This window comes from Geobacter metallireducens GS-15, assembly GCF_000012925.1.
GTDB classification, from domain to species: domain Bacteria; phylum Desulfobacterota; class Desulfuromonadia; order Geobacterales; family Geobacteraceae; genus Geobacter; species Geobacter metallireducens.
This window is the reverse complement of the sequence record NC_007517.1, coordinates 512,242-626,889: the sequence shown is the minus strand read 5'-3', so window position 1 is coordinate 626,889 and position 114,648 is coordinate 512,242. Positions and strand designations below refer to the sequence as shown.

General features: G+C 62.5%; 111 protein-coding genes, 1 pseudogene and 1 riboswitch (2 of these 113 cut by a window edge). Of the genes and pseudogenes, 33 read left to right on the top strand and 79 right to left on the bottom strand.

Annotation, left to right across the window (positions count from 1 at the left end; genetic code table 11):
* The 30 genes from GMET_RS02875 to murI all read right to left on the bottom strand — a co-directional run.
* Positions 1–834: the 5' portion of a cytochrome c gene (locus GMET_RS02875; RefSeq protein ID WP_011365688.1), read on the bottom strand. It extends 3,021 nt beyond the left edge of the window; only the first 834 of its 3,855 coding nucleotides appear in the window; it begins with the start codon at positions 832–834; the stop codon falls past the left edge of the window.
* A 66-nt stretch (positions 835–900) separates the two neighbouring features.
* A complete protein-coding gene (locus GMET_RS02870; protein WP_004512272.1) occupies positions 901–4,284 on the bottom strand; it encodes a CxxxxCH/CxxCH domain c-type cytochrome in 3,384 nt (1,127 codons plus the stop codon).
* Positions 4,285–4,813: 529 nt separating this feature from the next.
* Positions 4,814–5,257, bottom strand: coding sequence for a hypothetical protein (locus GMET_RS02865; RefSeq protein ID WP_238378968.1), 444 nt, complete (start codon positions 5,255–5,257; stop codon positions 4,814–4,816).
* A 68-nt stretch (positions 5,258–5,325) separates the two neighbouring features.
* Positions 5,326–6,162, bottom strand: a complete 837-nt coding sequence (locus GMET_RS02860; protein ID WP_004512270.1) for a cytochrome c biogenesis protein — start codon at positions 6,160–6,162, stop codon at positions 5,326–5,328.
* 48 nt (positions 6,163–6,210) lie between these two features.
* Positions 6,211–7,533 carry a cytochrome c biogenesis protein ResB gene (locus tag GMET_RS02855; RefSeq protein ID WP_004512269.1) on the bottom strand — a complete coding sequence of 441 codons (1,323 nt, stop codon included), beginning with the start codon at positions 7,531–7,533 and terminating at the stop codon, positions 6,211–6,213.
* 30 nt (positions 7,534–7,563) lie between these two features.
* On the bottom strand, positions 7,564–13,110 hold the full coding sequence (locus tag GMET_RS02850) for a CxxxxCH/CxxCH domain c-type cytochrome (protein ID WP_004512268.1): 5,547 nt from the start codon (positions 13,108–13,110) through the stop codon (positions 7,564–7,566).
* 260 nt (positions 13,111–13,370) lie between these two features.
* Positions 13,371–14,432 (bottom strand): YedE family putative selenium transporter, encoded by a 1,062-nt coding sequence (gene yedE, locus GMET_RS02845; protein ID WP_004512267.1) that lies wholly within the window; start codon positions 14,430–14,432, stop codon positions 13,371–13,373.
* The gene (locus GMET_RS02840; RefSeq protein WP_011365687.1) at positions 14,432–14,971 is read right to left on the bottom strand and encodes a hypothetical protein; all 540 of its coding nucleotides are present in this window, start codon (positions 14,969–14,971) and stop codon (positions 14,432–14,434) included. The genes yedE and GMET_RS02840 overlap by 1 nt, the downstream gene beginning before the upstream one ends.
* A 165-nt stretch (positions 14,972–15,136) precedes the next feature.
* Entirely contained in the window at positions 15,137–16,042 is a 906-nt protein-coding gene (locus GMET_RS02835) for a phosphate/phosphite/phosphonate ABC transporter substrate-binding protein (RefSeq protein WP_004512265.1), read from the bottom strand.
* A gap of 37 nt (positions 16,043–16,079) precedes the next feature.
* A complete protein-coding gene (locus tag GMET_RS02830) occupies positions 16,080–16,949 on the bottom strand; it encodes a GeoRSP system SPASM domain protein (RefSeq protein WP_004512264.1) in 870 nt (289 codons plus the stop codon).
* Between the two features lie 36 nt (positions 16,950–16,985).
* Positions 16,986–17,984 (bottom strand): GeoRSP system radical SAM/SPASM protein, encoded by a 999-nt coding sequence (locus GMET_RS02825; protein WP_004512263.1) that lies wholly within the window; start codon positions 17,982–17,984, stop codon positions 16,986–16,988.
* Positions 17,974–18,288, bottom strand: coding sequence for a GeoRSP system PqqD family peptide chaperone (locus GMET_RS02820; RefSeq protein ID WP_011365686.1), 315 nt, complete (start codon positions 18,286–18,288; stop codon positions 17,974–17,976). Before GMET_RS02820 ends, GMET_RS02825 begins: the two co-directional genes overlap by 11 nt.
* Positions 18,289–18,474: 186 nt before the next feature.
* Positions 18,475–18,795: a cupin domain-containing protein gene (locus GMET_RS02815; RefSeq protein ID WP_004512261.1), complete on the bottom strand. Its 321-nt coding sequence runs from the start codon at positions 18,793–18,795 to the stop codon at positions 18,475–18,477.
* 63 nt (positions 18,796–18,858) lie between these two features.
* Positions 18,859–20,760 (bottom strand): permease, encoded by a 1,902-nt coding sequence (locus tag GMET_RS02810; RefSeq protein WP_004512260.1) that lies wholly within the window; start codon positions 20,758–20,760, stop codon positions 18,859–18,861.
* A gap of 19 nt (positions 20,761–20,779) precedes the next feature.
* Positions 20,780–21,718 carry a hypothetical protein gene (locus GMET_RS02805; protein ID WP_004512259.1) on the bottom strand — a complete coding sequence of 313 codons (939 nt, stop codon included), beginning with the start codon at positions 21,716–21,718 and terminating at the stop codon, positions 20,780–20,782.
* A 13-nt stretch (positions 21,719–21,731) separates the two neighbouring features.
* A complete protein-coding gene (locus GMET_RS02800; RefSeq protein WP_004512258.1) occupies positions 21,732–22,292 on the bottom strand; it encodes a hypothetical protein in 561 nt (186 codons plus the stop codon).
* A 59-nt stretch (positions 22,293–22,351) separates the two neighbouring features.
* Entirely contained in the window at positions 22,352–23,041 is a 690-nt protein-coding gene (locus GMET_RS02795) for a carboxypeptidase-like regulatory domain-containing protein (protein ID WP_004512257.1), read from the bottom strand.
* Positions 23,038–25,536 carry a right-handed parallel beta-helix repeat-containing protein gene (locus GMET_RS02790; RefSeq protein ID WP_004512256.1) on the bottom strand — a complete coding sequence of 833 codons (2,499 nt, stop codon included), beginning with the start codon at positions 25,534–25,536 and terminating at the stop codon, positions 23,038–23,040. The genes GMET_RS02795 and GMET_RS02790 overlap by 4 nt, the downstream gene beginning before the upstream one ends.
* A 247-nt stretch (positions 25,537–25,783) precedes the next feature.
* Positions 25,784–28,894 (bottom strand): CxxxxCH/CxxCH domain c-type cytochrome, encoded by a 3,111-nt coding sequence (locus tag GMET_RS02785; protein WP_004512255.1) that lies wholly within the window; start codon positions 28,892–28,894, stop codon positions 25,784–25,786.
* A gap of 29 nt (positions 28,895–28,923) precedes the next feature.
* A complete protein-coding gene (locus GMET_RS02780) occupies positions 28,924–29,766 on the bottom strand; it encodes a cytochrome c3 family protein (RefSeq protein ID WP_004512254.1) in 843 nt (280 codons plus the stop codon).
* Between the two features lie 65 nt (positions 29,767–29,831).
* Entirely contained in the window at positions 29,832–32,531 is a 2,700-nt protein-coding gene (locus GMET_RS02775) for an Ig-like domain-containing protein (protein ID WP_004512253.1), read from the bottom strand.
* Between the two features lie 359 nt (positions 32,532–32,890).
* Positions 32,891–34,264: a sigma-54-dependent transcriptional regulator gene (locus GMET_RS02770; RefSeq protein WP_004512252.1), complete on the bottom strand. Its 1,374-nt coding sequence runs from the start codon at positions 34,262–34,264 to the stop codon at positions 32,891–32,893.
* A 108-nt stretch (positions 34,265–34,372) separates the two neighbouring features.
* Positions 34,373–35,872 carry a two-component system sensor histidine kinase NtrB gene (locus GMET_RS02765; RefSeq protein WP_011365683.1) on the bottom strand — a complete coding sequence of 500 codons (1,500 nt, stop codon included), beginning with the start codon at positions 35,870–35,872 and terminating at the stop codon, positions 34,373–34,375.
* Positions 35,873–35,979: 107 nt separating this feature from the next.
* On the bottom strand, positions 35,980–36,555 hold the full coding sequence (locus GMET_RS02760; RefSeq protein WP_011365682.1) for a type II secretion system protein: 576 nt from the start codon (positions 36,553–36,555) through the stop codon (positions 35,980–35,982).
* 7 nt (positions 36,556–36,562) lie between these two features.
* Positions 36,563–37,507 (bottom strand): transketolase family protein, encoded by a 945-nt coding sequence (locus GMET_RS02755; protein ID WP_011365681.1) that lies wholly within the window; start codon positions 37,505–37,507, stop codon positions 36,563–36,565.
* A gap of 190 nt (positions 37,508–37,697) precedes the next feature.
* Positions 37,698–38,558: a transketolase gene (locus tag GMET_RS02750; protein ID WP_004512247.1), complete on the bottom strand. Its 861-nt coding sequence runs from the start codon at positions 38,556–38,558 to the stop codon at positions 37,698–37,700.
* The gene (locus tag GMET_RS02745; protein WP_004512246.1) at positions 38,555–38,974 is read right to left on the bottom strand and encodes a hypothetical protein; all 420 of its coding nucleotides are present in this window, start codon (positions 38,972–38,974) and stop codon (positions 38,555–38,557) included. Before GMET_RS02745 ends, GMET_RS02750 begins: the two co-directional genes overlap by 4 nt.
* 100 nt (positions 38,975–39,074) lie before the next feature.
* Positions 39,075–41,489, bottom strand: a complete 2,415-nt coding sequence (locus GMET_RS02740) for a homocysteine S-methyltransferase family protein (protein WP_004512245.1) — start codon at positions 41,487–41,489, stop codon at positions 39,075–39,077.
* Positions 41,486–42,073: a GerMN domain-containing protein gene (locus tag GMET_RS02735; protein WP_004512244.1), complete on the bottom strand. Its 588-nt coding sequence runs from the start codon at positions 42,071–42,073 to the stop codon at positions 41,486–41,488. The genes GMET_RS02740 and GMET_RS02735 overlap by 4 nt, the downstream gene beginning before the upstream one ends.
* Before the next feature lie 5 nt (positions 42,074–42,078).
* The gene (murI, locus tag GMET_RS02730; RefSeq protein WP_011365679.1) at positions 42,079–42,891 is read right to left on the bottom strand and encodes a glutamate racemase; all 813 of its coding nucleotides are present in this window, start codon (positions 42,889–42,891) and stop codon (positions 42,079–42,081) included.
* A gap of 208 nt (positions 42,892–43,099) precedes the next feature.
* Here murI and GMET_RS02725 point away from each other — a divergent pair, with 208 nt between their 5' ends.
* The 5 genes from GMET_RS02725 (at position 43,100) to GMET_RS02705 (ending at position 46,233) form a co-directional block, all read left to right on the top strand.
* Complete coding sequence (locus GMET_RS02725; protein ID WP_004512242.1) at positions 43,100–43,441, top strand: hypothetical protein; 342 nt, start codon at positions 43,100–43,102, stop codon at positions 43,439–43,441.
* Between the two features lie 4 nt (positions 43,442–43,445).
* Positions 43,446–44,423 (top strand): 2-hydroxyacyl-CoA dehydratase family protein, encoded by a 978-nt coding sequence (locus GMET_RS02720; RefSeq protein ID WP_004512241.1) that lies wholly within the window; start codon positions 43,446–43,448, stop codon positions 44,421–44,423.
* A gap of 6 nt (positions 44,424–44,429) precedes the next feature.
* Positions 44,430–45,221: an acyl-CoA dehydratase activase gene (locus GMET_RS02715; protein ID WP_004512240.1), complete on the top strand. Its 792-nt coding sequence runs from the start codon at positions 44,430–44,432 to the stop codon at positions 45,219–45,221.
* A 118-nt stretch (positions 45,222–45,339) separates the two neighbouring features.
* On the top strand, positions 45,340–45,630 hold the full coding sequence (locus GMET_RS02710) for a hypothetical protein (protein ID WP_004512239.1): 291 nt from the start codon (positions 45,340–45,342) through the stop codon (positions 45,628–45,630).
* A gap of 12 nt (positions 45,631–45,642) precedes the next feature.
* Positions 45,643–46,233, top strand: coding sequence for a putative metallopeptidase (locus GMET_RS02705; RefSeq protein ID WP_011365678.1), 591 nt, complete (start codon positions 45,643–45,645; stop codon positions 46,231–46,233).
* On the opposite strand, the gene extS is transcribed toward GMET_RS02705, so the two are convergent.
* The 10 genes from extS to extH all read right to left on the bottom strand — a co-directional run bounded on the left by extS (position 46,230) and on the right by extH (position 56,089).
* Positions 46,230–47,021, bottom strand: a complete 792-nt coding sequence (extS, locus tag GMET_RS02700) for a selenite/tellurite reduction operon c-type cytochrome lipoprotein ExtS (protein WP_004512237.1) — start codon at positions 47,019–47,021, stop codon at positions 46,230–46,232. The two genes, GMET_RS02705 and extS, sit on opposite strands and share 4 nt — an antisense overlap.
* The gene (gene extQ / locus GMET_RS02695; RefSeq protein WP_004512236.1) at positions 46,997–47,458 is read right to left on the bottom strand and encodes a selenite/tellurite reduction operon b-type cytochrome membrane protein ExtQ; all 462 of its coding nucleotides are present in this window, start codon (positions 47,456–47,458) and stop codon (positions 46,997–46,999) included. The genes extS and extQ overlap by 25 nt, the downstream gene beginning before the upstream one ends.
* A 7-nt stretch (positions 47,459–47,465) precedes the next feature.
* Positions 47,466–48,086, bottom strand: coding sequence for a cytochrome b N-terminal domain-containing protein (locus GMET_RS02690; protein WP_004512235.1), 621 nt, complete (start codon positions 48,084–48,086; stop codon positions 47,466–47,468).
* Positions 48,083–48,478: a ubiquinol-cytochrome c reductase iron-sulfur subunit gene (locus tag GMET_RS02685; RefSeq protein ID WP_004512234.1), complete on the bottom strand. Its 396-nt coding sequence runs from the start codon at positions 48,476–48,478 to the stop codon at positions 48,083–48,085. The genes GMET_RS02690 and GMET_RS02685 overlap by 4 nt, the downstream gene beginning before the upstream one ends.
* Positions 48,433–49,689: a selenite/tellurite reduction operon b-type cytochrome iron-sulfur cluster-binding subunit ExtO gene (extO, locus tag GMET_RS02680; RefSeq protein ID WP_011365677.1), complete on the bottom strand. Its 1,257-nt coding sequence runs from the start codon at positions 49,687–49,689 to the stop codon at positions 48,433–48,435. The genes GMET_RS02685 and extO overlap by 46 nt, the downstream gene beginning before the upstream one ends.
* Entirely contained in the window at positions 49,625–51,520 is a 1,896-nt protein-coding gene (gene extM, locus GMET_RS02675) for a selenite/tellurite reduction operon c-type cytochrome ExtM (protein ID WP_004512232.1), read from the bottom strand. The genes extO and extM overlap by 65 nt, the downstream gene beginning before the upstream one ends.
* A 93-nt stretch (positions 51,521–51,613) precedes the next feature.
* The gene (gene extKL / locus GMET_RS02665) at positions 51,614–52,966 is read right to left on the bottom strand and encodes a multiheme c-type cytochrome (seleno)protein ExtKL (protein WP_261974591.1); all 1,353 of its coding nucleotides are present in this window, start codon (positions 52,964–52,966) and stop codon (positions 51,614–51,616) included.
* A gap of 113 nt (positions 52,967–53,079) precedes the next feature.
* Positions 53,080–53,394: a selenite/tellurite reduction operon protein ExtJ gene (gene extJ / locus GMET_RS02660; protein ID WP_004512229.1), complete on the bottom strand. Its 315-nt coding sequence runs from the start codon at positions 53,392–53,394 to the stop codon at positions 53,080–53,082.
* A gap of 38 nt (positions 53,395–53,432) precedes the next feature.
* Complete coding sequence (gene extI, locus GMET_RS02655; protein ID WP_004512228.1) at positions 53,433–54,680, bottom strand: selenite/tellurite reduction operon porin ExtI; 1,248 nt, start codon at positions 54,678–54,680, stop codon at positions 53,433–53,435.
* A 71-nt stretch (positions 54,681–54,751) separates the two neighbouring features.
* On the bottom strand, positions 54,752–56,089 hold the full coding sequence (extH, locus tag GMET_RS02650) for a selenite/tellurite reduction operon rhodanese-like protein ExtH (protein WP_004512227.1): 1,338 nt from the start codon (positions 56,087–56,089) through the stop codon (positions 54,752–54,754).
* A gap of 259 nt (positions 56,090–56,348) precedes the next feature.
* Here extH and GMET_RS02645 point away from each other — a divergent pair, with 259 nt between their 5' ends.
* The 16 genes from GMET_RS02645 to GMET_RS02570 all read left to right on the top strand — a co-directional run bounded on the left by GMET_RS02645 (position 56,349) and on the right by GMET_RS02570 (position 72,096).
* Positions 56,349–57,305, top strand: a complete 957-nt coding sequence (locus tag GMET_RS02645) for a LysR family transcriptional regulator (RefSeq protein ID WP_004512226.1) — start codon at positions 56,349–56,351, stop codon at positions 57,303–57,305.
* A gap of 140 nt (positions 57,306–57,445) precedes the next feature.
* Complete coding sequence (locus tag GMET_RS02640; RefSeq protein ID WP_004512225.1) at positions 57,446–59,080, top strand: methyl-accepting chemotaxis protein; 1,635 nt, start codon at positions 57,446–57,448, stop codon at positions 59,078–59,080.
* Between the two features lie 133 nt (positions 59,081–59,213).
* A complete protein-coding gene (locus GMET_RS02635; protein ID WP_004512224.1) occupies positions 59,214–59,885 on the top strand; it encodes a heavy metal response regulator transcription factor in 672 nt (223 codons plus the stop codon).
* Positions 59,866–61,299, top strand: coding sequence for a heavy metal sensor histidine kinase (locus GMET_RS02630; protein WP_011365675.1), 1,434 nt, complete (start codon positions 59,866–59,868; stop codon positions 61,297–61,299). The genes GMET_RS02635 and GMET_RS02630 overlap by 20 nt, the downstream gene beginning before the upstream one ends.
* Before the next feature lie 102 nt (positions 61,300–61,401).
* Positions 61,402–63,303 carry an LTA synthase family protein gene (locus GMET_RS02625; RefSeq protein WP_004512222.1) on the top strand — a complete coding sequence of 634 codons (1,902 nt, stop codon included), beginning with the start codon at positions 61,402–61,404 and terminating at the stop codon, positions 63,301–63,303.
* Between the two features lie 2 nt (positions 63,304–63,305).
* The gene (locus tag GMET_RS02620) at positions 63,306–64,076 is read left to right on the top strand and encodes a phosphatase PAP2 family protein (protein WP_004512221.1); all 771 of its coding nucleotides are present in this window, start codon (positions 63,306–63,308) and stop codon (positions 64,074–64,076) included.
* A 75-nt stretch (positions 64,077–64,151) separates the two neighbouring features.
* Complete coding sequence (locus GMET_RS02615; protein ID WP_004512220.1) at positions 64,152–65,891, top strand: ABC transporter permease; 1,740 nt, start codon at positions 64,152–64,154, stop codon at positions 65,889–65,891.
* A 9-nt stretch (positions 65,892–65,900) separates the two neighbouring features.
* Positions 65,901–67,208 (top strand): ABC transporter ATP-binding protein, encoded by a 1,308-nt coding sequence (locus GMET_RS02610; protein ID WP_004512219.1) that lies wholly within the window; start codon positions 65,901–65,903, stop codon positions 67,206–67,208.
* A gap of 50 nt (positions 67,209–67,258) precedes the next feature.
* Positions 67,259–67,600 (top strand): ArsR/SmtB family transcription factor, encoded by a 342-nt coding sequence (locus GMET_RS02605; protein WP_004512218.1) that lies wholly within the window; start codon positions 67,259–67,261, stop codon positions 67,598–67,600.
* A 55-nt stretch (positions 67,601–67,655) separates the two neighbouring features.
* Entirely contained in the window at positions 67,656–68,078 is a 423-nt protein-coding gene (locus GMET_RS02600; protein ID WP_004512217.1) for an arsenate reductase ArsC, read from the top strand.
* Positions 68,071–69,123 carry an ACR3 family arsenite efflux transporter gene (gene arsB / locus GMET_RS02595; protein WP_004512216.1) on the top strand — a complete coding sequence of 351 codons (1,053 nt, stop codon included), beginning with the start codon at positions 68,071–68,073 and terminating at the stop codon, positions 69,121–69,123. Before GMET_RS02600 ends, arsB begins: the two co-directional genes overlap by 8 nt.
* A 14-nt stretch (positions 69,124–69,137) precedes the next feature.
* Positions 69,138–70,085 (top strand): permease, encoded by a 948-nt coding sequence (locus GMET_RS02590; RefSeq protein WP_004512215.1) that lies wholly within the window; start codon positions 69,138–69,140, stop codon positions 70,083–70,085.
* 24 nt (positions 70,086–70,109) lie between these two features.
* Positions 70,110–70,337 (top strand): thioredoxin family protein, encoded by a 228-nt coding sequence (locus tag GMET_RS02585; protein WP_004512214.1) that lies wholly within the window; start codon positions 70,110–70,112, stop codon positions 70,335–70,337.
* Complete coding sequence (locus tag GMET_RS02580) at positions 70,337–70,714, top strand: thioredoxin family protein (protein WP_004512213.1); 378 nt, start codon at positions 70,337–70,339, stop codon at positions 70,712–70,714. The genes GMET_RS02585 and GMET_RS02580 overlap by 1 nt, the downstream gene beginning before the upstream one ends.
* On the top strand, positions 70,711–71,397 hold the full coding sequence (locus GMET_RS02575) for a cytochrome c biogenesis CcdA family protein (protein WP_004512212.1): 687 nt from the start codon (positions 70,711–70,713) through the stop codon (positions 71,395–71,397). The genes GMET_RS02580 and GMET_RS02575 overlap by 4 nt, the downstream gene beginning before the upstream one ends.
* Before the next feature lie 30 nt (positions 71,398–71,427).
* Positions 71,428–72,096: a cation transporter gene (locus GMET_RS02570; RefSeq protein ID WP_004512211.1), complete on the top strand. Its 669-nt coding sequence runs from the start codon at positions 71,428–71,430 to the stop codon at positions 72,094–72,096.
* Positions 72,097–72,105: 9 nt separating this feature from the next.
* On the opposite strand, the gene modC is transcribed toward GMET_RS02570, so the two are convergent.
* The 4 genes from modC to GMET_RS02550 all read right to left on the bottom strand — a co-directional run bounded on the left by modC (position 72,106) and on the right by GMET_RS02550 (position 75,285).
* Complete coding sequence (gene modC / locus GMET_RS02565; protein ID WP_004512210.1) at positions 72,106–73,161, bottom strand: molybdenum ABC transporter ATP-binding protein; 1,056 nt, start codon at positions 73,159–73,161, stop codon at positions 72,106–72,108.
* 1 nt (position 73,162) lies between these two features.
* The gene (modB, locus tag GMET_RS02560) at positions 73,163–73,846 is read right to left on the bottom strand and encodes a molybdate ABC transporter permease subunit (RefSeq protein ID WP_004512209.1); all 684 of its coding nucleotides are present in this window, start codon (positions 73,844–73,846) and stop codon (positions 73,163–73,165) included.
* A 7-nt stretch (positions 73,847–73,853) separates the two neighbouring features.
* On the bottom strand, positions 73,854–74,609 hold the full coding sequence (gene modA, locus GMET_RS02555; protein WP_004512208.1) for a molybdate ABC transporter substrate-binding protein: 756 nt from the start codon (positions 74,607–74,609) through the stop codon (positions 73,854–73,856).
* Between the two features lie 250 nt (positions 74,610–74,859).
* The gene (locus tag GMET_RS02550) at positions 74,860–75,285 is read right to left on the bottom strand and encodes a TOBE domain-containing protein (protein WP_004512207.1); all 426 of its coding nucleotides are present in this window, start codon (positions 75,283–75,285) and stop codon (positions 74,860–74,862) included.
* 265 nt (positions 75,286–75,550) lie between these two features.
* On the opposite strand from GMET_RS02550, the gene GMET_RS02545 reads away from it, so the two are divergent.
* Both GMET_RS02545 and GMET_RS02540 read left to right on the top strand, forming a co-directional pair.
* Positions 75,551–75,811 carry a hypothetical protein gene (locus GMET_RS02545; RefSeq protein WP_004512206.1) on the top strand — a complete coding sequence of 87 codons (261 nt, stop codon included), beginning with the start codon at positions 75,551–75,553 and terminating at the stop codon, positions 75,809–75,811.
* Between the two features lie 194 nt (positions 75,812–76,005).
* Complete coding sequence (locus tag GMET_RS02540) at positions 76,006–76,662, top strand: OmpA family protein (protein WP_004512205.1); 657 nt, start codon at positions 76,006–76,008, stop codon at positions 76,660–76,662.
* A gap of 53 nt (positions 76,663–76,715) precedes the next feature.
* Here GMET_RS02540 and GMET_RS02535 read toward each other — a convergent pair whose 3' ends face one another.
* A complete protein-coding gene (locus GMET_RS02535; protein WP_004512204.1) occupies positions 76,716–76,895 on the bottom strand; it encodes a hypothetical protein in 180 nt (59 codons plus the stop codon).
* Between the two features lie 169 nt (positions 76,896–77,064).
* Here GMET_RS02535 and GMET_RS02530 point away from each other — a divergent pair, with 169 nt between their 5' ends.
* Positions 77,065–77,358, top strand: coding sequence for a Dabb family protein (locus GMET_RS02530; RefSeq protein ID WP_004512203.1), 294 nt, complete (start codon positions 77,065–77,067; stop codon positions 77,356–77,358).
* 67 nt (positions 77,359–77,425) lie between these two features.
* Here the strand turns inward: GMET_RS02530 and GMET_RS02525 are convergent, their stop codons facing one another.
* The 4 genes from GMET_RS02525 to GMET_RS02510 all read right to left on the bottom strand — a co-directional run bounded on the left by GMET_RS02525 (position 77,426) and on the right by GMET_RS02510 (position 81,674).
* Positions 77,426–77,668 (bottom strand): YtxH domain-containing protein, encoded by a 243-nt coding sequence (locus GMET_RS02525; RefSeq protein ID WP_004512202.1) that lies wholly within the window; start codon positions 77,666–77,668, stop codon positions 77,426–77,428.
* A 92-nt stretch (positions 77,669–77,760) separates the two neighbouring features.
* Positions 77,761–78,171, bottom strand: a complete 411-nt coding sequence (locus GMET_RS02520; protein WP_004512201.1) for a hypothetical protein — start codon at positions 78,169–78,171, stop codon at positions 77,761–77,763.
* 34 nt (positions 78,172–78,205) lie between these two features.
* Positions 78,206–80,023 (bottom strand): bifunctional homocysteine S-methyltransferase/methylenetetrahydrofolate reductase, encoded by a 1,818-nt coding sequence (locus tag GMET_RS02515; RefSeq protein WP_004512200.1) that lies wholly within the window; start codon positions 80,021–80,023, stop codon positions 78,206–78,208.
* Between the two features lie 4 nt (positions 80,024–80,027).
* A complete protein-coding gene (locus GMET_RS02510) occupies positions 80,028–81,674 on the bottom strand; it encodes a putative manganese-dependent inorganic diphosphatase (protein ID WP_004512199.1) in 1,647 nt (548 codons plus the stop codon).
* A gap of 86 nt (positions 81,675–81,760) precedes the next feature.
* On the opposite strand from GMET_RS02510, the gene GMET_RS02505 reads away from it, so the two are divergent.
* From GMET_RS02505 to GMET_RS02485, 5 genes are read left to right on the top strand one after another with little or no spacing between them, the layout of a single operon-like run.
* Positions 81,761–82,384: a DedA family protein gene (locus GMET_RS02505; protein WP_004512198.1), complete on the top strand. Its 624-nt coding sequence runs from the start codon at positions 81,761–81,763 to the stop codon at positions 82,382–82,384.
* Between the two features lie 5 nt (positions 82,385–82,389).
* Complete coding sequence (locus GMET_RS02500; RefSeq protein WP_004512197.1) at positions 82,390–82,815, top strand: response regulator; 426 nt, start codon at positions 82,390–82,392, stop codon at positions 82,813–82,815.
* 3 nt (positions 82,816–82,818) lie between these two features.
* Positions 82,819–83,919, top strand: coding sequence for a PAS domain-containing sensor histidine kinase (locus GMET_RS02495; RefSeq protein WP_004512196.1), 1,101 nt, complete (start codon positions 82,819–82,821; stop codon positions 83,917–83,919).
* An 18-nt stretch (positions 83,920–83,937) separates the two neighbouring features.
* Entirely contained in the window at positions 83,938–84,489 is a 552-nt protein-coding gene (locus tag GMET_RS02490) for a hypothetical protein (protein WP_004512195.1), read from the top strand.
* Positions 84,490–84,492: 3 nt separating this feature from the next.
* Entirely contained in the window at positions 84,493–85,098 is a 606-nt protein-coding gene (locus GMET_RS02485) for a GNAT family N-acetyltransferase (protein WP_004512194.1), read from the top strand.
* An 83-nt stretch (positions 85,099–85,181) separates the two neighbouring features.
* Here the strand turns inward: GMET_RS02485 and fsa are convergent, their stop codons facing one another.
* From fsa to GMET_RS02450, 7 genes are all read right to left on the bottom strand, one after another.
* On the bottom strand, positions 85,182–85,826 hold the full coding sequence (gene fsa, locus GMET_RS02480) for a fructose-6-phosphate aldolase (RefSeq protein ID WP_004512193.1): 645 nt from the start codon (positions 85,824–85,826) through the stop codon (positions 85,182–85,184).
* Positions 85,823–86,110 carry a YHS domain-containing protein gene (locus GMET_RS02475; RefSeq protein ID WP_004512192.1) on the bottom strand — a complete coding sequence of 96 codons (288 nt, stop codon included), beginning with the start codon at positions 86,108–86,110 and terminating at the stop codon, positions 85,823–85,825. The genes fsa and GMET_RS02475 overlap by 4 nt, the downstream gene beginning before the upstream one ends.
* Before the next feature lie 10 nt (positions 86,111–86,120).
* Positions 86,121–86,609 (bottom strand): 2-amino-4-hydroxy-6-hydroxymethyldihydropteridine diphosphokinase, encoded by a 489-nt coding sequence (folK, locus tag GMET_RS02470; protein ID WP_004512191.1) that lies wholly within the window; start codon positions 86,607–86,609, stop codon positions 86,121–86,123.
* 74 nt (positions 86,610–86,683) lie between these two features.
* The gene (gene nikR / locus GMET_RS02465; protein ID WP_004512190.1) at positions 86,684–87,103 is read right to left on the bottom strand and encodes a nickel-responsive transcriptional regulator NikR; all 420 of its coding nucleotides are present in this window, start codon (positions 87,101–87,103) and stop codon (positions 86,684–86,686) included.
* 79 nt (positions 87,104–87,182) lie between these two features.
* The gene (locus tag GMET_RS02460) at positions 87,183–88,001 is read right to left on the bottom strand and encodes a metal ABC transporter permease (RefSeq protein ID WP_004512189.1); all 819 of its coding nucleotides are present in this window, start codon (positions 87,999–88,001) and stop codon (positions 87,183–87,185) included.
* On the bottom strand, positions 87,998–88,768 hold the full coding sequence (locus tag GMET_RS02455) for a metal ABC transporter ATP-binding protein (protein WP_004512188.1): 771 nt from the start codon (positions 88,766–88,768) through the stop codon (positions 87,998–88,000). The genes GMET_RS02460 and GMET_RS02455 overlap by 4 nt, the downstream gene beginning before the upstream one ends.
* The gene (locus GMET_RS02450) at positions 88,759–89,715 is read right to left on the bottom strand and encodes a metal ABC transporter substrate-binding protein (protein WP_004512187.1); all 957 of its coding nucleotides are present in this window, start codon (positions 89,713–89,715) and stop codon (positions 88,759–88,761) included. Before GMET_RS02450 ends, GMET_RS02455 begins: the two co-directional genes overlap by 10 nt.
* 183 nt (positions 89,716–89,898) lie before the next feature.
* On the opposite strand from GMET_RS02450, the gene GMET_RS02445 reads away from it, so the two are divergent.
* From GMET_RS02445 to GMET_RS18225, 3 genes are all read left to right on the top strand, one after another.
* Positions 89,899–90,363: a PPC domain-containing DNA-binding protein gene (locus tag GMET_RS02445; protein ID WP_004512186.1), complete on the top strand. Its 465-nt coding sequence runs from the start codon at positions 89,899–89,901 to the stop codon at positions 90,361–90,363.
* A 34-nt stretch (positions 90,364–90,397) separates the two neighbouring features.
* On the top strand, positions 90,398–91,756 hold the full coding sequence (locus GMET_RS02440) for a hypothetical protein (RefSeq protein ID WP_004512185.1): 1,359 nt from the start codon (positions 90,398–90,400) through the stop codon (positions 91,754–91,756).
* A 308-nt stretch (positions 91,757–92,064) separates the two neighbouring features.
* A complete protein-coding gene (locus GMET_RS18225; protein ID WP_004513407.1) occupies positions 92,065–93,021 on the top strand; it encodes an IS110-like element ISGme8 family transposase in 957 nt (318 codons plus the stop codon).
* On the opposite strand, the gene cobD is transcribed toward GMET_RS18225, so the two are convergent.
* From cobD to yihA, 23 genes and pseudogenes are all read right to left on the bottom strand, one after another.
* On the bottom strand, positions 92,944–94,143 hold the full coding sequence (gene cobD / locus GMET_RS02435) for a threonine-phosphate decarboxylase CobD (RefSeq protein ID WP_011365674.1): 1,200 nt from the start codon (positions 94,141–94,143) through the stop codon (positions 92,944–92,946). The two genes, GMET_RS18225 and cobD, sit on opposite strands and share 78 nt — an antisense overlap.
* Before the next feature lie 132 nt (positions 94,144–94,275).
* A complete protein-coding gene (cbiB, locus tag GMET_RS02430) occupies positions 94,276–95,232 on the bottom strand; it encodes an adenosylcobinamide-phosphate synthase CbiB (protein WP_004513855.1) in 957 nt (318 codons plus the stop codon).
* The gene (locus tag GMET_RS02425; RefSeq protein WP_004513854.1) at positions 95,229–97,622 is read right to left on the bottom strand and encodes a cobyric acid synthase; all 2,394 of its coding nucleotides are present in this window, start codon (positions 97,620–97,622) and stop codon (positions 95,229–95,231) included. Before GMET_RS02425 ends, cbiB begins: the two co-directional genes overlap by 4 nt.
* Before the next feature lie 109 nt (positions 97,623–97,731).
* A complete protein-coding gene (locus tag GMET_RS02420; protein ID WP_004513853.1) occupies positions 97,732–98,787 on the bottom strand; it encodes a cobalt-precorrin 5A hydrolase in 1,056 nt (351 codons plus the stop codon).
* A 45-nt stretch (positions 98,788–98,832) separates the two neighbouring features.
* Positions 98,833–99,609, bottom strand: coding sequence for a precorrin-4 C(11)-methyltransferase (gene cobM / locus GMET_RS02415; RefSeq protein WP_004513852.1), 777 nt, complete (start codon positions 99,607–99,609; stop codon positions 98,833–98,835).
* Positions 99,610–99,618: 9 nt separating this feature from the next.
* A complete protein-coding gene (gene cobI / locus GMET_RS02410) occupies positions 99,619–100,323 on the bottom strand; it encodes a precorrin-2 C(20)-methyltransferase (RefSeq protein ID WP_004513851.1) in 705 nt (234 codons plus the stop codon).
* A complete protein-coding gene (locus tag GMET_RS02405; RefSeq protein ID WP_004513850.1) occupies positions 100,320–101,537 on the bottom strand; it encodes a bifunctional cobalt-precorrin-7 (C(5))-methyltransferase/cobalt-precorrin-6B (C(15))-methyltransferase in 1,218 nt (405 codons plus the stop codon). The genes cobI and GMET_RS02405 overlap by 4 nt, the downstream gene beginning before the upstream one ends.
* Before the next feature lie 16 nt (positions 101,538–101,553).
* Entirely contained in the window at positions 101,554–101,904 is a 351-nt protein-coding gene (locus tag GMET_RS02400; protein WP_004513849.1) for a HepT-like ribonuclease domain-containing protein, read from the bottom strand.
* Positions 101,891–102,208, bottom strand: a complete 318-nt coding sequence (locus GMET_RS02395) for a nucleotidyltransferase family protein (RefSeq protein WP_004513848.1) — start codon at positions 102,206–102,208, stop codon at positions 101,891–101,893. The genes GMET_RS02400 and GMET_RS02395 overlap by 14 nt, the downstream gene beginning before the upstream one ends.
* Before the next feature lie 36 nt (positions 102,209–102,244).
* Positions 102,245–103,354: a cobalt-precorrin-5B (C(1))-methyltransferase gene (locus GMET_RS02390; protein ID WP_004513847.1), complete on the bottom strand. Its 1,110-nt coding sequence runs from the start codon at positions 103,352–103,354 to the stop codon at positions 102,245–102,247.
* Positions 103,355–103,378: 24 nt separating this feature from the next.
* Complete coding sequence (locus GMET_RS02385; RefSeq protein ID WP_004513846.1) at positions 103,379–104,023, bottom strand: precorrin-8X methylmutase; 645 nt, start codon at positions 104,021–104,023, stop codon at positions 103,379–103,381.
* Entirely contained in the window at positions 104,023–104,406 is a 384-nt protein-coding gene (locus GMET_RS02380; protein WP_004513845.1) for a sirohydrochlorin chelatase, read from the bottom strand. Before GMET_RS02380 ends, GMET_RS02385 begins: the two co-directional genes overlap by 1 nt.
* A 118-nt stretch (positions 104,407–104,524) precedes the next feature.
* On the bottom strand, positions 104,525–105,367 hold the full coding sequence (locus tag GMET_RS02375; RefSeq protein WP_004513844.1) for an energy-coupling factor ABC transporter ATP-binding protein: 843 nt from the start codon (positions 105,365–105,367) through the stop codon (positions 104,525–104,527).
* Positions 105,358–106,110, bottom strand: a complete 753-nt coding sequence (gene cbiQ, locus GMET_RS02370; RefSeq protein ID WP_004513843.1) for a cobalt ECF transporter T component CbiQ — start codon at positions 106,108–106,110, stop codon at positions 105,358–105,360. Before cbiQ ends, GMET_RS02375 begins: the two co-directional genes overlap by 10 nt.
* Positions 106,111–106,112: 2 nt before the next feature.
* A pseudogene (locus GMET_RS18945) lies at positions 106,113–106,331 on the bottom strand (cobalt transporter); the annotation flags it as partial.
* A 59-nt stretch (positions 106,332–106,390) separates the two neighbouring features.
* Entirely contained in the window at positions 106,391–107,128 is a 738-nt protein-coding gene (locus GMET_RS02360; protein ID WP_004513841.1) for an energy-coupling factor ABC transporter permease, read from the bottom strand.
* A gap of 155 nt (positions 107,129–107,283) precedes the next feature.
* On the bottom strand, positions 107,284–108,591 hold the full coding sequence (gene thiC / locus GMET_RS02355; protein ID WP_004513840.1) for a phosphomethylpyrimidine synthase ThiC: 1,308 nt from the start codon (positions 108,589–108,591) through the stop codon (positions 107,284–107,286).
* Entirely contained in the window at positions 108,588–109,976 is a 1,389-nt protein-coding gene (locus tag GMET_RS02350) for a cobyrinate a,c-diamide synthase (RefSeq protein ID WP_004513839.1), read from the bottom strand. The genes thiC and GMET_RS02350 overlap by 4 nt, the downstream gene beginning before the upstream one ends.
* Before the next feature lie 4 nt (positions 109,977–109,980).
* On the bottom strand, positions 109,981–110,586 hold the full coding sequence (gene cobC / locus GMET_RS02345; RefSeq protein WP_004513838.1) for an alpha-ribazole phosphatase: 606 nt from the start codon (positions 110,584–110,586) through the stop codon (positions 109,981–109,983).
* 10 nt (positions 110,587–110,596) lie between these two features.
* Entirely contained in the window at positions 110,597–111,397 is an 801-nt protein-coding gene (gene cobS / locus GMET_RS02340) for an adenosylcobinamide-GDP ribazoletransferase (RefSeq protein ID WP_004513837.1), read from the bottom strand.
* Positions 111,398–111,458: 61 nt separating this feature from the next.
* Positions 111,459–112,520, bottom strand: a complete 1,062-nt coding sequence (gene cobT, locus GMET_RS02335; protein ID WP_004513836.1) for a nicotinate-nucleotide--dimethylbenzimidazole phosphoribosyltransferase — start codon at positions 112,518–112,520, stop codon at positions 111,459–111,461.
* A gap of 94 nt (positions 112,521–112,614) precedes the next feature.
* Entirely contained in the window at positions 112,615–113,133 is a 519-nt protein-coding gene (cobU, locus tag GMET_RS02330) for a bifunctional adenosylcobinamide kinase/adenosylcobinamide-phosphate guanylyltransferase (RefSeq protein ID WP_004513835.1), read from the bottom strand.
* A 91-nt stretch (positions 113,134–113,224) separates the two neighbouring features.
* Positions 113,225–113,430, bottom strand: a riboswitch (cobalamin riboswitch).
* 63 nt (positions 113,431–113,493) lie between these two features.
* Complete coding sequence (yihA, locus tag GMET_RS02325) at positions 113,494–114,108, bottom strand: ribosome biogenesis GTP-binding protein YihA/YsxC (protein WP_004513834.1); 615 nt, start codon at positions 114,106–114,108, stop codon at positions 113,494–113,496.
* 156 nt (positions 114,109–114,264) lie between these two features.
* Here yihA and GMET_RS02320 point away from each other — a divergent pair, with 156 nt between their 5' ends.
* Positions 114,265–114,648: the beginning of an HDOD domain-containing protein gene (locus GMET_RS02320; RefSeq protein ID WP_004513833.1), read on the top strand. It continues 471 nt past the right edge of the window; 384 of the gene's 855 nt are visible here — the first part of the coding sequence; the start codon lies at positions 114,265–114,267; the stop codon falls past the right edge of the window.

The window sequence follows — 114,648 nt, the reverse complement described above, 5'->3', positions numbered from 1 at the left end:
GAAACTCCAGGTGTTGGTTCCCGGGTTGTTCACGGTGGTGAAATACTGGGTAGTCCCCGCCTCGTCCCAGATCGACATGCCGGCGATGGCAGTGCCGTTGGTGGTCGTGACGGTGAGGGCGGTAATACTGTCGGTCCCGGTGGCGGTCGTGAAAGAGAAACCGTCGAGTTTCTGCAAGGCATCACCGGGGCAGACGGTGGCGTTCGTGCCGGTGGCACCGTTGCCGAGCGTCGTCGGCGGGGTGTAGGTGACGGTGACCCGCACGTAGTCAATACTGAGCGTGCCGCCGATAGTCGTATCATTGTCTGCGATGATGACGCCAAAGTTCGCACTGTTGACATCAGCGGCCGTCCAAGTGGTTCCCCAGAGGTCGGCGGCGCCCCCCTGGGTCACCTGGCCGTTGGCGGTCGGAAGCGTGACGCCTGTCTTCGTGGTACCCGCCACCGTGGAGTTGCCGGTCTTGGTGAGCGAAATCTTGATCATGCGGTTAGCGGTAGTCGTGTTGCTGTTGAACCCCCAGATATCGACAGTAATGCCATTGATCGTCGATCCGGTCGGGATGGCAAAACCGTAATTGGTACCAAGCAGGTATGCCGTGCTGGAGGATCCGGCGTAGGTCGCATAGGTGCTGTTCTGTGTGTAAATGTTCGTCGCACCCGTCCAGCCGGATGTCGTTCCGGTCGCAACAGCATTCGGACCCGATGTAGCGGCAAGAGACAGCCTCCCCCCATGATGGAACAGAACAAAACCCGCGCCCAACAGGAGTGCGACAACGAGAATTACTTTTCCCCACCACCCATTGCGGGTACTGCCCCTTGGCTTGAGTGCATGCATCTGTCGACTCCTTGTATCTGCTTCAACAGTCGAAAATAATTATCATTCATTCGTTTTATGCGTCAACTACAAAGCCGGGTGGCAACTCTGGCAACCGGTGGCGCCACCGGTGGAAGTCCAGGTGACAGGCTGCCCGTTGTGACAGGCGATGTTCGAACAGGTCTTGGTGGCCCCGTTCCACATGGAGGCCGTGTTGAGCGCATTGGCGGCCTGATCGTACGAGCCGGAGCTCTTGTAGGTTCCGACCCGGTTCCAGGTGGTCTTGTAGGGCTGCACGACCGCGCTGGCGGTCCTCACCTCGGCCTTCGATTTTACGGCGACTGCCGCGAAGGAGACATTCACCTGCCCGCTCACATGGAGAGCCTTGTTGGCGATGGCGGCGCTGTTGCCGACAAGGGCGCCGACGGTATTGCCGCTGTAGTGGCAGGTCTTGCAGACTACGTTCGAATCGTTCCGGGCGCTGGTGACCGTCAGGTTGTGGCAGACGTTGCAGTTGATGGTGGTCGAGTATGCGCTGTTGCCGTGGCTGTTGGTGGCGCCGGTTCCGGCGGTGGCGAGACCGCTTGTTCCGGTAAAGATGTCGTCGGAATGGATCCCCACCACATGGCCGTTGCTGACCCCCGTGCCGACAAAATTGGTGTTGTAGTGGGCCGGCGAGCCGTTGATGGTGCTGTTGGGGGAGTTGCCGTGGCAGCTGGCGCACCGGTCGGTAAAGCTCCCGCCGTACCAGTCCGGTGTTGTGGCGTAGACAGGGTTCGCTGCATAGCCGTTACTGTGGCAGTAGATATTCAGGCACTTGACCGAGGATTTGCTGGTGCCGATCGTGCCGCTGTTGGCTGTTCCGGCGGTGCCGAAAGCGGTTATGGCGGCACTGTTTTTCGAACGGAGCGTGCTCACACCGCCGACGGCAGGACGCAAATCCAGGGTGATGCTGCCGTTGGCGTGATTGACGGCGTCCAGGGGATGGCAGTTGGAGCAGCCGAAGTAGTACTTGCCGGTCGTATCGTCGCCCGATGAGCGGTTGGCCGTAAAGGTGTAGAAGGTCGGCGTCACCGTTACATCGATATGCTTGGCGTGGGTGGCACTGAGACTGGCGATGGGATGGCAGGAGCCGCAGTTGTAACTGTTACCCCACTGCGGGGCGGGAGACTGGTAGGTCCCGGACCCGTTGCTGTGACAGTAGATGTTGGTGCAGGTCTTCTGCCCCACGGTGCCGTTGTACGTCCCGTTCTTGTTGGCGCCGGAGAGGTTGAAGAAGACGCTGGGAGTGCCCGCAACGTGGTAGCTCGGCGTAGTCGGGCGGATGCTCGTGTTGTTCTTGGTGGTCTTCTCGTGGCACTCGTTACAGGCGATGGTGCTGCTCGTGACATGCTTCGGATGGCTGTTGGCCGTGGCCGATCCCGGCGCGCCGGCGTTGGTGTAGTCGGGCATGCCGTTGGTGGTGGAGCGGCCGTGGCACGAGGTGCAGGTGACGCTTCCTGTCCACCCCTGCCGCGCGTAGACGCTCCCGCCGTAGACTCCGGGGAGGTTGGCCGCAGCAACACTGGTGTTGCCGGTGGAATGGCAGTAGAGGTTGCGGCACGTGGTGGCGGCCGAGGAGTAGGTCCCGAAGGGGTTGGTGGGGTCGAACTTCACGTCCCGCGTCTTGTTCACGTGGCTGGTTGAGTTGGCGAAGGCCGGGGCGATGGTGGCGTTGGCGGTCACCTGAACTTTGCCGCTGTGGCATTCGGCGCAGGCAAAGCGGTAGGGATAGGCGCTCCCCACGTGTTTCGTGTGGGGGGTTGAGGCCGGCGGCGCAGCGGCGGTGACGCCGTGGCAGGTGCCGCAGGCGCCGCTGGCGGCGTTGCCCCAGGTGGGGGTGGCATAGGTCGTGGGGGTTGCCTTGCCGTCGGAGTGGCAGTAGACGCTGGAGCAGCTGCTGTAGCCCGCCCCCGGCGTGGTGGAGCCGTTGTAGGTGGCGGTGGCGCCGAAGTAGTTGGCGATGTTGACGTTGATCTCGTAGTTGGCGTGCTTCTGCGGCATGCTGGCGACATGGCAGACCGGGCCGCAGGTGGTGAGGTTGCTGGTGAAGGCGGTCTTGTCGTAGGCGTGGCAGATGGCGCACCTCATGTCCAGATCGGTCAGGCCGTAGACCCGGCTCAGGTGCTTCTTGTGACTGCCGGAGGAGATCCTCCGCTGGATCATGGTGCCGGGAAAGCCGCCGTGGGTGTCGCTGCCGGTGGTGCCGTGGCAGGTGCCGCATTTGCCGGTGGCGCCGCTCCCCCAGGTGGGAGTGGTGTAGAGGGGAGGCCAGGTGCCGCCATCGGTCTGGCCGGTGGAGTGGCAGTAGACGTTCTGGCAGCTGCCGTAGGTGGAGCCGGGGGCCTTGGTGGACGGGGTTGCCGGCTTGGCAGGCTGGCCGTTATAGGTGCCGCCGGCGGCAGAAGAGGTGTTGTCGAAGGCGATCGTTACCTGTCCGTTCACATGGTTGCCGGTATTGACGATCGTCATGCTGGAGTTGACGGTGGCCCCATGGCACTTGACGCACTTGATCTGGGTATAGCCGATGCCTTGGCCGTTGACGTGGCCCTGGTGGCTGCCGCTCGTAATGGCATCGCCTGAAGCGATATCCGCTTTGTGGCACCCCTTGCAGCTGAGAGAACCGCCCCAGGTGGCGCTGTTGTTGGGAAGATCGAAGCTGCTCGCCTTGTTGCCGGGGCTGTGGCAGTAAAGGTTTCTGCAGGTGCCGTTGCGGGACGGGTTCTGGCTCGGCAGATAGTTGGGGTACCTCACGTTGCCGGTATAACGGCCGAAACCGTTGTTGGGCGCCGTCGTGAATTGCACGATGAGTCCGCGGTTGCCGGCGCTGGTGGCATGGTCGAAGGGCCGCGCCTCAAGGGTATGGTCGGGGTGGCACCTGGCGCAGGAACTGGTGGTGAGGCCGTAGTAGTCGCCATGCTTCTTGCCACTGCCCGATGTGGCGGGATGGCTCCCGTCGGCAGGGGCTGCGCCGTGGCATTTGTTGCAGTCGGCCGGGGCTGAGAGCGGGGTTAAGGCCCAAGTGGGGGTAACCGTCTCGAAGTGGCAGTTGACATTGGAGCAGGTCCCGAGGGTTGGATCCGAGCTCTGCGCAAAGAGGGTGCCGCGGCTGTAAACCCCTGTGGCCGGTGAACCGTTGACGTTGCTCGTGAGGTTGATGAAGCCCTCGCGGTGGCTCGTGGTGTAGCTCGTGACCCTCCCCCCGTGGCAGGGGGTGCAGCTTGTGACCGTCGCGCCCGGTGCCATGTGGGTCTGGTGGCTCCCCTTGAAGGCACCGGTAGTGATATTGCGGTATGCGGTATCGTTGGGGCGGATGTCCGCAGTTGCAGTTGTGCCATGGCAGTCATAGCACTGAATGGAGGCACTGGCACCCGTTACCGCCAGAAACACCACAGAAAGCACAGCGGCTGTTGCCGCTATCATCGACTTCATATCATGCCTCCACCGACTCCAGATGCATGTCGTTGCTTCGTCTTTCCTGCCACGAGATGGCGATTCCTCTCAGCAAGCGGCACGAGATGATGCATCGACCGGTTTTTAATGAATGCAAAAACTGCTCCCTAATAAACTTTAACAGAACACATTAACCACACCGAATCGCCGTAGAATCATATCGACGCTCTTCCTCCCCCGGATCGCACATTCGCGGGAAACTTGTCCGCCCAAGCCTGCCGTAAGGGAACCGGCAGCGCGTCGGCCTTTCGACACAGAACCCGCTCAATCATGTCAAAATAACGGACAAGGGAACAAAAACTACGTCATTTGACCGAGCCCGACTGCCGATTACTGTTTGAATCCATGAAACAGGGACATGCGCCGGGGAGACCCCGGCCCTCTTGTCCAGGGTACCGTCAGAGCATGAAGGGAATTAACAGCTGAAACTGCTGGGGAAGCTGGGGAGAACGAAGGGGATACGGCATGAAACTACCGAACTAGGTGTTCAGCTCAGGGAGCGGCTCACTCACTTCAGGGGAGTCATGTCTTTGTTTCTCTTGATTTCCGGCCAGGGCACGGTCGTTGTACCGGTTTTCCCTGAAATGGTTGTTATGTGGGTTATGGTCCATTTTTCTGCGTGTTTCTTCAGGGTATACCCCATCTCGTAGACAAAATCCTTTTCCTCGTAATACGTTTTGCCGGTTTTCATCTCCACATATCTGAAGTCCCACACTTCGCGGGTTTCCACAATGGCCTCATCCTTTCGGCGCAATTCAATCCTGTTGAATGTGAGCTCTTTCAGGGCTGATTCCATCCGAAGTTTCCCCTCACCAATGGCAGACATGTGATAATAGGCCTTGGTAGCCAGTTCAGGGGTTGCGACCTCCTGAAGGTAGTTCATGTTCAACCCCTTGTATCCTTCGACAAGAAGCTGGTTGTAACGGGCAATACCCCTCTTGATCTGCGCCACATCGGCACTGTCACGGCCACAACCGGCAGACAAGAGACACAATAGCGCGAATACGAGAATTTTCCGTATCACCTGAAATACTCCGAATGGATGGATGTCTCCAGCAAGGGCGTAAAATAGAGCGCCACAATCGATACGAACGTGCAGAGCAGGTAAAAGTAGGCTGCCCGCTCCCCTTTCCAGCCGAAAAACCTGCGCAGGTGAAGATACATGCCAAATGCCCCCCACGTGATGAGTGACCAGGTTTCCACGGGATCCCACCCCCAGAATCTCCCCCATAGCTGATAGGCCCATATGGAACCGGCAAGCATGGCAATGGCCCAGAACACAAAGCTGAATCCGGCAAAACGGTAGGCGTAGACGTCAACGACTTCGATGGATGGAAGCCGTTCCAGCCATGTGTACGAGGTTCTGGTTTTCAGGATCAGGACCAGGGAAAATGCCAGTGCGACAAGAATGGTTGCCACTGAAATCTTGTAAAATAAGACATGCAGAACAAGCCAGATGCTCCGCATGCTGGGGGGCATCCTGGTCATCTCGGGGTTGAAGAAAAGGCCCAGGGCAATGAGAAGAAATGTTGCCGGGAAAACGACGATGCTTGCCGGCTTGATCTTTGGATAAACCTTGCCGAACACAAGAAACAGCACCAGGAGCACCCACGCATTTGAAGAAAGGATTTCGTACCGGGCCATATACGGGCCATGGCCGGTTATCACCCACCGGTAAAGCAGGACAAGCCCGTGGATAGCGAGACCCAGGTATGCCAGGAAGTAGCTCCATTGCACAGCCTTTTTCTTCGTGAACACCACACCCCAAACATTGCTGATTGTGGCCAGCACGTACACAATAACCGCAATCCAGTGGACTGAAACATCTATGATAACCGGATCATTCCCATTGAACATGGCAACCGTTCCCTTCGTTCAAGCCCTCTTGTGAAGACGTAATCCAATTCACTGAACCGGCCCGGCTTCGGCTTGCTCGTGCATAGCGCCCAAGGCCGCCACAAGCTCGTCATATTCGTCACGGTAGAATTCGGCAAAGCGTGCAGCCCGCCAGGAAACCGCTGTTTGTGATCCCTCCCTCACCCACACCTCCCGCGGCACGACGAAGTAATTGAGGGAACAGCCACATACAATAATGAAAAAACCGAAAAATATGCCTGGCATACCGCTCATCGAGACAAGTATCAACCCGTTCCATGGCACGGCTTTGAGTAACCGGACATGGTAGTTCCCGAGAACGCCGCTTTCGCCAATCCGGAGCGGAAGTTCTCCCAAGAGCGCGGCACCATCGTACAACCGGAGGACGAGCAGCGGATTGCCGCTCAGCATATCCTTCCGGGCAGCATCGGCATAATATTTTGCCTTGATCTGAAAGGGCATCACGTTGAACTGAAAATCTCCATAGCCTGCCTCGTCGAGCCGCGGTGGGATTTGCAGGGGAAGTATGAGCACAACTTTCTTGCCGTCTCTATCGGCAAACTCAGCATAGAAGTCGCTGCCGAACCTGTGACTCTGGTAGATCTTGACGCCGCCGAGCCAGGCAGGCTGATTGATTCCGAGTGTAGCGCGTTCCACGGGCCGGTCCGGATACAGGAACGCAACGGTAGATTCAATCAACTTGATCTCGCCGTTATCCCAGAATACCGGATCGTGGGACTCAAGCCGGACGGCTGCCGGAAGCACAAACTTTCCGACAAACAGACCATTTTCCTCAACGGCCCATGGCGTACCGGGATAAACGGTTTCGCCCCTCTCAAGATTGAGAAGCCCACGATGCTGGGTTACCAGGATAACCAGCGACGAGGCCACCACGAGCACAATGCCGACGTGCAGCAGAAAGTTGCCCCAATACCCCCAGGGGTGTTTGACATGCCGGGACACTTCTCCCTGGTTGCCAATCCGCACATATCCGAATTTCCGCAGAATCACCGCCGATTCCATCGCTGTTTCCGGCAGGGAGATCCAGCCTTCGCCAGGAAGCCCTACCCGAAAAGTCCGCTCTTTTGCCAAACGGTACTGCTGATACGTTGACAGGGAAAGGGAAGCCAGAAAAAACGCAAGTAGGGTGGCAAACCACGGGGTCGTGAACATATGGTGCAGTCCCAGGAAATCGACCGCCGCAAGCAGCGGCCCATGGGACTCCCGCCACTTATCGAGAGCGCGGGAAGGCACTCCCATGTGTTGCGGAACAAAATAGGACAGCACTATCGCGCCAAGGATCAGCGCAAAGAGAGCGAGGATGGTAGTACGTGAGAGCAGAAACCGTTTCATCGCCTTGAGGTACGTCGCAAACCTAGACTATCACCATTTCTGACCGGCCCCTGAATGCTGGTTGCCGCATACCCCGGCGGTGGTGCAGCCGTTCTCGGTAATGGTTCCGGAGGTCGGCCTGACACCGCCATTGATGGCAATATTCAGACCAGTGCTCTGGCCGTTCGGCCAGTAACGAAGGGGCGCATTCGGTCCCGTAAGCAGCCGCAGCACCTTGCCGCCATGGGGTACCCGGATATGGCACTGGACGCACGCATAAGCATGCTTGGTATCTTTATTAGTATGAGCGTCACCGCCGCCCGCCCACACGTGGCAACTGAAACAGAAGTTACCCGTGGGCACGGTTGTTGTTCCGGTGCCCATCACAAAACCGGTGGTGCCGTTTGTTCCGTTATTGGCAGCAGAAGTATAGGGCCAGTTGTAGTACTTCGTGCCGGTCGTGTTCGGATTCAGCATCCATTTCACCGTGGAACCGTGCGGCCCCTTGGAAGAAGCGGAATCGGCAGCGTGGCAGTCGGAACAGGTCATGACGCTGCCGGGGGTCCAGCCGCCCGTCAGTGCAGTCGAAGCGAGACGTCTGTTGCCGGTTGCGGGCAGCGCCTGGATCACCGGGTGATACGACTCGTTATTGGGGTTGAACTCCAGCCCGAGGTCGGTGAATGCTTTCGACCCCGCCCCGCCCCAGGTCGTCACATTACTGTTGGCGCCGGAATGGCACTTGAAGCAGATCTGCCATTCCGCCGTCGCTGCGGCAGGGGCTGTGCCATAGGCCGATTGCGCAGGTGCCGTCCATAGCGCCGGCCAGGTGGGTGTGGTTACGCCGGTCGCCCCCTTCAACACCTTGGGCAGCGTCGTACCGCCGGCCGTATGATTTCCGGCTCGCGCCTCGTGGGGGTCGTGGCAGTCGTTGCAGGAAATATGCTTGTTGGCGCTCAGGTAGGTGAACGTCTCGTCCGTGGGCGATGGCTTGTGCTTGCCGGCGTAGGCGATATTTTCGACACCGTGCCCAAATCTTGATGTGGTTGCAGTGGTTCGCCAGTTGTAGGTGCCGGCGGGGAGCGCGAGAGCCGCGGCATCCGTCCCATAGTTACCGTAGGCATAGGTCACGTTCAAGGCAGTTGTTCCCGAGCTATGGTAGAACTCAACTTCACAGATCAGGGCATCCCCCGGATTGAGCGTCACCGCTGAATTGGTGGTGAATGCAAGTGCGTTGTTGGTTGCCGTGGTAGGAATGGCAACCGTGTCCTGGGCAAAGTTATTCGGCGCTGCGTTCGTGTTCAACGGCGTCGCCGTTGCCCCATCCCATTTGTAAACGGTAAACCGGGTGTAGTCCGTGGTGGTGCCGAACGAACGGTATTCCCTGATCGTCAGGGTAAAGGTGGAACCGGATGCAATCGTTACCGTATTGTCAATCTGTGGCGATATGAACTGGATGCCCCGATCATAGCGGGCTGCCGTAGAGCCTGTGGAAATGACCGTCGTCGCATTGATTGTACCGGATGTGGGCGCCATATCCTCCTGGGTGAAGGTATTGGTGGTATAGGTCCCGGAACTGTATTGGTAGGCTGTTGGCTCGGTTGCCGGTGGAACGGCGTTTATTGCCCCCGTGTCCCGCAGGTACAGGGTGGATGATGCCGTGGTCGTGTAGGTAGTGGAACCGACTCCGCTGAAGACCGTCCAGATGTCCTGGGAAGCTGCGGTCATGGCGGCAGTAGCGTAATAGTCCTTGTTTGCTGTCGGCTTTTTGGTCCCGCCTATGGCATCCGTTGCGTTGCTGTGGCAGCGGTAGCAGAAGAGCGCATCGATGCCGTCTGTCTGGTTCGTGCCGAGGCTGGCGTAGATCCTTCTCACCTCCCGGTCGTGCACTGCGGTGGTCATGCCGGAGAAGACGGCGACCTCGTTCCGGCGGCCGTTATGGCACTTGGTGCAGTCGGAGTAGAAGACCTTGCTGTCGCGTTTCATCACCGAACTTATGGCATACTCGTGGGCCGAGCCGGTGTAGTTGTTGAGCACAATGGCGGCTGTTTTCGTGGAATTGGCCTCGTTCTTCACCCGGACGTTGCCGGTGTCCTTGAAGAGCTCGCTGTTGTGGCAGCTGACGCAGATGCCGCCGGAGCCGGTCTTAAAGAAGTCCCTGTTGCTGTACCCCTTGGTGGCGGTGACTGAGGAGTAGATCGACATCCGCAGGTTGCCGGCACTGCCGTAGGTGGTGTTCGAGGCGTTGAGGTTCGGGCTGAAGGTGCCATGGTCCACGTGGCACATGGTGCAGCGGCGGTTCACGTCGTTGGAGCCGGCAGTGTCGCCCGGTATTGCCTTGGGATAGGAGGCGCTCGAACCGGAGTAGTTGCGCATGGCATGGTGGTAGCCGGTGTTGTTGCTGAGGTTGACCTTGTGGCAGTCGTCGCAGGTCTGCTTGTCGTTCCAGGATACGACATCGGTGGACTTGGCGCCGGAGAGGCCGGTCGGGTGGCAGGAGACGTTGGAGCAGCTGCTCCCCGATGTGTTGTAGGTGTAGCTGGTCGTCACCGGGATTGCCGCGCCGCCGATGTTGTCGCCATCGGCAAAGGTGCTGCCGGCGGTCACGTCATACCCTTTGTCTATGTGGTTGACCTTGTTGGTTATGCTCGTATTGGTGGTTGTCGTGCCGGCATGGCAGTGCAGGCACTGGGGATCGCTCGCCGCAGCGGCGCCCGACCCGGCATCGATATGGAGCTGGTGGGCGTTCCCCTTGGACGAGCCTTTGTAGCTGATGGAGCCTGAAGCGTACAAGGGTGCGGCGCCACGATAATCGGCGGTATAGGTGGCATTGCCGTGGCATTTCTGGCATCTCCCCACGCCGGCGGTGTTGGCGGTGGTGGCCCATGAAACGGCGGCGCCGGTGCCGCCTACGCCGTTTGAGTGGCAGTACGTCTGGTTGCAGACGGTGTTGCCGTTGGACCAGCCAAAACCGTTGTCGGCCGTCCCTGCCGTGCCGGTGTAGGTGTACGCTGGCTTCTTGCCCGGCGCGGTGTACCCGAAGAAGACCTGGGCCCGGTAGCTGCCGCTGGCGTAGCCGCTCAGGTGGATGGTTGTGGCCGGATTGTGGCACGAGGCGCAGGCAAAACGGTAGGCGGCGGCACTCCCCAGGTTGCCGGTGGAGTAGTTGGCGTATTTTGACGGAAGCGTGGCTGTCTCTTCCACATGCAGGGTGTGGGCACTTACGCCGGCGCCCCAGTTGTTGATGCCGCCACCGCCGGACGTGCCGTCATTGGCGCTGTGGCAGGAGTTGCAGTAGGTGGTCCCGCCCCAGGCAACTGAAGCTCCGGCCCCGTGGCAATACGTATTGGAGCATTTCTTCAGGGCACTGTCATAGGTGCCGCTCGGACTCAGACCGCTCAGGTTGAAGAAGACATCGTGGCTCGTGGCGTTGACATGGTAGCTGGGCGTAGTCGGCCGGATGGAGGTGTTGTTCTTCGTGGTCTTTTCATGGCACTCGACGCACTGGATGGTGCTGCTCGTGACGTGTTTCGGGTGACTGTTGGCCGTATCGGAACCGGGCGTGCCGGCGTTGGTATAGTCAGGCATGCCGTTGGCGGTGGAGCGGCCGTGACATGAGGTGCAGGTGACGCTTCCGGACCATGTGACACGCGCATAGACCTTGCCGCCGTAGACGCCGGGCAAATTGCCCGATGCAACGCTGGTGTTGCCGGTGGAATGGCAGTACAGGTTGCGGCAGCTCAGGCTCGCCGTGGAGTAAGTGCCGAAGGGGTTGGTCGGATCGAATTTCACATCCCGCGACTTGTTCACGTGGCTCGTCAGGTTGGTGAACGTCGGGGCGGCCGTTGAGTTGGCGGTCACCTGAACCTTGCCGCTGTGGCACTCGGCGCAGGCGAAGCGGTACTGGTTGGCGATCCCCATGTGCTTCACGTGGGGGACAGAGGCCGGAGGCGCGGCGGCGGTGACGCCGTGACAGGTGCCGCAGGCGCCATCAGCTACGGTCCCCCAGGTGGGGGTGTAATAGGTGGGAGAGGTCGTAAGTCCGTTGCTGTGGCAATAGACGTTGGAGCAGGAACTGTAGCCGGTGCCGGGGGTCAGGCTTGCGGCATTGTAGGTGGCCGTGGCGCCGTAATAGTCGGGGATGCCCACATTGATTTCGTAGTTGGCGTGCTTCTGGACCATGCCGTTGTGGCAGACCGTGGAACTGCATGCATTCGGCGCATAACCGGTGAGGATGTAAGAATGGCAGGCGGCGCACTTGCGCTCGGCGCTGACGTTGCCGGTGCCCAGTTGGAAGAGGAGGTGCCTCGTGTGGCTGCCAGTGGTCATGGGGGTCGGCGTTCCGTAGCCGAAGCCCGAGGCGTCGTGCTTGGTCTGGATGCCATGGCAGGTGCCGCACTGGCCCGTTGCGTAGGTTCCCCAGGTGGGGGTCTGGTAGGTGGGGGGCCAGGTGCCGCCATCCCCCTGGCCGCTCGAATGGCAGTAGACCGTGGCGCACTGGCCCACCGCCGAACCGGGGGCCTTGGTGGACGGGGTCGCCGGCTTGGCAAGCTGGCCATTATAGGAGCCATTGGCGGCAGAGGAAGTATTGTTAAAAGCAACCGTTACCTGCTTGTCCACATGGTTGGCGGTGTTGACGATCGTCATGCTGCTGTTTGTGGTGGCGGCATGGCACTTGACGCACTTGATCTGGGTGTAGCCGATGGTCATGCCGTTTACGTGGCCCTGGTGGCTGCCGTTCGTTATGACGCTTCCCGATGCGATATCCGCCTTGTGGCACCCCTTGCAGGTGAGTGACCCGCCCCACGTTGCGGTGACGTTGCTCGTGTAGGGGGCGAAACCGCGACTGCCGTTACTGTGGCAGTAGAGGTTCTTGCAGGTGCCGTTGCGGGGGGGAGCCTGGCTCGGAAGATAGTTCGGGTAATTGGTATTGCCGGTGTAGCGGCCGAAGCCGCTGTTGGGTGCCGCATTGAAGGCGACGACAAGGGCGCGGTTGCCGGCGCTCGTGGCATGGGCGAAGGGCTTGGCTTCAGCGGTGTGGTCGGGATGGCACTTGACGCAGGAGCTGGTGGTGAGGCCGTAGTAGTCGCCGTGCTTCTTGCCGCTTCCCGAGGTGGCGGGATGGCTCCCGTCGGCCGGCGCCGCGCCGTGGCACGTGCTGCAGGTGGTCAGGGAGGGGTCGGCTCCCCAGGTGGGGGTGGCGGCTTCAAAATGGCAGTTGACGGTGGCGCAGGTGCCGAGGGTCGGCGTGGTGCTCTGGGCGAAGGAGGTGCCGCGGCTGTAAGTTCCGGTAGCGGGAGAATTGTTGATGTTGGCGGCGATATCGACATTGCCACTGCGGTGACTGTTCAGATAGGATGTTGCCCCACCGCCGTGACAGACGGCACAGTCAGCGGAAGAGGCTCCGCTTCCCATGTGGGTCTGGTGATTCCCCTTGAAGCCGCCGGTGGAGATATTGCGGTAGGTGGCGTCGACGGGGCGGTAATCCGTGGTTGCGCTTGTCCCGTGGCAGTCATAACACTGCATGGCGGCACCGGCACCGGTTACCGTCAGAAGCATCACGGAAATCATGGCGGCCGTTGCCACTAGTATCGGCTTCATATCATGCCTCCAGCACCCCATACGAATTTGCCTGCCTTCGGCCTCCCTGCCTCTGAACGTCGCCACGACATGCGGGAATTTCTTGGTAACTATAAAATTAGCAATTTCTATTCCATAAATCCCGAATGGGCGTCAATACCTTCCCTCAATGCAGGAGTCGGTTAGCGTATCGTCACGGGAAAAGAAGACGCTGAGTTCGGGTGTCAAAAAAGGGAACATGCGCGACGGTTGTCGCCTTTTGACGGGACTTTGACTTCCGCTCAGATACTCCGACTACGGAAGAGGAGGGAGGCAGCAAGTACCGAGGCGAAGCCGGCAAGAATCGCCACCTTCCCGGTCAGGGAGACCCCGGCCGCCGTGGCGGCGATCCCCCACGACTGCACCAGGGCGCCGCCGATGAACATCCCCACCACCACGAGACCGGCATCGGCATCCCCTTCGCCGGCCTTGATGAGCTGGCGGAACGGGCAGCCGCCGATGAGGACGGAGATCCACCCCGTGAGCCCCATGCCGAGGAAGCTCCAGAGGTGCTCCAGATGGGCGCCGGGCTGGCCGTGGAGACCGGGATTGAACCTTCCCGTGGCAAGGTTGGCGGCGACCGCCGCGGCCAGAAAGGCGAGCATCCCCCAGAGGGCGGGGGTCCGCTTCCCCATGAGGAAGACGTCCCGGATGCTGCCGGTGATGCAGAAGCGGCTCCGCTGGGCCAAAGCGCCGAGCACGACGCCGGCCCCCAGGGCAAGGGGTACGGGTGCATGCTGGGCGGCGCTCCCCTGGGTGGAGAAGAGGATGAAACCGGGACGGATGAGGAGGAAGACGAGGAGAAGGATGAAAAAGGCCGGTATCAGCGGACCACCGTGCCCCTGGCCCCGGCTCGTCTGGCCCGGTTCAACCCCGTTGGCAAGCCCCCGGAGCCCTGCCCAGACCCCGGCCACGAGCCCCGCGACCCCGGCAACGGCGGTGAGGTCCCCGGCGGTCAGCCGGAGGAACAGTTTGATGGGGCAGCCGATGAAGACACCGCACCCCACCATGAGGAAGATCCCCGCGAAGAGCCGCGGCAGTGGGGCGCTCCCGCCCCGGGAACGGAACTCGCGAAAGAGGAGGGCACTGGCCATGGCGCCGAGGACGAAGCCGATCAGTTCGGGGCGCAGGTACTGCATGCGGGGGTTATCGTGCATCCCCAGGGCGCCGGCGCTGTTTTCGATGAAGCAGGAGACGCAGATTCCCGAGTTCTCCGGGTTCCCCCAGACCGCCAGGAGCGCCCCGAGCCCCCCGAGGAGAAGCCCTGCCGCCACCACCATCCAGAAATGCCGGTCCCGCAGCATCACTCGCACCCCCCGGCCAGCCTGCTCTTGAGGTAGTTGACCTTGGCGAGCGAGGCCGCCAGGCTCCGGTTGCCGGGATTGGCCGCGGCCCGGCCACCGATGCTCCTGAGCCCCTCGTCCACGAGCCCCTGAATCGCGCCGCGCCGCGACAGGGGGCTCCTGGCGTCCACGTAGTCGCCGTTGAGCTTCACCCCCGCCTCGAAGGAGGCCACCGCCTCGTCCAGGGCACCCATCTCCCGGAGGATCTCCCCCTGAAGGATGTAGCCGTGGGCCTCGCCGGGATAGCTCCTGATCAGCTCATCCAGCTTCAGGAGCGCCTCCTGGTTTTTCCCCGCCTTGCGCAGATCCTCCACCGGACCGTAGAGCTTGCCGATCAGCTCGATGCGGGCGCGGTAGGCCATCTCCCGCTCCACCGCCTTGCCGAGGCCCGCGGCCTTGCCATCCCCCGCGCCGTGGTTCATGGCCAGAAGGGCTGCGAGGGCTACGATCACGAACGCCAGAAGCGCCCAGGTTATTTTGTCGAAGGTGTCGTTGAACATAGTCACCATAAGCATGAATAACACGGAGAGACGGAGAACACGGAGGAATCAAAACCTATCTCCCAGAGAAAATCCATGACTGAGCATAGCAGCATCGATTCACAACTTATCTGTCAGGCTTGGTTTTTTCTCCGTGCCCTCAGTTTCTCCGTGTTATTAAATTTCTTAGTACTTCTGATACGGCGGCATATTCACCCGTTTCGCCATTTCGCGGATGGAGTCGTAGTCGCTGTCGAGGAGTTCCTCGTAGCCGTCGATCCAGGCAGCCTTCAGCACCTTGATCCGTTCGCCGTCCACCTCGGCGGTGTCGGCGGGTTTCAGGGCCAGGAGCGCCTCCTTTACCTTCTTCACCAGGGCCGGGTCGGCCCCCTTGGCCACGCCGAAGGTGCAGTAGGGAACCGGTTTGCTCTGGGCGAGGATGACGAAATCGTCGGCAGCGATTTTCCCCTCCCGGGTCATGGTTTCAAGGTCGAGGATGGGGGCGGCGGCCACGTCGTACTGGCCGTAGAGGACGCCGTAGATGAGCTTTTCATGCTTGTAGGAGCCGGGAGGAATGGAGTAGGTCCCCAGGTCGTGCTCCGGGTTGATGCCGGCGGAAAGCATCAGGTCGTACTCGGCCAGATACCCGGTGGGGGCCAGCATGGGGCCGAAGGCGAGGCGCTTCCCCCGGATGTCGGCGAGCTTTTCGATGCCGCTCCCCTTGCGGGCGATGAGGGCGCCGGCACTGCGGGCGCCGAATTTCCCCCGTTTCTCCGAGGCCAGCAGTTGAACCCCCTCGTTCTCGTGGAGGATGACGTAGATGAGGGAGTTGGAATGGGTGAAGGTGAACTCCCCGGCCTTGAACCGTTTCTCGAAATCGTGGGTATCCACCGGCACCGCCACGAAGTCGACGCCGCACTTATCGGAAAGGTAGCGGGTCAGGGGGAGGAAGCGGGACATGGTTTCCTGCTCGTTGTTGCAGAGCATGTAGCCGATCTTCACCACGGGGCGGCTCCCTTCGCCCTTGCAGCCGGCAAGGAGGAGCAGGGGGAGGAACAACAGCAGAAAACGCCTGAAGGTTGAACGTATCATCTATGGTTTCCTGTGACGGTGAGTGGCCGGCAATACCTTACCAGCATGCGGGGTCTTCCCCCTCCAGCGATTGATGCACGACGTATGCCCTTCCGCGGCATCCCCCCCGGCACTCCGCCACATCCCCGCACGCCATGCAGGCGCCGGGATGCTCCAGGAGCCTTTGCCGCACATCCTTCTTTGCCATGGATGCGATGATCTCCTTCAGGGACGCCTCCCCCACGGTGCCGAGGCGCACCGGCAAGGAAGGGCACGGATAGACCCCGCCGTCGGGGGCGATGGCGATCATGGTGTTTGCCGCCTGGCACCCCCCCTGGGGAAAGGGGACGCCGGGATTGAAGGCCCGCCAGAGGAAGGGGTCGTGAATGGTGAGCGTGAGCCCCGACGTCCCCCCCGCCGAGGCCAGGGCATCCGCCAGTTCCTGTTGCTCCCGGGAGGTGAGGAAGAAGGGAGGCTCGTCGCCATAGAGACGCTGCATGGGGAGCACGAGGCGGGTGATGCCGTAGCCCGGGCACTGGTGCATCAGGTCGGGGAGCTCGCGCCAGTTCCGGGAGGTCACCGCGAAGGATATCCCCACGGGCGCGATTCCCTTCCATTCCCCGGTATCGAGCTGACCGGCATGGTCAACGGCAAGCAGGAACTCCCGGACCAGCCCCTGTCCTGCAAGGGCCCGGACAGACTCGTCCCGGGTTGAAAGGGCAATCGTGATGATAACGGAAATGGAGCTCTCCCGGAACCGCTCCAGCACCGCTCCGAGCCCGTCGGGCAGGGTCGGCGCGGTGCAGGTGATCCATACCATGAGGGGCCGGCAGGGGACGATGTCGGCGGCGATTCCCATGAGCCGGGACGGCTCATGGGCGTCGGGGGGGAGGTCCCAGTAGATGGTTATGGGGGATGCCAGTTCCATGAATCATCCTTGATCCGGCAGGGAGCGGAGCGGGGATTACGCCCAGCAGTGGGGGTCGGGGCTGTTCAGGTCGCCGGTGAGGGCCAGGGCCCGGGCGGAGCAGCCGCCGAGGCAGTCTTCGTACTTGCCGCAGCCGGCGCATTTGCCCGTGGGCTTCTTGTTGCGCATCTTCTCCAGCACCGCCGAATCGCGCCAGACCTGCTTCAGGTCGTCCCGGACGATGTTGCCGATGACGATGGGGATGAAGCCGCAGGGGGTCATGTCGCCGTTGGCCTTGATGTTGAGGGAGAGCTTGCCGCAGACGCTCCCCTTGACGAGGCTTCCGGTGTCACGGGCCCCCAGAAGGGCGATGATCGGATCATCCAGGGAGATGTCGAGCCCCTTCTCCCCGTCCCTGGCGGCCAGGGCGCGCCGGTAGAACTCCTGCCACTCCTCCGGCGTCAGGTCCAGTTCATCCTTGTGGGAAAGGCCGAGCCCCGAGCATTTGAAGTTGTGGAAGTTGAGCTGCCGCGCCCCCTGCTCCCGGGCAAAGGCCACCAGGTCGTCGATGGCGGTATTGTTGATCCGGCAGATGACCGTGGAGATGGAGGTGTCGATGCCGGCCTCCGCCAGGTCCCCCAGGGCCGCCACGGCCCGGCCGTGGCTCCCCGCAACGCCTCGGAACCGGTCGTGGACCTTGGGGATGTGGCTATCGATGCTGATCCCCACCTTGGTGAAGCCAGCGTCCCGCAGCGCCCCGGCCATCTCCCGGTCCAGGAGCCAGCCGTTGCTGTTCATGGAGATCCGCAGCCCCAGGCTCCTGGCGTGGCAGGCGATCTCCAGGATACCGGGATGGAGAAGCGGCTCCCCGCCGCCGAAATTGACGGAGAAGACCCCGGCCTGCGCCACCTTTTCCAGACAGGCGAGAAGGACCTCCCGGGGGAGCTCCTCGTGGGTGTCCCCACGGCTGTAGCAGTGGCGGCAGGCGAAGTTGCAGCTGTTGTTGATGGCCCAGTTGATAGTCAACGGCGCTTCGAGGACAACCTCATTCGGCATGGCTGACGAACCCCTTGGCGGCCAGCTCGTCCAGGAAAGCCCGGACGTCCTCCCGGAGCACCGCCTCGTCCACCTCGAACTGTGGCAGGAGCTCCGCTACGATGCCGTCCAGGGCCCGGCCGTCGCAGAGCTTCCAGATCTCGGTCCCCAGAAAATTGAGGGAGAGCATGGTCCCGCCGGAGAAGAGGACCGAGGTCCCGGTCTCCTCCACTTCCTCTCCCCGGTCCATGGCCTCCTGGACCCGGGCCAGGGCATCGGCCTCCTCGCGCCACATGACGTTGGGGTTGCGATGTATCGTCTTCACGTTGTTCACCTTCCTCGCTCTCACAAACCACTGCTGAATAACACGGAGAGACGGAGGGCACGGAGAAATCAATACATTGCTTTGATTTGCTCAAATTCTGCACAAGAGATGTCAGTCTGACAACAATCTAGCAATAATGAATTTGTAGTACTCCGTGTTCTCCGTCTCTCCGTGTTATTGAAGGCTTTAATCCCCCTGCCCCGTTATGGAGGCGATGACGAGGTTCTCCTGGGACCCGTTCCGGATGCCGTGGTCCTCGAAGGCGGGAACGATGACGATCTGCCCCGTGGTGATGGTCTGGACCTGCTTGCCGGAAAGGAACTCGCCGGTCCCCTCCATGACCATCCAGATGTGGCTGCCGTGGTGGGTGTGGGTGATAATCTCCTGGCCCGGCTTCATGCAGATGAGGCTCACCCGGGCGTGGTCATCGGACCAGATGGTCTCCTGGTGGCGTTTTTCGTCGGTGAACTTCTTGAGTTTCTGGACATCAAAAACCTGTGATTTCATGCCATTCCTCCTGAATATGGTGATCTCATCCCGGATACGTGAAGGGCGCCGGCGGCACCCGTGTCAGGCCTTTTTTACCAGTTTCAGAACGGAGCCGAGCCACTCGGCGGTCCGGTTGAGAACCGTTGACGCGGCGGAAACCCGCACCTCCGGACCGTTGTCGGCAACGCCGGAGAAGGTCACGCCATAGCGGGACACAAGGAGGTTGGCCCCGCGGGTGTTCGCCACGCCGGGCACAATCAGGGCGCCCCCCCCGTTGGCATTAAAGTCCGCAAGGAGCTTCACTTCGGCATCGTTCAACCCGTCGGCGTGGTCGTCGCCGAAGAAGAGCCACACCTGGCCGCAGCCTGCCAGCACCCCCTCGGTAATTCGCGGCACATCATGCCTTTCGACCGCCTTGACGGTAAATCCCCTGGCACCCAGCTCGGCCAGGGTCTTCTCTCCCAGGAGCGATGCGGCATCGCCGGCACCATTGCCGAGGCTGTAGACGAGAATCTTGGCGGAGGCGGCGGTGAGGGAGTTCTCCCCGAGCCAGTCGGCGATGTTGCCGATGTAGGCCCGATTGTCATACCGGTTGGCCAGGGAAGCGGTGAAACGCCCCCGTACCCCGTCGAACACCACGGGTCCCCGGCCGTCAACCGCGTTGCTGTAGGTGGCGACAACCCCCTTGCCTCCCGGGTCCAGAACCATCCGCACGTTGGCATCCTGCTTCGCAATGACGGAGGCCTCCCCCCCCGACAGCGAAGCGACCCCCTTCAGCAGGGGATTCCCGATATCGACGCCGGGCGTGAAGACGAGAGCCTGGAACGCGTAGGCAATGAGGAGCGTTCCCGAGAGACAGACGAACATGTAGAGGAAAAAGACCCGCTTCCGGAAGAAGCTCCAGAAGAGCACCATGGTGGGCACGGCGGTGACCGGCCCACCGATCATGAACGCCAGGGCCGCGCCGGCGTCGAGGGTTCCGCCAAGGGAGCCCTTGATGTGGTGGATGATGCTGGAGGCGCTGATCTGGTGCAGGAACATGGGCACCGATGCCAGGGTCACCCAGAGGATGCCGAGGGGGTCCCCCTGGCCGAAGAAGCGGTAGACCCACTCCTGGGGCATGTACCGCTCCACCACGGCCCCGATGACGACGCCGACGATGACGTACTTCCCCACCACCCAGAGCATTTCCACGGACTTGGCCAGGAAGATGAGAAACTTGTTCCCGGTCCTGACGGCGATCCGGTTGCCGAACTGGCGCCGGCAGTTGCACCGGAGCCGCTCGTCGGGATAGTCCTCGTCGTGGAAGTCCCCCCTCACCAGGGCCCCCTCGATGAAGATTTCGTTTTTCCGGAACCCGGGCCGATTGCTGAGGAAGTGGGTGACGAGACCGGCGAAGATCCCCATGGAGAGAGCGGAGATGGTCCTGATGGCGGTCCATTCGGGGCCGAGATCGTTCAGGGTGAGGAGATAGGTGGAGGGGCTCAGCAGCGGCGAGGTCACCATGAGGGCCATGACCGGCGCCAGGGGAATCCCCGCCACCAGGAGGCTGATGGCGGTGGTCACGGTGCCGCAGGCGCACAGGGGGGTGATGATCCCCACGAAGGAGGCGATAAAGACGCTGAGCACGCCGTACTTCCGGAGCTTGGCCTGGAGCTTGACGGCGATCTTGAAGGTGCGGAGATATCCGGCGATGAGGATGCCGACGAGGAAGTAGGGGAACACGTCCCGGAGTTCGGCCAGGACGCCGTGATCGCTGAAGAACAGATCCCGGAGCTCGCTGCCGAGCCGCACGGGAAACGGGACCGGCGCGGCCCCGGAGGCTGCCGGGTGCCCCCCCGTGCCGGTGGACCCGACGTGCCACACCACCAGGGAGAGGGAGATGAGAATCATGGCGACGAGCATCCGGTTCCCGGACCCCGAATGGTGTCCGTGGACCTCGCACGCCTCCTTTGGTTTTGATCCGAAGATGTTTACAGCCATGCAGTCCCATCCATGCCGACTATTCCGAAACCGTCTTTTTCCGTTGTTCCTTCCTCAACCGCCGGGCGCATGACAGAATCGACCCGAACCCCATGATGGCGAACCCGGCGAAAACACAGGGTCTTCCGGGATCCCTCACCACCTGGATCCCAGCAAAAGGCGTGCCCACCTTATCCACATCCACTTGGGTATTGTAGAAATAGAGCCCGTTCCAGATAAAGGGGTCATTGACCGCGGCCGTTCCCGACACCGCGGGAGCGGAATCGCGCGTGAGGGCCAGATCGACCCAGAGGCGCTTCATGACCGGATTCTGGAACGCCACCAGCTTGAAATCGTAGGGGAAGTTCGCCGGGAGCGCCCTCAGCCCCCCGGTGTCGCAGGTGCCTATCAGCCGTCCGTCCTGAAAGACGGAGAGTTTGAGGACTTCCGCGGGGAACTGGAGCGAATCCGCCGTTACGCGGTAGGGTCCCGCCGCGAAGCTGTCGCCGGTCTTCAGGGTGTGGAGGGAATCCTTCACCGTCCCCCTGAGTACTCCCACCTTGACCGGGATCGGGTAATACTCCCGGTTGATCCGCTTGATGGTCAGCGCGGCGCCCAGGGGAACATCCCGTTTCAGGTCCCACCGGTAGACCGTGTCCACCGTGGTTCCCTCATAGATGTTGACGGTGGCCACGTAGCCGAAAGCCCGGGCCATGACGCCGCCGCAGACCACCAGCACTCCCAGGTGCAGGATCAGCACCGGCACCGAAATGGACCGGAACCGGCGCACCGTGCAGAGGACGAGGTTCAGGGCCAGCCCCCCCAGTAGGCAGAGGAAAACCGGATGGACGTAGAGTGCCCTGCTGTCGGTGAAGGTGCCGGGGATGGCCAGGAGGGCTGTTGCCAGGAACAGGATAACGGCCAGTTCCGTCGAGGCGAGGAAGCGGACCGTCCGTTTAAGGAGATCGGGCTGTGTCACGGGCACGGATGAATCAGATCAGCTTCTTCGCCTTGAGGAAATCCCTGACCGCCTTGCGGGACTTGCCGCCGGCATCCGACGACTTGAGCAACCGGGCATAGGCGTCGTTGTTCAGGGCGCCCGAAAGCTTTGCCAACAGTTTCGGGAGGGCCGGGTAGTTGCTCAGGGTCTCGACCGTGAGGACGGGAGCATACTGGGGCGAACCGCCGAAGGGTTCGAGCCAGGCAAGATTGAACGTGGAACGGTAGCCGCTCTTGATCAGGTCACGGGAATTCCCGCCGTTTGCCTCCTTCTGTTTTCCCAGCACCTCCAGGGCACGGTCCGGGGTTTCCACCAGGAGGTTCACCTCCCCTTTCCTCACGGCGCCGTACAGCTCCCTGCTGTCCCGGTAGACCTGAACCTTCACCGACGTCCCGGTCCGCTCGGTTATGAGGATGGAGATCATCTCCCCCAGCAGCCGCTCGTTGGCGGTATTGGAAACGCCGATGTGGAGCGTTCGCCCGACACAGGCCCCGGAGAGTTGAGCAACAGCGAGAATCGAAACCGCCACGATGCAGCAGAAAAGCTTTTTCATTCGTCACCCTGTCTACCGTGTTGAGTGCAACCCAGTCGTTTCAACTGGTTGCAGTGCATTCAGTCTAGCGCCAACCCCACATCCAGCGCAACCTCCGTTTTCCCGGCAGCGGGAACAACCTCCGTCGAAGGGTGCCATGCGGACATCGGGAAACGCGTGGCGCTGCCAACATAGTACGTCCGTCCGGCGGGGATCATGAGGGTGTAGCCGCCGTCGGCACCGGTCCATGCCGATAGATAGTCGGGAATCCGGCCGCCGTCTCTGGTGGCCGAGGCAAACACATAGGCATTGGCCACCGGCTTCCCCTCACCATCCAGCACCCGACCCGAAAGCCTCACTGACTCCGTAGCGATGGCCCGGTGCTTGCGCCCCAAGTCACGGATATCAGCCACGGTGAACTCCTGCGCGGCCTCGGCTTCCGCGGTCAGGTCCACGACAACAGGCTCACCCGAGTGCTTTTCGCCCGGCATGAGCGGACCGTAGGAATCGTCCTTTTTGAGCCGCGCCACCACCCAGTAAGTTCCGGGCGGCACCGTGACGACGACGGTTCCGTCCGCCGCCGAGGGGGGAGAAATGAAGGTTGCCGGCCGCCGGACGTTGGCCGAGTCGTAGACAAAGAGCTTTGCCCCCGCCAAGGGCTTGCCGTCGATATCCGCCACCCGCCCCCGGAGGAGCGCCGCCCGGGCGCCATCGGGCACGGCACAGAAGAGCAGCAGCCATGCCGCCGCCAGCCAGAATAGTCCCCTCATGGCGTTTCTCCGCTTCCGGGACCAACGGTGGGAGGTTTCGTCAGGTGCGGCTCAAAGAGAACCATCCCGATCCCCGGCTCCTGCCGGCCGTCGAAGATCGTCTCGCCGGGGTCTCCCTCGCCCCACCAGTTCCCCCGGGCATTCACGTCCTCGTCGTTGAAATCGCCGATCCGCATGTTATAGCCGCTGTTGCCGGAGATGCTGTTTCCCGTCACCGTCAGCCCGCCCCCCTTTTCCCGGACGAAGATTCCTGTCTCGTTCCCCGTGATCAGGTTGTCCGCGATGAGGGCGTTGCCGATGTACGACCTGATGCCGATGGTGTTGTCCCGGAAGAGGGAGCGGCGGATCTGTACCGGGCCGCTCCTGAAGCGCATGCCGCCATAGTTGTGCGCAATGACGCTATCAGACACGGAGAGATCGGTAAAGTGGCTGTGAATGCCCCAGGTGGCGTACTCGACGAGACAGTGGGCAATGACGCTGCCGGTGGCATATTCCAGCAGAATCTCGTTCCAGTCCGAGGCACCCTTGCGTTCCACGGAGGTGAAGACGATCCTGCTGTCCCGCTTTCCCGCTGCAATTAGCTTGCCCTTGACTTCGAGCCCCGCGCCGCCGGCAAACTGCACCGTCGTCCCCGGGGCCACGGTCAGGACCGCGCCGGGGAGGACCGTTGTGGGCGCGGCAACGGTGATGACGCCGCGCCAGACCGCATCTGAGGCCACAAATGGCAGCGGCCAGACAAAGGGGATGGGTGCGGCACTGGCCGTATCATAGTGGACAAGCCCCAGCGCCGAATCATCGTGCCGGTCGAAAACGACCCGCGCCGGATCGTCCCCTCCCCACCAGTTGCCCGGGGCGGCCACGTCGTCCTTCCCGTCCAGGTCAATGGCGTAGAGGCCGTTCCCGCCGAAGTCGTTCCCGCTGATGCGCCCGGCAAAGGACTGGATTCCCATCCCCCGCTCGCCGTTGCCGGTGACCAGGTTCCCGGTGATGAGCGCGCCGCAGTCCTGGATATTGAAGCCGTTCAATCCGTTGTCCGCCACCACGTTGCCTGCGATGTCGATGGTGTCGACGTTCTTGAGGGAAATACCGGTTTCGGTGTTGTTGGTGATGCTGTTGCGGCTCACTTCGCCGTGGTAGAGGTCGGCCACCAGGAGGCCGAAGCGGTTGCCGTCGAGGAGGTTTTCCCGAAGGGTGGCGGCTCCCTCCCGCACGCGGAGCCCTTCTCTCCCGTTGGCGACGATCCTGTTCCCCTGGGCCGTGAGGGTGGTCCGGAAAAAATTCCCCCCCACCTGGTTGGTGCAGATGAGGTTGTCCGTCAGCTCCACCTCGGAATCCCGCCCCTGGACGCCGCTCCGATTGCCGCAGAGGGTGTTGCCCCGCATCACCACCATCGATTCCTGGAACTGGATGCCCCGGTAATTGCCGGTGAGGGTGGTGTTGTGGATCGCCACGGTGGAGAAGTGGAAATGGAGCCCCCGATAGGCATCCTCGATCCGGCAGTACTCGATGAGGTTCTGGCCCGTTGAGCTGTTCATAATATTGACAGCGTCCCAATCCCCCATCCGTCGCACCTTCGCGGCCGAGCGGAAGGTGATGGGGCGCTCGGCCGTCCCCTTGGCCACAAGACGCCCCTGGATCATGATGCCGTTCTCGCCGATGCCGTCGCCGTTGGTGTCCCGCCGGGTGAACTCGACGATGGTTCCCGGCAGGATGACCAGCCTGCTCCCCTCGGGGACCCGCACCGTTCCGTCGATCTCGATCCTTCCCTGCCAGACGGTTTCCCCCAGGAGGACCATGTCGCGGTAGCGACGGCCCACGGGCGCGCCATCGTTGACTGGCTGCGCCTTCGGGGGGATTTGCCCACGAGAGGTTGCCGCGTAGGTGTCCTTCTTCCCGTTGCGAGCCACCTCCGTGGCGCTGGTTGCCACCCGGGCCCCCTGGAGGGTGAAGATACCGTAATCGTTGCCAGTGATCCGCGAGTCGGCCACGGCAACCCGGGCCTTTGTCCCCTGCACCACGAGACCGTACCGGTTCTCCAACAGCGCCGATCCGGTCAGCCGGAGCGTTCCATCCGTCACCGAAACGCCGGTGTCCGCGTCAGAAATACGACACCCTCGGATCGCGGCCGTGCCGCCATCGACGAGAATCCCGGCCCAGCTCCCCTTCTTTTTTTCCGCGCCGGAAAACCGGACCGGCTCCTTTTCCGTCCCCTCCACTGTCAGGGTGCCTCGCACGGTTATTTCATTAAGGGGAGAGAGGTACTCTGGATCGGTCTTGGTGCTTTCCGCCGCAACAACCGTTATGGAGGTGCCGGGGCGGACGGTCAGGGTGACCCCTTCGGGGACGAGCACGTCTTCGGTCACCGTGACGCTCCCCGTCCAGACCGTATCGGCCGTGATGACGCCGGCAGACGCGCTCCGAGGCGCCAGCAGCACCAGCAGCGCGAGTATCGGCACCGTGCAGACGAAAGCAATCCTGAACAATGAGATGGTCATGGTTTCCCAAAAGCAAGAGAGGTGCCGAACGGTAAATCGGCACCTCTCTTGCGGCGGGTCGTTCCGGATGTCAGCAGGGGTGAACCGCCGCGCTCCCGACGATTCTCGGACGTACATAGCTCTTTTTCTTCATGATTTCCTCCATTACGCCTTGTTCCCCGTCATATAGCACACACTGTGCCGCTTCTCAATCGATTCGCCGCAACGTCAGAGGGGAGAAGCCTTTCAGCCCCTCCCCTCTTGATCGCTACTTGTCGTTGGACCAGCGTGGTGTCGGCTGGAAGTGGCAGCTGACGTTCCAGCAGCTGCCGGTGGCGTCGGGCGCCTGTTGCGAGTACCACTGGCCCTTGGTGGCGTTGAACTTGTAGGTCGGGTCGATCTTCACCGTCACCGGCGCCTTCTTCGACTGGGTGGTGCCGCTGGTCCAGATGGTGTCGTCGCCCGTGTGGGCCGCCGGTCCGCCATTGTGGCAGGCGAGGCACGGGGTGAAGCCCTGGGTCGGCCTGAGGTTCGCCATGAGGTGGCCCAGCTTCACGTGGGCGCCGCCACCGCCCGAGTAGTTCTCGAGCTTGGCCGACGAGTAGGTGGCCTGGGACGCCACGAAGCCCTTGGGTGCCGGCGGATAGCCGTGGCACTCGTTGCAGGCCCTCGGCTTGAAGGCATAGGTGTTCTTGTGGGAGTGGCAGTTGAGGCAGTTCGTTGTGGGGTGGTTCGCCCCCTCGTCGACGCCGCGCTTGTAGTGGCTCGTGGCGGTATGGCAGGTCTGACAGACACCGCGGTAGGGCGGGACAAGCTGCACGAGATCGGCGGTGGTGGCATAGGTTATGGTGGAGGTGAGGGTGCCGAAGGTGATGAAGGTGCGGACCATCCCCCGGTTACCGGTGCCGTGGACGTCGTGGCAGACCTTGCAGTCCATGGTGTAGGTACCCTTGGCCGTGGCGTGGGTCGGCACATTGCGCTTGGTTGCGGTCGGCACCTTGACCGAGTCGTTGTGGCAGCCGGAGCAGAGGGTATTGTCGTTGACGGCGATCCGCTTGTAGGTGCCGAGTGCCGTGGAGATATGGGCACTGGTGTTGTCGTGGCAGTTGACGCACTGGCGGCTTGCGTCGTAATTGGCACCCGCCTGGCCGTGGCCGGAGGAGGTAAAATTCGGTTTCGACGGCGCGGTCAAGCCGTTGATGACCGATAGCGGGGTGGTGTGGCAACTCTCGCAGGTTACGCGGCCGCCGGTCCAGGCAGCGCTCTGCTTGTGGCAGTTGGTGGTGCAGGTGGTTGCCCCCACGTCAACAATCCCGTTCACGTGGGTAGCCGCCAGATCGTCGGTGTAGGTATGGCATTTCTGACAGGCGGAGACCGCAGTCCCGAGATTCGGCCCGTAGGTGGCTGTCAGGTGGGCCGTATGGCCATAGGTGTCCATGGGAGTCGCACCGGTTGCCTTGTGGCATGCGCCGCACTGGCCCGACGCAGGGTTGCCCCAGACCGGGGCGACGACCGGCGCGGCACCTTTGCCGTTGGAGTGGCAGTAGACCGTGGAGCAGTCAGTCCCCGAGAGGGCTTGACCTCCAATGGCCCCGGAGAACTGCTTGTCCTTCACACCGTTCACGTGGGCGCCGCCGTTGGCCCGGGCAGCGGCCAGGAGCGTCGTGTTGTCGCTCACCGTCGCGGCGTGGCAGTTCGCGCAGCCGTAGCTCTTGCCGCTGGCGCCGCCGGCGATGTGACGGTTATGGGCGCCGGTGACGGGAGTGGCGCTGTGGCAGCTGCCGCAGCGGGCCGCCGGCGCGAGCCCCATAATGGTGTTCTTGCCGTTGGCCCAGGTGGGCGAAGTGTAGACGCCGTTCCCGTTGGAGTGGCAGTAGGTGGTTGAACAGGTGCCGCTCCCCGTGCCGCTGTATGCGGGGGTGGCGCCGTTGGTCGCAGCTTTCGTGCCGGTCGGGGAGAGGAAGACATCCTGGAACGTCCCCTGGTTGTGTCCGAATCCCTTGTGGCAGTCGTCGCAGGCGAAACTGTAATAGGAGCCGCCGCCGGCATGACTGATGTGCGGAGTTGCCGACTCATCCTTGGAGACCCCCGAGGTGCTGTAGTCGCGGACGCCGTCCTTCGCATAACCCGACGGACCGGACGCCACGTTGGCCTGGGGCGGGAAGCCGTGGCACTGGGTGCAGTTGGCCGAGAACCCCTGGGAGTGGGTATGGCACGAGCCGCAGTCCGCGGCATTGGTGCTCGTCTGGTGGGTGCTGATGGTGGGGGGGAGCGTCGGGTGGCAGGCCACGCAGACGCCGAAGGAATCCTTGTTGTAGTTCTTCCGGGCGGCCGAGGTGTACTGGTACAGGACCTTGGCGTTACGGACCGCGCCGTACTGGGTCGAGATATTCATGAAGCGGTTGATGAGGAAGACGTTGGGGGTCGTGCCGTCGGCAGCATCCACGTGGCCGCCGTGGCAGTCGGCGCACTGCACGTTTTGATTCTTGGTGCCGTTATGGTTCTTGACCCTGGCGTTGGTGTTGGCCGAATCGTTGGCGGACTTGTGGCAGTTGGTGCAGATGTTCCGGTCGGTGACCGTGGCCCCCTTCAGGTCGGTCCGGAGCAGGAATCCGCGGGAGGTGGAGAGGAGCCCCATCCGGGCGCTGGAGGCGTTGTCGAAGGTCCGGCTGTTGGAGTCGGCATAGTGGACTCCGTGACAGGTGGTGCAGACCACCGCGCCGCTGCGGGACATCTTCATGGCCGACGTGGGGTTGGCCGGGTTGCTGTTCTGGGGCGTGGCATAGAACTCGTCGGGTCGTGCCGCGGCCTTGTCAGCGTAGTTCATGGTGACCGGGTGGGTACCCAGGGTATGGTCAGTGGTGCTGCGGGGGCGGTGGCAGTCGAGGCACATGGAGTCGTTTGTATTGAGGGTTCTCAGAAAGGGACGAGTGTTCTGAACTGACGAATATAAGTTGTGGATACTGTGACAGCGGGCGCAGGCAATGGTCCCCACCAGGAACGACTTGCTCAGGCGCACATCGACAGGAGGAAGGGCGCCTGCGGCAGGAACATTGTCCTTTCCAACCCAGTTGTGGGATGTCTGGTAAAGTATGGCTGGTCGACTGCTCGTATAGGTACGGAAAGGGTTGGCGAAATCCGACATCGTGAATTTCTTTTTCTGGCCATAGGGGTCGCCCGCCTTGTGGCAAGTCACGCATATGTTATTCTGCGCATCGGTACTGGTGGTGCCGAGGGTACTGTGGCCGGTATGACAGGAATAGCAGGTATACCCCTTGCCAGAGCCCGTCTCATGGGGGAAATCGATGGCACTCGCTGAAACCGGGACCATTATCGCCAGCAGTATCACTACAGAGGCTTTCATTATCATTCCATACATGGCGAGCTCCTGAGCAAGGCAGACACGTCCTATTTGTTGTGGCAGGCCAGGCACATGGCGCTGCCGGTATTATCGCGTACGAGAAATGGTCTTAATGCAGTATTGCCGCCGCTATAGGTCGGATTGCCATCGAAATCCATGCCGTAATCCACATGGGGATCGTGGCAGGTGGAACACTCCATGCGGTTGTTGGAACCGAAAAACCGCAGCCCCTTTGACAAGGGAGTGGCAATCGGATTAATGGCGCTTGATCCGCTGCCCACCTTTTCGTTATAGGCGGCGGTATAGGAGAAGGAGATGGGATGGTCGTCCATGAGATTGGTGCCGGCGTACCTGTCAGCTTCAGTCCTACCGAGGTTGGCCCTATAGGTATTGGGTATCGTAAAAGTGTCTATATTCATCGGAATGCCGGTAACCCCCGCCGGGGCCGTGGGATCATCATATACCCCCCCAATCATCAGCTTTTTGTCCCCACCGCCAGCATCAATTCCGGCAGAGCTGTTGTGGAGAACGTTGATAGCCGTGCGGCCGTCATGACAACTCAGGCACAACAGTGATTCGGGGCTCGGCGCTGTTACCTTCTTGGCCACCGATGTCAGAGTGGTTGACGAGGTGTACATATTGAAAGCCTGGGTAGGATTCACCTTGTTCCACAAGGGTTGGGCCGGCTTGGCGTTGTGGGGCGTGTGGCAGAAAACGCAGACCTCATCAGTGTCGGTGCTGTACCAGTGCCTCGTCCCTACAAACCCGGATGGCGCAACGCTCGACATATTGTGAACCGTATTTTTTATCTTGCCAGGTCCCGCGTTCACAATCGCTCCCCAGGCCATGATGGCCGCCATTACCGCTGTTGCCAGAAATCGTTTCTTCATCTTGAAAACCTCGTTGCGTGTAATCCCTTACGCCGCGCTGCGTCCTGCATCCACCCCGAGGGGTTCTACCAGCTCGGCATGCCGAGGGCCTTTCTCATGATCAGTATTGCGTCCACAAGGTCGACAACGCCGTTGGGCTTCGCCTTCCCTTGATAGAGCGGGCCGATGTCGCCGTGGGCCAACTGGTTGGCCGTCGGCACCATTTGCCGGGTGAACATTCTGAGCGCCAGAATCACGTCATGGACCGTTACCGCGCCGTCACCGTTCAGATCGCCGTCGGGTACGTTGACCACGAGACTGCGGACCGTGCTGTTGCCCGCAACGTCGGTGGCGCGTACGGCCAGGGAAGCGGCATCGTAGCCCCCCACTTCCAGCGCTGCGTTCCACTTTTCGCCACTGACCGTAACCGTGCCGGCGGAACCGTTGCGGTCCTCCACGGTGACCGCCGCACCCGCTTCCACCGTGCCGGTCAGCACCGACGGATAGGGAGTATTGACCGGGTCAAGCGTAAGGGCCGGCGCGGTGCCGTCATAGATTACGGTCCGCGTCACGCGACTCGCGTTGCCGGCGGCGTCGGTGGCGGTAAAGGTGACGGCATGGCTCCCCTCGTTGGCGAAGGTTACCGCAAGGGTGAAGGACCCGTCGGTCACGGTCACAGCAACGGGCGCGCCATCGACCTCGGCGGTGAGGGTCACGGGGCTCGGATCGGTAACGTTGCCGGCAAAACCAAAGGTCGGCCGGTTGGTGACAACGTCCTGGCTCGGGGCGCTGACCACCAGGGCCGGGGCTTCGGTGTCGTAGGTGACCGTCCGTTTGACGGAACCGACGTTTCCGGCCAGGTCAACGGCAACCACGTCGATGGTATTCATTCCCGGGACGAGGGGGACGTCTGCACTCCAGGAGGTGCCGTCCATGCGGGCCGGCAAGCCGGCAACCGTGACGACGGCTGTCTCATCGACGATTCCGCTCACGGAAACATGGTCGGAGGTGACATAGGTCCCCTCGGCAGGAGTGGTGAAGGAGACCACCGGCCTGGTTCCGTCATAGATAATGGTCCGGATGTCGGTTGTCACGTTCCCGGCCAGGTCAACAGCAGCCGCCATGATGACGTTGGGGCCCGGCTTGAGGGTAATGGCGGTGCTGTAAGAGCCGTTCACCGGGACAATCTGCTGGCCGTTGAGGGTGACAACGTCGAGGTTGGCATCGGTCACCATCACCTGGATGTTCTGGACCTGCCCGCTCGTATAGCTGCCGTCGGCCAGGGCCGATACCGCAAGAGCCGGCGGGATTGCGTCAAGGGTTGTCGTGGCGCTCACCGTCGTGGCGGCGCTCATGGACTTTTCCGCCTTGACGGTGATGCTGTTGGCGCCGGCAGCGAGGGGCAACCGATAGCTCCAGGTATTGCCGAATACCAGGGCCTTGGCGCTGGCACCCGTTGTGGCGTTGGTCACGGTAACCACCGAACCCGGATCAACCAGGCCGGACAGTTGCTGGAACGTATCGGCGGTAAAGGTGGGGAGGGGTTCCATGGTCAGCATGGGGCCCGACTGCAGATAGCTCACCGTTACGGACTGGTTAGTGGCGTTGTTTGCCGCGTCGCGGGCAGTCACCGTAATGGTCGTGCCACCGGGGGCAAAACCGCTCAACGTCGTCTGCCAGGTGGTGGGGGTCGGGAACGAGATGGCGCCGACCGTCGTGGTTCCGCCGGTTGCAATGGTCAGCCTGGCGCCCGCCTCCACGGTGCCCGAAAGATCGAGGGTCGGGGACATGAAGGGGGAGACGACCGGGTTTATGGTGAGGGCCGGCGGAATGAGGTCAACGGCAACGGAAACGCCACCGCCATCGACGCCGTACACGGACACGTTGCCGAAGCCGTTCACCACCAGGAGCCGGCCGGTGGCCTGATCGAAGAGGACGTCGGAGGGGACCATCAGCTTGCCGTTGCCGCTCCCGTAGGTACCGATGTAGGAAAGGAATACCGGCGTTGCCGCCGGGTCGATGGCCTGCACGGTGCTCTGGAAGGTATCGACCACGTACATGCGCTTGAGAACCGGCGTCGAGCCGCTGGAATACTCGAAGGAGACACCTTGGGGGGCAGTGAAGCGGAGGGGGTTCGTGCCGAAACTCCCTATCGTCCGTACATAGGCACCGGTTTTGTCAAAAAACTGGATTCGGCCGGTTCGCGTGTCAACAACTGCCACCTGCCGGGAAACCTTTTCGAAAGCAATGCCGCTGGGGGTGGAGAACTTGCCCGGCGTGGTGCCGAATGATCCGAATTTTTTCACGAAGCTGCCGGCGGCGTTGAAGATTTGCACACTGTTATCGAGGCAGTCGACCACATAAATGGAGCCGTCGTCGTCCACCGTGATGCCATCGGCCATTTTGAACTGCCCCTCGCCGGCGCCGAGTTTTCCAATCTCCTGGCCGGCGGCGCTATACATTGAAACGTAGGTTCCCTGCCCCACGAGGAGTGTTCCGTCGGAGGCGACGGCAATCCCCTGGGGAGGCGCGGCAGTTTTTATGGTCTGCGCCAAATGGCCAACTACGTCGTATTTAAGGACTCCCTTTGCAAGGGAATCGGAGACATACACGCCACCCAGTGAATCCGATGCAATCCGAAGTGGAGAGCGAATCCCCTCAACCATTGGGTTCTGTATCTGAATGGTTGGCGCTGGAGCGGCAAATGTCACCGTTGTCAGCGAAATAACCAGACACGCCAGGAAGAGGGCAACGGCCACCATTCGTTTAGGCGATCTGTGTAACATGGTAATGCCTCCGCATTCATAGTGCAGATAGCCGGTTGAATCGGGACTCTCTGTCCATTCGCACCTGGCGTTCCTGTACTCAAGGAGCAATAACGGTGCCAAACACTCGACGAATCAAGCATTTGACACACCTGCCCAACGAAGACACCCCTGTCGCTTCTCGTACAAAAACCCCTAATCCTGTACCGTGGTCCACTTTCCGCCACTTCGCACCGATGGGGGTTTTGTCCGGAGACGTTTTTTTGACTAAACGGAAGAGAATTTCGCGGGAAAAGGGAAGGAATGAGGTTCCCGGCAACTTCGGAAAGGTTCCGGGAATCCGTCAAATGACAACGCTGCGATGAAGGGGAAGGTTACTTCTACTTCAAATACCCGAATTTCTTCATCCGGTAACGGAAGGCGTCAATGCCGAGATTAAGCTTCCTGGCCGCCTTGGACTGGTTCCAGTCCGAGATCTCCAGGGCCTGGCGGATAAGCTCCTTTTCCACCTCTTCAATGTCTATCCCCTCGGGGGGAAGCTTGAAGGTGGTGAGCCCCACGGACTGGGAGGAGGCCTTGGCGACGATTTCCAGCGGCAGGTGCTCAAGGAGGAGCGTCTCGTCATTGCCGAGAATGATGGCGCGCTCGATGACGTTCTTCAATTCGCGGATATTGCCGGGCCAGGTGTAGTCGAGCAAGAGTTTCTCCGCCATCTTGGAGATGCCGGTGACATGCTTGTTGAACTCGGCGTTGAACAGCTCGATGAAATGGCTGGTCAGGGTGAGGATGTCTTCCCGCCGCTCCCGCAGGGGGGGGAGATAGATGGGGATCACCTGGAGGCGATAGTAGAGATCGTTGCGGAAGCTCTTTTCCTCGATCGCCTTGATGAGGTCGCGGTTGGTGGCGGAGATGATCCGGACATCGACGGAAAACGACTTGGTGCCGCCGATGCGGCGGAAGGTCCGTTCCTCCAGGAAGCGGAGGAGCTTCGCCTGCATCCCCAACTCCATGTCGCCGATCTCGTCAAGAAAGACCGTGCCACCGTCGGCCAGCTCGAAAAGCCCCTTTTTCATCGCCTTGGCGTCGGTGAAGGCCCCTTTTTCATGACCGAAGAGCTCGCTTTCGAGGAGTGTCGCCGGGACAGCAGCGCAGTTTATGGCGACAAAGGGGCGTTCGGCCCGGGCGGATTTATAGTGGATCCACTTGGCGACCAGCTCCTTGCCGGTCCCCGACTCTCCCTGAACGAGGACAGTGGAGGCGTCGCTCTTGGCCACCTTCTCCATCATGTCGAGGACGTTCTTCATGTGGCGGCTCGCTCCGATGATATCGGGCGTACCGAACTTCTTCGCCTGCTCACCCCGCAGCCGCTGGACCTCCCGCCGGAGATCGGAGGTTTCCAGGGCCTTGCGGATGACGATGGCCATCTCGTCCAGGTTAAAGGGCTTGTTGATATAGTCGAAGGCCCCGAGCCGCATGGCATGAACCGCCGTCTCCAGCGCTCCGTGGGCCGTGACCATGATCACGATGATCTCCTCGTCGTGCTCCTTGATCTTCTCCAGGACATCCAGGCCACTGATGCCGGGGAGCTGGATATCGAGCAGCACCAGGTCCGGTTGTTCATCCCGGACGAGCCGCAGGGCATCCTCGCCGTTGCCGGCCGAAACCACCTCGTATCCCTGTTTTTTCAGATTCTGCTCCAGGGACCAGCGGATAAGGTGCTCGTCGTCGACAACCAGAATCTTCGTCTTTCTCACATCTGCTCCTTTATCGTAACCAAGCGGATATCTGGAAATTACCGAATGAAAAAAGAATACAGAATACAGGAGCCAGAATCCAGAATAAAACCTGACCGACTCCGGCCACTATGCCTCTTCTTCCGGCGCACCCTCTTCGTATGCCGCCACCGGCAGATCGATGGTGAACACCGTTCCTTTGCCGTCTTCGCTGGTCACGGAAAGGGTACCGCCATGCTGGGTAATGAGCTTGTGGCAGATGGCGAGTCCAAGCCCCGTCCCTTGTGCCTTGGTGGTGAAGAAGGGGGTAAAGATTTTGCCGATGATCGGCTCCGGGATGCCGGGGCCAGTGTCGGCAATGGTGGTGCGCACCCACCCCTTGCCGTCAAGGTCCACCAGGGAACTCCCCACGGTGAGGGTCCCCCCGTCGGCCTGCATGGCCTGGATGGCGTTAAGGATCAGATTCAGGAAAACCTGCTGCACCTGCTTCGGGTCCACGAAGATTTCCGGAAGGCCGTCGGCAAGATCCAGGCTCTTGGCGATATTCTTTCCCCCCTTGTGCTGCAGGGCGAAGAGGAGGGTTTTCCGCAGGATCGCGTTCACGTCGGCATAGGTCGGTTCGGGGGGGGTCGGCTTGCCGAAGAACAGGAGATCGTTCACCGTCTTGTCGAGCCGGCTCACCTGCTCGACCACTTCTCCGATGATCTCCTTGCGGGGATCTTCGTCGGAAAAATCCTGACGGATGATGGTCATGGCCGCCGAGATGCCGGCCAGGGGGTTCTTGATTTCGTGAGCGATCCCCGCGGCCATTTCCCCCACCGAGGCCAGACGATCGGCCCGTTCCATCTGCTGGAAGTGGTACTCTTCCAGTTCCCTCTTCGCCTTGTCGAGCTTGCCGACCATGGAGTCGAAACTCACGATGAGCCGGCCGATCTCGTCCTCGGCCACAGGGGTTATGCGGACGGAAAGGTCTCCCTCCTCCACCCGCGCCATGCTGTCGATGAGGTTGTTCAAGGGTTGCCGGACAAATCGGACGATGACGAGGGAGATGGCTGCCGCGCAGAAGAGAATGACCGCACCGGTGGAGACGAGGGAAAGCCGCGTTGCCTCAAGAATCCGGCGGTTGGTCTCGACCTGGGAGTAGTTGACGTTGAGAACCCCGATAAGCCGCTTTTTGGTGCCGTGGCACCGTTGGCACAGCACATCGTTGTAGATCGGCTTGATAACCCCGAGGACCTCACCGAAGGCGTCGCTGGAGTAGACACCTTCCTTGCGGTTGTTGATAAAGAGTTGGTAATCCCCCTCGGGCACCGGCATCCCCACCTCCTCGGGCCGGGACGACTTGAGGACGATTCCCTGGGGATGAAATATCCTGACGCCGATGAGTTTGCTGTGGCTATGGCCCACCATCTGCAGCATGACCTGCACATCCTGGGTGTCACCAACGCTCATGGACTTGTAGATGCTGCGCTCGATAGTGTCGAGAAGGAGGTAGGCATTCTCGCGGGTTGCCTTGACAAGCTGGTCTTTTTCCCGTTTGAGGTTGAAGTAGGTAAAGGTGCCGATTCCCACGGAAAGGAGGCCGACCAGGGTTACGATAACTCTCGTTGTCAGGCTTTTGAAGATCAACCTACCTCCGAGGTGGCGGAGCCGGGGAATCCTTGCAGGGGCAACTGCGCTGCGCTGATGTCAATCCACTGCATGCCGCTCCACCAGAAGGGCGATGCCATGACGGATCACGGCACCGACGAAGTGCCAGCGCCGGCGCTGGCGGGTGAACCCTGCGTGACCTTGCCGGCTGTTGGGGTCACGGCTTCGGGAAGGCCAAAGACCCATTCGTTGTACTTTTTTTTCTGATCGAGCCCTTCCAGCTCCTTGTCGAAGTTCCCCTGTTTAAAGGGTTCATCCTCTTCGGTTACACGAACGCCGATGATCCCCTTCTGCGGATTGCGGACCACCTCGAACTCCTTGTCCGTAAACGGATCGGTGAAGAGCCGGCGCAGATAGCGCTCCTTGGACAGGGAGCCGGGATCCTTCAGGAGATCTTTCAGATCATTGAGGGGGCGGGCGGCCTGCGTCGTCGTCTTGAGCGGCTTCCCTTCCGTCACGTCGTACTGGTGCCAGCGCCGGATGGCGCGCTGATACTGCACTCCCCGGAAGAGGAGTTCCGTCTCCCGTTCCCGCTTCATCTTTGTCCGCCAGGTCTGCCCGGTGATGCCGAGCATGATCCCCATGATGACGATGATCATGAGGGCGGCGATGTAGGTGAAACCGGAGGAGGACGTCAGCAGGGAGGAGCGGGGGGGCTCCATCGCCACCTCACTTCCCCTTTCGGGCGACAACCCCCCGTGCAGCCTCCACAAGATCTATCGGCATGAGACCGAAGTACTTGAGGAGTTCCTCTGCCTTGCCGGAGGTGCCGAAGCGGTCGTTGATCCCCACCCGCTTCAGGGGAACGGGGGAGTTTTCCGCCAGGAACTCGGCCACGGCGCCTCCCAGCCCTCCGACAATGGAGTGCTCTTCGGCGGTGACGATGGCGCCGGTCTCCCGAGCGGCCTTCAGGAGGATATCCCCATCCAGGGGTTTTACGGTTGCCAGATGCACCACGCGGGCGGAAATCCCCTCGCCTTTCAGGGTCTCGGCGGCGGCCAGGGCCTGGGCGGTCATGAGGCCGGTGGTGACAAAGGTGAGGTCCGTGCCGTCGGCCAACTGAACACCTTTACCGATCTCGAAGGGAGCATCGGCCGCGGTGACGGTCGGCACCTTGTTGCGGCCAAGCCGCACGTAGACCGGCCCTTTATACGCGGCGGCGGCCCGGATCGCCTTGGCGGTCTCGGGGCCGTCTGCCGGCACGATAACGGTCATGTTGGGGACGGCCCGCATGATGGCGATGTCCTCCACCGACTGATGGGAGCCCCCGTCCTCGCCCACGGTGATCCCACCGTGGGTGGCGACGATCTTCACATTTGCCTTGGGATAGGCAGCCGACTGGCGGACCTGCTCCCAGGCCCGGCCCACGGCAAAGATGGCGAAGGTGGAGACGAAGGGAATCTTCCCGGCGGCGGCAAGGCCGGCAGCTGTGCCGACCATGTTGGCCTCGGCGATCCCCATGTTAAAGAAACGCTCGGGGAACTTCTTGGCAAAGGTGGAGGTTTTGGTGGAGCCGGAAAGGTCGGCGTCCAGGACGACGATGCTGCTGTTTTCCTCCCCCAACTCCGCCAGGGTCTGCCCGTAGGCGTCGCGGGTGGCGATCATGGTACTCATATAGTTAATGTCCTTTCTGTTCAGTTGTGTATGGGCGCAATTCATTTGCGTCCATTGAATGTCCCGTGGGCTGCGGATTTTGCGCCGGATCGTCGCACCCGCAGGAGAGACTGCGGAGGCGTAGCAGCGCTACGCCGCACAAAGGAGCGACGAGGACGGCGGCGAGCCGGTGTGAAAGCCGCAGCCCTACCTACAGGTAGCACTGTTCGCCCAGGCACTCCAGTGCCTTGGGAAGCTCCTCGTCACTGGGGGCAACGCCGTGGTAGGAAGCCTTGTTCTCAAAGAACGAAACCCCTTTCCCCTTGACGGTACGGGCAACGATTACGGTCGGCTTCCCCTTGGCCTCGGCGGCCTGTCCCAGGGCGGTCACGATGGCTCCCATGTCGTGGCCGTCAATGTCGATCACGTTCCAGCCAAAGGCCCGGAACTTGTCGGTGACCGGCTCCACGGCCATGACCTTGGCCACTTCGCCGTCGATCTGGAGACGGTTCACATCCACCAGGGCGCAGAGATTGTCGAGCTTGTAGTGGCCGGCAGCCATGGCGGCCTCCCAGACTTGCCCCTCCTGGAGTTCGCCGTCACCAAGCAAGGCGTAAACGCGGCTTGAGCTTCCGTCAAGACGAAGCCCCAGGGCCATGCCGTTGGCCATGGAAAGCCCCTGCCCCAGGGAGCCGGTGCAGACCTCGACACCGGGGGTCTGCTTGCTGTCGGGATGCCCCTGGAGATGGGAGCCCAGGCGCCGCAGCGTCATGAGGTCCTCCTTGGGGAAGTACCCCGCCTCGGCCAGGGCCACGTAGAGGGCCGGGGCCGCGTGCCCCTTGCAGAGGACGAAACGGTCCCGCCCGGGCCAGGCCGGGTCGGCCGGATTGTGCTTCATCACCTGGAAGTAGAGGGCCGTAACCATATCGATGGCCGAGAGGGAGCCTCCCGTGTGCCCCGACTGGGACTTGTGGAGGGTCTTGACGATGTCGACCCGGAGTTGCCGGGCCTTCTCCTGGAGTTGAGCAATCTTTTCGCTGTCCACGATGTTCCTTTCCATACTGATGGTCATTTATCGTCCGTCAAGAGGAAGTCGAGGATGACGTCGTCGAGACTGGACGGTTTTTCCTGTGGTTTGGTTGGGGGTTTGGGAGGTGCGACGGAAGCTGGTTGGGGCGCGAGGGCGGGTTTCGGCGCCGGCTGGGCAGCCGGAGCGATGCGGGAAGGAGGGAATGCCTTGGCATCGAATTCACCGTTCTTGAGCCTCCGGAGCATCCCCTTGTGCTGCTCCTTCATGAGCTCCTCGACTACCCGCTCCAGGTTATCCACCTTGATGATGTCGGCATAGCTCGTCTTGCGGGCGGCGATAATCGTCCCCTCCCGATAGATGAGGGTAACGATGTGGGGATTGGCGATCCCGCTGTCCTCGGTCTGGACGTGGAAGACCTCTCCCTTGTACATGACGTTGTGATTGAATCCGACGACCATGGGGCACCTGTCCGTCAAATGACGTAACCGATTAAAACTATCACGGATAGCCCCACGGTTGCAAGGACTGAAAATACCCAGCCGAATCGGCCAGTTACGCCTACTTCTCCAGCAGCGCCTTGATCCGCGCCACCGCCTCCATGGCGTCCCGGGCGTAGAGATCGGCGCCAATCTCGTCGGCGTACTCCTGGGTCACCACCGCCCCCCCCACCATGGTGAACGTCCGGATGCCGGCCTCCTTCAGCCGCGCAATCACATTCTCCATCTCGGTCATGGTGGTGGTCATGAGGGCCGAGAGCCCCACGGCATCGACGCCCAATTCCCGGGCCTTTCCCACGATCCGGTCGGCAGGGACGTTCTTCCCCAGATCGATCACCTCGAAGCCGTGGTTCTCCAGGAGCGTGCAGACGATATTCTTGCCGATATCGTGGATGTCCCCCTCGACGGTGGCCATGAGGATCTTCCCCCGGCTGGCGGCGGGAGAACCCTTCATGACCTCCCTGAGGCGGCCGAAGGCGGCCTGCATCGTGTCGGCCGACTGCATCACCTGGGGAAGGAAGACGAGGTTCTTCTCGAAGCGCCGCCCCACCTCCTCCAGGCCGGGGAGGAGCCCTTCGTTGCTCACCTGGAGCGGTTCGAGCCCCTGGCCAAGCGCCTCCTCAACCAACGCAACGATATTCTCCCTGTCGCCGGTGATGACGGCACGCTTCAAGCGCTCCCGAATGTCGAGGGCCTCGCCGGACGCTGCCGGTTCAGGGGCAGCGGCGGCCGTCCCGGCGTAGGCAGCGATGTACGCGGCAGCGCTGGGGTCCCGGTTCAGGAGGACCATGGCCGAACGCCAGGCCGCCATCATCTCCTCCTCCTTCGGGTTGACGATGGCGGCGTCGAGCCCCGCGGCCAAGGCCATGGCGAAGAAGGCCGAAGAGATGAGGGGACGGCGGGGAAGGCCGAAGGAGATGTTGCTGACGCCGAGGACCGTGGGGCAGCCAATGATCTCCTTCACGAGGCGCACCGCCCGCAGGGTTTCCATGGCCCGCTTCTGCTCAGCGCTCACGGTGAGGGTCAGGCAATCAATCACCACGTCGTTGCGGGAGATGCCGCGCCCTTCCGCAGCGGCCACGATCCGTTCCGCCACGGCCAGGCGCCCCTCGGCGGTCTCGGGGATACCGGTCTCGTCCAGGGCCAGGCCGATGACGGCGGCGCCGTACTTCTTCACCAGGGGGAGGACCCGCTCGATGCTCTTCGTCTCGCCGTTCACGGAGTTCACGAGAACCTTGCCGTCGGCCGCCTTGAGTCCCCGTTCCAGGGCCGCCGGATCGGAAGAATCGAGGACCAGCGGCACGGCGACGCTTCCGGTAACACAGAAGACCGCCCGCTCCATGGCGGCAGGCTCGTCGATCCCCGGGGTCCCCACGTTCACGTCCAGGAGGTGGGCGCCGGCAGCCGTCTGTTCCATGGCCTCGCGGCGGATGGTGGTAATCTTCCCCTCCCGCAGCTCCTGGGCAAAGGCCTTCTTGCCGGTGGGGTTGATCCGCTCGCCGATGATGGCCGCGGGAAGGCCCCCGCCGAGGGCGACGACCGAGGTGCGGCTCGCCAGGAACGTGACCCCGGCCGGGGGGCCGCAGTCGCGCCACGACTGGTCGCGCCCCGCCAGGGCCTCCTTGATGGCCCGGATGTGGGTCGGGGTGGTGCCGCAGCAACCGCCAATGACCCGCACGTTCAGTCCCAGCATCCGGTCGTGGAAGGCGGTCATGTCGTCGGGGGTGCCGGGGAAGACGGTCTTGCCGTCCACCAGCTTCGGCAGCCCCGCGTTGGCCTGGGAAATGAGGGGAAGCCGGGTCACCCCACGCATGGCTCCCAGGACGGCGCAGATGCCATCGGGACCGAGACCGCAGTTGGAGCCGACGATGTCGGCCCCGGCCGCCGCTAGGGTCACGGCCGCCGCTTCGGGGGGGGTGCCGAGGACAGTGCGTCCCTCGTTGTCGAAGGTGAGCTGGGCGATGACGGGGATCGTGGGAGAGACCTCACGGATGGCGATGACCGCTGCCCGGATCTCCTTGATGTCGAGGAAGGTCTCCAGGGTGATGAGGTCGGCGCCGGCTTCGATGAGGGCCGCGGCCTGTTCCCGGAAGAAGGCGGCCATGGCGTCGAAGGTCGCCTCCCCCACCGGCTCCACGAAGAGCCCCGTGGGCCCCATGGAGGCGGCCACGTAGGCCCGGTCGCCGCAAACCTCCCGGGCGATCTCCACGGCCCGGGCGTTGATCTCGCGGACCTTCTCCTCCAGGCCGTAGTGCTCCAGCTTGGGGCGGGTGCCGCCGAAGGTGTTGGTGACGATGATGTCGGCCCCAGCCTCCAGATATTCCCGATGGACCCCGGCCACCACGTCGGGCATGGTGAGGTTCAGCTCTTCGGGGGACTGGCCGGGGCGCAGCCCCCGCTCCTGGAGCATGGTCCCCATGGCCCCGTCAAGGACCAGGACCCGTTCTTTGATCGCCTGCAGAAAGGGTGTTTTCATGGCGTCGCCACCTTTTTGTTATTTTTTTCCAGGGAGAAATCGGGGGGGATGGGAAGGCGCAGGTCCAGGTGTCCCGTAAGGGTCTCAACCTCTGCGCCGTCGACGAGAAACTTGACCCCCTTGATCTGGGGGTAGTTGAGGCAGATGGTATTGACAACCGAGTAGACCGCGGCCATCTCGGCGGAACTCCCGCCGGGAAGCCCCTTCAGGAGATCGTCGCCGAAATCCACCACGGCCGTATCCCCCTCGATCCGCACATCATGCACCACGGCATTGGGGGGGAGGGTCGGATGGAGGTCCCCCACGGGGCCATTGGCCACCTCGTCCACGAGGGACTCGACGCACTCGGGAAGGGATTCGCAGGCCGCCATCTGGCGCCCCTCGCGGCCGAGCCCCTCGGCGTCGGGAGTGGCAAAGAAGAGGGTCACCTGGACGGTGCCCACCGGTTTCGGCTCCGGCTTGGTCGTGGGAAGCTCGCGGCTCGCTTGGTACTTGCCGAAAAACAGGAGGCCGAACACAATGGCGGCGATGAGGAAGGCGGCGAGCACGAGTTGCTCCCGGCTGTGGGGCTTGGTTCTCTTCATGGCTCCTATTCCTTTTCCGCCTCGAGGCTCACCTGATAGACGTCGCCCAGTTTCCCCCCGAGGAACCGGTTACCGACCCGGATGAACCCCGCCGGCACATCGGACACGAAGTAGTGGTGGTTTCCCTGCTCGGAGGTGGGACGCAGGAGTTCCCCCCCCCGGAGGATTTCCGCCACGATGCGGGCCGTTTCCTCGGCAGAGTCCACCAACTTCACCTCCTCGCCGATGGTCTCGCCGATGACCCGCTTGAGAAGGGGATAGTGGGTGCAGCCGAGGACCAGGGTGTCGACCCCCGCCTCCCGCAGCCCCGACAGGTAGGTGCGGGCGGTCAGGTGCGCCACCTCGTTGTCGGTCCACCCCTCCTCGGCCAGGGGAACGAAGAGGGGACAGGCCCGGGTCACCACCTCCACCTCGGGGTTAATCCGCTTGATGGCCTTGGCATAGGCGCTGCTCCGGATGGTCCCCTCGGTGCCGATCACCCCCACCCTGCCGCTGCGGGTGACGGCGGCGGCCCGGCGGGCCCCAGGCTCGATGACGCCGACCACGGGGATTGAGAGAGTCTGCTGCAGGGCTTCCAGGGCGCAGGCCGAGGCGGTGTTGCAGGCCACCACCAGGAGTTTGATATCGCGGTGCACGAGGAACGAAGCGATTTCGAGGCTGTAGCGGGTGACGGTTTCCGGGGACTTGGTCCCGTAGGGAACCCGGGCCGTGTCGCCGAAATAGATGGTGTCCTCCTGGGGGAGGGCCTTGATGATCTCCTTGAGGACGGTGAGGCCGCCGACCCCCGAGTCAAAGATGCCGATGGCTTTCCAGGGCAAGGTTTCTTCTCCGCGCATCCGGTCCGACCCGAACGGCCGGTGCTTTCGGTTGTTGGAATAATAAAAAATATATATAGTAGGTGAGCCGTCGACAAAATGTCAAGGTATTTGCCCCCCGGGGAAACAACAGCTGAACGCTTCATTTTCCAAGCAAAATCTGCTATATAGACGGGAACGCCGCAGCAACCCCACACCATCGGGAGCCCCCATGGACAAACAGGAAATGCTCAACAAGGGGCAGGAAGCCCTCACCCCCTTCGAGACCCAGAACATCGTCACCTTCGTGAAGAACCTCACCCTCAAGGGAGCCATGGAAAACCCGTGGATCATCGGCCTCTTCACGATCCTGGTCTTCTACGCCGTCATCAAGCGCTCCAAGGCCGTGCTGGCGTTTCTCTTCGCCGTGGTTTCCATTGCGCTCCTGATCCGCTTTACGCTTCCCGCCGGCGAGGGAAACGAACTTTCCCTCAGCTCCACCCTCCCCTTTGCCTTTGGCGGGCTCGTGATTGGCGGCTTCCTCATCTATTTCCTCTTCATCAAATCGGAGTAGCCCCGTGCACCGTGTCGGCTTTACCACCACTATCCCGCTGGAAGTGATCCTTGCGGCGGAAAAGGTCCCCGTGGACCTGAACAACGTCTTCATCACCAGCCCCCGGAGCCACCAGCTCATCGAGGAGGCAGAGGTGGACGGCTTCCCCCGCAGCACCTGCAGCTGGATCAAGGGGATGTACGCGGCGATCCTCGAAAAGGGGATAAAAGAACTGATAGCGGTAACCGAGGGGGATTGCAGCAACACCCGGGCGCTCATGGAAGTGCTCTCCCTCAAGGGGGTGGAGACGGTCCCCTTTGCCTATCCCCATGACCGGCAGCCGGAGAGCATCCGGTTCGAAATCGAGAAGCTCATGCGCCATTTCGGCGTGGGATGGGACGCGGTCAACCTCTCCCGGGAACGGCTGGGGCGCATCCGGCGCAAAGTCAGGGAAATCGACCGTCTCACCTGGGAGGAGAACCGGGTGACCGGCGCGGAAAACCACTACTATCAAGTCTGCACGTCGGACATGAACAGCGATCCGGACCGCTTCGAGGCCGACGTGGACGCCTTCCTGGCCGAGGCGAAAAACCGCACCCCCTTCAAGGACACGCTGCGGCTCGCCTACATCGGGGTCCCCCCCATCTTCGACGACCTTTACCAGTTCACGGAGAGCCTGGGGGCACGGGTGGTGTTCAATGAAACCCAGCGCCAGTTCGCCATGCCCTACGACACGCAGGACATGGTTGAGCAGTACCATGTTTACACCTATCCCTATGACATCTTCCACCGCCTCTCCGACATCCTTCTGGAGCTGGAGCGGCGCAAGGTGGACGCGGTCATCCACTACGTCCAGTCCTTCTGCTTCCGGCAGATCGAGGACATGATCGTGCGCCAGAAGGTGCCTCTCCCCATCCTGACCCTAGAGGGGGACAAGCCGACCCCCCTGGACGCCCGCACAAAAATCCGGATCGAGGGATTCCTCGAAATGCTGGCAGGGTAACGAACTATGCGGATCGGCATAGATTTGGGAAGCAGAAAAGCCAAGTTCGCCCTCCTGGACGGGGAGCGGATCGTGCGACTGGCGGACCACGACACCGTCACCTTCTACAAGCGCTACGGCCGCCTCGCCGAGGATGAGCTGGAACTGGACCTGGCGGCAAGCGGCATCTTCTCCGCCGATGAACTAGCCGGGGCCGCGGTGGTGGTCACCGGCTACGGCCGCAACACGCTCTCCCTCAAGGGAGCGAAGGTTATCTCGGAAATAAGGGCCCACGTGGCCGGGGCACTGCTCCAGACGGGACTTCGGGACTTCACCCTCCTGGACATGGGGGGGCAGGACACCAAGGTGGCCCTCGTGCGTGAAGGAAAGCTGGCCGACTTTGTCATGAACGACAAGTGCGCCGCCTCCAGCGGCCGCTACCTGGAAAACATGGCCGCAATCCTGGAGCTTTCCCTCGACGAGCTCTCCTCCCACTGGGAGGACCCGGTAAAGCTCGACGCCACCTGCGGCATCTTCGGGGAGTCGGAGCTCATCGGCCAGATCCTCAGGGGACACCCGGTGGAACGGCTCTGCGCCGGGGTGAACCAGACCCTCGTCACGCGGGTCATGCCGATGCTCAAGCGTTTCGCATCGGAGACCATCGTCCTGACCGGAGGGGTAGCCCAAAACAGAGGGGTTGTCAGACTGCTGGAAGAAAAAACGAGGCTCACGGTGATCGTGCCGGAACACCCTCAACACAACGGAGCCATCGGCTGCGCAAAATTCGGGGACCCGGGACCGGGGACCGGGGACCGGTAAAAACAAAAGAAAAAGACAATCACGGAACCACGGCAACGCGACCGAGACGGTAACAGGATCAGCATGTTTTTCCTGGTCCCCGGTCCCCGGTCCCTGGTCCCGGCCTTTCGGAGGTTTCATGAAGCTGGCAAAGAAAGACTGGTTTTTCATCATTCTCATCATCGCCGTGTTTGGCGGGTTCTGGGCCATATCCGGCGAGGTGAAGACCAAGAAGGTCCCCCATGACGATGCCCACAAGCGGTTCTACGATGCGTTCAACAGCGGCGCCACCAAGATCGATCTGGACGCGCAATGCCCATCGTGCCACTTTGAGGGCCCCGGCGGCATCCCCTTCCCCAAGGAACACCCGGTGAAACCGGCCGACGGCCCCATGCGCTGCCTGTTCTGCCACAAATTCAAGTCGAAGTAATCTGCCTGCGCCATGGGGGGGACCGTCCTTAATCTCACCCGTGAACTGGAACAGCTCGTAACCCACATCGCGGGCCACGTTCCGGAGATGTGCCACATCGATCCGTCCCGGCTCCTGATCTGCATCTCGTCAACCCGGAGCGGGGGCATCCGGGGAACATACGCCAAGATCCACCCCCTCCGGTTCCCCGGAGGGGCGAAGAGCATCGAACGGCAGCGGGGTCGCCACACCTACCGGAGCACCATGCCGTCAGTGACCCACCGGGGCAATGAAATCCTCTACGTCATCTACTTCCTGGTCCCCCGCTTTTTCGACCTCACCCCCAGGGAAAAACTCATCACCATCTTCCACGAACTCTTCCACATCTCGCCCGCCTTCGACGGCGACATCCGCCGCTTTCCGGGCCGCAATTTCGCCCACGGCAGCTCCACGCGAAAGTTCAACGCATACATGGGAACCCTCGTGGATGCCTACCTGGCAGAGCACGGGGAACCGGCTATCCCGGCCTTTCTCGACGGCACCATGGCGGAACTACGCAACCGCCACCACACCATCGTGGGGAGAAGGTTCCGCATCCCGTTGATAAAAACGGAACGGTGCTAATCGATTTTCAGCATCTCTGTCAGTTGTTTTTTTTCAGTGAGAGAAAGGCGCACCGGCGGCATCGGGGTGTCCGGCCGCACGGCCCTGGGATTGTCGAGCCAGCGTCCGAGCCGTTCGGGGGTCCATGGCTCGCCGGGCTTGAAGGGAGTCGGGTAGAAGGGGGTAAATAGCCCCGAGAGATTGGGAGCGACGTCGCCGTTACCCAGCGCTCCCTCGCGGGCCGTCAGCAGCCGATGGCAGCCACCGCATTTTTTCTCAAAGATGTTCTTCTCCCCTTGCTGGGGGGAGGCGAAGTGAACGACAACCGGAAGCCCGCCACTTACGGGCCGCGGAGCTTTCGCGGCAAAAGCCATGACGGCATTGACCAGGCCGGCCGTTTGCCGGTCGTCGAAATGAAAGTCGGGCATAAAGAGGACCGGCCGTTTGATGGCGCCGAAGAGCCGCACCGGGTCGTCACCGGCCAGACGGTCCAGATCGGCGGCAAGCCGTGTCCCCTTGCCGCCCAGGTTGTGGCAGCGGCGGCAGCCGAACCGCTCTACCAAACGCTTCCCCTCCTCCACCCGGCGACTTCCCGGAACCGTAAAATGGGCAAGTTCCGCCGGAATGAGCCGATGGTGGGCAATGGCTTTGCGGACGCTCTTCCCGTTCCCCCGGTGGCAGGAGACACAACTCCCCCGCTCGGCGTAATGGGACGGGTGGCAGGAGAGGCACCCCTCGCCCGGCGCTTTCCCCACGCAGGCGGCAAGCACCAGGCAGAGCAGGATCAGAAGGGGGAGACGAGCGACCAATTTTCCCCCCTGAAGAACATGGCCAGGACCGTCATTGACACGATGGCCGCAAAGACGGCGATGGTGGTCCAGGCAGCGGCGCGGTTCCCCTCACCAAACCAGACGGCGCGCTCGGGGCGGTGCATACCGAGCCACGGCAGGGCCAGGAACCAGAGGGAGAGCCCCACGATGATCCAGGCAAAGCCGTTGCCGTGGCTCACCACCTCCTGGGTCCAGAGGAGAAACCAGGCCGATTTGGCAGGATTCGGCGGCGCGCCCGGATTCGCTGGGTCCAGAAGCGGCGCAGGGATAACCATGGCCAGCAGCGCCAGGGCCACCAGCCCCCCCCAGAAAGCCCGCTTGACGAGGCGAAAAAAGTGGGGGGAACTCCTTACGTATTCGCCACTGCCGCGCGGTCCCCGCCTCAAGTCGTTTTTCACTTCCATCCTTTCAGCCATTGAGCCCTCACAGATACGGCAGTATCCCCTTTGTCTTGCGCACCCGGTAGAAGTGGAGAAACGACAGGGCCAGCACCGCCACGGGGACAACTACCACATGGAGCGCGTAAAAGCGCAGCAGCGACAGGGGTTCCCCCACTCCGTCGGGGACGAGGACGGCCTTCAGCCACGGACCTCCAGGCAGGGTGGCCAGAAGCTCCATACCGGTTCGGGTCGCCCAGAAGGCCAACTGGTCCATGGGGAGGAGATAGCCGGTGTACGCCTCGAACACCGACAGCGCCAGAAGCCCCACCCCCACCACCCAGGTTAGCTCCCGCGGCGGCCGGTAGGCGCCGGAGAGCACCACCCGAAGGACATGGAGGAACAGCAGGACCAAAAGTCCGTGGGAGGCAAGCCGGTGGAGTCCCCGCAGGTACTTCCCGCCAACGACCGTCGATTCCAGGAAGAGGATGGAGTCAAAGGCCCCGGCGGGTGTCGGCTGGTAATAGAACAGGAGCAGCACCCCGGACACGGCCAGAGCGATGAGCGCCGTGAAGGCGAGTCCCCCCAGACAGAAGGTGTAGGTGAACCGCAGGTTCTCCCGCAGCACCACCCGGGGGAAGAGATGTTTGGCAAATTCCTTGATCATCCCGGATAAATCTCCACCCTCCCACCACGGATTTCAAGCCGGTGGCGGGCCAGGGGCCGGTCGGCCGGCCCTTTCAGAACATTGCCCTTGAGGTCGAAGCGACTGCCGTGGCAGGGGCAGACAATCTCCCCCGGGGTTACGGTCACGGTACAGCCGAGATGGGTACAGGTCAGATTCAGGGCGTAAATCTCACCTCCATCCCGCATCACCGCCAGTCGGCGTTCGCGATAGACGAGGGCGCCCCGTGGCGGAACGGCCGCCATGTCAATGACGAAGCGCTCCCCGGATTCCCTCCTTTTGGGGACAAGAAACCGCCATGCCGCCGCTAAAGAAGCGATGAACGCAATCAGCGCCGCGATGAAGTGCCGGCGTCCCCGGTCAACCGCTGCCATTTCTCGATATATCCCTTCGTGTACGCCGGTGTCCTCACGGCCATCTTCCTGACCCGTTCAGGGTCCATGAAACTCCCGTTCACCACCCGCTGCCCCTCCCGGCGCCAGAAGGATTCCAGGGACAAGCCATCATCCTTCAGCCGGTAAATCCGCTCCTTTTCCCCCTCCAGGAGGAAGCGGCGCGGATTGTCGTGGCAGCCGTCGCACATGACGGTGCCCCGCCGGACCGTATGGGGGAAGAATGCCTTCCACTCCGCGGCCAGGAGCCGGTTCTCCTCCCCCACCGCCCGTTCGCTCCGGATATCTGAAAAATAGAGGATGAACTGCGGCCGAATGGGGCTCACCTTCCCCGCACTGTTCAGCCCCAAGGGAGGGGCATCCTGCCGCTTGAGATAGGCGCTCTTTACCCACTCATCCTGATGGGGGATGGCCGTGAACCGCGCCTGGCGGCGGGGGCTGTCGATGAAGCGGAGCCAGAAGGTGCCGTACTCCTGGGGCGCCCAGGCCGAGTGGCAGGCGTAGCATTCGAGCCGCTCCCTGTGGGCAGGGATGCGGTGCTCCACTATCCTCTGGTCGGGTTCGTGGCAGTCGCGGCATCCCTTGCCGCTCCGCCTGCCGGCGGCCAGGCTCGCCATGTCGTGGCAGCCGCCGCAGCCGATGCCGGCCTCGGCATGGACATCGGGAAGCATGGGTAGAAACTGTTCTCCACCGGCAAAGGGGCCCCGCTGGAAGCGGAAAGCGTCCTCCCTGGGGGCCCGGCCGTGGTAGTCGCTTCCCACAAAATAGCCACGGTGACAGTCAAGACAGACGCCGTCGCGGGGTCGGGACATGGCGTGCCCCTTGCCGCCGTGGCAGTCGAGACAGCCACGAACGTGGCAGCCGGTGCAGTTGTCGGCCCAGAATCCTCCATCGAACCGCCCCACGGTTCTGGCCACGAACTGCCGTTCCGCCGTCCGGGTCGCCATGGCGTGATCGAACAGCCGGTCGAAGCCCCGGTGGCAGGCGACGCAACGGGCGGCCCGGTCAACCGCGGTGGCCGGATTCCCCACCGTGGAACGGTCGTCCCCGTGACAGGGGGTACAGCCGATGGCGGCATGGGGACCGGAAACAGCGTCCCGGTGGCAGGCCCGGCAGTTCTCGGCGCCGTCAGCGGGCGACGCGAGTGCCGCCGCCAGCCAGAATACGGCGATGAAGTGCATCATCCAGGGCACGATAGTCGAGCTCCTTGCGGTAAATGGGGTCGTCGGGACGGGTGTGGCAGACAATGCAGAGGTTTGCCCGCCATACCTTCATAACCTCCGCTTCGTTAAGCGGGCGGGAATTTTCCCTGGTAACGGCCGAGAAAGCCCGCACCTTCCCCCCCTCCATGGTCTGGAAGCCGTCCAGGGGCTTCTCCTCGTTTTTGGGGCAGAGCATGGTTGCAGCGATATTTCTCCCCTCCACCTCATGCTGGCCGAACCCCAGGAAGGCGGGGTTTGCGTGGCACTCACCGCAGCCGATGGCCTTCACACCGGTGTTGTGGGAGTAGAAGGGGGCAAAGCGCAGCTGCTGCTTACCCTTGAAGGTTGTCACATACCCCTCTTTGGACACGCGCCCGTCCACCTCGGTGACGGTCACGAAGGTCTGGCAACCGGGGGTGACCGGCGATATTTTACCCCGCTGGTTGAGGGCCAGGGGGAACGGGTAGAGCATCCGGTAGTCCTCGGACTCGGTAAAGAGCCCCAGGGTATCCATATCCTTTACAAAATCGCGGCCGGTCCTGGACTTGTCGTAGTTGGTATGGCAGCCGTAACACTGGACCACCGCGCGGGAGTGGCAACTGTAGCACTCCAGCCTGCCGTGGCCGGCTACGGTATGGGCCGGGGTGCCGGTAATCACCTTGCTGGTATAGAGGCGGCCGCTCCGTTTGCCGACAAGCCGTACCAGTCCGTTTTCGTAGAAAACGTTCGAGTAGGGGCGCCCCTTGCCGGTGACGATCATCCGCATGCCGGGGCGCATCTGCCGCCGGTACTGCCGCGACTCGCGCACCGGGGCTTCGTTCTCCCGGACGATTTCCCGCCAGCGGGGAAGCTCGGTGCCGCTGCCGTGGCAATCCTCGCAGCGGATCTCCACCTGGTGGTAGAGGTTCTCGTAGGCGTATCCGTCACCCATGATGTCGCGGGAAGTATGGCAGTCGATGCAGTCCATCCCCATGGCATAGTGGATGTCCGGCGTGATGCGGGTGACGCTCCGGCTCCCGCTGGTGAGAAGCGGTCCGGGAAACCCGTTTCGCGTCGGCACCTGGGCGGTGTTGCCGTCGTTGAGCCCCATGTACGACAGGGCGATGCGGCCGCTCCGGTTATGGCACCGAAAGCAGACGTCGTTGCCCGGAAGCCCCGTCATCCCATGGGAAGCCGAGGCCGGCCCCCGCCCCTTCATGGTCAGGTCGCCGCCGGCATAGGTGCCGGTATCGTTCCAGGGAAAGTGGCAGGCGGCACACCCCGCCGAATGCCCCACATCGTAGGCGTAACGGTTTTCAATGCCGACATGGCAGAGGGAGCAGAACTTGCGGTAGAGCTCTCCGGAGATATTGTCCAGCTCCGTCACCGCGGCAAGCTGCCGTTCTTTGCCATCAGGGGAGTAGACATCCTCGCGTCGGCTGCCGTAGAGCTTTCCGTCCTCCCCCTCCCAGGTTAGCTGGATGTTCTTAATCATCCCGGTGTTGGTCTGCATGAGACTCCCCTTCACCCGGGCAAGCTGCCAAGGGTGGCAGGCACCGCAGCTATGCTCCCAGGAGCGGGGATCCGACGGATTGCGGAGGGCGAACATGCCCCGGTGGGCGGATTCCTTGTCCCTGCCCCGTTCATTGCCTCCGTGGCAGGAAACGCAGCGGGGATGGGCAGGAGAAGCATGCTCGATACCCCGGTGGCATGAGAGGCACGAGCCGTTTTCTCCCCCACCCCCATTGCAGCCTGAAAGCAGCAGGGCGAGCGGAAGCAGCGCGAACGTGGCCAAACGCCGAAGCAGGGGAAGAGAATCTATCAGAAAGGAAAGGTACGTCATCTGGCGCCTATCATAGCGCAATGACCCGTGAAAAAAAAGCCGGCAGGTGACCCTGCCGGCCCATAACAGAGAAGGAGGTCAAGCGTGATACTGCTATTTCCCGGTGGTGCTGATGCTCACCTTTTTGGTGAACTCATGCCACAGGAAGGGATCGGCATTCATGGTGCCGAAGGGGAGATACCAGAGCTTCACTTCGAGGTCCAACTCGCTGGCAGTGGGCTTCGTCACCCACTTGCCGTTCTCTTCCACTTCATCAACCGGGAAGAAAATGTCGAATCGCTCGTGGACCGCCTTGCCCGGCGGGAGGCCGGTATCTTCAATAATTCCGCTCTTCTCATAGGGGCCGCGCCCCATCCGGTCACCCCGGCCAAGCTGCTGGGGAACCGGCATGTAGATCTTCTCCTGGTTGAACACTTCCTGGCCATCTTTTGTTTTTGCTATTACCGACAGAACCAGTCGGTTGGGGGTCGGTCAGCCATCGGGGATGGAGTGGCCGGCACGGTTCACCATCTCCACCTTCACCACCGCCTTGGGCTTGATCGTGGCGCCGTCACGCCAGTGGAACGCCCGCGCCTCAGCCTTGAACTCCACCGCAGCCTTGGCCATGCCCGGATCGCGGTAGCTCTGCATGTTGTGGCCGAGCTTGCTCTTCTTCATGTGGCAGTCCTGGCAGGTCTCGCTCCCCCCCTCGGCCGTGTAGGCCCAGAGGTAGCTGCCGTAACTGGTGCAGCACTGGGTCGGGTTGTCCAGTTCCATATTGGGACCGAGGCCGTGGCACTGCCCACACTGAATCGACTCGCTCATGATCGGACTGGCCTTCATTTTCGGGAAGGCGTCCGACGGGTGATCGCCATCCTTGGAGCCGTACACGACCCCCGCCTGGGGATAGCCGTCGGTCCATTTGTGGGTGATGGCGTTGCGGTTGTGGCAAACAAGACAGCTGATGTTCAGGCTTTTGAGCTTGTCAGCTTCGGCAGACGCTTTCACCGTATCCTTTTTCTTGAGGGCATCCTGCCAGTTGTCGACAGTGGCGATGATCTCCTTGGCCACCGAATCCTCGGCATCAGCCAACTGGGGAAGGTGACACTTTGCACACCCCATCAGGTGCTCAACCTTCACATCCTCCGGTTTCTTAACCCCCGAATAGGGCCACTCCATCAGGCCGTTGACAACCGCCGTCTTGAGGGTTGCCGCGGTCCGGCTCGTGCCGAAGATGGAGCGGGCATGGATCGATTTGTTCCAATCGTTGTGGGTCTCCTGGTGACATTCAATACAGGAACTTGAATCGTACATCTTGGCCAGTTCTGCCATGGTCTTAGCCTTGCCGGCCTTGGCGGAGATCGTCCCCTGCCAGCCGATACCGGCCTTTTCGGCAAAGACCGGCGTAGCGGCACAGAAGGCAACCGCGGCCACCGATAGCTTCAGCCATACAGGTTTGAGCATCATTCACCTCTCCTTTACCCGGGACCAATCATTAGGTATTAACAATTTGAATAATTTGATTTATTCATAATCAAAAAACCTCCCCGCCCGGAGCGGGGAGGCACGGTATCATAAGCCTAGCACCCCTGGAGCTCGTCTCCGGAAGCTTCGGAGACGGTCAGGGAAGAGTCCACTTTGACCTTGTCGGCCTTGGCCTTGCCGAAGCGAAGAGTTACTTCGTTCCCCTTCACATCGAGAACCTTGGGAGAGCCGCCCATGGCGGAAACGCTCCCACCCTTCTTGACCCAGGCGGGGATCTTGTCGGCCTTGACGGTTACCTTGGCGCCGTCAATCTTGGTGACCTTGCCAGAAAAGGAACCGGAGGCGAAGGCAACGGCCGCCATTGAAACCGCCACAAGGGCTGCTGCGATGGACATCATGATTTTTTTCATTCTCTTTTCCTCCTGCGTGAATTGGGTTGCGCTCCGTCCTAGAAGAGAAGCTGGAGCTGTGTTACGAAGGTGGTGAAGTCCTCGGTCTTCAGGTTAGTTCCCTGGATGCCGCTCGCCACCCCTTCCTTGTCGAAATCGGTTCGGCTGATTTCAGCCGTGAGCTTCAGGTTCTGGCCCCAGATGTAGTAATTAACCCCGCCGCCGTACCAGGTAACGTCCTGATCGTAGATATTGTTGAGCATGGCGAAACTCCACTTCTCATAGCGACCGAAGAACTGGAGCGGCAGGTTGGGAAGCATGTAGCCGGCCTTCATGTACCAGCCGTTCTTCTCGCCATTGAGGCCAATTGCGTCTTTATCAGGCTCAGTCAGAGCGTTTATGGCCGTATTGTAGGATTTGTCCAGGTCATAGTCCGCATAGGCGGCCGACAGGGTGAAGGTTCCGACCGCTTCCACGGGATACTCGAAGAAGCCGTCAACGGTCCATGCCTGGTAATCTTTCTTGTCGGATTTGGCTGCGGGGTTGCCGTACACCACGTCGGGCTCGAACTGGTAGGCAGCGCCAAAGGTGAGAACCTGCTTCTTGCCCATGTAGGTCCCCTTATAGCCATAATCCGACTCGGGATCCAGCAGCGACACATGACCCCGGAACGTATAACGGAAGCTGGAGTCGGGTGATTTGTGACCGTTACCATCTTCATCACCAGCCTTGCGCCCTTCCATCACGTCGGCACGGTACTGGATCTTGTCTTCCAGGACGTTACCCCAGATTCCAACCCCCATATCGCGGGTAGAAACGAAAGGGGCCCGGATAAAGAGAGAGCGGTCGAGGGTCAGAGGCATCTCGCACGCCTCGAGGTTCTCACGGGAGAAGCCGTACTTGAACTTGCCCACGTTGACCCGGAAGGCATCGTTGAGTTTGAACCGCACAACTGCGTCCAGCAACTGGAATTCGGTGTTGGCACTCTGGTCGGAAACACCGAGGGTGCCGACATTGGGGTCCTCGGTGAACTCGGTCTGGACATAGAGGCTCACCATGTCACCGTACTTGCCCATGAAGGCGAGACGGTTGCGGCGGAAGTTGAAGTTGGTGGTGGTGCTGTTGCCGTCAGCGCCGGAACCGTTGTCGCGAACCGTCATCTGGAACTGCCCCTTGTAGTCGATCTGGAGGGCGCCCTGGTCCTCAGGTCCGAAGGTAATGCGGGGGCCGGCAAAGGCCGTGCCTGCCAGCAGTGCCGTACCGAGGGCGACGCCGGAGATGGTGGATATCTTGCGCATATTAATCATGCATTCGCTCCTTTTCATGGTAGATCCCCCGCCCCGTCGGGCGGGGGTGTCAGGGATATCACAACTCGCTTCTAGCAGCCGCCGCCACCACCGCCGCCTGCGCCACCGCCACCGGACGTGACCGGGCTCAGGTAGGCCTTGTCGGCATCTTCGATCTGGTTGGCGGTTGCCGTGGCATGGGACACAGTGGGATCAAGGCGGTAGGTGATGTCAACCACCGTACGGCCAAGGTCGGCATCATACGTGATGGGCAGCGTAAGGGAATCGGTCGCCCAGGCGGAACCGACAGGGAGCTTGCCTCCCTTGGCCGCGTTATCCGACATGAGGCCCCACTGTCCCCAGGAGCCGTCGTACCAGACGACGTTCTTGGATCCGTCGTTGTAGAGAATACCGTCAAAGTAGAAGAACAGGGCCGACGCGATGTTGCCTGCACGGCACATGGCATAGATGGTATTCTTCGTAAGATCGAGCCCTTTGGTGGTCATATCCGCCGCGACAACGGCGGGATCCTTGAATTTTTTAGTCGTTGCATCAACAAGGTTCACATGTGAGTACCCGCTGCCGCCGGTCATCCGCCCTTCGAAGACCACATATTTGGAACTTTCAACCAGATCGGTCGTTGAACCGGGAACGCCATCGGTCCTGCCATCGATGATCAGGCCAGTACCGGCATTCACCGCCGCAATCATCTCAGAGAGCGATGCGCGTAGATTTGCCTTGACCCTGTTGGTATTGAGGGGAGTCACATTGTACGTGGAAGCGGTGATGGTCGGAGCAACCGTTGTCATGGGATAGGCAGCCGCAACCCAAGCCTTGTTGCCGCCGTCAAGCACCTTCAGACGCTCTTTTGGGAAGCCCCAGTAGCGGAACGTAGTATAGGGGCGGGTAATATTCCAGAGGGTATTGGAGTTCATCTCCGCTTCAGAGGTCGTAAAAACAATGGTTGTATTCTCGTCGATGCCGCACCGCTTGATGAGCGCGTCCATCTGCGCGCCGCTGGCCACCATCTGGGCGAACTCGGCAGGCCCTTCAACACGGTTTGCCATCAGTTCAGCCGTCAGATCAACCCTGATCGCCCCGGGAATGTGACCATCGTTGTAGCGAAGCTTGGTCACATTCGGCGTAACGCTAGTATCTACGTAGCTACCTGAAAACTCGAGGATGACAACCCGCTCACTTCCTGCCGCCTTGTTTACCAGCCCGGCATCGAGCCATCCCTTGAGCGTCACCGCGTCGACCAGCGGAGTAGCGGTCTTCGTCGCCACCGGAGCAGGCCCGTTCAGACTGGGCGTGTCATAGCTTTTCCCCCCGCCCCCGCCGCAGCCCCACAACGTCAGCATAGCCAGCGCAACCACGCCGAGCATGCCGCTCAGAATGATGCGTCCCTTCCTCCATGCCTGTTTCGCCATACTACCTCCTTCACTCAGTAATGATGGTTCACCGGGCTTCCAATTCCCGGCCAGCAATAATGCATCTTCGTATAAGATGCTTTAACATAAGCAATCCTAATGCCACCAAAACCATGCGGAAATAGCCACAACTAAAAACGCCTGATTTAATTCATGATTTTCTAACTTATTGTTTCGACCCAATTTTACTGCTATAGTTTCTCTGATTAATTTTCATGACAGCCATGCGTTTCAGGCATAACAAGCACCGGGGGGGGCAATGGACATAACGCTCTTCAAGACACTGCTCAAGGTTGCGGCCATCGGCAATATTTCCAAGGCCGCCGCAGTGCTCTGCGTCACCCAGTCCGCGGTTTCGCGCCGGCTCAAGCAGTTGGAGGATCACATCGGCAAGCCACTGCTGATACGCTCGGGCAACGCCGTCAGGCCCACCGAGGCCGGTCAGTTTGTGCTCGCCAAGGCCCAGCAGATCGTCGATCTGGAAAGCCAAATCGTTGACAAACTCAATGTCAATGAGCCGAAGCAGCGCATTTCCCTCTGCTGTACCCCTGCATTCGGCATCGGACGACTCCCTTCCATCGTTTCCGCGTTCATGGCCGACAACGCCGAATCCGCTGACCTGAATTTCGTCTTTAACATGCCTGAGCAGGCTCTCGAAGGAATCGAAAACGGGCGCTTCGACTTGGCCATTATCGAACACTGCGATGACCTGAACATGGCCGGCCACAGAGGCTACCCGCTCCCCGACGACGAGATGATTTTTTTAAGCGCTCCGTCCCTCGGGATCGACTCACCTGCCCCATCCATCGAGCAACTGTTCGACAAGCGCCTCTACCTGAAGAACGAGCAGGGTTGCGCCAGGCGCTTCCTGGACAAAAACCTGGCATTGACCGGCCATTCGATCACCGAGTTCGCCAACATCATCTATTTCGACGACTTGCAGTTCATCATGCGCGAAGTGCTTGCCGGCAAGGGAATCAGCTTTGTCCCCATCGGTCTAGTGGTAGACGAACTCTGTCGCCATACCCTCATGGCCCACAGGATTGCCGATTTCGACCATTTCTACCCCAGAACCATCATCCTCGGTCGGCGGGCCCCATCCCCCCTTCTCCTGTCGTTCATCAACACCATTTACATTGCCTTTGGCATGCCGTGCCCATCAATCTTTCACACAGAAGCTCCATTCCCGCCTGAAGGGTTTCCCGAATCCCTCTAGCTAGATAAAATTTTTTTCAGGAAAATTCTAAAGTCATCTTCTGCTTCTGCCGATAAACAGGATGAAGAGAGTTCTGTACCGCGGCCGGCCTTACGGGCGGACCGCCATTCTCAACAACTTCACGGCAAGGAGCGTTCGTCATGAATCTGTTAAAGGATGCCCGTCTCAGCGTTAAACTGGTATCGAGTTTTGTTCTGGTTGCCTTCATCGCCGGCATTGTCGGCTTCATCGGGACCTCGAAAGTCAATACGCTGGCGAATGAAGCCGATGAGATGTTCACCTACAACACTAAACCCCTCGGGGTGTTCGGACAGGTGGGCATCGCTTTTCAGAAAGCACGGGTGAACGTGCGCGGAATGATACTCGACGACAGTACCCAGCGTGCCCAGGCCAACGCCAATGCCATCGCGAAGCTTTACCAGGATATCGACAAACAGTTGACGGAGGTGGATGCGACACTTGAAACCGAAGAGGGGAAAAAACAGTTCGCCACGCTCCGCACCCTCATCAAAGAGTACGGCCCGGTGCGCGATGAAATCATCGCGGCAGCCCTTGCCGGCGATCGCGAAACTGCCCTGGATGTCATGCGGAGCGAGGGGCTTGCCTATGAGCGCAAGATCGACGATGCAATAAAAAAGATATTCGACATGAAAATCGCACTGGCGGAACGCCGCAACGGACTGAATAGTGCCACGGCCCACAGTGCCACCATACAGATGGGAATACTCGCCGTTGCCGGCATGGTCGCTGCTGTCGTTTTCGGCCTGTTCATGGCGCGCCAGTTCACCGTCCCCCTTCGGAAAGTGGTCGAATTCGCCCAGGCCATCGCCCAGGGGGATCTAGCCCACCATCTTGAGATGAAACAGAAAGACGAAACCGGTCAGCTAGCCGAAGCAGTCAACACCATGTCCGACCGTCTCAACAGCCTCATTACCGGCGTTGCCGATAACGCGGCACAGGTGGCGGCAGCAGCCGGTCAGTTAACTGCCAATGCCGAGCAAATGGCAACGGGGGCGGAGGAAGTTGCCGCCCAGACCGGCACTGTGGCCACAGCCAGCGAGGAGATGGCGGCCACATCGACGGAAATTGCCGCCAGTTGTTCGGCCGCAGCCGACGAAGCACGCCGGGCAAGCGAAACGGCGGGCAAAGGATCTGAAGTGATCAAGCAGACTGTCGGGGAGATGCACCACATTGCCGAACGGGTAAAGGAAACGGCAAAGACGGTGGAAAACCTCGGCACCCGAAGCGACCAGATTGGTGAGATTATCGGCACCATCGAGGATATCGCAGACCAGACGAATCTCCTGGCGCTGAACGCCGCCATCGAGGCCGCCCGAGCCGGCGAGCAGGGCCGCGGTTTCGCCGTAGTGGCCGACGAGGTCCGGGCACTGGCAGAGCGGACCACCAAGGCGACCAAGGAAATCGGCGCGATGATAAAAGCCATTCAACAGGAGACAAGGGATGCCGTCTCATTCATGGAGCAAGGGGTGAAGGAGGTTGAGCTCGGCACTGCCGAAGCGGCGCAGTCCGGCAAGGCGCTTGTAGAAATCCTCGATACGGTAGAGGCCGTCACTATGCAGGTCAACCAGATTGCCACGGCCGCCGAGCAGCAGACCGCCACCACAACCGAAATCAGCGGCAACATCCAACAGATTACCGATGTGGTTCAGGGTACGGCCCGGGGAGCCCAGGAAACCGCAGCCGCTGCCAGACAGCTTTCCGATCTCTCCTCCGAGCTTCAGCATCTCATCGGCCAGTTCCACCTGGCATCGTGAAAATCGCCGGCTACCGATTATGGGAGGCCGCCTTCGGGCGGCCTTTTTCATTTTCTCCCCAAGGGAAAGGGTTGCAGTCCCGAGGGGGGCCGCGCTACAATTCTCAGCGTTACCCTTGGGCTCCGGAGTTTCCATGCGCATCCTGATCATAGAAGACGAGAAAAAGGCCGCCGCGTATCTTCAGAAAGGATTCACTGAGAACGGCTTTTCGGCGGACACGGCCCAAAACGGCGAGGATGGTCTCCACCTGGCCCGTACCGAGGCCTACGACCTCGTCATCCTCGACATCATGCTCCCCGGCCGGGATGGCTGGTCGGTGCTGGAAGAGCTGCGGCGCGGGGGGAGCGAGGTGCCGGTCATCTACCTGTCGGCCCGGGACGCGGTCCAGGACCGGGTGCGAGGGCTGGAGCTGGGGGCCGACGACTACCTGGTGAAACCCTTCGCCTTTTCGGAACTGCTGGCCCGGGCCCGCAACATCCTCCGCCGGGGACCGGCACGGCAGCCGGAACGCCTGCGGGTCGACGATCTGGAAATGGACCTGGTGGGCCACAAGGCCTGGCGGGGAGGGACCCCCCTCGACCTCACCACCAAGGAGTTTCTCCTCCTGTCGCTCCTGCTCCGCCGCAAGGGGGAGGTCCTCTCCCGAGCCCTCATCGCCGACCAGGTCTGGGGCATAAACTTCGACAGCGACACCAATATCGTCGACGTGGCAATCCGCCGCCTGCGGCGCAAGGTCGACGACCCCTTCGAGCGAAAGCTGATAAGTACCGTCCGCGGAGCAGGCTATGTCCTCGACGGAGCGTGAAGTGACCCACCCGGGGGCTCTCTCCCTCACCGCACGGCTCACCATCCTCTCCACCCTGGCCACCACGTGTGTTCTCCTCTTTGTCATCGTCTTCCAGTTTCTCGCCCTGGCAAGCGACCTGGAGTTCGAGGACAACAACTTCATCATCGAGAAAATACGGGTGATCGAGGCGATCATTGCCCGCTACCCCGACGACTCCGCCCACCTTGATCAGGAAGTCAACTGGGAAGGGGCCCTGCGGCAGGACACCCGTTACCTGGTTCGAATCATGGGGCGGCAGGGAAATGTGGTCATGGAGACACGGGGAATGGACCGCATTGTTCCTGCCCGCCAGTTCCCCCCGCCAGCCCGGGATTCCCGCGCCATCGGCCAAGGCAAAAAGCTCCACGTGCAAGACGGGCGGATCTATCTGCTGAACTCCGCCTGGGGAATGTCGGAGAAGGGGCTTTCATCCCGCTTTATCCAGGTGGCCCTCGACGTGACCGACGACGAGGATATCCTTCAGGGATACAAGCAGAAGATGGCTTTTGTGTTTCTGGCCGGCATTTGCCTTTCGGCCGCTCTCAGTGCCGTGGTGGTGCGCCGGGGCCTCCGCCCCCTGGCAGAGATTACCGGTGCGGCCGGACGCATCGATGTGACGACCCTTGATGAACGCCTCGGTGCCCGGGTATGGCCCCGGGAACTGGCCCGTTTCGCCGCCGCCTTCGACGGCATGCTCGACCGCCTTGAAACGTCTTTCGACCGGCTCGAAGCATCCTCCGCCAACCTGGCCCACGAAATCCGCACCCCCATCAACATCCTTCGGGGCGAGGCCGAGGTGGCTATCTCCCGGGCCCGCTCCGCCGAAGAGTACCGGCGGGTCATCGAGTCGAGCCTTGAGGAGTACGAGCGCCTCTCGCGCCTGATCGACAACATCCTCTTCCTGGCCAGGGCCGAGCAACGGATCGAGCCGATCCCCCTGGACATGCGCGGCGAACTGGAACTGCTCCTGGACTTCTACGGCACCCTGGCGGAAGAGAAGGAGATAACCATTTCCTGCTCCGGCCGGGGTGAGATACATGCTGACCCGCTCCTCTTCCAGCGGGCCGTCGGCAACCTGCTCTCCAACGCCATCCGCTACACCCCCACGGGAGGGGCGATCACCGTCTCCTTCACCCGGGACAACGACGGCGCCGCCCATCTCACCGTTACCGACACCGGCATCGGCATCGCGCCGGACGATCTCCTCCGGGTCTTCGACCGCTTCTACCGCAGCAGCGAGGCCCGCGCCCTCAATGCCCAGGGGACCGGCCTCGGCCTCGCCATCGTCCGCTCCATCATGGACCTCCACGGGGGAAGCGTTTCGGTCTCCAGCGAACCGGGGCGGGGAACCGCCGTGACGCTCCACTTTCCCGCAGCTCCGTCACCATTGTAACTTTTGAAGATGACGAAATTGTCATCTTCCCGTCATGGTCCGGTCAGGTTGTCTCTGGTAAAATTTTCCGCTGAAGTGCTATCTCCTGTCAGCGGAGCCCCCATGACCAAGCGCCGTACCTTTGGCATCATCACCCTCTTCTCACTCATCTTTCTCGCCATCTCCATCATAACCCGTACCGTTCTCCTCACCATGGTCCCCAAGGGGTCCGGGCTCACCCTCCCCCTGGTGGCAAAGGCCTACGGAACAGGGTTCATTTTCGACGCGGCGGCCCTCGCCTATCTCCTCATCCCGGCGGCCCTCTACCTGATCCTCGCCCCCCGGCGGCTCGCGGGAAGCAGCGGGCACCGCTGGGTGGTCCGCACCGCCATCTTCATCATCCTCTACGCCCTCATCTTCGGCGCCGTGGCCGAGTACTTCTTCTTCGAGGAGTTCTCGACCCGCTTCAACTTCATTGCCGTGGATTACCTGATCTACACCCATGAGGTCATCGGCAACATCCGCGAGTCGTACCCCCTGGCGCCGATTCTCGGCGGAATCTTTGCTATTTCCCTGGTTGCGGTATTCCTGCTCCGCTCCGCCATCGACCGGGCCGCCGCCACGACCTTTGCCGGCCGCCACCGTCGTCTGGGCGCCACGCTCCTTGCCGCCCCCCTGGCAGCCCTTCTCCTCGTGAACATTTCCGGCACGGAGATCTCCGCCAACAGCTACGCCAACGAACTGGCCGGCAACGGCCTCTATGGCCTCTTCGCGGCCTTCCGCAACAACGAGCTCGACTTCAGACAGTTCTACGTGACCCGGGACGACCGGCAGGTACTGGCCCGGCTCCGCGGCTTGGTGGAGGAGCGCAACAACCACTTCACCACCCCGGCGCCCCGCATGACCCGGCAGATCACCGGCGAAGGAGAGGAAAAGCGGCTCAACGTCATCGTGGTGGTGGAGGAGAGCCTGAGTGCCGAGTACCTCGGAATATTCGGCAACACCAAGGGACTCTCGCCGAACATCGACCGTCTCTCCAGGGATTCCCTGCTCTTCACCCACCTCTACGCCAGCGGCACCAGGACGGTCCGGGGGCTGGAGGCCCTCAACCTCTCGATACCGCCGCTTCCGGGCACCTCCATCGTGAAGCGCCCCAATAACGGCGGCTTTCGGTCCTGGGGTGAAATCATGAAGGAGAAGGGGTACGACACCCGCTACATCTACGCGGGATATGGCTACTTTGACAACATGAACGCCTTTTTCTCCGGCAACGGCTTCGACATTGTCGACCGCAACAGCTTTGCCAAGGACGAGATAACCTTCGCCAACGTCTGGGGAGTCTGCGACGAAGACCTCTACCGCAAGACCATCAAGGAGTCGCGGAAGTCATTTGAGGCGGGGCGCCCTTTCTTCAACATGCTTATGACCACCTCCAACCACCGTCCCTTCACCTATCCGGACGGGAAAATCGACATTCCCTCCAAGACCGGCCGTGACGGAGGGGTGAAATACGCCGACTACGCCATCGGGAAGTTCATCGAAGAAGCCCGGAAGGAGCCTTGGTTCAAGGATACCGTCTTCGTCTTCATTGCCGACCACTGCGCCGGCAGCGCCGGCAAGACCGAACTGCCGGTGAAGAAGTACGAGATCCCGCTCCTTGTCTACTCCCCCCACAACGTGACGCCGGGAAAGGTGGATCGGATGATGGGCCAGATCGACGTGGCCCCCACGGTGCTCGGACTCCTCAACATGAGCTACACCACCGACTTCCTGGGGCGCGACATCCTCAAGGCCGACACGCAGCCCGAACGGGCCTTCATCTCCACCTACCAGAAGCTGGGCTACATCGAGGGTGACCGGCTCCTGATCCTCAGCCCCCAGAAAGGGGCAACCCTGGCCCGGTTCGACCGCCGCAGCGGCGACACCCAGCCGCTCCCCATGGATGAACAGTCCCTCCAAAAAGCCCTTGCCTGGTACCAGGGGGCGAACTATATTTACAAGAATCGGCTCAACAGGCTCCCCTGACCATGAAGACACGTACGACCGCGCCCCTTGATGCTCCCTTCTGGCTCAGTCACGGGATCGTGCCGCTTCTCCTCTTCGTTTTCGCGGCCACGGCCTGCGAGATTACCCACGTGGACCTGGTCCTGGCTGACCGCTTCTACGATTTCACTGCCGGCACCTGGCCGGCCCGGTACTCGTGGTGGGCCCAATGGCTCATCCACGAGCGGGGGCGTGACCTGATCGCCGCGGTCACATCGCTTTCCTTCATCGCCTGGGTCCTGTCGTTCCAGGTTGTCCGGTTGCGCCCCTTCCGGTGGGCCGCCCTCTACCTGGCCATGGCCATAGGCATCGGCATTTGCCTCGTTGCCGTCGGCAGGGGTTTATCCGGCCGCCACTGTCCCTGGTCCGTGGAACGCTACGGCGGGCCGGTCCCCTACACCCGGCTCTTCGAGGGAAATCCCCCCGGCGCCAACAACGGGCATTGCTTTCCGGCGGTACACGCCGCCGGAGGTTTTTCCCTCATGGCCATATACTTCGCCCTGCGGGATCGCCGCGCCAAGATCGCCCGGGCAGGCCTCGCAACGGGATTCGCACTCGGCACCATTTACGGCTACGCCCAGATGGCACGGGGAGCCCACTTTTTCTCGCACATGGTCTGGTCCGCGGCCATCTGCTGGTTCTCGGCCCTGGGGCTCTACTGGATTTTCAGGCCCCACCTCGCCCCATCGGAAAGCGGTGGGGCCGCCGATGGATCACGGTTTGCTCCCGCCACTCACACGGGAGAGACGGCATAACGACACGACATTCACCACTCTGCAGCATCCAACACCTGATAAGGAAATCCTCCCCGTGACAAGGAAAGGTAACCCGTGCAGCCCCACACCACCGACGACAACTTCCGCGGAAAGCTCACGACGCCCAATGCCTGGGATCTGGCGGCATTCTTTCTTGTCATGGGCATCATCGCGCTCCTCGCCTGGGGAAGCCGGGAAATGGCCCTCCCCTATGTGCCGGGGAAGACGGTCCCCTCCCTCTCCCCCGATCCGTGGCACCTCCCCTACTACGCGCTGCGGACCGTAATCAGGATGGGGGCGGCCCTCGGCCTCTCCCTCGCCTTCACCCTCACCTACGCAACCCTGGCGGCCAAGAGCCGCCGGCTCGGCCCGATCCTCGTGCCGGCTCTCGACATCCTCCAGTCGGTGCCGATCCTCGGCTTCCTCTCCGTGACCGTAACCGGCTTCATCTCCCTGTTCCCGGGGAGCCTCCTGGGGGTCGAGGCCGCTTCCATCTTTGCCATTTTTACCTCCCAGGCATGGAACATGGCCTTCAGTTTTTACCAGTCCATGAAAACCGTCCCCAAGGACCTGGGAGAAGCGGCCACCATCTTCGGCCTCTCCCCCTGGAAGCGGTTCTGGCGGGTAGAGGCTCCCTTCGGCGTCCCCCCCCTCATCTGGAACATTATGATGTCGGTCTCGGGGGGGTGGTTTTTCGTGGTGGCCTCCGAGGCGATCACCGTGGGGAAGACCTCCGTGACCCTCCCCGGCATCGGCTCCTACATGGCGCTCGCCATCCACCGGCAGGACCTGGGCGCCATAGGATGGGCCCTGGCGACCATGGCCCTGGTCATCTTCCTCTACGACCAGCTCTTCTTCCGCCCCCTCGTGGCATGGGCCGAAAAATTCCGGGTGGAGCTCACTGAATCGGGCGCTCCTCCGGAATCGTGGCTTCTCACCATCTTCACCCGGACGCGGCTCATGGGCCGGCTCCTTCGTCTGATTGGCGCGCTACCGGCACGGCTGGCAGAGCGTTTTCCCCGGAGACGCCGCCTCCCGCGCCGGTCGAGGTACCCCATCCGGCCGGAAGTACAGCGGACCATCGATCGCGCCTGGAACGCAATCTTTGCCCTGGCAGCGCTCTACGGCCTCTGGAAACTGGCAACCTTCGTGAGCGTCATCCCCCTCCGCGAGGTGCTCTCCGTCTTCGGGCTGGGTCTGGCTACCCTGGCGCGGGTGACGGTCCTCCTCGCCCTGGCCTCGCTTCTCTGGATCCCTGTGGGGGTCAGGATAGGGCTCAATCCCCGGTGGGCGACTCGCGTTCAGCCGGTGGCCCAGTTCCTGGCCGCGTTCCCCGCAAACCTCTTCTTCCCGGTAGTGGTGGTCCTCATCGTCCGTTTCCGGCTCAATCCTGAAATCTGGACCGCCCCCCTCATGATCCTCGGCACCCAGTGGTACATCCTCTTCAACGTCATCGCCGGGGCCTCCGCCATCCCCAACGACCTGCGCGAAGCGGCGACCAACCTGGGGCTCTCGGGGTGGGAGCTCTGGCGGCGGCTGCTCCTCCCCGGCATCTTCCCCTCCCTGGTGACGGGGCTCGTGACCGCCTCGGGAGGAACCTGGAACGCGAGCATCGTTGCCGAGATGGTGAGCTGGGGCCCCACCACCCTCACCGCCACCGGCCTCGGTTCGGCCATTGCCCGCTGGACCGAGCAGGGGGACTACCCCCACATCGTTCTCGGCATCGCGGTAATGAGCATCTTCGTTGTCTGCCTGAACCGCCTCTTCTGGCGCAGGCTCTACCTCCTGGCCCAGACCAGGTATCGCCTTGACTAGGAACCGCCCATGACAACTTCAGCGTCCGCCGAACTGCTCCGGCTCGACAACATCAGGAAATCGTACCGCAAGACCGAGGGTGATGAGCACCTCGTCCTCGATGGCGTAGCCCTCACCGTCGGCGAGGGTGAGATCGTTGCGCTGCTGGGCCGCTCGGGTTCGGGGAAATCGACCCTCCTGCGGATCATCTCCGGGCTCGTCCCCCCCGGCGGTGGCACCGTCAGCTACGGAGGAAATCCGGTCACCGGTCCGGTGGAAGGGGTGGCCATGGTCTTCCAGACCTTCGCCCTCATGCCCTGGCTCACGGTCCTCGAAAACGTGGAACTGGGCCTCCTGGCCCGCCGGGTGCCTGCGGCGGAAAGGCGCCGCCGCGCCCTGGAGGCCATCGACCTGATCGGCCTCGACGGCTTCGAATCCGCCTTCCCCAAGGAGCTCTCCGGCGGAATGCGCCAGCGGGTCGGCTTTGCCCGAGCCCTGGTGGTGGAGCCCGATCTCCTCCTCATGGACGAACCTTTCTCGGCCCTTGACGTCCTCACCGCCGAGACCCTCCGCACCGACCTGATCGAACTCTGGATCGAGCGGCGGATACCAACACGTGGCATCATCCTCGTCTCCCACAACATCGAGGAATCGGTCCTCCTGGCCGACCGGATCGTCATCCTCGGGAGCTCCCCCGGCCGAATCGTCGCCGAGGTGCCGGTCCCCCTTCCCCACCCCCGCGACCGGGAGGCCCCAGCTTTCCGCAAGCTCGTGGACGACGTCTATGCCCTCATGACCGAAAAACCCCGCGGGGCCGCGCGCCCCGAAGGTGTTCCTATCGGCCACCGTCTCCCCGATGCCTCGGTCTCCCGCCTCACCGGCCTCATCGACGCCCTGGCCCGGGAGCCCTACCGGGGGCGGGCCGACCTCCCCGAAATCGCCGACGACCAGGGGCTCAGCGTCGACCACCTCTTCCCGCTCCTGGAGGCACTGGAAATCCTCGGCTTCGCCCGGGTGGAGGCGGGCGACGTGGAGCTCACCCCCTCGGGAAGGAGCTTTGCCGAGGCCGACATCCTCCGGCAGAAGGAGATTTTTGCCGAGCACCTGGTGCGCCGGGTGTCGCTGGCAGCCCACATCCGCCGGGTACTCGACGAGCGCCCTGGCAACCGCGCGCCGGAAGAGCGCTTTCTCCGGGAACTGGAGGACTACCTGAGCGAGGACGAAGCCCAGCGGGTCTTGCGGGTCGTCATCGAGTGGGGACGAAACGCCGAGATCTTCGCCTACGACGAGAGCGCCGGGGTGTTGAGCCTGGAGAACCCTGTCGAGGCGGAAGGGTAAGTCCCGAATCAGCCCTTGACTCAATCCGCTTATCCGGATATATTTTCCCCATGAAACAGGCCGCCCGTCTTTTCAAATCCCTTGCCGATGAAACCCGCCTCCGAATCCTGGCGCTCCTCCTGGCGGAGAAGAAGCTCTGCGTCTGCGATCTCATGGCGGCCCTGGAGCTCCCCCAGTCCACGGTGTCGCGGCACTTGGCCCAACTCAAGAACGCCGGCTGGGTGGATGACCGCAGGGAAGGGGTTTGGGTCTACTACTCCCTTGCCCCCTCAGACATACCCGCGCGCGGCGAACTCCAAGCTTTCCTGGCACGGTACCTTGCCACGGAACCGGTTGCCCTTGCCGACCGCGAACGCCTCGCCGGCTTTGGCCAGGGGAATCGCTGCGCCTGATTTTTTTTGCTTCGCCTCATCCGCGTATCCGGATACACACCTCACAGGAGTTTCTATGAAACATCGCGTCCTCTTCCTCTGCACCCACAACGCCAACCGCTCCCAGATGGCCGAGGGGCTGGCAAACCATTTTCTCGGCGGACAATGGGAGGCCTTCTCCGCCGGCACGGAGGCAACCGCCGTCAATCCGCGAGCAATCAGGGTTATGGCTGAACTGGGGATCGATATCTCCAATCAGCGTTCCAAGAATCTCGCTGAATTCGACGGGCAGACCTTTGACCGGGTCATCACCCTCTGCGGCGATGCCACCGAAAAATGTCCCTACTTCGTCGGTGGAGTCCGGCGTGAGCACGTGGGGTTCGACGACCCTTCACGGGCCACTGGCACCGAAGGGGAAATCATGGCCGAATTTCGTCGGGTCCGGGATGAGATGCGACAGGAGCTGACTGCCCACCTGAGCGGAGGAACCCATGAGTGAGCATGTATCCCGCAACCTATCCTTCCTCGACCGCTGGCTCACCCTCTGGATCTTCGCCGCCATGGCCCTCGGCGTCGGCCTGGGGTACTTCATCCCGGGCGTGGAGCAGTTCATCAACCGTTTCCAGGTGGGGACAACGAACATCCCCATCGCCGCCGGCCTCATCCTCATGATGTATCCCCCCTTTGCCAAGGTGAAGTACGAGGAGATGCCCGAAGTCTTCAGGAACAAGAAAATCCTCGGCCTCTCCCTCGCCCAGAACTGGCTCATCGGGCCGGCGCTCATGTTCGTCCTGGCCATTGCCTTCCTCCCCGACAAGCCTGAGTACATGGTGGGGCTCATCATGATCGGCCTGGCCCGCTGCATCGCCATGGTCATCGTCTGGAACGAGCTGGCCAAGGGGAACACCGAGTACGCCGCCGGGCTTGTGGCTTTCAACAGCATCTTCCAGGTCCTTTTCTACAGCGTCTACGCCTGGTTCTTCATTACGGTGCTCCCGCCCCTCTTCGGCCTTTCGGGGAGCGTGGTGGAAGTGAGCATCCGCCAGATCGCCGAGAGCGTCTTCATCTACCTGGGAATCCCCTGCATCGCCGGGGCACTGACGCGCCTCGTCGGCGTGAAGCTCATGGGGAAGGAACGCTACCACCGGGAGGTGGTGCCACGCATCGGCCCCATCACCCTCGTGGCGCTCCTCTTCACCATCGTGGTGATGTTCAGCCTCAAGGGTAACCTCATCGTTCAGTTGCCGCTGGACGTGGTGCGGATCGCCATCCCGCTCCTCATCTACTTCATCGTCATGTTCCTAATTTCTTTCTGGATGGGGAAACGGCTTGGCGCCGACTACACAAAAACCACCACGTTGGCCTTCACGGCGGCCAGCAACAACTTCGAACTGGCCATCGCCGTGGCGGTGGCGGTCTTCGGGCTCAACTCGGGAGCGGCCTTCGCGGCGGTCATCGGCCCCCTTGTTGAGGTACCGGTTATGATCGGGCTGGTGAACGTGGCGTTCTGGTTCCGGCGCCGCTGGTTCGCCACCACTGCCTGAGGGGAGAGATTCGCGTGTTCAAACCCTTCGCCGACTATCTAGTATTCGATCTCTTCGGCCTCTCCCCGGTGAGCCATCTGGGGGAGGCCCTCGATTTCTTCATCTACGACACCCTCAAGATTTTCTTCCTCCTCGCAGTCATCATCTTCGTCGTCGCCATCATCCGCTCGTGGTTTCCGCCGGAGCGGACCAAGCGCATCCTCTCCCACGAGCGGGAATACGTGGGGAACGTCATGGCAGCGCTCCTGGGAATCGTGACCCCCTTCTGCTCCTGTTCGGCCGTGCCGCTCTTCATCGGCTTCGTGGAGTCAGGGGTTCCCCTCGGGGTCACCTTCTCGTTCCTTGTCTCCTCGCCCATGGTGAACGAGGTGGCCCTCATCATGCTCTGGGGGATGTTCGGGTGGAAAATCGCGCTGCTCTATATCGGCATGGGGCTTCTGGTGGCCATCGTGGCCGGTATCGTCATCGGGCGGCTGAAGATGGAGAAGCACGTTCAGGATTACGTGTGGGAGATGCAGGTGGGAAATGCCGAGATTACCGAACAGAGCTGGTCCGAACGGTTTGACTATGCCCGTGAATACACCATCGGACTCCTAAAGAAAATCTGGCCTTACGTGGTCGTCGGCATCGGCATCGGCGGTTTCATCCACGGCTACGTCCCTCAGGATTTTCTGGCCCGCTGGGCCGGCAGGGACAATCCCTTTGCGGTGCCGGTGGCCGTGGCCCTCGGGGTACCGCTCTACAGCAACGCCGCCGGGGTGATCCCCATCGTTCAGGCCCTGACCGCCAAGGGGATGGCCATGGGAACAGTGCTCGCCTTCATGATGGCGGTGACGGCCCTGTCGCTCCCCGAGGCCATCATTCTGAAAAACGTCCTCAAGAACCGGCTCCTGGCGGTTTTTTTCGGCACCGTTGCCGTGGCCATCGTCATTGTGGGATATCTGTTCAACGCGATTCTTTAATCCACAACGAAAGGAGAAACGCCAATGAAGATCGAAGTGCTCGGCACTGGCTGCGCCAAATGCAAAACCCTCTACGAGAACGCGAAGAAGGCCGTGGAGATGAGCGGCAAGGAGGCTGAGGTCATCAAAGTCGAAGAAATCCAGAAGATCATGAAGTACGGGGTGATGCGCACTCCCGCGCTGGTGGTCGACGGGGTAGTCAAATTCTCCGGCAAAGTGGCCTCGCCGGACGAGATCAGGGGGATGCTGTGATGCGTTTTCTCACTCTCCTTTTCCTGCTCCTCACTGCAACTGTTGCGCGGGCGGAGCTTCCTTCGGCCACCGATGACGCTATCAACAAAGCCCTTGCCTCGGGCAAGCCAGCGGTCATCGACCTGGGGGCCAGATACTGCATACCCTGCAAGAAAATGGCTCCGATCCTCGAATCTCTAGCGACAGAATATAGGGGAAAAGCAACTGTTCTATTCATCGACGTCAATGAAAACCAAGCCGCGCCGAAGCGGTTCCGGGTGCAGATGATCCCGACCCAGATATTTTTCGACGCCCGTGGGAAGGAAGTGAAGCGGCACATGGGCTTCATGGACAAGGCTGATATCGTCAAGGAACTGAATGCCCTGGGCGTGCGATGAGCCTCCTCGACAATATCGAGCAGATTGTCGCGACGCAGCCGCTTCTGGCCTTCGGCGCGGTCTTTATGGGAGGAGTCCTCTCGTCTGCCTCCCCCTGCGTCCTGGCCACCATTCCGCTGGTGGTGGGATTCGTGGGGGGGCATGCGGGAGAAAGCCGGAAGAAGGCCTTTCTCTACTCCCTCTCCTTCATCATCGGTCTGTCGCTTACCTTCACCATCTTCGGCGCTGCCGCGGCGCTCCTGGGGACCATGTTCGGCACCGTGGGGGGATGGTGGTACGTGGCCGTGGGCGCCGTGGCGGTGGCCATGGGGCTCCAGATGCTGGGGCTCTATGACCTGAACCTGCCGGCGCTGCCGCAATTCAGGCCGAAACGGGGCGGCCTCGTGGGTGCGCTCCTCCTCGGCCTCTTCTTCGGGGTCGCCTCATCCCCCTGCGCCACGCCGGTCTTGGTCGTGATCCTCTCCTTCGCAGCCCTGAAGGGGAATATCCTGGACGGGACGTTCCTCCTCTTCACCTACGCCCTCGGCCATTGCCTCCTCATGCTTGCCGCCGGCACCTTCACCGGCTTCGTGGAGGCCTTCGCCGCCTCACGGGGGGTAGCCGACATCTCCCTCTGGGGAAAACGGGTGAGCGGTTTCATCATCGCACTGGCCGGGGCCTGGTTCATCTGGCGGGCATTCTGAGCCTTAATACTCAAAGGAGACCTATCTAGTATGCTCTGCGACAAATTTCTTCGGCTTCAGGAACTCTATCGAAAGGCGGCCATCCTGGCCCTCATTACCATCAGCTACAATATCATTGAAGGGATTGTGTCGGTCTGGTTCGGCGCGGCGGACGAGACCCTCTCCCTTTTCGGCTTCGGGCTCGACTCCTTCGTGGAGGTGATCTCGGGGGTGGGGATCTGGCACATGGTGCGGCGGCTCCGGCGGGGGGAGGAGGAGAAGCGGGACTCCTTCGAACGGCGGGCACTGCGGATCACGGGGGGAGCCTTTTACCTGCTTGCGGCGGGGCTCGTGGTGACGGCGGGTCTCAGCATCTATGGCGGCCACCGCCCGGAGACCACCGTCTGGGGGATCGTGGTGTCGCTGGTATCCATCTCGTTCATGTGGCTCCTCATCCGCCACAAGATGAAGGTGGGGAAGGCCCTCAACTCGCCGGCTATCCTGGCCGACGCCGCCTGCAGCCGGGCCTGTCTGCTGCTGTCGGTGGTTCTTCTGGCGGCCAGCGCCGGCTATGAGCTGACCGGCATCGGGTATCTCGATTCCCTCGGCTCCCTGGCCATTGCCTGGCTCTCCTTCCGGGAGGGGCGTGAGGCCTTCGACAAGGCCGACGGCATGGCGTGCTCCTGTTCCTGCGCCTGCGGCGCGGCGGAGAAATCGTAACCGTCGCCCCTACCCCAACCGCCGGAAGGCCGACGCCTTCACGGCGGCGAAGACCTCGCTCCCCACGGTAAGCTCCAGCTCCCGGGCCGCCTCGGCGGCCACCTCGGCCACCAGCCGCCCGGTGCCGCACTGGAGCTCCACCCCCGCTTTCCGCCCCGCCTCGAAAATCCCGATTACCGTGCAGTGGAAGAGATTCCGGGCGCTGATGGCCTCGGGGTGCTTCTTGCAAAGGATCATGTCCTTTGAGGAGAGCTCGAAGAGAAGTTCTCCCTCCCCCGGTGGGGCGGTGAGAAAGAGCCGGGTCCCTCCCCAGGCGTAGGAGATGAGGCCGTCATTGTCGCAGGGGTCGGTGAGCCGCAGGAGATTGATGTACCCCACGGGGCTGTCCCCCATGCGGTTGCGGGCCAGGGCGTCCGGCGTGGTGTCGGCCACCTGGCATCCCTGGCTGAAGACGATGACCCGCTCGGCCATGAGCCGCATCTCCACCAGGGAATGGGAAATGAAGAGGTACGGGATGGCGAGGGCTTCGCAGGCCCCCCGCAGGTACGGGATGATCTGGAAGCGGAGGGTGTCGTCCAAGGCCGACAGGGGCTCGTCCATGAGGAGGAGCCGGGGGTTGGAGAGGAGCGCCCGGCCAAGGGCTACCCGCTGTTTCTCCCCGCCGGAAAGGTTGGTCACTCCCCGGTCCAGGAGGCGGCCGATCTTCAGCACGTCGACGATGTCGTCGAGCCCCACCTGGCGGTTCGCCATGGCGCACCGCTTCCAGCCATAGAGGAGGTTTCCCCTGACCGAGAGGTGAGGGAAGAGGTGGGGATGTTGAAAGACGAGGGCCACCCGTCGCCGCTCCGGCGGCACGTTGATGCGGCGGTCGGCGGCGAAGAGGGGCTCCCCGTCCAGCAGGATCTCGCCGCTGTCGGGGCGTTCGAGCCCCGCAAGCATGTTCACCAGGGTCGACTTGCCGCTCCCTGACTCGCCGAAGATGCCGATGCGGTTCCCCTCGACAGTGAAATCAGCCGCCAGATGGAACGCCCCGAAGGTCTTGGCGCCCCTCACCCGCAATTCCATCTCAGTCCCTCCTCGCCATGCGGCGCGCCAGGTATTCATGGAAAAAGAGGACCAGCAGGGAGAGCCCCGCCGAAACGAGACAGAGGGCCAGGGCAGCCCCCTCGCCGCCGGGGGCGCTCACGTAGTCGTAGACAGCCAGGGGGATGGTCTGGGTAATGCCGGGAATGTTTCCGGCAACGATGATGGTGGCGCCGAACTCGCCGAGGCTGCGGCCGAACATGAGGGACGAGCCGGCCACGATCCCCCGCAGCGAAAGGGGGAGAATGACGGTGGCGAGGGTGTCGCTCCAGCGGGCCCCCAGGGTGCGCGACGCCTGGATGAGGCGTCCGTCGATGGAGTCCATGGCGATGCGGATGGAGCGGACCAGGAGCGGAAACCCCACCGCCGCCGAGGCGATGACCGCGGCGTACCAGGTGAAGATGATCCGTATTCCCGCGGCATCGAGCAGCCCCCCGACCCACCCCTTCTTCCCGAGCAGGAGGAGGAGCAGATAGCCGATCACCACCGGCGGGAGCGTCAGGGGGAGATTGAGGAGCACCTCCACGAAGGTCTTTCCCCGGAAGGAGCAGTAGCTCATCACGTAGGCGACGGCAATGCCGAAGGGGAGCGACACGACTGTCGCCGCAAGGGCGACTTTGGCCGAGAGCCGGATGGCATCGATGTCTGCGGAGGTTAAGGAAAACATGGGCGGATTATTTCACCGCAAAGCCATACCTGACAAGAATTCTTTTCGCCTCCACCGACCGGAGGAAGCGGAGAAACCCACGGGCTTCCTTCTTCTTCGCTCCGGCCACGGTGAGGGCCAGGGGGTAGGTAACCCGGCCGTGGAGCCCCTCGGGAACAACAAAGAGTATCTTCGCCTGCTTCCCGAGCAGCAGCGCATCGGTCCGATAGACGAAGGCGCCGTCAACCTCTCCCAGTTCGGCGTACTTCATGGCCTCCCGCACATCCTTGGCCATAACGAGCTTTCCGGCCAGCTCCTTCTCGATGCCCGCCTTCCGCATGGCCTCCAGGGCGTACTCGCCCGCCGGCACGCTCCGGGGGCTCCCGACGGCGATCTTCCGCAGCTTCGGCAGATCGTTCATCCCCGCCGCCTGCTGCTTCGCCGCACCGGCAAAGACCAGTGTGTTGTAGGCGAAAGTGCCGATGGTGGCGGACTCCACAAGTTTCCGCTCCCTGAGGTAGTCCAACCACTCCGGGTTGGCGGAGATGAAGAGGTCAGCCGGTGCACCCTGCTCGATCTGCTTGGCCAGGACGCCGGATCCGCCGTAATTCCTCGCGATCTTCACCTCGGGATGCTTTTGCACGAACACAGCGGAAAGCTCGTTGATGGCATCCTTAAGACTTGCCGCCGCCGAGAGGTTCAACTCGCCGGCTAACGCAGCCGGTGCCGCAAACAGGATACAGCAGAAAGCAAGGGTGATGGCATTCATGATCATGTTCTTCATAGCATTCTCCTCGGGGACCTTTTTTCCCGGAACAGGGGAACCGACTCCGGAGTCCGGCTGCGCACCCTCCCCTCGCAAGAGTGATGCCGACCGGCATTGCGCAGCATACCAAAAGTCATTCCGGACAGGTACCGCAAAATTGATCCTCAAGGAGCGGAATCGTCATCGCACCAGTGACACAACGACGGGCAAACAAGGGGGAAACGCCCACTTTTCAGGCACGGGCCGGGCGCGTTTCCCCCGCGGGGTGTCAGCTGACCCCAAGGATAACGCTCGAAGCCTTGAAAAGGGCGCATGCATGCCCCCCCTCCTTGATGCCGAGGTTTCTGGCGCTTTCATGGGTGATGACCGCGCTGAGGGTATTGCCGCCGCCAATCTCCACGTCCACCTCGGCGCTGACCGGTCCTTCGATCACCTTCACTACCGTGCCGCAGATGATGTTGCGGGCGCTCACCTTGGCGTCGTGGAGGTCGGTGCCGATGATGATCGAGCTGGCCTTGACGATGACATGGGCCTCCTTGCCCACGGCGAGCCCCAGGTTATCGACGCTGGCATTGGTGACGACCGCGATAACCGGGGTTCCTGCCTTGAGGGTCAGGGAAACCTCGGCGTTCACCGCCCCCTTGGTAATACCGCTGACCGTTCCGAGAAGTACATTTCGTGCACTCAGTTTCATGGCTAACCTCCCTGTATTTAGTTGAGGCGGCTATCACCGGGAACCACCTCCCACCTACCAAGAATAGCGCCGAAACCCGGCATGTAAAGCAAGCTCCCCCTTGGCCGGGCCACCTCGTTCGCTTGCAAAACAGCTACCCAATAAACAGGCAGTTACCTCCCCGGAAAAAGTGGCGTATGGAAAAAATAGGCATATTGTATACGCTATTCGGGGTGCTATGATTAGCCCTGACCAACAAAAACCCGGCAGCGAAAAGGAGGCAGTCATGAAAACTCTTGGATTTGGTTTTGCCGTTCTGCTGATCGTCCTTCTCGTCATCCTGAGTGTGGCATCCTACGCCCTGCCGGTTGCCGCGCCCGAAACCGGGGAGTACGGCCTTCTCGCCGGCGGCCTCCTCGGATTCGCCTCGCTCATCATCACGCTCAAGCTGATCCCGGGGATCATCCGTTTTGCCTCCATCATCGAGGAGGAAGAGGTGCGACGGCCCGAAGAGACAGCCGTCGCTCCCGGAAAGAGCGCAGCATAGCGAGAACCAGGGCGCAGCGCCCCCTCGTCTCCTGCCGGGAAGGGGGCGCGCCCTATCCACCCGGACGCCTTATTCGGCCCCGCACATTCCGCAAGTCCATACAGACCCGTCCCCTTCGTGGTTGTCTCCCCCGGCTGATATGCTATACTGCCTCGTTAATGAGCAACAGTATCTTTATCCACCAGGGAGGAATTATGAAACGGACAGCACTCTGCGCTCTCACCATCGCCATGGCAGCCCTAACCGGTTGCGCTCAACCCATGACCCGGACCCAGACGGGGGCCGCCTTAGGGACTGGTGTCGGCGCGGCGGTCGGCGCGGGGCTCGGCCAGGCAATCGGACGCAACACGGAATCAACCCTCATCGGCGCGGCGGCGGGCGCCTTGGCCGGCGGCCTCACCGGCGGAGCCATCGGCAACTACATGGACAAGCAGGAACAAGCCATGCGGCAGGCCGTTGCCAATGTAGAGGGAGCAAGCATCCAGCGTGACCAGAACGTCCTTGCCGTCACCTTCAAATCGGACATCCTCTTCCCCATCAATTCGGCCGTCCTCCAGCCGGGAGCAAACGATGAAATCACCCGGGTGGCCCAGGTCCTCACCCAGTATCCCGCAACGACCATCACCATCGCCGGCCACACCGACAGCACGGGAAGCGACGCCCTCAACCAGACGCTCTCGGAGCGCCGGGCCACTGCCGTCAAGAACGCCCTGGCAGCCCGCGGCGTAGCCCCGGCCCGCATGAACGCCATCGGTTTCGGCAAGAGCAAGCCCATTGCCGACAACAGCACCGAGGCAGGGCGCAGCATGAACCGCCGGGTAGAGATCACCATCGTCCCCCAGCAGCAGTAATCGGCTGCACACACGGGATACCTGCGGCCCGCCGGCAACGACGGGCCGTTTTTTCATCCCTTCCGCAGCAGGGCCTCCGCGAAGGGGAGATCCTCCTCGGCCACGTGAATCTGCTGGGGCCCGATTCCCTCCTGAGGCTCGGGCAGCAGAAAGTACTCGATCCCCTTTCCTCTAAGGATAGCCTCGACACGGGCCTGATCGGCCCGATCCATCGGATCGTAGAACTTCACCATGACGGCACCTCCTTTGCCTGAGTTAGCTACAACTCTACCATGAAAAATCGGAACCACACGCCCGCGGTGGCAATGGGAGCACTCTTGTGATATGGTTGCGGCCGTCAGCAGAGAGGAAATACACGACAGGACAGCGTCAGGAACTACTACTCAAGGGAGGGATGAATCGATGGTAACCCACATAGTATTTTTCAAGCTCCACGATCCCACGCCGGCCAACGTGACCGCAACGAGGGAAAAGCTGGAGAGCATGAGGGGGGAAATCCCCCTGCTTCGCCACCTGGAAGTGGGGGTTGACGTGATCAGGTCCGAGCGATCCTATGATCTGGCCCTCGTGACCAAGTTCGACTCGATGGAAGACCTCCAGGCCTACCAGGTCCACCCCTACCATGCCGGCGAGGTGATCCCCCACATGAAAGCGGTATCGTCATCGGTGGTAGCGGTCGACTACGAGTCTGCCTGAAAATGCGCTTCGGAACCGCATACGAAAACGCCCCGTCTCCTTTGGTGGAGCGGGGCGTTGTTGTTTCCTAGATCCAGCAGCTGCCGCCTTCGATATCTCCGGGCTCGTCCTTGGCCTTGGGGGCGACCTTGTACTTCGCCTCGCGGACTGCCGAGCGGATTTTCCCAACCGCATCCTCGGTGACATCGCCGAGCTTTTCCCTGACTTCACGGCCGGTCTTGGGGGTAAGGAGGAGAGCGGCACCGGCCGCAAGGGCCGCGCCGGCGAAGAAGGCCAAGATAGCAGCGGTTTCGGTGTTTTTGTCTGACATACGGTGCGCTCCTTTGGTGTCTGGCATTACGCCTGGTAGTCCTTACTGTTTACCACATTATTGCCCACATTGAAACACCGCGATGATACGAATCACTTGAACTCGGGAAGCGGCGTCACGATGCGCCAGCGCTCCTTCCCGTCGATCTCCTCGTAGCGCCACTGCTGGACGTCCTCCAGGGTCTTGAGCCGGGTGGACGGAAGAATGTAGTAGTCGATCTCCACCCTCACCGTCGCCGTCCCCTTCTCCGGATCCATATCCACCCTCTTCACCCGGTAATCGGCCATGGAGACCCCCTTGGCCGCCTTGGCCCGGGCGAGGCATTCATCGGCGACAGTGGAAGCCGCGAAACTCATGCAGGCATTTTCATGCTCCTGCCAGCGCACCAGCCGGTCGTATTCCCGGGAGCTGTCTTCGAACCGCTGCGCCACCAGATAGGTGTTGCGGCAGCCGGCAAGAAAAAGAAGCATTAGGAAAAACGATGCAACTCGCTGGATACGCATGGGTACCTCCTGTGGTGACAACAAGGGAAACCGTTTATTTCCCCTTGATGTGCCGCACCAGTTCAACGGCGATCTCGTAACGGCCGAAAGGGGGCATGAGATAGAAGCCGCCGACCCGGCCCCGGACGGCGTCGATAAACTCCCGGGCGATGGCGAGCCCTTCCCGGACTCCCTCGTCCTTCTCTTTCCCCCGCATCCGGGCCCGGATATCCTCGGGAATCACGATCCCCGGCACTTCGTTGTGGAGGAACTCGCAGTTGCGCTCACTGACCAGCGGAAGGATTCCCGGCAGCACCGGAATCCCCAGAGGGGAGGTCCGTTCCAGCATCTCGTCGAGACGTGCCAGGTCGTAGAGGGGCTGGGTCTGGACGAAGCGGGCCCCGTTGGCAACCTTCTTGGCGAGGCGTTCCGCCTGGACCTCCATCCGCTGGCTGTTGGGGTTGAAGACACAGCCGATGGCAAACCCTGCACCCCGGCCAAGGGGGTTGCCAAGGGCGTTCACCCCTGCGTTCAGGTCGGCCAGGAGCTTGATGAGAGTGAAAGAATTCAGGTCGTAGACCGACGAGGCCCCGGCCTGCTCCCCGATCCGGGCCGGGTCCCCGGTGACGGCGAGGATGCTCCGGATGCCCAGGAGGCTCGCCCCCATGAGGTCCGACTGGAGCCCCAGGAGGTTGCGGTCCCGGCAGGTGACGTGGACGATGACCTCGATCCCCACCTCTTGCTGGATGAGATGCCCCAGGGCGATATTCCCCATCCGGATGCGGGCCAGGGGGTTTTCGGCGATATTGATGGCATCGGCACCGGCCCCCTTCAGGACCCGGCTCCCCTCGATAACCTTCCCGCAGTCGAAGCCCTTGGGAGGGTCCAGTTCCACGGTGACCACCGGCTCCTCCCCCCAGCGGGCCAGGAATCCCTCGGCTTCCGTGCTCTCGCCCCGCCGTTCCTCGACCGAGACAGCCGGAACCGCCACGTTCCGGACCGCGGGGCGCAGCCCCGCCAGCCGCTCCGCCAGACGGAGGATATGCTCCGGCGTGGTGCCGCAGCACCCCCCCACGAGGGCCGCCCCGGCAGCCACCATCTCGGCGGCCCGCTCGGCGAAGTAGTCGGGGGTGGTGCGATAGACGTGACGGCCGTTCACGTACTCGGGGAAACCGCTGTTGGGGTACGCCGCTATCGGCAGGGCCGTGGCGCCTGCCATGCGCCGGATGGTGCCGAGGACCTCCAGGGGGCCGGCGCCGCAGTTGGCTCCCACGACGCTTGCCCCGGCGGCGGTCAGTTCCCGCGCGGCCCGTTCCACGTCAGCCCCGCCGGCAAGGCGGCCGTTCTCCAGAAACGCCATGTTCGCCACGACCGGGAGCCCCGTTTCTCGGGCCGCCGAGAGGGCGCAGAGAATCTGGGCCAAGTCGGTGAAGGTCTCAAGAATGAGAAGATCAACACCCCCCTCGGCCAGGGCCAGGGCCTGCCGGCGGAAGATCTCCGTGGTCTCGGCCGGGGAAAGCTCCCGCTCGTCCCCCTTAACCCTTGCCAGGGGCCCCATGGAGCCGGCCACGAAGGCATCGGTCCCCTCGGCGGCCTCCCGGGCCAGCCGGGCCCCCCGCAGGATGATCTCCCGCTCCCGCTTGTCGAGGCCGATGGCCGAGAGTTTCGTCCAGTTGGCGCCAAAAGTGTTGGTTTCAATAACCTTCGCCCCGGCGCCCAGGTACTCTCGGTGGAGCTCCAGGACCAACTCGGGCCGCACCAGGTTCAGGTGCTCCACGTTGGCGTCGAGGGAGACCCCCTTGGCATAGAGCATGGTGCCGATGGCACCGTCCCCCACGAGGACTTCGCTGTTCAAACGTTCGAGAAAATTCATCGCTCTAGAGTTTCCTCAGTACTTTCAAGAGATGCGGCACCATCTGCTTCTTGCGGGACATGACCCCCTTCAACTCGTAGAGGTGGGGTTCCACCTGGGGATACCCCATGATGTGGGCCAGCTCGTTCTTCCCTTCGGCCAGGAAAAGCGTCGTCTCGCTGTAGATGTCGGTCACCATGAGGCCGGCCAGGTGGAGCCGGTCCGCCTCCTTCACCTTCCTCAGGGTCTCCCGGAGGGTCTCCTTCAGGTCGAAGAACTCGTCGAACCCCACCACCTCCACCTGCCCCACGCCAAAGAGGGTGTCTCCGGCGGTGAAGTGCTTGAAATCGGCCCGGATCGCCTTCTCCGGGGTGCCGTGGGCCGAGAAGCCGCCGCAGGCGGAGAAGATGTCCTTGCCAAAGACCACGTGATCGAGGCCGGCCCGCTCTTCGAGCCACCGGACGATTTCCTGGTCCCGGCTGGTGGTTGTGGGGGACTTGAGGATGACCGTGTCGGACAGGACCCCGGCCAGAAGGAGCGCCGCCACCTTCTGGTCGGGCTCGATCCCCCGCTCCCGGTAGAGGGAGGCCACCACGGTGCAGGTGCTCCCCACCGGTGCCGCCATGAAGGTAATCGGCTGATTCGTGGGGGGGTTCCCCAGCTTGTGATGGTCGATCACCTCCAGAATCTCCACCACTTCGGCCCCGGGGACCGACTGGGCCAGCTCGTTGTGATCCACGAGGATGAGGGAGTAGGGAATCTGCGCCAGGAGCGACGACTTGGTGGCGACGCCGGCGATGGTGCCATCCTCCTCCACGGCGATCACCGCCGGCTCCCCCGAGTGGAGAAGCTTGAGGCGCAGGTGCTCCAGGGGCTCGGCCACTCCAATCTTCTCGAACTTCGCCTCCACAAAGTGGAAGAGAGGGGTGGAGAGGCGGGCCAGGCCGGCGGCGGTGGCGGTATCGTGAGGTGAAGAGATGACCGTCACCCCCTGCTCCTGTGCCCGCTCCCGCAGCCCATCGGCCAAGGGGAAGCCGCCGGTTACCACCAGGAGCCGCACCCCCCGTTCGATGGCCGCCTGCTGGATGCTGCGGCGGTCGCCGGTCATGATCAGGAGCGATGCGGGGTCATACCCCTCGATGTGGCTCGAAAACGACTCCTCCAGCATGGCGCCGATGAAGAGATGGAGGTGTTCCACCTCGTCGGTCGGGGCACCGGTAAGGAAGGTGCCGTCCAGGCAGGAGGCCAGGGTGCGGAGCGAGGCGTCGACCCCCCGCTTTCGGTCGGTGCCGGCCACCAGGTACTTCTCGGAGAGTTTGAGGAGCGACACGAGCCCCATGGGCGCGCCGCCCTCGTCAACCACCGGCAATACCCTGATGCCGTGCTTGTGAAAGATCCCCAGAGCATCCCGCAGGGGGGTACTGCTGACGGTCGTCACCGGCTGGCGGTTGATGACGTGGCAGACCTTGGGATGGACGTCGGCCAGGTAGATCGGCGCCTCGATCCCGAGCCGTTCCAGAATGTAGCGGGTCTGGGGGTTCGGCTCGCCGGCCATGGCGGCGGTCACGTTCATCTGTCCCTGACGGTTCTTGAGGGCCGCGTAGGCCAGGGCCGAGGCGACGGAGTCGGTGTCGGGGTTCCGGTGTCCAACCACGTAAATCTGCTTATCCATTGATTCTCCTGCTTTTTCTGGCCTCAATGGCCCGAACTGTGCTATAAAAATGTGCTTCACCTAACCCCACGGAAGGACATTTTCCCATGCAACAGATCATCGACTGGCTCCTGGCCACCATCGGCACCATGGGCTACCCCGGCATCTTCATCCTCATGGCCATGGAAAGCTCCGTCATCCCCATACCGAGCGAACTGGTGATGCCGCCTGCCGGATACCTGGCCCAGCAGGGGGAGATGAACATCTGGGTAGCCATCCTCCTGGGGACGGTGGGGAGCCTCGTGGGTGCCTACGTCAACTACTTTGCCGCCCACTGGCTGGGGCGTCCCCTGCTTCTGAAATACGGAAAGTATGTCTGGATCACCGAAGAGAAGTTCGCAAAAGTTGAAACATTCTTCCACAAGCACGGCGAGATTTCAACCTTCATCGGCCGCCTCCTCCCGGTGATCCGGCACCTGATCTCGCTCCCGGCAGGGCTTGCCGGAATGCATCACGGGAAATTCGCCTTCTACACCGTTGCAGGGGCATTCTTCTGGGTGACGATCCTCACCTGGATCGGCTACGTCATCGGCGAAAATCGGGAGCTCATCATGAAGTACTCCCACCAGGCGCTGATCGGGGTCATCATCTTCTGCGTCGTGCTGGTGGTGGTCTACGTGCGGCGACACCGGCGGAAAAGCCTGAGCACTGACGCAGCAAGGGAGAGATAACCGCCGTGACACAGCAGGGCGCCATCAAGACGAGGCTCATCCTGATCGAAGATGAACCGGGGCATACGAGGCTCATCACCAAGAACCTGATGAAAAGCGCCGATGTGGAAATTCTCCCCTTCGACACGGGGCGCAGAGCCCTTGAGTATTTCGAGGGGAAGACCGCGGAGGATCTCAGGCAGCATCTCGTGGTCCTCGATATCAACATGCCCGGCATCGACGGCTTCGAGGTCCTGAAACGCCTCAAGGGAAACGAAGCCACAGCCGCGGTCCCGGTCATCGTCTTCACCACGACGGACCATCCGGACGAGATACGCCGCTGCTACCACGAGGGGGCCAACCTCTATCTGGTCAAGCCCATGGACTACACGGCCTTTCAAGTGACGATCGACTTCCTCGCCGCAACCCTCACGATGATGAGGCTTCCCTAGGGGATGTCCGGCAGCGGGAGCACACATCCCACCCTTGTGGTGGCGGCCGACGGAAAGATCATCGAGGCAAACGATGCGTTCACCCTCCTTTCCGGCTACCGAGCGGAAGCGGTCACCGGCCGCTTGTTCCATGAAGTCGTCCTTTGCGCAGACGGAGCCCCCGGCATTGCCAGCATGGAGACCCTCAGCGGGGTGGAGCTGAGAAAGGCTTCCGGAGCGCGACTGTCCCTGCTTGCCGTCGTTTCCCCCATGCTCGGCCAGAACCTCGCCCCCTACCGCTACATCGTGAAACTTATCGAATGCAGGGAGATACCGGAGGTGGCGCAGACCCTTGCCGCCACAGAATCCCGCCTGGAGGTCTCCGAACGGGAACTGCAGACGTTCGTCTCCAGCGTCTCCCACGATCTCCGCTCGCCCGTGGTGAGCATCAAGGGCTTCACCGGCGAACTGCGGGGCCTTACAGAAAATTTCATGAGGCAGATCGGCAAGGCGCCGGATCTCTCCCCGGAATCCGAGGCGCTGTTCACCCAGTATCGCGAGGAAATGCTCGAAGCCATCGGCTTTGTGGAATCAAGCGCGAAGCGGGTCGAACGCCTGGTCAATCTGCTGGTTGTCTTCTCCAAGCTGGAAGGGATACCGTTGAACGACCAGCGCGTGGATATGGCCGGCCTCTTCCGGAGCGTCCTCACCTCCATGCGCCACCGGATCGGGCAGAAGGACTGCCAGATCTCCATGGAAGCGGTGTTTCCCTCCCTGATGATCGATCCCACCGTGACCGAGCGGATATTCAGCAACATCCTCGACAATGCCGTCAAGTATCTCGACCCCTCCCGTCCCGGGGCCATAACGATCAAAGCCGGTGAAAATGACCGGGAAGTGATCTTCTCGATACGCGACAACGGCATCGGCATTGCCGAATACAACAGGCACAAGGTGTTCATGTTCTTCAGGCGCGCCACCGACCTGGACATCCCCGGCGACGGCGTCGGCATGCCCCTGGCGAGGGCGCTCCTCAAGCGCTACCGGGGCCGCATCTGGTTCGAATCCCTGGAAGGAACAGGGACAACCTTTCACGTCGCATTCCCCAAGACCCTCGTGGTCTGAAGCAATTCACCGGCATCCATGGTTTTCCCTCACTTTTTCCGCATACCCTGCTCGTGTCTCCTCCTCTGCGCCCTGTCCCTGGCCGCGGGTCCCAGCGCCCATGGCGAGGAAGTGACCGAGGAAAAGCTCAAGGCCATCTACAACCGAGCCTTCCGGGCACCGACCATCGAGCAGACGTCGGCAGTCCTGAAGACCGGCAACAAACTTAAGACCGCAACGGCCGACGTGCTGGAACTGGAGGCAAACCACCGGTTCGACGCCCGCAGCCATGCGACGGTCAGCCTCTTCGATATCCGCATGAATCACCCCATCAACTACTACTACGATTTCGTCAACAGCCTAGATGCCCACAAGAACGAGGGTCGCATCGGAACGCAGAGGGTGGAGGCCGAGCACCAGTTCCGGGGGACCTGGGAAGTGAACCAGATCGCCGGCGCCGACAATGCCAAGGCGTTCTGGCGCCGGGCCATCGGCAGCTACACGGGGGGCGCGTACCGGGACGACGTCTACAGCGACCCCTACTGGGGGACGGTGACGAGGCAGCAGTTCAGGAATGGCGGGGAGGGATAGCGAATGGACTGGGGGAAATACAAACTGGAACTATGCACCGGACCGGCTGTCATACCGCACCTTTCGGAAATCGCCCGGCTCCGGATCACGATATTCGAGGAGTATCCCTACCTCTACAAGGGCTCCCGGGAAATCGAGACGAAGTATCTGCGGGCCTACGCCGACACGCCGGATGCCTGCGTGTTCGTGGTCCGGGACGGTGACGCCATCATCGGCGCCGGCACCGGCGTGCCATTACACGGGGAACCGGCGACCTTCACGGCACCATTCGCCGGCAGCCCCTTCTCCCTGGACACCATCTACTACCTTGGCGAAGTGCTTTTCCTGCCGGGCTACCGAGGGCAGGGGCTTGGCTCACGGCTTCTGAAGGAGTTCGAGGAACATATCCGCTCATTGGGGAGGTATCGTCACCTGGCCTGTGCCACCATCGAGCGGCCCGAAGACCACCCCCTGCGACCGGGCGACTACCATCCCATCGACGGCTACCTGATCAAGGCCGGGTTCATCCGGCATCCGGAACTGAGCGTGACACTCCCCTGGCCCAACCTTGAGGGGGAGGTAACCGACAATACGATGGTGTTCTGGGTAAAAGAACTAGAGCACCTCTGAAGCCTACGAACGGTTTTCACAGCATGAAAAAAACCCCGACAGCATCCACCGTCGGGGTTTTTTTCAATAATACAGGGAAAACCTTACTTCGGCACCTTCTCCCAGTCCTTCAGGAACCGCTCGATGCCGGCGTCGGTGAGGGGGTGCTTGGCCAGTTGGAGCATGACCGAGTAGGGGATGGTGGCGATGTCGGCGCCGATGAGGGCAGCGTTCAGGACGTGGATGGGGTTCCGGACGCTGGCCACGATGATCTCGGCGGTGTAGCCGTAGTTGTCGAAGATGGTCTTGATGTCGTCGATGATCCCCATGCCGTCCTGGGAGATGTCGTCGAGGCGCCCCACGAAGGGGGAGACGTAGGTGGCGCCCGCCTTGGCGGCCAGAAGGGCCTGCATGGCGGTGAAGATGAGGGTCACGTTGGTCTTGATCCCCTTCTTCGTGAGGGTGGTGCAGGCCTTGAGCCCTTCCGGGGTCATGGGGAGCTTGATGACGATGTTCTTGTGGATCGCGGCCAGCTCCTCGGCCTCGCGGATCATGCCGTCGTGGTCCAGGGAGACCACCTCGGCGGAGATGGGGCCGTCAACGATGCCGGTGATCTCCTTGATGACCTCCTCGAACTTGCGTCCCGATTTGGCGATGAGCGAAGGGTTGGTGGTGACGCCGTCCACGAGCCCCAGCTCGTGGGCCTCGCGGATTTCGTTCACGTCTGCGGTGTCGATGAAAAACTTCATTTTCGTTCCTCCGGGTTTGATTGGTTATGGGTGGTGCCTGCATGCTCAAGGCCGGCCTGGTACTTCTCCAGGCAGGCCATGGAGCAGAAATGGATCCGTTTCCCCTCGTGGCGGCCGATGACGGCGTCGTCCTCGGTGACGTAGACGCCGCAGACCGGGTCCTGGAAGGTCTCCTCCTTCTCCGGGGCAGGTATCGTCGGCTTCTCTTCCTGCTTCTTTTTCAAAAAACCCTGCACGATCCTGAAGCCCACATAAAACAGGATGAGCATGATAATCAGCCGCATCGGCAAACTCCTAAATCCTGGTCACCCGCTCGCCGGGAGGGAGCGAGCGGAGCAGTTCATCCACCCGCTTCCCAAGCAGGGGATGATGAACGTCAGGGGCGATCTCCGCCAGGGGAACCAGCACGAAGCGCCGCTCGTGGAGCCGGGGATGGGGGATGACGAGCCCCTCTTCGTCAAGGATGAGATCGCCGTAGAGGAGGATGTCCAGGTCCATGGAGCGCGGTCCCCACGGGACGTCCCGCACCCTCCGGAACACGTCGGTTTCGATCCGCTGGAGTTCCGCGAGCAACTGGCGGGGCGAGAGGGCCGTTTCGAGCCTGAGGGCAGCGTTGAGGAAGTTGGGCTGGTCCACCGGCCCGACGGGGTCGGTGTCGTAGAAGCCGGAAAGGGCCGTGATGCGGGTCTGCTCCAGCCTGCCGATCTCGGCCACGGCCCGTAGCAGGTTCAGTTCCCGATCCCCCTGGTTCGAGCCGAGGGCTATGAAAACGTTCGATTTCACCGGTAGATTAGAGCACAACGCGCCCTATTTTTCAACGCCCCTGACCGCTTTTCCCGGACCCCGGTCCCGGCCTTTCAGTGCAGTTCCTCCCCCGTGGTGGTCATGACGAGCTTGCCGTGTTTGACCCCCTTCACGCCAATCAGCTCGTCGGCGATCTTCTTCACCTCCCGGGCCTTGCCTCGCACCACGAGGACCTCAAGACAGTTGTGGGCATCCAGATGGACGTGGAGGGCCGAGACGATCTCATTGTGGTGGGAGTGCTGCTGCTCGGTGAGCTTGTCGGAGAGGTCCCGGACGTGGTGGTTGTAGACGAGGGTCACGGTGCCGACGGTCTCCTCCTCGCCCCCTTCCCACTTGAGCTCCACCAGGGCCGCGCGGATCAGGTCGCGGACCGCCTCGGAGCGGTTCATGTACCCCTTCTGCTCGATGAGGCGGTCGAAACTCTCCAGCAGTTTGTCGTCGATGGAGATGCCGAATCTGACGGTTTCGCCCATGGGTCTTTTCTCCTGCGGCTGATCTCGAAACGGCTGGATAATAGACTACTTTGCCGGGGAGAGGAATCTTTTTTTCGCGCTACTTCCGCAGCTTCCGCAGCCCGAAGGAGACGAGGAACAGGGTGAAGTTCACCAGGATGATGGTGGCGCCGGCAGGGAGATTCGCCAGGAACGAGATGACGATCCCCGCCACCACCGACAGGACCCCGAGGAGCACGGCGAGGAGGATGGCGGTCCGGAACCCCCGGGCAATCTGCAGCGACGTGACGGCCGGAAGGATGAGAAGCGCCGAGATGAGCATGATCCCCACCACCTTCATGGCCAGGACCACAGTGAGCGCCGTAAGGAGAACGAGCACCGCGTTGATCCGATCGACCCGGATTCCCGAGGTGCGGGCAAGCTCCTCGTCAAAGGCGATGGCGAAGAGGTCGTGATAGCAGAGGAGCACCGTGAGGCAGACGATGACGAAAAGGACCGCCGTCTGCCCCAGTTCGAAGGGGCTGATGGAAAGGATGTTGCCGAAGAGGTAGCTGAAGAGGTCCACATTGAAGCCGCCGGCCATGCTCGCCAGCAGGATGCCGGTGGCGACCCCCAGGGACGAGACGATGCCGATGGCGGCGTCGCCGTAGATCCGCGCCCGCTCGGCCAGCCTCAGGATCCCCAGGGCCGCCAGGAGCACGGCCGGGATGGCGGCGACGGTGGCATAGACCGACTGGAAGCGGAGGAACAGGGCCAGGGCCACACTCCCGAAGGTGACATGGGCCAGGCCGTCGCCGATGAGTGAAAGGCGCCGCAGGACGAGGAATACCCCGAGTACTGCGCAAAGGGCCGCGATGAGGGAGCCGGCCGCAAGGGCCCGAAGGAGAAAGCCGTACTGAAAGATGTCGAGAAACGTCACCGGGGTGCTCCGTCTTGATGCCGATGGCAGATCAGGTGTTGGGAGTGGGAGCCGAAAAAGTCGCCCATTTCCGGCGAACCGCAGAAGTCGTCGAAGCCTCCGTAAAAGACGAGCCGCTTGTCCAGGTAGAGGAGACTCGACGCGTACCGGCCGATGGTGCCGCTGTCGTGGGTCACGAGGATGATGGTGGTTTTCCGCTCCCGGTTCAGCTCCTGAATGGTGCGGTAGAAAATTTCCCGCGTCTCCGGGTCCAGGGCCGTGGTGGGTTCGTCCAGGACAAGGAGCTCCGGCCCGTTCACCATGGCCCGGGCCAGGAGCACCCGCTGCCGCAGGCCTCCGGAGAGTTCACCGATGAGCCGGTTGCGGATGCCGCCGATACCCATGAGCTCCAGGGCCCGGCCAACGGCCCCGGCGTCCTCCCGGTGAACGCGGCGGGGGAAGCTCCGGTTGGCCAGGAGCCCCAGCCCCACCACCTCGGCCACGGTGGCCGGAAAGTGGGGATTGAAATGCTGGAGCCCCTGGGGGAGGTAGCCGACCCGCTGCCACTGATCGAAGGAAGCAAGGGGGGTTCCGAAGAGGTCGACGCGCCCCCGGTCGGGGCGGGCAAGCCCCAGAATGCAGCGGACAAGGGTGCTCTTCCCCGAGCCGTTGGGACCGACAATCCCCACGTAGCTCCCCTTTTCCACGGCAAACGATACGTCGAGCAAGGCGTCGACCCCCTGGTAGGCATGGGAAAGCCCCTGGACCGTGACCACCCCTACCGACATTGGAGCCCCTCCCGCAGATTCTTCAGGTTCTTCTCCATGAGCTCCATAAAGGTGACTCCCCTGTCCAGATCGGCCTTCGAGACGGTATGGGCGCCGTGGAGCATGAGGATGGAGGCGCCGGTTTCCCGGGCGATGGTCTCTGCGGTGCGGGGATCGAGAAGCTCCTCGGTGAAGATGTACTTCAGTCCCTCGGCCCGCACCTGATTCACGAGTTGCGCCAGCTTCGCCGGGGTCGGCTCGGCGTCGGCGGAAACGGCGTAGGCCGACAGGTAGCGGAGACCGTAGCGGTTGGCCAGGTAGCCGAAGGCGTAGTGCCCGCCATGGAGGATGGTTCGCGTGGCGCACGAAGCGAGCCCCTTGCGGTACCGTTCGTCCAGGTCGGCCAGCCTGGCGCGGTAGGCGGCGGCATTGGCAAGGTAGACGGACCGGTTCGCCGGGTCCCGCTCGGCCAAGGCCGCGGCGATGTTGTCCACCATGAGCTGAGAGTTGGTGAAATCGAGCCAGAGGTGGGGGTCCATCCCCTCGCCGCCATGGTTGTGCCCTCCGTGGCCATGGTCGTCGTGATTATTCCCCTCGCCTGCCTTAAGGAATTTTGCCCCCCGGCTCGCATCGACCACGGTGAGCTTCCTGCCGCCGGCCCCCTTGACGATCTCGCCGGCCCACGGCTCCATGTACCGGTTCGTGTAGATAAAGAGATCGGCGTTGCTTACCCGCACGATATCGCCCGGCTGGGGCTCGAAGCTGTGGGGCTCCATGCCGGGAGGAAGGAGGAGCGTCACCTCGGCCTTGTCCCCTGCCACGGCGCGGGCAAATTCGTAGACCGGGAAGATGGTGGCGACGATCCGCAGCTTGCCGCTCCCGCCGGCACCCTTTTCCTCCGTTTTCCGGCACCCGGAAGCGAGCGCCGCCAGGACCAGCACCAAAACCATGAATGCAATGCGTCTCATGAACCCTCTTTTTTCGCCCGCGAACGGGGCAGCCGAAGCAGGAATAACAAGCGGTGGTTGCCGCTCTAAAATACCCCCCGCCCGGTGCTTGTCAAGGGGGAATCCCTCCGTTGACTCCCATGGGCAGATGGGCTACAGTGGCCGAAATCCGCCGCCCCGGCGGAACACGACGGAGGTACGGCAATGTTCATGGGCAAGCTCCCCCACCAGGCGGACCTGATCGGCGCCCTCATCGAGGCGGCCGGCGCCAACGGTATCCGGGCCGGCGCCATCCAGGTGATCGGCGCCCTCCAGGGGGCAAAACTCGGCTTCTACGACCAGTGGAGCAAGAGCTACCGGGAGCTCCCCTTTGCCAAGCCTCTGGAGATCGTTTCCGGCCTGGGAAACATATCGCTGCGGGACGGCAGGCCCTTCGTCCACCTCCATCTCTCCATTTCCGACGAAGAGGGGAAGGTCTTCGGCGGCCATGCCCTGGAGGGATGCACCATCTTCGCCGCCGAGTACGCCATCATGCCGCTGCCGGGGAGTGCGCCCGTCCGCGTCTTCGACGAGACCACCGGCCTCTTCCTCTGGGAGCGGGAGCAGTACCCGGCCTCGGGACAGAAGGGGCTCTCCCCCGAGCTTGAGCGGGCGCTTCTCAACCCGTAACACCGCACCATCATTCTCAACGTTCCAGGTTTTCATGAAATCAGGATACAAACGGACACCAACTGCGGATGAGCAGGAGCTTGAACGCAAGCGGCGGGAGTTTCACGCCCTGGAGCGGCGTCTGGCACGGCTCGAACACGACCTGGAGGATCTTCGGGAGGAGATCCGGGAGTTCGAGAAGCTCTACTCCGTGCAGATGGCAGACCGGATCCGGGAACTGGACCAGCTGCGGCAGGAGCTTGCTAGGGCCCGCTCTGGGGCCGCCGCCAGAAGCCGAACGGGGGATGGAGGCGAGCGGCGGCACTACGGTTTTCAGGATGACGAACCGGAACTTGAGGATATCCCCCGGGTAAAACCGGGCACCGCGCCAACGGTGAAAAACGAGGGAATCCGCAACGTCTACCGCCGGGTGGCCAAAGCGATCCACCCCGACTTCGCCGAGTCCGACGAGGACCGCAGGCGCCGCCAGAAGCTCATGGCCGAGGCAAACCGGGCCTACGCCGAAGAGGACCGGGTCACCCTCCAGGCAATCCTGGAAGAGTGGCAACTCTCCCCCGAAACGGCCGTGGCCGTCGGCACCGCCGGCGAGCTTGCCCTGGTCATCCGGCGCATCGGCCGGGTGGTGGAGCGGATCAGGGGAGTGGAGCTGGAGATGGCCCGGCTCCGGAACACCGATCTCTACCGCCTGATCCAGCGTGTACAGGACGCCCGGTGGCGGGGGCACGACATCATCGCCGAGATGGCGTCGAGGCTTGACGCCGAGATTCTCGCCTCCTGCAGAACCCTCAACGAGTTGGGCCGCGGACGCCATGCCGATGATGCCCCCCAGGCCGCTCAAACACCACCGTCACCGCCGGCGGGCACCTTCCGCACCGTCCGGTTTCCCGCCGACCGTCCCCTCGGAACCCTCTTCGTTCGCGAACGGAATTCGGGGAGCTTCCTCGACTGGAAGCGCCTCGGCGAAGCACTCGGCGCCGTGGCCGTGCCGGCGGGAAAGGGACTGCGGCTCGATGTGCGGGAAGGGGCCGTGGCCGACCTGGACCTCCTCGGCACCCTCCAGGTCGACGACCTCCAGGCCTGCTTCCTCTACGGCATTGCCGACGACGACCTGACCCACATCCTGCGGCTCACGGGTATAAGAGAACTCTACCTGTCGGGCGAAGGAATAACCAGCGAAGGGATAGTCCATCTCCTGGAGCTGAAAAACCTCGAACGAATCTACCTCTACGACACCCTGGTCACCGATGCCGGGCTCGCCTCCCTCAGATACCTGCCGCGGCTCTGCTCCCTCACCATCAGCAACGCCCCGGTCACCGACGGGGGGCTCGACCGCCTGCGGCTGGCGCTCCCCGGCTGCCGGGTGGTGATCCTCCAGAGCGGCAAGCGGGGCTAAGACTCCCCTCTCGCTTAATAACACAGAGCAACAGAGCAACAGAGAAAGCAACTCGTCAAGCACACAGGGTACTGTAACTATTGCTCCAGGTTATTCATTCTCAAAGATTTTTCTCAGTTGCTCAGTTGCTTGTATGTTTCAGTAACCGGTTATATGTTCTCCAGAATTGGACACGACAGCTTGGTCGTTGCTTGGGCCAATTGAGCCCGTCACAGAGCGTAATGCGTCGTGTCCATCTTTCCTCAACCCGAACGGTTGCTTGGGCCGAAACGAGCCCGAATTTTCGCAAGAAAGGGACTGGAGAGAATATGGAACCCAATGATGCAGTTGTTGGAGTCGACGTTAGTAAAGAGCATCTTGATGTCTACCTCATGCCAACTGGTGACCAGAAAAGGGTGACTAACGATGATGCCGGTTGTGCTGAGCTGACGACGTGGCTCATTACGAACGCCCCTTGTCGGATTGTTCTCGAAGCCACCGGCGGCTTGGAGATGCTAGCTGTCAGCACCTTATCAGCAGCGGGTCTGCCAGTGGTCGTGGTTAATCCTCGGCAGGTCAGAAACTTTGCCAAAGCATGCGGGCTGCTGGCGAAGACCGATATTCTTGATGCCAAGATCATTGCCCGATTTGCCCAAGCCATCAAGCCTGAAATCAGGCCGCTCAAGGACGAGACAAGCCAAAATCTAGCAGCACTGCTGGCCCGCCGCCGGCAGTTGGTCGAGATGCTTGTGGCGGAAAAAAATCGCGTGATTTCCGCTGCACCTACGGTCCGCAAAGGCATCATGACCCATATTGCCTGGCTGACACAGCAGATCGATGACGTTGATAAAGACATCTCAACTCTTATTCAGTCCAGCGAATCCTGGAAGGCAAAAGAAGAAATCCTTACCAGTGTCAAGGGCATCGGCCCTGTGACTGCGGCCACCATACTGGCAGCACTTCCGGAGTTGGGGACCATTTCCCGACAGCAGCTTGGCGCTCTGGTCGGAGTATGCCCCTATAATCGGGACAGTGGCAAATTCCGTGGAAAGCGCGCAATCTCCGGTGGCAGAGCAACCGTGCGTTCTGTCCTGTACATGGCAACATTGTGTGCCGCCAGGTTTAACCCGGTTATAAAAGCCTTCTATCAACGCCTTACAAGCGCCGGAAAACTTCACAAAGTCGCGATCACCGCTTGCATGCGAAAACTACTCACCATCCTCAATGCCATGGTGAAAAACAACCAGAAGTGGGATCACTCGAAATTCACTCCACTTCTGCACTAATTTGTTGACTGAGAACACGGTTGCTCTGTGTTTTCGAGTGATATCCACAGCAAAAACCCTCCCCAACAATTCCAGAAGCCTTCTGTTCTCCTCTGTCCCCCGCACGGCAACCCGGAAGAACCGCTCCGAAAGCCCCCGGAAGGAGGAGCAGTCCCGGATGAGGACCCGCTCGGCGAGAAGCCGCGTGGCCAGCTCCGGGGCCGTGGGTCCGGCGTCAATCCGGACCAGGAGGTAGTTGGCGGCGGAAGGATAGACCGCAAGCCCCGGCAGTCTGGCGATGCCGGCGGAAAGCCACTCCCGCTCCGTCTCCACGAGGGCGCGGGTCCGGGCCGGGTACTCCCCGTCAGCCAGACAGGCGAGGCCGGCGGCCTGGGCCAGGGTGTTGACGCTCCAGGGCTCCCGCAGAGCGGAGAGCCGGGCGATTACCTCCTCGCTCCCCATGGCGTAGCCGAGTCGGAGCCCCGGAATGGCGTAGAACTTGGTCATGGAGCGGAGTACCACAGCCCCTTCCCCTGCGACCACCAGGTCCGTGGCCGACTCCTCCTCGCAAAAGTCGATGAACGCCTCATCGAGAACGAGGAAGGTACCGTGGCGGCGGCAGAGGCTGACGACCTCAACGATGACCTCGCGGGGGATAAGCGCCCCTGTCGGATTGCCGGGATTGGCGAGAAAGAGGAGATCGCACCCCTTCGCCAGGCGCTGGTCGAGAGCCTCCAGGTGAAGGGTAAAGCAATCGGCGGGGGAGAGGTCCAGATAGTCGATCTCCCAGCCGGCCCGGGAGAGCCCCTTGGCATACTCGGAGAAGGGGGGGGCGACGATGAGGCCGCGTCTGCCGCCGACGAGCCGGGGAACCAGATAAATCAGTTCCGTGGAGCCATTGGCAACGCAGATATTTTCGGGAAGAAGATGGTGGCGGCGGGCTAGGGCATCCCGCAGTTCCGTGGCCCCGCTGTCGGGGTAGTGGACGAGCCGGTCAAAGGCGGCCGCCACCGCTCCGCGTGCCTCCACCGGGGGGCCGAGGGGGTTGATGCTCGCCGAGAAGTCGAGAATCTCATCGGGGGAAACGCCCAGTTGGCGGGCAACGGCGAAGACCGTGCCGCCGTGGTCGAAGGTTTCTTTCATTATTCGTAAAACCTTTCACCACAGGGGCACAGGGACCCAGAGGAAAACCGTTTTAAGGTGTTACCCTGCAAGCAAACAGATTTCAGCCAGGGTCTCCGGAATTACCATCTCTGTGTCTCTGCGCCTCTGTGTTTAGTCTGTAATTGTCAGGATGGTGGTCATTACTGCCGCCAGAAGGACCAGCAAACACTCGGCGCCGTACATGAGCCGCACGGTACCCCGCCAGGCCGTGGCGTCAAGGGGCTTCAAGGGATCGCCAATGGTGGGCTTCGCCACCGGCTTGCCGAAATAGACGTTGGTCCCCCCCAGTTGCACGCCGAGGGCGCCGGCGGCGGCCGCCTCGGGGATGCCGCTGTTGGGGGATGAGTGATTGCGGCCATCCCGGAGCATTATCCGCCAGGCACCGCGCCCCGACAGACCCGCCAGGGGAGCGGCAAGGGTCATGAGGAGCCCCGTGAGCCTGGCCGGGATCAGGTTGGCCAGGTCGTCGCTCCGGGCCGAGGCCCAGCCGAAATGAAGATACCGCTCGTTCTTGTACCCCACCATGGAATCGAGGGTGTTGACCGCCTTGTAGGCCAGGGCCAGGGGTGCCCCGCCGATCATGAAGAAGAGGAGCGGGGCGATGACGCCGTCGGAAGTGTTCTCAGCCACGGTCTCCACGGCGCCGCGCCAGACCTCCGGCTCGGAAAGTCCAGCAGTGTCCCGTCCCACGATAAAGGAGAGATACCGCCGGGCCTCCGGCAGGTCGCCCCGTACCAGGGCGTCGGCCACCCGCTTCGATTCCCCATGGAGGGACCGGGCCGCCAGACAGGTCCACCCGAGGAGAGCCGACACAACGACTCCAGCGAGCGGGTGGACGAGAGAAGCTCCCCGCACCGCCCCCCAGGCGGCGCCGGCGGTGATGCCGACGGCCAGCAGAAGGAGCAGCACCCCGCCGACACGCTCGTTCGTCACCAGCCGCCGCAGGAATTTCTCCAGCACCGTGATCAGCTTGCCGATGGCCACCACCGGATGGGGGAGCCAGCGGGGGTCGCCGAAGAGGAGATCGAGGAGGACCGCGGTCAGGACGACCGCGCCGGCCTCGGTCACCGGGCAAGCCCGCAGACGGCCAGGAGCCGCTCCATGTCCAGGTGCTTCTCCAGGTGGGCCGCCAGGAGATCAAAGGGGTCGTCCTGCGCCTCCGCCGCGGGGCGCTCAACAAGCCCCTTGGCCCGCCGGAGCTTGTTGAGGAAGGCGGAGCGGAAACCGGCGTTGTCGAAGATGCCGTGGAGGTAAGTGCCGAAGACCCGGCCGTCGCAGGAGACGGCGCCGTCCAGCACCTCCACCGCCCGCCCCGACCGTTCCGTGGCCCGGGCAAAGGGGCGGACGCTCGGACCGAGGATCGTTTCCCCCATGTGAATTTCGTACCCCTCCAGCTCGCCCCGGCAGCGGGGAGCCACCTGGTACCCCGCCGGCAGGAGTTCCGCCCGGGCCTGGTGGGTGGTCTTCTTTTCCAGCATCACCGTCACCACGTCCAGAAGACCCAGCCCTTCGGCCTCCCGGATCCCCGACTCCACGGCGTGGGGGTCGGAGACCCGCTTTCCCAGCATCTGGTAGCCGCCGCAGATGCCCACGATGAGCCCCTGAAAGGCCCGGATCGCCTCGAAGAGCCCCCGCTCCATGAGGAAGTAGAGGTCGGTGGTGGTCGCCTTGCTCCCGGGGATAATGAGGAGATCGAGCCCCCGGAGCTGGTCCGCCCCTTCCACGTAGGTAAGACGCACGTCGGGTTCCGCTTCCAAGGCGTCGAAGTCGGTGTAGTTGGAGATCCGCGACAGCTTCACCACCCCGATTTTGAGCTTTTCCCCCGGTCCCCGGTCCCCGGTCCCCGATCCCCGTTTTTCCAGGGCGACGCTGTCCTCCTCGGGGATGCGGAAGCCGCTGAAGCAGGGGACCACCCCCAGAACCGGCACCCCGGTCCGCTTCTCCACGAACTTGATTCCCGGCGTGAGAAGCGAGGCATCCCCCCGGAACTTGTTGATGACGATGCCCGCGATCCGCTCCCGCTCCGCCGGCTCCAGAAGCTCCAGGGTCCCCACGATCTGGGCGAAGACCCCGCCCCGGTCAATGTCGGCCACGAGGATGGCCCGGCATCCGGCCATCTCGGCCACCTTCAGGTTGGCGATGTCGTGGGCTTTCAGGTTGATCTCGGCGATGCTTCCGGCCCCCTCGATGACCACGACATCGTGGGCCGAGGAGAGGCGGTCAAAACTTTCCCGTACCTGCTCGAAAGCCATGGGTTTATAGGCGTGGTACTCCCGCACCGACATATTCCCCACCACCTCACCCGCGACGATGACCTGACTTCCCGTATCGGAGGAGGGTTTCAGGAGGATCGGGTTCATGTCGGCATGGGGGGGGATGCCGCAGGCCGCCGCCTGTACCGCCTGGGCCCGGCCGATCTCCCCTCCCTCGGGGGTGACCGCCGAGTTGAGGGCCATGTTCTGGGACTTGAAGGGGGCCACCCGGAGCCCCCGGTTCTTGAGGATGCGGCAGATGCCGGCCGTGAGGACCGATTTGCCCACATCGGAGGCCGTACCGACCACCATCAAAGACCGGGACCGGGGACCAGGGACCGGGGACCGGGAATTCAAAATCTGAGACGGGGAATCCACCGAGTACTCAGTGACTGGTTTTTTTTGTTTTTCCCTGGTCCCTGGTCCCTGGTCCCCGGTCCCGGCCTTTTCCCCTGGTCCCCGGTCCCGGATCCCGGCGGCGTAGCCGCGCGGGGTCACCATCCGCCCCGCCGGGTCGACGAAGGTGGCAGAGTTCCCCACGATGACCAGAGAGAACATATCGATGGGGTGGTCGAGCATCCTTCCGAGGGTGGTGACGATCCGCTCCTCCCCCTCCCGCAAGGCGTTGCGGACGATCCCCACCGGGGTATCGGCCGGCCGGGCAGACAGGAGGATCTGCCGGGCCTCCTCGATCTGCTGCACCCGCCCCTTGCTCCGGGGGTTGTAGAGGGCTACGACGAAATCGGCCGTGGCGGCGGCCACAAGCCGCCGTTCGATGAGGTCCCACGGGGTCAGGAGATCCGAGAGGGAGATGACGGTGAAATCATGCATAAGGGGAGCGCCGAGGACCGCTGCAGCCGCCTGCACGGCCGAAACGCCGGGAACCACTACGATCTCGGGGGGGGCGACCAACTCCGCCGCCAGCTCCAGGGCGAGCCCCGCCATGCCGTAGATGCCGGCGTCGCCGCTGGAGACCAGGGCCACCGTCTTCCCCGAGGCGGCCAGGTCCAAGGCTTCGCGGCAGCGCTCCACCTCCTTCATCATTCCGGAGGAGATAATCTCCTTGCCGGCGATGAGAGGGGCGATCAGGTCCAGGTAGGTCTTGTACCCCACCACCACATCGGCGGCGTCAAGGGCCTCGTTGGCCTGGAAGGTCATATGGTCGAGGTCGCCGGGACCGATGCCGACGACGTAGAGCTTGGACATGGTTAACCTCAAATGAAGGAGTCAGGAGTCAGAATACAGAAGTAGACATCATGAAAAGACCGTGCTTTTCTTCTGAATTCTGGCTTCTGAATTCTGGATTCTTGATAGCTTACGGTATTTCAGCGATGGCGAGCGTCACGTTGCCGCTCTTGATCTTTTTCAGCAGGAGCCGCCCGCCGTTGGATGCCAGCACCGCAGCCGGCTCGGCAACGCCGGTGGCGCCGATGGCCTCCAGGGCGTGGGCCGAGGGGGGTGACGGCACGGTGACGCTGTTCAGCTCCCCACTCTCGAAGAAGCGAAGGGGGAGGCCGTGCTCCCGGGCAAAGGCCAGAAGCCCTGCCTCGTCCTGCTTGGCCACGGCGCTCCCGATGCAGGCGACGCTCTTCAGGGAGAGGAAGAGGCGCTTCATCTGGGCGCCCACCACCGCTGCTATTTCCTCGGCCCCGGTGCCGCTGTTGCAGCCGATGCCGAGGGCCAGGTTGCGGGGGCGCAGGATGAGGAGGCTGTCCGCCTGGGCCTGGGGGGGGAGCCGTCGGTTGGTGACGAAGACAAAACCCTTGGCGCCGCTCTGGAGGGCCTCCACAAAGGTATCGTGGAAGGTGAGTCGCGCCGTGCCGTGGAAGGCGGTCCGCACCCGGTCGGTGGGGTCCACCACGGCGATCTCCTCCCCCTCAAGAATGAGCGCGTTCAGGGTCTTCACCCGACAGAGGTCGTCGATGGCCCACCCCTCCTCCTTGGCCAGCATATCAAAGGAAGGGAGATTGTTGGCGTCGGTGGCGGTGGTAATCACCTCCCGGGCGCCGGTCACGAAAGCACAGCGGCAGGCGAGCTCGTTGGCCCCCCCCAGGTGCCCCGAGAGAAGAGAGACGGCGAATTTGCCGGCATCGTCCATCACCACCACCGCCGGGTCCAGATCCTTGGCAACCAGGTGGGGTGCCACCATCCGGACCACGATTCCCGTGGCCATGATAAAGACAAAACCGTCGAAGGCAGGCCAGAGTTCCGCCACCAGTCCCTTGAGCTCCCCCGCAAAGGGAACGGCCCCCGTCCCTGCTTGCCCGGCGAATTTCTGCAGGACGTAGAGCTCCGCGCTTCCGAGCCCGTCCCGCAGCTGCGTGCCGAGCCGGGCGCCGTTGCGGGTTATGGCGATGATGGCGATGCGCAAAACATGCCTCCTTTGCCACAGAGGACACCGAGGTCACAGAGAAAACTAGGTAACGATCCCCTTGCGGAACTCGTGGGAAAATCCCTTGTCGTACAGGAGCGATTTGCTCTTGAGCCCTTCCCGGCGGGCCTTCAGCACATCCCCCACGAGGATGATGGCCTGCTTGCCGATACCGGCGTCCCGGACCTTTCCGGCGATGTCGGCCAGGGTCCCCTCCACCACGTGCTCGTCGGGCCACGACGCCCTGGACACCACCGCTACCGGAGTGGCCGGAGTGTAGGCCCCCTGCAGGAGCTCCGCCACCACCTGCTCCACCATGGAGATCGACAGGTAGATGACGAGCGTTGCCCCGATCCTGGCGATTTCGGTCAGCTTCTCCCGCTCCGGCACCGGGGTCCGCCCCGCAAGGCGCGTGATGACGACGGTCTGGGAGACTTCAGGGAGGGTCAGTTCCTGCCTGAGGGTGGCGGCGGCGGCAAAGGCGCTCGTCACCCCCGGCACCACGGCATAGGCAATACCGAGCCGGTCCAGCTCCGCCATCTGCTCCTGAATGGCTCCGTAGATGGATGGATCGCCGGTGTGGAGCCGCACGGCCCGCTTCCCGTCCGCCACCGCCTGGGCCAGGACCGCCGTGGTCTCCTCCAGGGTCATGGCAGCGGAATCGCACACCTCGGCATCGGGGGCGTAGGTGCGGACCAGCTCCCGATCCACGAGGCTTCCGGCATAGACCACCACATCCGCCTCCCGCAGAAGCCGGGCACCCTTTACAGTTATAAGTTCGGCATCGCCGGGACCGGCGCCGATGAAATGGACGATGGTCACTAAGGGCTCCTACTTTTTCACAATCAGCAGCGACAGGTAATCGAGCTTCTCCCCCACGAGCCGCTCCAAGTCGAAGATCACCTCTTCGTCGGCGGAACCGACCCGGCGGACAAATACCCCTTTCCGCTCCAGCCCCAACTCCTTCAACAGGGCGTAAATCCGGTCGAAGACCCGGTTCACCTTCATGAGGATGACGGTATCGAAGTCGGCGAAGGTCCTGCGCAGTTCGTCGTCCTCGTAGGTGGTGGGGAGGATGGCGATCCGCTCGGCGGCCATCCCCAGGGGGACGCCGGCAGCGGCAGCGGCGGCGTTGATGCTGGATATCCCCGGCACGATCTCGACAGGGATATCCGGGTAGCGCTCTTGAAAGATACGATAGAGGTAGAGGAAGGTGGAGTAGAGGAATGGGTCGCCGATGGTGATGAAGGCCACGTCCCTCCCCGCCCGCACCCGCGCGGCCACCTGGGCGGCCGCCTCGTCCCAGAACGCTTCAAGCCCCTCCTGGTCCTTGCGCATGGGAAAGACTTGGGGCAGCACCTCCTGGCGGGAGGGGTCGATGAGGTCCTCCACGATGGAGAGGGCGTAGCTGGCCGCATCGGCCGCACCAGTAGGGGCGCAGATGACGGCGGCCGAACGGATGATCCGCGCGGCCTTTCTCGTCAGAAGCTCGGGGTCGCCGGGGCCGACGCCCACGGCGTAAATCTTAGCGGTCATTCGTCACTCTTCCAGGCGGTGATGATATAGACAGGATTGTGGGACTCGAACATCTTGTACTCGGTGAGCCCCTTGGTCTTGGCCACGTTCACGCAGGCCACCTCCACCATGTAGCCGTGGTCCTCCAGAAACTCCACCGCCTTGGTGAGGGTGTCGAGGGTCACGGCGTTGAGGACGATGACCCCCTCGGACTTGAGGCGCCGGTCCACGGCATCGATGATCTCTTCCAGCATGCCGCCGGAACCGCCGATGAAGACCCGGTCCGGGTCCGGGAGATCGTCGAGCCCCTCGGGGGCGAAGGCCTCCACGAGGGTCACGTTGCGGGCCACGAACTTTTTCAGGTTATCGCGGATGAAGCCGAGGTACTGGGGATTCCTCTCCAGGGCGAAGATGCGGCCGTTGGGCATGAGATTCGATGCTTCGATGGAGACGGAAGCGCTCCCGGCGCCGATGTCCCACATAACGAGGTCATCCTGGAGCCGAAGCTTCGACAGGGTCACGGCCCGTACCTCCTGCTTGGTGATGAGCTTCTTGGCGGTGGCGAACTCGTCGTCGTCGATGCCGATGACCGGGTACTGGGCCAGCTGGGGTTCCCAGGCCTTGATGAGGATGAGGATGTTCAGTTCCGCCGCCGGCAGCTCCAGGAGCCCCTTCACGTCGGTCCTGGTGAACTTCTCGCCGGGGAGCCCCAGGTTCTCGCAGAGCCACGCCTCGTACCCCTCGGCACCCCGGGCGATGAGCTCCCGGGCGATGGCCGCCGGGGAGTTGGTCTTGTCGGTGAGGACCGCCACCTTCTCGGCGGCCACGATCCGGTCCACGGCCCCCTTGAGCCCCCGGCCGTGGACCGAGACGAAGATGGCGTCGTCCCACGGCTCCTTGATCTGGGCAAAGGCGTACTGGACGCTCGTCACGTTGGGGAAGATCTCGATCCGCTCCTTGGGAAGGTTGCGGAGCAGGAACCGGGCGATGCCGAAAAAGTTCGGGTCGCCGGAACCGAGGACCACGGTCCGCTTGTCGGTGCTCCTGAGCTGCTCCAGGAGGATGGAGAGGTCACCCAGCTCCTGCTTCTTCCCGGTGAAGTCGGAGAAGATATCCAGGTGCCGCTTGTGGCCGACGAGAACCTCAGCCTTGCCGATGACCTCCAGGGCCTTGGCGCCGAACCCTTCCCACCCTTCGATGCCTGCGCCGACAAGGTAGATTTTCTGGTGAGGCATGGGGGAACCTCCTTTATTAACCATCCAATCGTTGTGATTTCAGGAGCAGTTCGAGCTGCTCGAGGAGCCCGGGCATGGCACCCGTCACGACATTCCAGACTTCATCCGGGTCCACATGATCGTAGGCGTGGATCAGAATATCCCGCATGCCGGCGATCTTGCGCCAGGGGACATGGGGATGGTCATTTCGGAACTCCTCCGAGAGTCGCTTCGTCGCCTCCCCCATGACCTCGATCTGGCGTATGACGGCGGACTGGACCATCAGATTCGAATCGAAATTATTCTTGGCGATTCCAGCCAGGAAACTCCGGGCCAAACGAGCGGCTTCGATGATGTCAACGAGCGAAGCCAGGTCACGCGGCTTCATAGAAGATCTCCGCTGACTCAAGAATGGCTTTGCGCCGCACTTCGTTCCGGCTTCGCTCTATCCCCTTGCGGCTCACGAGATCCACGCTCCGGCCGAAGATCGTCTGGAGCTCGTCCTGCATATCCACATGGTCGAGCAGGGTCCATGCGGCGTCCGGGGCAAAGGAAATCAGCACGTCAACATCGCTGTCGGGCCGGAAATCGTCGCGGAGCACCGAGCCGAAAAGTGAAAACTCCGTGATCTTCCACCGCTGGCAGAATTCTATGATTCTGTCTCGCGGGATATGGATACGAGGCTCTGTCATGACATTCTCCCCGACGAAGGTTTCCATGCCGAAATTTTACCCGAAATATAGCACCGTTGAATCGTACCCTGCCAGCAAAACCTTGATGTCGAGGGAAGGGGCCAGGCGCCGGGCCGCATCACGGGCCCGGGTACAGACGAGCTCCATGAAGAGCGAGTCGTTACCCGACTCCTCCAGCACCTGGCGGGCGGTGTTGTACCGGGACCAGGGGCCGGGGACCGGGGACCGGGAACCCAATTCGTGAAGCCACTCCGCCAGCATTTGCAGATCCAGCTCCGAGGAGGAGACGTGGGTCTGCTCGTGGCCGCAGGCAATCTTGAGGAGCTTGGCGAACTGCCCCACCAGGATAACGTGACGCACCCCCTTGCGGGCGCAGGCCCGGAGCGCGTACCCCACGTGGTCCCCCATCATCACATAGGCCTCTTCGGGCAAGGTTTTCCCGGTCCCCGGTCCCCGGTCCCCGATCCCGGCATGTATAGCCACCAACTCGCTGGTCCTCCCCGTGGAGAGGACAATCGTTTCGCAGCCGCAGGCCCGGGCCACGTCCAGGGCCGCATCGAGGGTATCGGTCCAGGCCTTGGCGGAGATGGGGCGCACGATGCCGGTGGTGCCGAGGATGGAGAGCCCCCCCACGATGCCGAGGCGGGCATTGAGGGTCTTCTTCGCCAGTTCCTCGCCGTTGGGGATGGAGATGGTGACGTGGAGAACCTGGGGAAGGCAGACGACGGAGAACTCTTCCTTCACCCCCTCGGTGATCATCCGCATCGGCACCGGGTTGATGGCCGGATTCCCCACCCCCACCCCGAGCCCCGGTTTGGTCACCGTGCCGACCCCCTTCCCGCCATCCACGAAGACCATGGTCCGGGCGCCGGAGCGGTTCAGGGGCTCGCGCCGGACCCGGGCGTGGATCTCGGCGCCGTTGGTCACGTCGGGGTCGTCCCCCGCGTCCTTCACCACGAAGCAGGAGGCGGCGCTGTCATCGAATTCCTGGCCATGGAGGCGAAAAGCGACCCGCTCTCCTTTGGGAAGGACGAGCTCCACCTCCTCCACGGGACGCTGCTCCCGGAGCATCCGGGCTGCCCCCTTGGCGGCGGCGGCGGCACAGGCGCCGGTGGTGTAACCGTGACGGAGTGGTTTCGTGTTCATGGAACGTGGCCGGCAGGAGTCACCCTACCCCGCCTCCTCCGCCAGGATCAGGAGCGCATTCACCACGGCAGCGGCCACGTTGGACCCCCCCTTGCGCCCCCGGTTGGTGATGAAGGGGATGTCGGGAAACTCATCCTCCAGGGCCAGAAGGGCCTCCTTGCTCTCTGCGGCCCCCACGAACCCCACCGGCAGCCCCACGATCAGCGCCGGACGCACCCCTTCCTCGCGGATGAGACGCAACAGTTCGAAGAGGGCCGTGGGGGCGTTGCCGATGACGAAGATGCCGTTCCCTCCGTCTGCCGCACCCTTGCGCATGGCCACAATAGAACGGGTAATGCCGAGCGCCTTCGCCTCCCGGGCCACCTCCGGGTCGGCCACGAAGCAGGCGGCGCCGAGGCCGAAACGCTTGAGCCGCGGCTTGGCTATCCCCGACAGGGCCATGGTGGTGTCGGTGACGATCCCCCGCCCTTGTCGCAGGGCCGCCACGCCACGGGCAACGGCCCGGGGGGAGAAGACCATGGTGCGGACGTAGTCGAAATCGGCGCTCGTGTGGATCGCCCGCCGCACCACCGGCCACTCGGCAGGCCCCCAGTGATGGGTTCCCACTTCTTCATCGATGAGGCGGAACGATTCGGCCTCGATCTCCTCGGGGGCGAGGTGGACCGACATCAGTGCCACCCCGTGGCGGTGAGGGCCTCGGCGATCCGCTCCACTTCCACCTCGGCCAGCTTGCGGTGAACACCAAGGTGCGGCCCCATGGCGAATTCGACTTTGGGGTAGCGCTCCCGGGCCTGGGCCATCTCCTCGGGAAGGTCCTCCTGGACGTGGGCCCCCACGAAGAGGAAGTAGGGCATCAGCAGCACCCGCCTCGCCCCTTTCGCCACGCAAGCGTCGATCCCCTCCTGGATGTTGGGAAGGTGCTGTTCCCGGAACGACACCTCAACGATGTCGTAGCCGGTCATTTCCTTTACCATGGCGGCGATCTCCCGCACGGCGTTGTTAGCCTCGGCAATGCGGCTCCCGTGGGCCATCAGTAAAATTGCGGTTTTCATGAGCACTCCATTCTTTGCCACAGAGATCACAGAGGACACAGAGAAAAAGGAAACAAACTCCGTTTTCCAAGACTCATGGGCCAAAAGCCATTCTCTGTGCGCTCTGTGTCCTCTGTGGCTAATGTTTTTGCAGTATTTCCACGATCTCCCGCCGGGCCTCGCCAATGGTGAGAGGAAGCCGCCGGAAGGGAAGGCCGTCCTCGTGCTTCAGCCGGTGAATCAGCTCGGCGATGTGGGGAAGCCGCAGCTTGACGCTTTCCAGTTCGGCTGGTGCGGTGAAGACCTCCTCGGGGGGGCCACTCCGGACGATCTTCCCCCGGCTCAGGATGTGGAGCCGGTGGAGGAAAAGGGGGACCAGATCCACCGAGTGGGTCGCCATGACGACGGTCACCCCCTGGTCGCGGTTGAGCCGCGTCAGGAGCTCCATCATCCGGTACTCCCCCATGGGATCGAGGCCGGCGGTGGGCTCGTCCATAAGGAGCACCTCATGCCCCATGGCCAGGAGCCCGGCAATGCAGACCCGCTTCTTCTGGCCGTAGCTGAGGGCGTGGATATTCTTGCCGGCCAGCTCCCCCATCTCCACCGCGGCCAGAGCCTCCTCCACCCGCCCCTTCACCGCCGCCTCCCCAAACCCCATGTTGCGGGGGCCGAAGGCCACATCCTCGAAGACCGTGTGGGCGAAAAGCTGGTCGTCGGGATTCTGGAAGACGAGCCCCACGGTCCGGTAGATATCCCGGGGATGGAGCTTCCGCACGTCCCGGCCGTCCAGGAGCACCTGGCCATCGTAATCCTTGACGAGGCCGTCCATGATCCTGAGAAGGGTCGTCTTCCCCGACCCGTTGGAGCCGAGGATGCCGCAGAATTCACCCTTTCCCACCTCAAACCGGATGTCGGCCAGGGCCCGGGTGCCGTCGGGGTAGGTGAAGGCCCGAATATCCACGGAGAGGCGCGCTATAGCCACCGCAACATCCCCATGGCCGCCACGAAGAGAACCGATGCAGTCGCCTCCTCGGCCCTGAAAGGACGGTGCTTCAAGAGGGGAAGGTTCCCGTCGTACCCCCGCTGCACCATGGCGGTGGTGATGGTCTGGCTCGTGTCAAAGGCCTTGATGACCAGGGCGCCGGCCAGCATCCCGAAGGAGCGCAACCCCCGCCGGAAACCGGCGTAGCCAAGGCGGTTCCGCTGGGCAGCGTAGACCACCTGGGCGTCGTCGAAGAGGACGAAGAGGTAACGCCAGGCAAAGAGGGCCACATCGATGAGCCCTTGGGGAACCCTCAGCCACGCGAGCGCTGCCATGAGGTCGGTGAAGGGGGTGGCGAACCCCACCGCCGCCACCACCGCCACGGCGCCGGCGATCCGGGCCGCGATGGCGCCCCCCTCGGCGAGGCCGTCGCGGTGGGCCACGATCTCCAGGCCGAAGGGATGGACGCTGAACAGGGGCTCGGTGCCACTGAAGAAAGTTTTGAGGAGGAGCACCACCGCCGCGATGAAAAGGGGCTCGGCAAACCGCACGAGGATCAGCTGCGCCGGTACTCCCAGCCAGAGGCAGAGTGCAAGGCCCAGGGCCGCCGCCAGGAGCGGAAAGGCGAACCCCGTGCAGCTGACCACCATCACGAGAAGCGCCAGGGCCGAAACGAGCTTCACGCGGGGGTCGAGCAGGGTGACGGGATTTGGGGTCGATACGGGGTGCGAGAGTCGGTGCATGGTTATGGTTCTCCCCGCTTCGAACCGTTCCCTTTTTCCGTGACGAGCATCCGCCACCAGTATCCCGCCGCGAATCCCCCAACGGCACCGGCTGCCAGGAAAGCGAAAAGCAGAAGGTCACCCTGGTCGGTATTAATGAGGGGGGCATGGGCTCTCCGCCCCTGCTCCCTGGCGATTTTTTCCACCACTGTCTCGTCGACCCCCGGCCACTTGTCGCCGGCGGCCGCCCAGCCGCCCAACACTACACCACCCCAGAGTACCGCAACCAGCAAAAAAATCCTCACGCCGCCACCTCTTCGGCCCGGAGCACCCGCATCTTCACCAGCAGGTCGGGCCGCTTGCGGGAGAGGAGCACCACCATACCGGCGGTCATGGCCCCTTCGAGAATCCCCAGGGGAAGCTGTGTCGGGATGAAGGCCACGGCAATCTTCAGAAAAAGGGGGATAAAGGGCTCGCTTCCCCGGATACCGGCGGCCAGCTCCCCGGAGGTGGCCAGATAGGTGGCCCAGTCGGCAAGAAGCCCCGCCGCGAACCCCGCCACGGCAAGGCTCGCCCTCACCCGGCGCATCCCCTGGAACACAAACCACCCCGCGAATGAGCCCACCACTCCCATGGAAACGATGTCGGCCCCCAGGGTCGACAGCCCCCCGTGGGCCAGGAGGAGCGCCTGAATGAGGAGTGCCACCGCGGCGATGGCCACCGACACGAAGGGTCCCACCAGGATGGCCGAGATACCGGTACCGCAGGGGTGGGAACAGGTGCCGGCGCTGGGGACCGGGATCGGCATGCAGGAGATGATAAAGACCACCGCCGCCATGAGCCCCACCAGCGGCTTCATGGAGAGGTCGTCCCGGGAAAGCTCGTTGAGCCGCCTGAGCCCCACCGCCAGGAATGGCACCGCCACCGCGAACCAGAGCGCAGCCCAGCCAAAGGGGAGGATTCCCTCGGAGATGTGCATGGCATGGGCGGGAGAGGCCATAATAAGGAGCACGCACCCTATAAAAAGCACCGTTTTCATGACAACCTCAATAAACCTTCTTTCAACACGGAGAGAGCCAATAGCGGCGCCACCCACATATTTTACACATGCGAGAATTGCAGGTAGCACCTTGGATAATTCACATAGCACGGCTCTTTTCTCTGTGCTCTCCGTCTCTCCGTGTTATTCGCGACTTAAATCTTATCCCCCCGCAGATCCGCCGCAAAAAGCTTCCCCGCCCCGCGCGAGGCGCAGAAGTCGCCGCACATGGTGCAGGTGGCCTCGTCCTCGGGGGTGCGGCTGGCACGGATGGCTTTGGCATCCTCCGGGAAGAGGGCCAGCTCGAACTGCTTCTTCCAATCCAGGTCGCGGCGGGCCTTGGACATCTCCTTGTCCCGCTCCCGGCCCCGTTCCGGGTACTTGTTCATGTCGCCGATGTAGGCCGCGATCTTCGCTGCCTTCACCCCCTGGCGGACATCCTCCTCGTTGGGGAGGGCCAGGTGCTCGGCCGGAGTGATGTAGCAGATGAGGTCGGCGCCGTAGCGGGAGGACTGGGCCGCGCCGATGGCGGCGGTGATGTGGTCGAAGCCGGGGGCCACGTCGGTGGAGATGGGACCCAGCATGTAGTAGGGGGCGCCGCCGCTCATCCGCTTCTGGAGCTGGATGTTCCCCTCCACCTCGTCGAGCGGCACGTGCCCCGGCCCCTCCACGAGCATCTGGCACCCCATCTCGCGCCCCAGTTCAGCCAGCTCGCAGTTAATGAGGAGCTCCTGGATCTGGGCCCGGTCCGAGGAGTCGTGGATGGCGCCAGCCCGCAGCCCGTTCCCCAGCGAGAGGACCGTGTCGTATTTCCTGAGGATCGAAGTTACCCGGTCGAATTGCTCGTAGAGGGGATTTTCCCGCCTGTTGGCCATCATCCAGGCCACCATGCTGACCCCCCCCTTGGAGACGAGGCCGCCGTAGCGGTACCCCTGCCGCTTCAGGCGCTCGATGGTATAGAGGTTGATGCCGCAGTGGACCGCCATGAAGGCCATGCCGTCCTCGCACTGCTTTTCGATCAGGTCGAAGAGCATCTCCGGATCCAGTTTATTGGGATCACCGTACTTGCGGGCCGCCTCGCAGAAGGCCTGGTAGAGGGGGACGTTCCCCACGGGGAGATCCACGGCGGCGATCACCTCCCGCCGCACCCGGTCCAGATCGCCCCCCACGGAGAGCTCCATGAGGGTGTCGGCCCCCGCCTCCTGGGCGGCCAGGGCCTTCCGCACCTCGGCCCCATAGTCGATGATGTCGGAGGAGGTACCGATGGAGGCGTTCACCTTGGTGCGCAGTCCCTTGCCGATGCCGACGGCCCGGGGCTTGCGGCTGTGGTTGCCGGGGATGACGATCTTCCCTTCGGCGACCATCTGCCGGACATAGTCGGGGGAAACGTGCTCTTCGGCTGCCACGGCCATCATCTGGGAAGAAATGGTCCCTTCGCGGGCGATTTCGATCTGGGTTTTCATGAATGGCTCCTTTGTGCGTAGTTTCGGCAATGGTTCACGAACGCCTCCGCCATATCCGGGCAACTCCCGAAGTGGATATGGACGTAGGAGGCAAGACAGTTCCGGTGGCGATACCCTTCCGTCCCCAAGTCGATGCCGGCCCGGCGCACCCGGTAGAGGCGCTCCACCTCGGGGGGCATCGCCTCCATCTCCGAGTAGTGGAACTCGTGCCCCCGGGCCATGGCGCCAACGGGGCCGATGATGGAGTCTGCGGCAAGCTCCACCTCCCGATACCCCAGGGCCTTGCGGCGGGGGAGCATCAGGGTGGCGACGGGGAAGATGCCGACAAATTCGTTGAACGATTCCAGATCATCCCGCATGCCAGTCACCCCCCGGGAAAGGTAGATGAACCCGCCGCACTCGGCATAGACCGGCATCTCCCCGACCACCGCCCCGCGCACCGCATCCTTCATGGGGGTGTTGTCTGCCAGGACGTCGGCGAAAACCTCCGGGTACCCGCCGGGGAGGTAGAGCCCCGCAACCCCTTCGGGAAGCTCCCTGTCGGCCAGGGGAGAGAACTCCACCAGCTCCGCGCCGGCCTCACGCAGGAGCCGCAGATTGTCCTCGTAGACGAAGCAGAAGGCGGCATCGCGGGCAACGCCGATCCGGACCGGTTCCCGGCGCGGCGCATCCTGCCGCCTCTTTACATCAGACGCCCCCTGAAGGGTGGCCACGCTCCAGAGCATCCCCAGATCCACATGCTCCCGGACCACCTCCACGAGGTGATCGAGAAACTCCGCCGGGAGGGGGTTCTCATCAACGGTAAAGAGCCCCAGGTGCCGCGAGGGGATGGAGAGGCTCTCGTCGCGGGGGATGCACCCCAAAACCCGCACGTCGGGGAGATGACTTTCCACGGCCTCCCGCAGGATGCGGCCGTGGGCATCGCTCGCCACGTTATTGAAGATGACCCCCACGACCCTCACCTCGGGGTCGAAATCGGCAAACCCCTTCACCAGGGCGGCGACGCTGCGGGCCTGCCCCTTGGCGTCCGCCACAAGGACCACCGGCCCCCCCAGGAGCTTCGCCACCTCCGCGGTGCTCCCCTCGTCCGACACGCCGCCGATGCCGTCAAAGAGCCCCATGACCCCCTCGACGACAGCGATGTCGGCGCCGGCGGCGTGGTGAAAGAAGGTCTCCTGCACGAAGTCGCCGCCGCACATCCAGCCGTCCAGGTTGACGGAGGGACGGCCGCAGATGAGACGGTGATAACCGGGATCGATGAAGTCGGGCCCCACCTTGAAGGGGGCCACCGTGAGTCCGCGCCGCTTCAGGCACTCCATAATGCCGAGGGTGATGGTCGTCTTGCCCGACCCGCTGTGGGGCGCTGCGATGATGATTGATTTCATGACGTCAGCCGTTCACCAGCTTCACGACGGTGTTGCCGTCGGCGAAGTAGTCAATGATGTTCAGGCAACAGTAGGTCTGCTCGATGGCAAAAAGGCTCGAAAGGGGGGCGCCGATGGCGTTCAGGAGGATGATCCGGTTCACCCCGCCGTGGGCCACCACGAGGACTTCCTCACCCCGGTGGCGCTCCACGATGTCATTGATGACCGGCATCACCCGGCCGTGCACGTCGAGAACACTTTCCCCCTGGGGGACCCGGTAGTTGACGATGTCGTCGAGCCGGGCCTGCCACTCTGCAGGATACTGCTCCATAAGCTCGGGCCAGCTCTTACCCTCCCAGATCCCCACCCCCATCTCCCGCAGCTCCGGTTTTCGCACCGGGGTGAGACCCAGGTGGGAGCCGAGCACCTCGGCCCCCCAGGCGCAGCGCCGGAGATCGCTCGTGTAGAGGGCCGTTATGGGGGCGTCCGCAAAGCGCTCCTTGATGGCGTGGTACTGGCTCCGCCCCCGCTCCGAGAGGGCCACGTCGGTATGGCCGTTATAACGACGCACCGGCCCGGCCCCTTCAACTTCGCCGTGGCGGATGAGATGAATCCGTGTTTTTGGTGTCATGTCGCTTTCCTTACATCTTCTGCATGCCCACAATAATCAGCAGGCAGATAATTTCGTTCAACTCACTGGCACAGCCGATGACATCGCCGGTCACCCCGCCGAGGCGCCGGTGGGACCAGGCCTTTGTCCCGGCCGTGAAGAGGGAGAGGACCGCCCAGCAACCGATCCCCTTCATGCCGAGAAGAAAATACGTCGCAGCAAGAGTTATGGCCCCAGCCACCAGAAGCTGTGTCACACCGGCACCGGCGATACAGGCGGCGCCGAGGCCGTCCTCCCGAGCCCGCCGGGAACCGACGGTCATCTGCACCTGGGCGAAGCGGGCCACGGCCGGGAAGAAGAAGAGGACCTGGCGCTTCACCTCGGGGGAAAGGGCCAGGAGGGCCTGGTACTTGAGGAGAAGCCCCAGCACGAGCCCCACCACCCCCACGGCGCCGATGCGCGAATCCTTCATCACCGCCAGGAAACGGTCCCGGCTCCCCCGGGCAGCCAGGCCGTCGCAGACATCGGCGAGCCCGTCGTGGTGGAGCGCCCCGGTCATGGCCGCCAGGAGCGCCACCAGGAGGAGGTCCTCAATCGGGCGGGGCAGAACCTCCGCCAGGAGAAAGTCAGCCCCGGCCAGGAGCCCGCCTATGGTGAGCCCCGCCAGGGGAAAGAACGCCATGGAGCGCCCCAGGTCGTTCTCCTCCCAACGGAGGGTGAACGGCAGGGGGATGATGGTCAGGAACTGGAAGGCGATAAAGAAAAGGCGGGGACTGGGGACCGGGGACCGGGGACCGGTAAAAAACCTCTTCTGCTCATGCGACTTCAGCATATTCATGTTCCTGATCCCGTTCATCGGTTGGATAAAGGTTTTCCCAGTCCCTGGTCCCCGGTTACTGGTCCCGGCCTTTTTCCACGCCGGCCTCCGCGAAGGTGGCCATTTCTTTCAGAATCTTGACTCCCGCTTCGATGAGCCCCATGGCCAGAGCCGCTCCGGTCCCCTCGCCGAGGCGCAGGTGCAGATCGAGGATCGGTTCCGCGCCGATCCGCTCCAGCATGAACCGGTGGCCGATCTCCACCGACTCGTGGGCCGCGAAAATGTACTCCTTCACCGTGGGGCAAAGCTCACAGGCAATGAGGGCGCCGGCCGTGGAGATGAAGCCGTCCACCACCACCGGAATCCGATTGGCGGCGCAGCCGAGGACAAGGCCGGCGATGCCGGCGATCTCCAGCCCCCCCACCTTGGCAAGGACGTCGATGGGGTCCTTCGGGTCGGGGCGGTTCACGGCAAGGGCCTGCTCGATGATCGTGACCTTCTTCGCCAGTGCGGCGTCATTGATGCCGGTTCCCCGGTGGGTCACGTCGGCGACGGTTTTCCCGGAGAAGGCGGCGATGATGGCCGATGCCGCCGTCGTGTTGCCGATTCCCATCTCCCCGGTACCCGCCATGGCAACTCCGTCGGCCTTGCAGCCGCAGGCCAGTTCGATCCCCGCTTCCAGGGCCGTCACGGCCTCCTCCCGGGTCATGGCCGGCCCCTTCGCCATGTTGCGGGTACCGCGGGCCACCTTGCGGTCGATGAGGCCAGGGGTGTCGCCGAAATCATGGTCGATCCCCATGTCCACCACGAGGACATCGGCACCCACGTGGTTGGCAAGGACGTTGATCCCGGCTCCCCCCTTGAGGAAATTGAAGACCATCTGGACCGTCACTTCCTTCGGGAAGGCGGAAACCCCCTCCTCCACCACCCCGTGGTCGGCGGCGAAGGTGAAGATCGCTTTCTTCGCCGTAGAAGGGTCCAGGCTCCCGCTAATGGCCACGGTGCGCCGGGCGAACTCCTCCAGGCGGCCGAGGGAGCCGATGGGCTTGGTCTTGTTGTCGAGCCGCGCCTGGGCCTGGGCCATGAGGCCGGCGTCCACGGGACGGATATTTGACAGGGTTTCGGTCAACAGGGTCATAGAGTACCTCTTTTCAAGATTATTCGTAGGGGCGCCGCTTGCCGCGCCCTTCTTCAACTGCACAAAGGGTGCGGCAAGCAGCGCCCCTACACATTCACTTCAATCTCAACGGCAGTCCGCTGAAGGTTACGTAAACCTCGCCGGCCGCGGCGGCGATCATCTCGTTGGCCTCTCCGGCCAAGTCGCGGAACTGGCGGGCAAGCCGGTTCTCGGGAACAATCCCCATCCCCACCTCGTTGGAAACGAGGACCAGCGGGGTCGTGAGCTGAGGGAAAAGCGACGTCAGCTCTTTGACTCGCGCCACACACCGGGCAGGGTCGTCGCAGGCAAGAAGGAGATTCGTGAGCCAGAGGGTCACACAGTCCACGAGGATGGCGCTGAAGCGGCCGTCGTTCTCCCGGAGGACGCCGGCAAGATCAAGCGGCTCTTCGATGGTGGTCCAGTCGTCACCCCGCCGCTGCCGGTGGCGGGCAATCCGCTCCGCCATCTCCCCGTCGCCGGCGGTTCCGGTGGCCAGGTAGCCCAGGGGGGCGCCGAACCCCCCCGAGATGCGCTCGGCCAGCCGGCTCTTGCCGCTGCGGCCCCCCCCGGTTATGAAAATCACTGGCGCCATAAATGAAAAACCCCGCCTCCTGAAGGGAAGCGGGGTCCAAAAACCGGTGAAAAGCCGAACGCCGGGCCTCGGAGCCTCTTCCACGGAGGTCCTGTGAAGCTGACGGTCAGGCAGGTTTCCTGGCTCACGGATCACTTTACTCGCCGCGCCTTCCCGGGGTTTCATCATGGAAACCAGATCAGTGGCATCGTTGCGGCTTTCATCACCGTTCACAGTTGCGGGACAGCAAGGGAGTCGCACCCTTTTCCCTTTTACCTTCTGCCATGAGGCAAAAGCACCTGAACGTAAAATGTATTTTGTTGTACCGCTAGTTCTAGCATAGGGGGCGACTGAATGTCAACGGCTGAAACGGAGTGCCATTCACTCACCCGACTCCTCCGCCTCCTCCTGGCCAGCGGCCAGCATCACCTCGATCCGCGCCCACACCTCGTCGCGCCCCTCCTTGGAGAGGGCGGAGAAAAAGGCCATCTCGTCCCGGGCGAGACCCAAGGTACGGGTGATGATCGCCGCCTGCTTGGCCCGCTCATTCTTGGACACCTTGTCGCACTTGGTCACCACCACAAGGACGGCGACGTTGTAGGCCCGCAGCCACTGGAGCATCAACTGATCCTCCTCCGTGGGCTCCCGGCGAATGTCGACGATGAGGACTACGCAACTCAGGTTGGGGCGAGTGGAGAGGTAGGTCTCCACCATGGGGCCCCATTCCTTCTTCACTGCCAGGGGTACCTTCGCGAACCCGTAGCCGGGCAGGTCCACCAGCATGAGGCTCCCGTTGACCCGGAAAAAGTTGATGAGTTGGGTCCGACCGGGGGTGGAACTGGTCCTGACGAGCCCCTTGCGATTCACGAGGACATTGATGAGTGACGATTTTCCGACATTGGAGCGACCGGCAAAGGCCACCTCCGGGAGTTCCGGCGGCGGGTAATGGGCCGGCCTGGTGCCGCTCGTGACGAATTCTGCGCTTGATACCTTCACCGTTATCTCCCTGTCAGAGCTTTGTTGATGCCGGGTACAGTCATACCATCTCGGCGGGTTCCGCGCAATCGGATAGAGGTATGGGCGAGGTATTTGCAACGTACGGTGAGAGACTTTTTTCGCCGCACATTCGCCACACGCGACAGGTAATATACCATGAACAAAGAACTTGAAACCCTCATCATGTCCGCCGTCGACCTTCCCACGATCCCCGTAGTGGCCACCAAGGTCATCGAACTGATCGAGCAGGAAGACGTCACCATCGAAAAACTGGCCACTGCAGTCTCCTCCGACCCGGCTGTGGCTGCCCGCATCCTCAAGCTCTCCAACTCGGCCTACTACGGCTGCCAGCGGCAGATCAACACCCTCTCCGCCGCCATCATGCTCCTGGGCTTCAAGACCCTGAAGAGCCTCGTCATCGCCGCATCGCTCAAGCAGCTCAACAGGCGGTTCGGGCTCACGGAGAAGATGCTCTGGGAACATTCCGTCGGCGCGGCCCTGGCGGGAAGGGTCATTGCCACCCAGGGAAGGTTCATCAAC

Coding starts and splice junctions, on each gene's coding strand:
- GMET_RS02870 (WP_004512272.1), bottom strand. CDS start 4,284: ATGAAGTCGATGATAGCGGCAACAGCCGCTGTGCTTTCTGTGGTGTTT.
- GMET_RS02860 (WP_004512270.1), bottom strand. CDS start 6,162: ATGTTCAATGGGAATGATCCGGTTATCATAGATGTTTCAGTCCACTGG.
- GMET_RS02855 (WP_004512269.1), bottom strand. CDS start 7,533: ATGAAACGGTTTCTGCTCTCACGTACTACCATCCTCGCTCTCTTTGCG.
- GMET_RS02850 (WP_004512268.1), bottom strand. CDS start 13,110: ATGAAGCCGATACTAGTGGCAACGGCCGCCATGATTTCCGTGATGCTT.
- yedE (WP_004512267.1), bottom strand. CDS start 14,432: ATGCTGCGGGACCGGCATTTCTGGATGGTGGTGGCGGCAGGGCTTCTC.
- GMET_RS02840 (WP_011365687.1), bottom strand. CDS start 14,971: ATGTTCAACGACACCTTCGACAAAATAACCTGGGCGCTTCTGGCGTTC.
- GMET_RS02835 (WP_004512265.1), bottom strand. CDS start 16,042: ATGATACGTTCAACCTTCAGGCGTTTTCTGCTGTTGTTCCTCCCCCTG.
- GMET_RS02830 (WP_004512264.1), bottom strand. CDS start 16,949: ATGGAACTGGCATCCCCCATAACCATCTACTGGGACCTCCCCCCCGAC.
- GMET_RS02825 (WP_004512263.1), bottom strand. CDS start 17,984: ATGCCGAATGAGGTTGTCCTCGAAGCGCCGTTGACTATCAACTGGGCC.
- GMET_RS02815 (WP_004512261.1), bottom strand. CDS start 18,795: ATGAAATCACAGGTTTTTGATGTCCAGAAACTCAAGAAGTTCACCGAC.
- GMET_RS02810 (WP_004512260.1), bottom strand. CDS start 20,760: ATGGCTGTAAACATCTTCGGATCAAAACCAAAGGAGGCGTGCGAGGTC.
- GMET_RS02800 (WP_004512258.1), bottom strand. CDS start 22,292: ATGAAAAAGCTTTTCTGCTGCATCGTGGCGGTTTCGATTCTCGCTGTT.
- GMET_RS02795 (WP_004512257.1), bottom strand. CDS start 23,041: ATGAGGGGACTATTCTGGCTGGCGGCGGCATGGCTGCTGCTCTTCTGT.
- GMET_RS02790 (WP_004512256.1), bottom strand. CDS start 25,536: ATGACCATCTCATTGTTCAGGATTGCTTTCGTCTGCACGGTGCCGATA.
- GMET_RS02785 (WP_004512255.1), bottom strand. CDS start 28,894: ATGTATGGAATGATAATGAAAGCCTCTGTAGTGATACTGCTGGCGATA.
- GMET_RS02780 (WP_004512254.1), bottom strand. CDS start 29,766: ATGAAGAAACGATTTCTGGCAACAGCGGTAATGGCGGCCATCATGGCC.
- GMET_RS02775 (WP_004512253.1), bottom strand. CDS start 32,531: ATGTTACACAGATCGCCTAAACGAATGGTGGCCGTTGCCCTCTTCCTG.
- GMET_RS02760 (WP_011365682.1), bottom strand. CDS start 36,555: ATGGAGCCCCCCCGCTCCTCCCTGCTGACGTCCTCCTCCGGTTTCACC.
- GMET_RS02755 (WP_011365681.1), bottom strand. CDS start 37,507: ATGAGTACCATGATCGCCACCCGCGACGCCTACGGGCAGACCCTGGCG.
- GMET_RS02750 (WP_004512247.1), bottom strand. CDS start 38,558: ATGACCATCAGTATGGAAAGGAACATCGTGGACAGCGAAAAGATTGCT.
- GMET_RS02745 (WP_004512246.1), bottom strand. CDS start 38,974: ATGGTCGTCGGATTCAATCACAACGTCATGTACAAGGGAGAGGTCTTC.
- GMET_RS02740 (WP_004512245.1), bottom strand. CDS start 41,489: ATGAAAACACCCTTTCTGCAGGCGATCAAAGAACGGGTCCTGGTCCTT.
- GMET_RS02735 (WP_004512244.1), bottom strand. CDS start 42,073: ATGAAGAGAACCAAGCCCCACAGCCGGGAGCAACTCGTGCTCGCCGCC.
- GMET_RS02725 (WP_004512242.1), top strand. CDS start 43,100: ATGGACAAACAGGAAATGCTCAACAAGGGGCAGGAAGCCCTCACCCCC.
- GMET_RS02715 (WP_004512240.1), top strand. CDS start 44,430: ATGCGGATCGGCATAGATTTGGGAAGCAGAAAAGCCAAGTTCGCCCTC.
- GMET_RS02710 (WP_004512239.1), top strand. CDS start 45,340: ATGAAGCTGGCAAAGAAAGACTGGTTTTTCATCATTCTCATCATCGCC.
- GMET_RS02705 (WP_011365678.1), top strand. CDS start 45,643: ATGGGGGGGACCGTCCTTAATCTCACCCGTGAACTGGAACAGCTCGTA.
- extQ (WP_004512236.1), bottom strand. CDS start 47,458: ATGGCTGAAAGGATGGAAGTGAAAAACGACTTGAGGCGGGGACCGCGC.
- GMET_RS02690 (WP_004512235.1), bottom strand. CDS start 48,086: ATGATCAAGGAATTTGCCAAACATCTCTTCCCCCGGGTGGTGCTGCGG.
- GMET_RS02685 (WP_004512234.1), bottom strand. CDS start 48,478: ATGGCAGCGGTTGACCGGGGACGCCGGCACTTCATCGCGGCGCTGATT.
- extM (WP_004512232.1), bottom strand. CDS start 51,520: ATGACGTACCTTTCCTTTCTGATAGATTCTCTTCCCCTGCTTCGGCGT.
- extJ (WP_004512229.1), bottom strand. CDS start 53,394: ATGAAAAAAATCATGATGTCCATCGCAGCAGCCCTTGTGGCGGTTTCA.
- extI (WP_004512228.1), bottom strand. CDS start 54,680: ATGATTAATATGCGCAAGATATCCACCATCTCCGGCGTCGCCCTCGGT.
- extH (WP_004512227.1), bottom strand. CDS start 56,089: ATGGCGAAACAGGCATGGAGGAAGGGACGCATCATTCTGAGCGGCATG.
- GMET_RS02645 (WP_004512226.1), top strand. CDS start 56,349: ATGGACATAACGCTCTTCAAGACACTGCTCAAGGTTGCGGCCATCGGC.
- GMET_RS02640 (WP_004512225.1), top strand. CDS start 57,446: ATGAATCTGTTAAAGGATGCCCGTCTCAGCGTTAAACTGGTATCGAGT.
- GMET_RS02635 (WP_004512224.1), top strand. CDS start 59,214: ATGCGCATCCTGATCATAGAAGACGAGAAAAAGGCCGCCGCGTATCTT.
- GMET_RS02630 (WP_011365675.1), top strand. CDS start 59,866: ATGTCCTCGACGGAGCGTGAAGTGACCCACCCGGGGGCTCTCTCCCTC.
- GMET_RS02625 (WP_004512222.1), top strand. CDS start 61,402: ATGACCAAGCGCCGTACCTTTGGCATCATCACCCTCTTCTCACTCATC.
- GMET_RS02620 (WP_004512221.1), top strand. CDS start 63,306: ATGAAGACACGTACGACCGCGCCCCTTGATGCTCCCTTCTGGCTCAGT.
- GMET_RS02610 (WP_004512219.1), top strand. CDS start 65,901: ATGACAACTTCAGCGTCCGCCGAACTGCTCCGGCTCGACAACATCAGG.
- GMET_RS02605 (WP_004512218.1), top strand. CDS start 67,259: ATGAAACAGGCCGCCCGTCTTTTCAAATCCCTTGCCGATGAAACCCGC.
- GMET_RS02600 (WP_004512217.1), top strand. CDS start 67,656: ATGAAACATCGCGTCCTCTTCCTCTGCACCCACAACGCCAACCGCTCC.
- arsB (WP_004512216.1), top strand. CDS start 68,071: ATGAGTGAGCATGTATCCCGCAACCTATCCTTCCTCGACCGCTGGCTC.
- GMET_RS02585 (WP_004512214.1), top strand. CDS start 70,110: ATGAAGATCGAAGTGCTCGGCACTGGCTGCGCCAAATGCAAAACCCTC.
- GMET_RS02580 (WP_004512213.1), top strand. CDS start 70,337: ATGCGTTTTCTCACTCTCCTTTTCCTGCTCCTCACTGCAACTGTTGCG.
- GMET_RS02575 (WP_004512212.1), top strand. CDS start 70,711: ATGAGCCTCCTCGACAATATCGAGCAGATTGTCGCGACGCAGCCGCTT.
- GMET_RS02570 (WP_004512211.1), top strand. CDS start 71,428: ATGCTCTGCGACAAATTTCTTCGGCTTCAGGAACTCTATCGAAAGGCG.
- modC (WP_004512210.1), bottom strand. CDS start 73,161: ATGGAATTGCGGGTGAGGGGCGCCAAGACCTTCGGGGCGTTCCATCTG.
- modB (WP_004512209.1), bottom strand. CDS start 73,846: ATGTTTTCCTTAACCTCCGCAGACATCGATGCCATCCGGCTCTCGGCC.
- modA (WP_004512208.1), bottom strand. CDS start 74,609: ATGAAGAACATGATCATGAATGCCATCACCCTTGCTTTCTGCTGTATC.
- GMET_RS02550 (WP_004512207.1), bottom strand. CDS start 75,285: ATGAAACTGAGTGCACGAAATGTACTTCTCGGAACGGTCAGCGGTATT.
- GMET_RS02545 (WP_004512206.1), top strand. CDS start 75,551: ATGAAAACTCTTGGATTTGGTTTTGCCGTTCTGCTGATCGTCCTTCTC.
- GMET_RS02540 (WP_004512205.1), top strand. CDS start 76,006: ATGAAACGGACAGCACTCTGCGCTCTCACCATCGCCATGGCAGCCCTA.
- GMET_RS02535 (WP_004512204.1), bottom strand. CDS start 76,895: ATGGTGAAGTTCTACGATCCGATGGATCGGGCCGATCAGGCCCGTGTC.
- GMET_RS02530 (WP_004512203.1), top strand. CDS start 77,065: ATGGTAACCCACATAGTATTTTTCAAGCTCCACGATCCCACGCCGGCC.
- GMET_RS02525 (WP_004512202.1), bottom strand. CDS start 77,668: ATGTCAGACAAAAACACCGAAACCGCTGCTATCTTGGCCTTCTTCGCC.
- GMET_RS02520 (WP_004512201.1), bottom strand. CDS start 78,171: ATGCGTATCCAGCGAGTTGCATCGTTTTTCCTAATGCTTCTTTTTCTT.
- GMET_RS02515 (WP_004512200.1), bottom strand. CDS start 80,023: ATGAATTTTCTCGAACGTTTGAACAGCGAAGTCCTCGTGGGGGACGGT.
- GMET_RS02510 (WP_004512199.1), bottom strand. CDS start 81,674: ATGGATAAGCAGATTTACGTGGTTGGACACCGGAACCCCGACACCGAC.
- GMET_RS02505 (WP_004512198.1), top strand. CDS start 81,761: ATGCAACAGATCATCGACTGGCTCCTGGCCACCATCGGCACCATGGGC.
- GMET_RS02495 (WP_004512196.1), top strand. CDS start 82,819: ATGTCCGGCAGCGGGAGCACACATCCCACCCTTGTGGTGGCGGCCGAC.
- GMET_RS02490 (WP_004512195.1), top strand. CDS start 83,938: ATGGTTTTCCCTCACTTTTTCCGCATACCCTGCTCGTGTCTCCTCCTC.
- GMET_RS02485 (WP_004512194.1), top strand. CDS start 84,493: ATGGACTGGGGGAAATACAAACTGGAACTATGCACCGGACCGGCTGTC.
- fsa (WP_004512193.1), bottom strand. CDS start 85,826: ATGAAGTTTTTCATCGACACCGCAGACGTGAACGAAATCCGCGAGGCC.
- GMET_RS02475 (WP_004512192.1), bottom strand. CDS start 86,110: ATGCGGCTGATTATCATGCTCATCCTGTTTTATGTGGGCTTCAGGATC.
- nikR (WP_004512190.1), bottom strand. CDS start 87,103: ATGGGCGAAACCGTCAGATTCGGCATCTCCATCGACGACAAACTGCTG.
- GMET_RS02455 (WP_004512188.1), bottom strand. CDS start 88,768: ATGTCGGTAGGGGTGGTCACGGTCCAGGGGCTTTCCCATGCCTACCAG.
- GMET_RS02450 (WP_004512187.1), bottom strand. CDS start 89,715: ATGAGACGCATTGCATTCATGGTTTTGGTGCTGGTCCTGGCGGCGCTC.
- GMET_RS02445 (WP_004512186.1), top strand. CDS start 89,899: ATGTTCATGGGCAAGCTCCCCCACCAGGCGGACCTGATCGGCGCCCTC.
- GMET_RS02440 (WP_004512185.1), top strand. CDS start 90,398: ATGAAATCAGGATACAAACGGACACCAACTGCGGATGAGCAGGAGCTT.
- GMET_RS18225 (WP_004513407.1), top strand. CDS start 92,065: ATGGAACCCAATGATGCAGTTGTTGGAGTCGACGTTAGTAAAGAGCAT.
- cobD (WP_011365674.1), bottom strand. CDS start 94,143: ATGAAAGAAACCTTCGACCACGGCGGCACGGTCTTCGCCGTTGCCCGC.
- GMET_RS02425 (WP_004513854.1), bottom strand. CDS start 97,622: ATGTCCAAGCTCTACGTCGTCGGCATCGGTCCCGGCGACCTCGACCAT.
- cobI (WP_004513851.1), bottom strand. CDS start 100,323: ATGACCGCTAAGATTTACGCCGTGGGCGTCGGCCCCGGCGACCCCGAG.
- GMET_RS02405 (WP_004513850.1), bottom strand. CDS start 101,537: ATGCCTCACCAGAAAATCTACCTTGTCGGCGCAGGCATCGAAGGGTGG.
- GMET_RS02400 (WP_004513849.1), bottom strand. CDS start 101,904: ATGAAGCCGCGTGACCTGGCTTCGCTCGTTGACATCATCGAAGCCGCT.
- GMET_RS02395 (WP_004513848.1), bottom strand. CDS start 102,208: ATGACAGAGCCTCGTATCCATATCCCGCGAGACAGAATCATAGAATTC.
- GMET_RS02390 (WP_004513847.1), bottom strand. CDS start 103,354: ATGAACACGAAACCACTCCGTCACGGTTACACCACCGGCGCCTGTGCC.
- GMET_RS02385 (WP_004513846.1), bottom strand. CDS start 104,023: ATGTCGGTCCACCTCGCCCCCGAGGAGATCGAGGCCGAATCGTTCCGC.
- GMET_RS02380 (WP_004513845.1), bottom strand. CDS start 104,406: ATGAAAACCGCAATTTTACTGATGGCCCACGGGAGCCGCATTGCCGAG.
- cbiQ (WP_004513843.1), bottom strand. CDS start 106,110: ATGCACCGACTCTCGCACCCCGTATCGACCCCAAATCCCGTCACCCTG.
- GMET_RS02360 (WP_004513841.1), bottom strand. CDS start 107,128: ATGAAAACGGTGCTTTTTATAGGGTGCGTGCTCCTTATTATGGCCTCT.
- thiC (WP_004513840.1), bottom strand. CDS start 108,591: ATGAAAACCCAGATCGAAATCGCCCGCGAAGGGACCATTTCTTCCCAG.
- GMET_RS02350 (WP_004513839.1), bottom strand. CDS start 109,976: ATGAAATCAATCATCATCGCAGCGCCCCACAGCGGGTCGGGCAAGACG.
- cobC (WP_004513838.1), bottom strand. CDS start 110,586: ATGACACCAAAAACACGGATTCATCTCATCCGCCACGGCGAAGTTGAA.
- cobS (WP_004513837.1), bottom strand. CDS start 111,397: ATGCTGAAGTCGCATGAGCAGAAGAGGTTTTTTACCGGTCCCCGGTCC.
- cobT (WP_004513836.1), bottom strand. CDS start 112,520: ATGACCCTGTTGACCGAAACCCTGTCAAATATCCGTCCCGTGGACGCC.
- cobU (WP_004513835.1), bottom strand. CDS start 113,133: ATGGCGCCAGTGATTTTCATAACCGGGGGGGGCCGCAGCGGCAAGAGC.